This window comes from Stieleria bergensis, from assembly GCA_007745635.1.
Classification (GTDB): domain Bacteria; phylum Planctomycetota; class Planctomycetia; order Pirellulales; family Pirellulaceae; genus Stieleria; species Stieleria bergensis.
The window spans coordinates 3,922,969-4,033,127 of sequence record CP036272.1 but is presented as its reverse complement, the minus strand read 5'-3'; the positions used below and the strand labels follow the sequence as shown (position 1 = coordinate 4,033,127).

Annotated in this window: 78 protein-coding genes and 2 tRNA genes; 38 read left to right on the top strand and 42 right to left on the bottom strand. The window is 55.4% G+C overall.

Going from position 1 to position 110,159, the window contains the following annotated elements:
- Positions 1-287: hypothetical protein (locus tag SV7mr_RS14035; RefSeq protein WP_419187377.1), on the bottom strand; the 287-nt coding region annotated here is incomplete at its 3' end.
- A 752-nt stretch (positions 288-1,039) separates the two neighbouring features.
- Between SV7mr_RS14035 and SV7mr_RS14025 the strand changes: the two genes are divergently transcribed.
- From SV7mr_RS14025 to SV7mr_RS14010, 4 genes are all read left to right on the top strand, one after another.
- Complete coding sequence (locus SV7mr_RS14025; RefSeq protein ID WP_145273220.1) at positions 1,040-1,285, top strand: ribbon-helix-helix domain-containing protein; 246 nt, start codon at positions 1,040-1,042, stop codon at positions 1,283-1,285.
- 120 nt (positions 1,286-1,405) lie between these two features.
- Positions 1,406-1,657: a type II toxin-antitoxin system RelE/ParE family toxin gene (locus SV7mr_RS14020; RefSeq protein ID WP_145273216.1), complete on the top strand. Its 252-nt coding sequence runs from the start codon at positions 1,406-1,408 to the stop codon at positions 1,655-1,657.
- A gap of 94 nt (positions 1,658-1,751) precedes the next feature.
- Positions 1,752-1,943: a hypothetical protein gene (locus SV7mr_RS14015; RefSeq protein ID WP_145273213.1), complete on the top strand. Its 192-nt coding sequence runs from the start codon at positions 1,752-1,754 to the stop codon at positions 1,941-1,943.
- Positions 1,944-2,125: 182 nt separating this feature from the next.
- Positions 2,126-2,653, top strand: coding sequence for a hypothetical protein (locus tag SV7mr_RS14010; protein ID WP_419187376.1), 528 nt, complete (start codon positions 2,126-2,128; stop codon positions 2,651-2,653).
- On the opposite strand, the gene SV7mr_RS14005 is transcribed toward SV7mr_RS14010, so the two are convergent.
- The 3 genes from SV7mr_RS14005 to SV7mr_RS13995 form a co-directional block, all read right to left on the bottom strand.
- Entirely contained in the window at positions 2,608-3,111 is a 504-nt protein-coding gene (locus tag SV7mr_RS14005; protein ID WP_145273207.1) for a serine hydrolase domain-containing protein, read from the bottom strand. The two genes, SV7mr_RS14010 and SV7mr_RS14005, sit on opposite strands and share 46 nt — an antisense overlap.
- A 983-nt stretch (positions 3,112-4,094) precedes the next feature.
- On the bottom strand, positions 4,095-5,585 hold the full coding sequence (locus SV7mr_RS14000) for a sulfatase-like hydrolase/transferase (RefSeq protein WP_145278440.1): 1,491 nt from the start codon (positions 5,583-5,585) through the stop codon (positions 4,095-4,097).
- Between the two features lie 282 nt (positions 5,586-5,867).
- Positions 5,868-6,662: a CBS domain-containing protein gene (locus tag SV7mr_RS13995; protein ID WP_145273204.1), complete on the bottom strand. Its 795-nt coding sequence runs from the start codon at positions 6,660-6,662 to the stop codon at positions 5,868-5,870.
- Between the two features lie 477 nt (positions 6,663-7,139).
- Here SV7mr_RS13995 and SV7mr_RS13990 point away from each other — a divergent pair, with 477 nt between their 5' ends.
- Positions 7,140-7,712 carry a hypothetical protein gene (locus SV7mr_RS13990; RefSeq protein ID WP_145273201.1) on the top strand — a complete coding sequence of 191 codons (573 nt, stop codon included), beginning with the start codon at positions 7,140-7,142 and terminating at the stop codon, positions 7,710-7,712.
- Positions 7,713-7,931: 219 nt separating this feature from the next.
- A complete protein-coding gene (locus tag SV7mr_RS13985) occupies positions 7,932-9,683 on the top strand; it encodes a sulfatase (RefSeq protein ID WP_419187375.1) in 1,752 nt (583 codons plus the stop codon).
- Between the two features lie 546 nt (positions 9,684-10,229).
- Here SV7mr_RS13985 and SV7mr_RS13980 read toward each other — a convergent pair.
- The 4 genes from SV7mr_RS13980 to SV7mr_RS13965 form a co-directional block, all read right to left on the bottom strand.
- Positions 10,230-11,561 carry a DUF1501 domain-containing protein gene (locus tag SV7mr_RS13980; RefSeq protein ID WP_145278435.1) on the bottom strand — a complete coding sequence of 444 codons (1,332 nt, stop codon included), beginning with the start codon at positions 11,559-11,561 and terminating at the stop codon, positions 10,230-10,232.
- A 97-nt stretch (positions 11,562-11,658) separates the two neighbouring features.
- Positions 11,659-14,394: a PSD1 and planctomycete cytochrome C domain-containing protein gene (locus SV7mr_RS13975; RefSeq protein ID WP_419187374.1), complete on the bottom strand. Its 2,736-nt coding sequence runs from the start codon at positions 14,392-14,394 to the stop codon at positions 11,659-11,661.
- Between the two features lie 61 nt (positions 14,395-14,455).
- A complete protein-coding gene (locus SV7mr_RS13970) occupies positions 14,456-15,847 on the bottom strand; it encodes a DUF1501 domain-containing protein (RefSeq protein ID WP_145273195.1) in 1,392 nt (463 codons plus the stop codon).
- Positions 15,848-15,903: 56 nt separating this feature from the next.
- A complete protein-coding gene (locus SV7mr_RS13965) occupies positions 15,904-18,222 on the bottom strand; it encodes a PSD1 and planctomycete cytochrome C domain-containing protein (protein ID WP_419187373.1) in 2,319 nt (772 codons plus the stop codon).
- A gap of 292 nt (positions 18,223-18,514) precedes the next feature.
- Between SV7mr_RS13965 and SV7mr_RS13960 the strand changes: the two genes are divergently transcribed.
- Positions 18,515-19,960 carry a sulfatase gene (locus SV7mr_RS13960; RefSeq protein ID WP_145273189.1) on the top strand — a complete coding sequence of 482 codons (1,446 nt, stop codon included), beginning with the start codon at positions 18,515-18,517 and terminating at the stop codon, positions 19,958-19,960.
- Between the two features lie 73 nt (positions 19,961-20,033).
- Here the strand turns inward: SV7mr_RS13960 and SV7mr_RS13955 are convergent, their stop codons facing one another.
- Together SV7mr_RS13955 and SV7mr_RS13950 are read right to left on the bottom strand one after the other, a co-directional pair.
- On the bottom strand, positions 20,034-21,263 hold the full coding sequence (locus SV7mr_RS13955) for a DUF1559 domain-containing protein (protein ID WP_145273186.1): 1,230 nt from the start codon (positions 21,261-21,263) through the stop codon (positions 20,034-20,036).
- Between the two features lie 128 nt (positions 21,264-21,391).
- Positions 21,392-21,610, bottom strand: coding sequence for a hypothetical protein (locus SV7mr_RS13950; protein WP_145273184.1), 219 nt, complete (start codon positions 21,608-21,610; stop codon positions 21,392-21,394).
- A gap of 623 nt (positions 21,611-22,233) precedes the next feature.
- On the opposite strand from SV7mr_RS13950, the gene SV7mr_RS13945 reads away from it, so the two are divergent.
- Both SV7mr_RS13945 and SV7mr_RS13940 read left to right on the top strand, forming a co-directional pair.
- On the top strand, positions 22,234-24,450 hold the full coding sequence (locus tag SV7mr_RS13945) for a sensor histidine kinase (protein ID WP_145273181.1): 2,217 nt from the start codon (positions 22,234-22,236) through the stop codon (positions 24,448-24,450).
- An 85-nt stretch (positions 24,451-24,535) separates the two neighbouring features.
- Complete coding sequence (locus tag SV7mr_RS13940; protein WP_145273178.1) at positions 24,536-25,192, top strand: response regulator transcription factor; 657 nt, start codon at positions 24,536-24,538, stop codon at positions 25,190-25,192.
- A 59-nt stretch (positions 25,193-25,251) separates the two neighbouring features.
- Here SV7mr_RS13940 and SV7mr_RS13935 read toward each other — a convergent pair whose 3' ends face one another.
- From SV7mr_RS13935 to nadB, 6 genes are all read right to left on the bottom strand, one after another.
- Complete coding sequence (locus SV7mr_RS13935; protein WP_419187372.1) at positions 25,252-27,783, bottom strand: M66 family metalloprotease; 2,532 nt, start codon at positions 27,781-27,783, stop codon at positions 25,252-25,254.
- Positions 27,784-28,144: 361 nt separating this feature from the next.
- Complete coding sequence (locus SV7mr_RS13930; protein WP_145273172.1) at positions 28,145-29,686, bottom strand: phytoene desaturase; 1,542 nt, start codon at positions 29,684-29,686, stop codon at positions 28,145-28,147.
- Positions 29,687-29,737: 51 nt separating this feature from the next.
- Positions 29,738-30,439 carry a hypothetical protein gene (locus SV7mr_RS13925; protein ID WP_145273168.1) on the bottom strand — a complete coding sequence of 234 codons (702 nt, stop codon included), beginning with the start codon at positions 30,437-30,439 and terminating at the stop codon, positions 29,738-29,740.
- 7 nt (positions 30,440-30,446) lie between these two features.
- Complete coding sequence (gene greA / locus SV7mr_RS13920; protein ID WP_419188475.1) at positions 30,447-30,932, bottom strand: transcription elongation factor GreA; 486 nt, start codon at positions 30,930-30,932, stop codon at positions 30,447-30,449.
- 223 nt (positions 30,933-31,155) lie between these two features.
- Positions 31,156-31,365: a DNA gyrase inhibitor YacG gene (locus SV7mr_RS13915; protein ID WP_419187371.1), complete on the bottom strand. Its 210-nt coding sequence runs from the start codon at positions 31,363-31,365 to the stop codon at positions 31,156-31,158.
- Between the two features lie 137 nt (positions 31,366-31,502).
- Complete coding sequence (nadB, locus tag SV7mr_RS13910) at positions 31,503-33,212, bottom strand: L-aspartate oxidase (protein WP_145278433.1); 1,710 nt, start codon at positions 33,210-33,212, stop codon at positions 31,503-31,505.
- A gap of 160 nt (positions 33,213-33,372) precedes the next feature.
- Between nadB and SV7mr_RS13905 the strand changes: the two genes are divergently transcribed.
- The gene (locus SV7mr_RS13905) at positions 33,373-34,398 is read left to right on the top strand and encodes a phosphatidylserine decarboxylase (RefSeq protein WP_419187370.1); all 1,026 of its coding nucleotides are present in this window, start codon (positions 33,373-33,375) and stop codon (positions 34,396-34,398) included.
- A 282-nt stretch (positions 34,399-34,680) separates the two neighbouring features.
- Here SV7mr_RS13905 and SV7mr_RS13900 read toward each other — a convergent pair whose 3' ends face one another.
- Together SV7mr_RS13900 and SV7mr_RS25410 are read right to left on the bottom strand one after the other, a co-directional pair.
- Positions 34,681-36,417 carry a hypothetical protein gene (locus tag SV7mr_RS13900; RefSeq protein WP_145273159.1) on the bottom strand — a complete coding sequence of 579 codons (1,737 nt, stop codon included), beginning with the start codon at positions 36,415-36,417 and terminating at the stop codon, positions 34,681-34,683.
- A gap of 537 nt (positions 36,418-36,954) precedes the next feature.
- Positions 36,955-37,030, bottom strand: a tRNA-OTHER gene (locus tag SV7mr_RS25410).
- 574 nt (positions 37,031-37,604) lie between these two features.
- Between SV7mr_RS25410 and SV7mr_RS13895 the strand changes: the two genes are divergently transcribed.
- Entirely contained in the window at positions 37,605-37,832 is a 228-nt protein-coding gene (locus SV7mr_RS13895; protein WP_419187369.1) for a GYF domain-containing protein, read from the top strand.
- A 309-nt stretch (positions 37,833-38,141) separates the two neighbouring features.
- Positions 38,142-40,124 (top strand): DUF4129 domain-containing protein, encoded by a 1,983-nt coding sequence (locus SV7mr_RS13890; RefSeq protein ID WP_145273156.1) that lies wholly within the window; start codon positions 38,142-38,144, stop codon positions 40,122-40,124.
- A gap of 90 nt (positions 40,125-40,214) precedes the next feature.
- On the opposite strand, the gene SV7mr_RS13885 is transcribed toward SV7mr_RS13890, so the two are convergent.
- Positions 40,215-43,016 (bottom strand): hypothetical protein, encoded by a 2,802-nt coding sequence (locus tag SV7mr_RS13885; protein WP_145273153.1) that lies wholly within the window; start codon positions 43,014-43,016, stop codon positions 40,215-40,217.
- 567 nt (positions 43,017-43,583) lie between these two features.
- Between SV7mr_RS13885 and SV7mr_RS13880 the strand changes: the two genes are divergently transcribed.
- Positions 43,584-43,889, top strand: coding sequence for a transcriptional regulator (locus tag SV7mr_RS13880; protein ID WP_145273150.1), 306 nt, complete (start codon positions 43,584-43,586; stop codon positions 43,887-43,889).
- A 117-nt stretch (positions 43,890-44,006) separates the two neighbouring features.
- Here the strand turns inward: SV7mr_RS13880 and SV7mr_RS13875 are convergent, their stop codons facing one another.
- The 4 genes from SV7mr_RS13875 to SV7mr_RS13860 all read right to left on the bottom strand — a co-directional run bounded on the left by SV7mr_RS13875 (position 44,007) and on the right by SV7mr_RS13860 (position 49,601).
- Entirely contained in the window at positions 44,007-45,839 is a 1,833-nt protein-coding gene (locus SV7mr_RS13875) for a prenyltransferase/squalene oxidase repeat-containing protein (RefSeq protein ID WP_419187368.1), read from the bottom strand.
- 62 nt (positions 45,840-45,901) lie between these two features.
- Positions 45,902-46,330, bottom strand: coding sequence for an ExbD/TolR family protein (locus SV7mr_RS13870; RefSeq protein WP_145273147.1), 429 nt, complete (start codon positions 46,328-46,330; stop codon positions 45,902-45,904).
- An 84-nt stretch (positions 46,331-46,414) separates the two neighbouring features.
- Positions 46,415-47,488, bottom strand: a complete 1,074-nt coding sequence (locus SV7mr_RS13865) for a MotA/TolQ/ExbB proton channel family protein (protein WP_145273144.1) — start codon at positions 47,486-47,488, stop codon at positions 46,415-46,417.
- A 10-nt stretch (positions 47,489-47,498) separates the two neighbouring features.
- Positions 47,499-49,601, bottom strand: coding sequence for a tetratricopeptide repeat protein (locus SV7mr_RS13860; RefSeq protein ID WP_419187367.1), 2,103 nt, complete (start codon positions 49,599-49,601; stop codon positions 47,499-47,501).
- Positions 49,602-50,026: 425 nt separating this feature from the next.
- Here SV7mr_RS13860 and smc point away from each other — a divergent pair, with 425 nt between their 5' ends.
- The 3 genes from smc to SV7mr_RS13845 all read left to right on the top strand — a co-directional run bounded on the left by smc (position 50,027) and on the right by SV7mr_RS13845 (position 54,911).
- Positions 50,027-53,635 (top strand): chromosome segregation protein SMC, encoded by a 3,609-nt coding sequence (gene smc, locus SV7mr_RS13855; RefSeq protein ID WP_145273138.1) that lies wholly within the window; start codon positions 50,027-50,029, stop codon positions 53,633-53,635.
- A 185-nt stretch (positions 53,636-53,820) separates the two neighbouring features.
- A complete protein-coding gene (locus tag SV7mr_RS13850; RefSeq protein WP_145273135.1) occupies positions 53,821-54,423 on the top strand; it encodes a class I SAM-dependent methyltransferase in 603 nt (200 codons plus the stop codon).
- A 113-nt stretch (positions 54,424-54,536) separates the two neighbouring features.
- Positions 54,537-54,911, top strand: coding sequence for a hypothetical protein (locus tag SV7mr_RS13845; RefSeq protein ID WP_145273132.1), 375 nt, complete (start codon positions 54,537-54,539; stop codon positions 54,909-54,911).
- Between the two features lie 68 nt (positions 54,912-54,979).
- On the opposite strand, the gene SV7mr_RS13840 is transcribed toward SV7mr_RS13845, so the two are convergent.
- From SV7mr_RS13840 to def, 3 genes are all read right to left on the bottom strand, one after another.
- Positions 54,980-55,747, bottom strand: a complete 768-nt coding sequence (locus SV7mr_RS13840) for a hypothetical protein (protein WP_145273129.1) — start codon at positions 55,745-55,747, stop codon at positions 54,980-54,982.
- 322 nt (positions 55,748-56,069) lie between these two features.
- A complete protein-coding gene (fmt, locus tag SV7mr_RS13835; protein ID WP_145273127.1) occupies positions 56,070-57,041 on the bottom strand; it encodes a methionyl-tRNA formyltransferase in 972 nt (323 codons plus the stop codon).
- An 11-nt stretch (positions 57,042-57,052) separates the two neighbouring features.
- Entirely contained in the window at positions 57,053-57,637 is a 585-nt protein-coding gene (gene def / locus SV7mr_RS13830) for a peptide deformylase (RefSeq protein WP_145273123.1), read from the bottom strand.
- 465 nt (positions 57,638-58,102) lie between these two features.
- Between def and mch the strand changes: the two genes are divergently transcribed.
- Genes mch through SV7mr_RS13815 form a run of 3 tightly spaced genes read left to right on the top strand, consistent with a single transcriptional unit; the run spans position 58,103 to position 61,789 of the window.
- Positions 58,103-59,101: a methenyltetrahydromethanopterin cyclohydrolase gene (mch, locus tag SV7mr_RS13825; RefSeq protein WP_145273120.1), complete on the top strand. Its 999-nt coding sequence runs from the start codon at positions 58,103-58,105 to the stop codon at positions 59,099-59,101.
- Positions 59,098-60,069: an ATP-grasp domain-containing protein gene (locus SV7mr_RS13820; RefSeq protein ID WP_145273116.1), complete on the top strand. Its 972-nt coding sequence runs from the start codon at positions 59,098-59,100 to the stop codon at positions 60,067-60,069. The genes mch and SV7mr_RS13820 overlap by 4 nt, the downstream gene beginning before the upstream one ends.
- The gene (locus SV7mr_RS13815) at positions 60,062-61,789 is read left to right on the top strand and encodes a fatty acid CoA ligase family protein (protein ID WP_145273113.1); all 1,728 of its coding nucleotides are present in this window, start codon (positions 60,062-60,064) and stop codon (positions 61,787-61,789) included. Before SV7mr_RS13820 ends, SV7mr_RS13815 begins: the two co-directional genes overlap by 8 nt.
- Positions 61,790-62,065: 276 nt before the next feature.
- Here the strand turns inward: SV7mr_RS13815 and ykgO are convergent, their stop codons facing one another.
- The gene (gene ykgO, locus SV7mr_RS13810; protein WP_094417406.1) at positions 62,066-62,218 is read right to left on the bottom strand and encodes a type B 50S ribosomal protein L36; all 153 of its coding nucleotides are present in this window, start codon (positions 62,216-62,218) and stop codon (positions 62,066-62,068) included.
- 420 nt (positions 62,219-62,638) lie between these two features.
- On the opposite strand from ykgO, the gene larC reads away from it, so the two are divergent.
- The 4 genes from larC (at position 62,639) to SV7mr_RS13790 (ending at position 69,701) form a co-directional block, all read left to right on the top strand.
- Complete coding sequence (gene larC / locus SV7mr_RS13805) at positions 62,639-63,880, top strand: nickel pincer cofactor biosynthesis protein LarC (protein ID WP_145273110.1); 1,242 nt, start codon at positions 62,639-62,641, stop codon at positions 63,878-63,880.
- A gap of 218 nt (positions 63,881-64,098) precedes the next feature.
- Positions 64,099-65,922: an efflux RND transporter periplasmic adaptor subunit gene (locus SV7mr_RS13800; protein ID WP_145273107.1), complete on the top strand. Its 1,824-nt coding sequence runs from the start codon at positions 64,099-64,101 to the stop codon at positions 65,920-65,922.
- Positions 65,919-69,230: an efflux RND transporter permease subunit gene (locus tag SV7mr_RS13795; protein ID WP_145273104.1), complete on the top strand. Its 3,312-nt coding sequence runs from the start codon at positions 65,919-65,921 to the stop codon at positions 69,228-69,230. Before SV7mr_RS13800 ends, SV7mr_RS13795 begins: the two co-directional genes overlap by 4 nt.
- A 400-nt stretch (positions 69,231-69,630) precedes the next feature.
- Positions 69,631-69,701 (top strand) — tRNA-Gln (locus tag SV7mr_RS13790).
- A gap of 778 nt (positions 69,702-70,479) precedes the next feature.
- On the opposite strand, the gene SV7mr_RS13785 is transcribed toward SV7mr_RS13790, so the two are convergent.
- Both SV7mr_RS13785 and SV7mr_RS13780 read right to left on the bottom strand, forming a co-directional pair.
- Positions 70,480-71,076, bottom strand: coding sequence for a hypothetical protein (locus SV7mr_RS13785; RefSeq protein ID WP_145273101.1), 597 nt, complete (start codon positions 71,074-71,076; stop codon positions 70,480-70,482).
- Positions 71,077-72,523: 1,447 nt separating this feature from the next.
- Positions 72,524-73,267, bottom strand: a complete 744-nt coding sequence (locus SV7mr_RS13780) for a redox-sensing transcriptional repressor Rex (RefSeq protein ID WP_145273098.1) — start codon at positions 73,265-73,267, stop codon at positions 72,524-72,526.
- A 647-nt stretch (positions 73,268-73,914) separates the two neighbouring features.
- Here SV7mr_RS13780 and SV7mr_RS13775 point away from each other — a divergent pair.
- Positions 73,915-75,681, top strand: coding sequence for a hypothetical protein (locus SV7mr_RS13775; RefSeq protein WP_145273095.1), 1,767 nt, complete (start codon positions 73,915-73,917; stop codon positions 75,679-75,681).
- Positions 75,682-76,028: 347 nt separating this feature from the next.
- Here the strand turns inward: SV7mr_RS13775 and SV7mr_RS13770 are convergent, their stop codons facing one another.
- On the bottom strand, positions 76,029-76,754 hold the full coding sequence (locus SV7mr_RS13770) for an ankyrin repeat domain-containing protein (RefSeq protein ID WP_419187366.1): 726 nt from the start codon (positions 76,752-76,754) through the stop codon (positions 76,029-76,031).
- A gap of 499 nt (positions 76,755-77,253) precedes the next feature.
- Here SV7mr_RS13770 and SV7mr_RS13765 point away from each other — a divergent pair, with 499 nt between their 5' ends.
- The 3 genes from SV7mr_RS13765 (at position 77,254) to carA (ending at position 79,512) form a co-directional block, all read left to right on the top strand.
- Positions 77,254-77,625: a hypothetical protein gene (locus SV7mr_RS13765; RefSeq protein WP_145273088.1), complete on the top strand. Its 372-nt coding sequence runs from the start codon at positions 77,254-77,256 to the stop codon at positions 77,623-77,625.
- A 17-nt stretch (positions 77,626-77,642) separates the two neighbouring features.
- Entirely contained in the window at positions 77,643-77,954 is a 312-nt protein-coding gene (locus SV7mr_RS13760) for a hypothetical protein (protein WP_419187365.1), read from the top strand.
- Positions 77,955-78,381: 427 nt separating this feature from the next.
- A complete protein-coding gene (gene carA, locus SV7mr_RS13755; RefSeq protein WP_145273085.1) occupies positions 78,382-79,512 on the top strand; it encodes a glutamine-hydrolyzing carbamoyl-phosphate synthase small subunit in 1,131 nt (376 codons plus the stop codon).
- Positions 79,513-79,658: 146 nt separating this feature from the next.
- Here carA and SV7mr_RS13750 read toward each other — a convergent pair whose 3' ends face one another.
- From SV7mr_RS13750 to SV7mr_RS13735, 4 genes are all read right to left on the bottom strand, one after another.
- Entirely contained in the window at positions 79,659-82,733 is a 3,075-nt protein-coding gene (locus tag SV7mr_RS13750; protein WP_145273082.1) for a PSD1 and planctomycete cytochrome C domain-containing protein, read from the bottom strand.
- On the bottom strand, positions 82,730-84,136 hold the full coding sequence (locus SV7mr_RS13745; RefSeq protein WP_145278423.1) for a DUF1501 domain-containing protein: 1,407 nt from the start codon (positions 84,134-84,136) through the stop codon (positions 82,730-82,732). The genes SV7mr_RS13750 and SV7mr_RS13745 overlap by 4 nt, the downstream gene beginning before the upstream one ends.
- Before the next feature lie 441 nt (positions 84,137-84,577).
- Positions 84,578-85,969 (bottom strand): asparagine synthase-related protein, encoded by a 1,392-nt coding sequence (locus SV7mr_RS13740; protein ID WP_145273079.1) that lies wholly within the window; start codon positions 85,967-85,969, stop codon positions 84,578-84,580.
- 334 nt (positions 85,970-86,303) lie between these two features.
- Positions 86,304-87,779, bottom strand: coding sequence for a peptidylprolyl isomerase (locus tag SV7mr_RS13735; RefSeq protein WP_145273076.1), 1,476 nt, complete (start codon positions 87,777-87,779; stop codon positions 86,304-86,306).
- Positions 87,780-88,012: 233 nt separating this feature from the next.
- Here SV7mr_RS13735 and rsmD point away from each other — a divergent pair, with 233 nt between their 5' ends.
- Positions 88,013-88,699, top strand: a complete 687-nt coding sequence (gene rsmD, locus SV7mr_RS13730) for a 16S rRNA (guanine(966)-N(2))-methyltransferase RsmD (protein WP_419187363.1) — start codon at positions 88,013-88,015, stop codon at positions 88,697-88,699.
- Positions 88,700-88,794: 95 nt separating this feature from the next.
- On the opposite strand, the gene SV7mr_RS13725 is transcribed toward rsmD, so the two are convergent.
- The 5 genes from SV7mr_RS13725 to SV7mr_RS13705 form a co-directional block, all read right to left on the bottom strand.
- Positions 88,795-89,433: a 3-keto-disaccharide hydrolase gene (locus SV7mr_RS13725; RefSeq protein ID WP_145273070.1), complete on the bottom strand. Its 639-nt coding sequence runs from the start codon at positions 89,431-89,433 to the stop codon at positions 88,795-88,797.
- 186 nt (positions 89,434-89,619) lie between these two features.
- The gene (locus SV7mr_RS13720) at positions 89,620-90,018 is read right to left on the bottom strand and encodes a hypothetical protein (RefSeq protein WP_145273067.1); all 399 of its coding nucleotides are present in this window, start codon (positions 90,016-90,018) and stop codon (positions 89,620-89,622) included.
- Positions 90,019-90,708: 690 nt separating this feature from the next.
- Positions 90,709-91,566, bottom strand: a complete 858-nt coding sequence (gene ilvE / locus SV7mr_RS13715; protein WP_145273063.1) for a branched-chain-amino-acid transaminase — start codon at positions 91,564-91,566, stop codon at positions 90,709-90,711.
- Positions 91,567-91,700: 134 nt separating this feature from the next.
- Positions 91,701-92,471, bottom strand: coding sequence for an enoyl-ACP reductase FabI (locus SV7mr_RS13710; protein ID WP_145278421.1), 771 nt, complete (start codon positions 92,469-92,471; stop codon positions 91,701-91,703).
- Positions 92,472-92,579: 108 nt separating this feature from the next.
- Positions 92,580-93,059, bottom strand: a complete 480-nt coding sequence (locus SV7mr_RS13705; protein WP_145273060.1) for a 3-hydroxyacyl-ACP dehydratase FabZ family protein — start codon at positions 93,057-93,059, stop codon at positions 92,580-92,582.
- Positions 93,060-93,435: 376 nt separating this feature from the next.
- Between SV7mr_RS13705 and pgsA the strand changes: the two genes are divergently transcribed.
- Together pgsA and SV7mr_RS13695 are read left to right on the top strand one after the other, a co-directional pair.
- Complete coding sequence (gene pgsA, locus SV7mr_RS13700) at positions 93,436-94,083, top strand: CDP-diacylglycerol--glycerol-3-phosphate 3-phosphatidyltransferase (RefSeq protein ID WP_419187362.1); 648 nt, start codon at positions 93,436-93,438, stop codon at positions 94,081-94,083.
- Positions 94,084-94,094: 11 nt separating this feature from the next.
- Positions 94,095-95,150, top strand: a complete 1,056-nt coding sequence (locus SV7mr_RS13695; RefSeq protein ID WP_145273057.1) for a CPBP family intramembrane glutamic endopeptidase — start codon at positions 94,095-94,097, stop codon at positions 95,148-95,150.
- A gap of 44 nt (positions 95,151-95,194) precedes the next feature.
- On the opposite strand, the gene der is transcribed toward SV7mr_RS13695, so the two are convergent.
- Positions 95,195-96,547 carry a ribosome biogenesis GTPase Der gene (gene der / locus SV7mr_RS13690; RefSeq protein ID WP_145273054.1) on the bottom strand — a complete coding sequence of 451 codons (1,353 nt, stop codon included), beginning with the start codon at positions 96,545-96,547 and terminating at the stop codon, positions 95,195-95,197.
- Positions 96,548-96,657: 110 nt separating this feature from the next.
- Here der and SV7mr_RS13685 point away from each other — a divergent pair, with 110 nt between their 5' ends.
- The 7 genes from SV7mr_RS13685 to SV7mr_RS13655 all read left to right on the top strand — a co-directional run bounded on the left by SV7mr_RS13685 (position 96,658) and on the right by SV7mr_RS13655 (position 106,109).
- Positions 96,658-97,731: a uracil-DNA glycosylase gene (locus tag SV7mr_RS13685; protein WP_145273051.1), complete on the top strand. Its 1,074-nt coding sequence runs from the start codon at positions 96,658-96,660 to the stop codon at positions 97,729-97,731.
- Between the two features lie 134 nt (positions 97,732-97,865).
- Positions 97,866-98,795, top strand: a complete 930-nt coding sequence (locus SV7mr_RS13680) for a glutamate--tRNA ligase family protein (RefSeq protein WP_145273048.1) — start codon at positions 97,866-97,868, stop codon at positions 98,793-98,795.
- Positions 98,796-99,081: 286 nt separating this feature from the next.
- Positions 99,082-100,701, top strand: a complete 1,620-nt coding sequence (locus tag SV7mr_RS13675) for a BBP7 family outer membrane beta-barrel protein (protein ID WP_145273045.1) — start codon at positions 99,082-99,084, stop codon at positions 100,699-100,701.
- Between the two features lie 457 nt (positions 100,702-101,158).
- Entirely contained in the window at positions 101,159-102,049 is an 891-nt protein-coding gene (locus SV7mr_RS13670) for a UDP-2,3-diacylglucosamine diphosphatase (protein ID WP_145273041.1), read from the top strand.
- A 53-nt stretch (positions 102,050-102,102) separates the two neighbouring features.
- The gene (locus tag SV7mr_RS13665) at positions 102,103-103,308 is read left to right on the top strand and encodes a BtaA family protein (protein ID WP_145273038.1); all 1,206 of its coding nucleotides are present in this window, start codon (positions 102,103-102,105) and stop codon (positions 103,306-103,308) included.
- The gene (locus SV7mr_RS13660; RefSeq protein ID WP_145273035.1) at positions 103,305-104,246 is read left to right on the top strand and encodes a class I SAM-dependent methyltransferase; all 942 of its coding nucleotides are present in this window, start codon (positions 103,305-103,307) and stop codon (positions 104,244-104,246) included. The genes SV7mr_RS13665 and SV7mr_RS13660 overlap by 4 nt, the downstream gene beginning before the upstream one ends.
- A gap of 3 nt (positions 104,247-104,249) precedes the next feature.
- On the top strand, positions 104,250-106,109 hold the full coding sequence (locus SV7mr_RS13655; RefSeq protein WP_419187361.1) for a hypothetical protein: 1,860 nt from the start codon (positions 104,250-104,252) through the stop codon (positions 106,107-106,109).
- A 131-nt stretch (positions 106,110-106,240) separates the two neighbouring features.
- On the opposite strand, the gene SV7mr_RS13650 is transcribed toward SV7mr_RS13655, so the two are convergent.
- On the bottom strand, positions 106,241-107,860 hold the full coding sequence (locus tag SV7mr_RS13650) for a 30S ribosomal protein S1 (protein WP_145273029.1): 1,620 nt from the start codon (positions 107,858-107,860) through the stop codon (positions 106,241-106,243).
- A 209-nt stretch (positions 107,861-108,069) separates the two neighbouring features.
- Here SV7mr_RS13650 and SV7mr_RS13645 point away from each other — a divergent pair, with 209 nt between their 5' ends.
- Positions 108,070-108,585, top strand: a complete 516-nt coding sequence (locus SV7mr_RS13645) for a hypothetical protein (RefSeq protein WP_145273025.1) — start codon at positions 108,070-108,072, stop codon at positions 108,583-108,585.
- A 6-nt stretch (positions 108,586-108,591) separates the two neighbouring features.
- Here SV7mr_RS13645 and SV7mr_RS13640 read toward each other — a convergent pair whose 3' ends face one another.
- On the bottom strand, positions 108,592-109,953 hold the full coding sequence (locus SV7mr_RS13640) for an SGNH/GDSL hydrolase family protein (protein ID WP_145273022.1): 1,362 nt from the start codon (positions 109,951-109,953) through the stop codon (positions 108,592-108,594).
- Positions 109,954-110,159 lie beyond the last annotated feature (206 nt).

The following is a 110,159-nucleotide window of genomic DNA, read 5'->3' as shown; positions in this document are numbered from 1 at the left end:
GCGCCGACGTCATCGCCGCCAGCATCCACATAGTCAAAGCTAAACTCTGTTATCGAGTCGGTTGTTTCAGCATTACTGATCGTGCCATTATTCGGGCCAAGGTACGTCCCGAATTGGCCGGTCCTGTCTGTTGAGTCGCTTGCATAGACCGTGAAGTCGCCAGACATACTGAACCCGATGGTGTCATCACCATTGTCGGTCAGCGTGATCAGAATACCAGCGTCTGCAACAGTGGTCAGTCCTGAAATGAACAGCAGTAAAAGCGGAAGTTGAAAGTGAGCAAACATGTTGAAAAAACTCCAATTAAACCCTGTTGTTTAACACACCGTGTTGATATACATATAGGGGTAAGAATTAGCCAATGCACAGACTCCGTAAAGTATGCCTACAAGCGTGGCTCTGGAAGTCTGGGGTAATTGTAGGGATTTTAGCATATTGAAAAGGGGTTTTCAACGGATTTACGACGAATGAAATCAAAAGGGGAGTGGTCATAGGGAGACCAAGTGCATGAATGTTGTCAGGGACGAATAGCACTGCTGCTGTCTTCTTCAGTGTTGTTAGGCTGCCACGGTTAACTCTGCCTTGACAACGCTCCTCGGCTTAGTCAGTAACGCAATTACCTTTGGTCTTCGCTTGTTAGCGGGCGATACGACCGCATCCCGAAATCGCATCTGGCTGATTCGCCGTATTTTGTGGCGGATGCAATCGCGCCAGTACGGCGGCCTTTCGCAAGCCCCGATCGACCGTGCGAGAGAATTGGCGTAAGGGGCCAACATGCGGGTCACGGCAGCGAGGCAGCGGACGCTTGCTACAGAATCCAACAACCATACCCGAACCGTGACGAAGCATTTCGGCCCGCGGTCACGTGTCCCGACTTCCCGGCACAAAAATCACCCGCCGATACAAAGGCTGGCTGATTGAAGTTTGTGTCTTGCGGGAAGGATTCGAACTGATCTAGGCCAACGAGGCTTGTCAAATAGCGCCATTATTTGCCAACCGTGGTATCCTTGCCAGATGGTTAGCCGTCAGGAGAAATCAGATGCCCAACTCAATTAACCTTTCACTCACCGATGAACTGCGAGCATTCGTCGACGCGAATTCCGGTGATGTTACTCATTACGCGACACCTAGCGAGTTTGTGCGTGATTTACTTCGGCAACAGAAAGTTCGCCAGGAGGCCACTGCGGCTCGTGATGCGATTCTTGGAGGCTATGAGGATGCTGCCGCAGGACGAACGGTCCCCTTCAAAGGTGATCTGCGAAGCCTGATGAAGAAGGTCAAGTAAGTGGCCAAGAAATCGGCGGGACCGTTCACTCTTTACCTGACCCAGAGGTCGCTGTGCGATCTTGTTGCGATCGAAGTCTTTTCCATAGAGCAGTTTGGAAAGTGAGTTGCCAATCAATACTTGGACAAACTGGAATCGCGGATCAACCGCTTGAGAGATAATCCTGAACTACTGCGTGAGGAACCGCCATTTCATAGCTCACTGAAATTCTATCGAGTCGAGAAGCATGTACTCGTCTGCGAGACTGGTGCGAAGGGAAAGATCATCGTCCTAACTCTCCTTCATGGGTCGATGGATATTCCCACCCGACTTGCAGAACTGGAGCCCACCCTGGTAACGGAAGTTGACCTTCTGCAGAAGAGACTCAAGTGAAGCGATAAAGTTTTATTTGGAAGAATGGCCGGATCCCCGGGTATCCCCCGTCATCCCACTAGCGATTCGGTGCGAGCAACTCATCCGGGACGGCGTGATCAAGAATCAGTCAGATCTGGCCCACTATGCCAAAGTGACCAGTGCCCGCATGACGCAGATCATGTGGCTGACCAACTTGGCCCCTGAGATTCAAGAGGCGATTCTGTTTCTGCCGCGCATCGAGTCCGGGCCGGGCATGGTCAAGGAGATCGACGTGCGGCGGATTCCCCATGGTTGTCTGGGCTAGTGATGGGAGTCGAGCAAGTGGGGCAAGTCCAGCTGGGCATGTCGAACTGCAGGTTTCGGATGAGCCTGCTCGGCCGTCGCAGTGTTACCTGAACCCGCTTGCCTGGTGAATAAACTCTTTAGATTTGCAGTGCGTTCAGCGTCTGTATACCGTTGCCTCTGGCACGCCCGAACTGTCTACTGATGGCGAATGAACCGAACATGCTGGAGATCTTTGCAATTCCGTACTTTGCGATCTCAGGAGTGCTGGTGTGGGCGATCTTTCAGCCGTTTTTTAAGAACGTCCGCTACGAGTCTCTTTCGCCGGCAAGTATCACGACGACGGATTTGTTGGCAACCGTTTTTCCTATCTGTGTCGTCCTCTCCTGTTCCCGCTGGGCGATTCCGGTTGATGGGCTGACCTTGGCTGTGCAGTTGATTGTCCTGGCAAGTGCGCTGGTTTACGCGGCGTTCGCCTTAGCTTTGGGGCTGTTCTTGTTGCCAGCCAAGACTCAGGTTTCGTTTTCCAAACGGATGGTCGTGGTGGCTTTGATCGCTCCGTTTGGCTTGCTGCTGACGATTGGATGGATCGGTTTGCTCATTTGGGCTGCGGTGTACTCCATGGTGTATCTCGCGCCCACTGCGGTCACCATCGTCGCATCAACCATTGGATTGCGGACCCTTGGTCATTGGGTCTGCGAATCCGACCCCACGACTGTTTCGAGTGAATGACGGATGGTCATCTGCCGTGGGTTCTTGCTTTTCTCTGCCGATTCGATAACGCCGAGATTCGCAAACTCTTGCAGGTAGTCGGAGACAGGGTCATCAAGATCCATCTTGCCTTGCTCCACTAATTGCATCGCGGCCAAACTCGTGATGGGTTTCGTCATCGAATAGATGCGAAAGATGGTGTCCCTATCGATCCGTTCACCTTTGTCAGCATCTTTGTAACCCCATGATCCATAAAACCTTTCGGCTTTGTCTTGTATTACTAAAGCGCTAGCGCCCACGATTCGGCCTTTCTTGACTGAATCCGTTAGAAACTGATCCAATGGGGCGAACGTACCTCTTCCTTGGTTATCGCCGACAACCTTTTCCTCACCGGTAGTAGGCGATGAAGAGATGACAGTTTGCAGAAGTAACAAAGTGATCAGAACCAGTATTTTAAACGTGGTGTTGGGTTTTTGCATATTGATAGCAGGATTGGCGATTAGAGATTGAGGACCATTGTATGAAGTGTCCCGCTGATGGTTAAAAGTTGAAGGATGGACTCCCGGAAGGCAGAATCCTGTCTTTCGCAATTTCTCAATTTTCGTCGGGTGCAACCGACGGGGAGTCCATCAATCAACGAAGCTAGTCTTTTACAATCTCTTTAGCAAGTTTCTGCATCCCAAACCGGCAAAGTCTTTCGTATTTTTTTGCGTTCCTAACCAGCATCGTGCTTCGTTCAATGACGAAGCCAGGGGAATGCCGGCAGCCTGTTGACGTGTCTCCCGTCGTGGATTGCATTGAACCCACGTAAGGGTGCCGTGCTTGGCTTGGTTCGTCCGGCAACGAGTGTAGAACACCTACGGCGTTCGGCAGTTTGATCGCAACGCTTTCCCAGGGTGCGCTTCGCGACCCTGGGCTGTGAGTATGGAACACCTACGGCGTTCGGCACAGACGTAGCGTGCCGTGCTTGCACGCACCAATGCATCGCAGGCGTTCGCTACAGACGTAGGGTGTCGTGCTTGCATGCACCAATGTTTTGAACCCACGTAGGGTGCCGTGGTTGGCTTGGTTCGTCCGGCAATGAGTGTAGAACACCTACGGCGTTCGGCAGTTTGATCGCAACGCTTTCCCAGGGTGCGCTTCGCGACCCTGGGCTGTGAGGATGGAACACCTACGGCGTTCGGCACAGACGTCGGGTGCCGTGCTTGCACGCACCAATGCATCGGAGGCGTTCACTACAGACTTCGGGTGCCGTGCTTGCACGGACTCTGCGAGGCTGTTTGCCCGACAACGACTGTCGAACTTCCTGCAGGAAATCCTTGTACGACATGAAGTGTGGCATCAGCGCTGGAAGACTACGCAACAAGGGGAATTGCGATAGGGACTGAGCGATGCTTTGGAAAACCATTGCACGCCAGGATCTGTACGACGAAGTCTGGTCTCGGGCAGGATGCCCGATCATTCATTCCTCGTCCTCTTCGAGTTGCCTGCTGCCTGTGAACGGGCCCCACTCGATGCGTTTCTCGTACTCCTTCGAGTTCCGGTAGGCAGCGGCGTCGTGATTCGGATTTGGTTTCGGGATGCGAGCGCCGACTTTGTCGAAGTAGCTCATCATGTCGTCGTACAGTCGCTGGTGTTCTTCTGGCTGTGTGTGTGCAATGTTATTGACTTCGCCCCTGTCCTCTGCCAGATCGAAGAGCATGGGGATGTCCGGTCGCTCGTAGAAGTGCAGTAGCTTGCGCGTGCCGGAGACGACGGCGGAGTGCGGCATGCTCGAACGGTAATGCGGGTAGTGGAAATAGAGGTTTCGCTTGAGGAACGTTTCGGTCGGCTCGTGGCCTTCCATGTAGGATGCAAGACTCATGCCGTCGATGTTTTTCAGTGTGGTCGGATCCCCACCGGCCCAGTCGACGAAGGTTGGCAGGAAATCGTAGTTGACAACGTTTCCTTCGAAGACAGAGCCCGCCTTGATGCCCGGCCCTCGGACAATCATTGGAACGCGAATGCCGCCCTGCCAGACCCACCACTTGGCGGCGTGGTGTGGCTGCTTGAGTCCATTTTTCAGCAGCAGTTCTTTGTGCCGGTAACCGTTATCGGACACCAGAACGACATAGGTGTTGTCCTCGATGCCCAACTCGCCGATGCGCTGCAGCACCGCACCGATGCATCCGTCAAGGTCGTCGCCCATCCCCAGCCAGATGGCCGGATCTTCTTTGCGTTTGATGGTCTCCGCCGTCTGTCCAATCTTCTGGTAGTAAGCCTGCACCAGTGGGTGACGGGTGTACTTTTCGCGTGTTGCCGGAAGGCATTCACGGCCTTCGTGCATCGCGTAATGTGAGACTTGCAGATAAAACGGTCGGCCGGCTTTGACCTGTTCACTCATGAAGCCAATTGCTTTTTCCGTGACGCTGAACATCAGTTTGGGATCGGTCAGGTCTTCGGGCAGACGCTGCTTTGCGCCGTCTGGCAGTGTGTTGCCCGGGGTGTTGCTGGTGTCGCCATCGTGCAGCACGTATCCCTCGTCGCCGGGATTGCCTCGCATGTGCCACTTGCCAAGATGAGCGCTGACATAGCCCAGCGGCTTGAGAGCTTCGGGGATCGTCACGGCGTCCGCGTCGATCGTCATGTCCGAGACGCAGGGAATCACGGGGAAGTCGGGGTAGCTTTTTTCGTCGAAGTAGTCCTGTCCGCGATCGTTCATGAACACGGTGAAACCGTTCCGCGGCGAGGATTGTCCGGTCTGCAGGCAAACGCGTGACGGAGAGCACTGCGGCGAGGCATACGCGCCGGTGAATTTCATTCCCTGGCGTGCCAGACGCTCGATGTTCGGCATTTGCAAGACCGGCATGCGCGAGTTCTCCATGCCGTCGTGCATGGGGACCGGAGTACCGTTCCACGCCCAGTCGTCAATAAACAGGAGGACGATGTTCGGCTTTTCTGCTGCGTACAGCATTCGAGGCATGCTGATAAAGAGCGCGGTAGTCACGATCCACGCAAGCACAAGTTGCAGAGGTTTCATGGTCAATTGCGTTATCTCGGTTGGCTCAGTCTGGTTTGGCGATGGCGTTTGCGTCGAGTCATGGACATCGACCTCAGGGGTTGAATTTTACTCTCCAACTGCGAAATTTCAAAGCAATCGAGGGGAGGACGTTTGTTCTTGCCCCTTCCGAGCTAAGGAAGTAAGCATCCTTGTGGGACTGCCAGCTTGGGGATTTCTTGGTGTCCCAGTTCTTATTCAGTCCTGTGGTTGCAGGCCTGGTGGGCCGTCAAGCACACTGTCTAAGTTTTCAGAAAGTGCAACAATGGCTTCCCAATCACTGGAGATAATGTCTTGAGAGTGTGCTAGGTTGTTCCTGAGTTTCTCCAGCATCTTTGCAGCTTTTTCCAATTGGTTTCGGGATTCAAACCGGGTCATCTTTCGCAATTCAGTCTGACGTGCAACGATTTGCGCTTTGTCCGAAAACTGCAAGCAGTCCGCCAAGGTCAATTCTTGACTGCGGCGTTTGCGTTCCTCAAGTAATTGTTCGGCCTTTTGGATGCGTCCGGCGGACAGGTACTCTTTCCACGATTCTTCGTCACAGCAACGCTCAATCAGGTGGTTAAAACGCATTTCGATCAAGGTGACCATACCAAATAGCCACATGCGGACCGGAGGTTTTTGAAGGTCGCTGCGACTGACGATTCCACCGACTTGTCCCAGTACGGAGACAAACAGTCGTCGCCTTTGTCTCAGGCGTAAGACGACTTCGGGAATCGGTGACGAGTCCAGGATGACCATTTCATCGACGAACGGTTGCATGTAATCGGCGCAGGTTCCGTCAGCTAACTCGGCACGTTCGATATACCCTCGCATGCGACCGTCGATGCGGAGGCCAACAATTTCCAGTCGCTGCGCATGCATGAGCTGCAGAACATCTTGCGCGGGTGTGTTGGCGTCGAAAGAGACCAGCGATTCGGCAATGTCGTGCACCACGAATGCTTGCTGGAAGACCCTGCGGAGGGATTTGACGGTGGATGAGCTGAGAGTCATTTGCAGAGTGGCCTTTTAGTGCCTTGAGAATGAAGACGCATCGGGTGATCGAATTGGGGCAATCGATTGCGCGACCGGCAACGCGAGGTGACACATGCAGGGAGCAGGTGACAGCTTCGCTGGTAAAACGTTGCGACGAGCCAAGGAATGTTTTAAGCAGTGAAATGTTTTGTGCTGCGTCATTTCTACTTGTTTAGCGAATGCCCGAAGCGTCAGTAACTGGGCACGTTCGAAATTTGTCGCATTGACGGATGCTGGACTCGATTCGGATGTTGGGCATCGATGATGACCAACGTTTCAGCACGTCAACCGCCCGCCCAGGATCCTCAGTTTTCTCCCGGCGCCATGGATTTCCTTTGTTCTTGAACTTTGATTGCAATGCATTCCTAGAGCCCTATAATATCGACAGAACGGATGGGGTTTAGTGTCGTTCAGAGACGCTCCCAATTTTGTCTACCAATCTGAGTGAACGTTGAGATGTCGCTTCGCAATGATCGTGTCTTGTTTGTCCCTTGGAATCGAAATCAAGCGGGTAGTTTCGCGACGGAGCATACCGAGGAGGATCGGCAGCGCAGTCACCACAAGCGAAAATGGACTGTTGTTTGTCTAGACTCTCCAGGAAAGCCACTGGCGAAGGTTGGCGTGGGAATCGGCACTCGAATTCATGTTGTTGGACACGGCGCAATTGGTGATCCGGAGATCGCTGCTGATCACGGTACAGGTGGTGCTGACAAGAGCTATCAGGAAGTGGTGGATGCCATGTTTGCTCAAGGGCTCAAGAAACGGTACATCGGTACGGTTGCCTGTGACATCTGTTATAGCGCTTTGGGTAAACCTTCGTTTGCGAAAATGTTAGCGAAGGAATTATTCAGCCGTGGCGTGCGAGCGAGTTGCGTGCTTGGCTACAAGGGACCGCTCTATTCAACTTATGACGATTTCTATGCTGATGGTTCGGACATGGGTGGCAAGTATGGCCATCGAATGGTTGAACTTGATGGGGTCGAAGTGAAATCGCGTAAAGCTCAAGAGCGTTTCTTTGGCTGGACATGATCGCGGTTTGTTTTTTCGGAACGCGTTGACTGCGGAATCGATCCGTTTCGCGTTCCCTCGCTCAACAGGCTTGGTTGTGATTTCAGCCAGCCTTGGTCGCTAAGCGTCACTGATACAAGTTTGGTTTCTTGCCAAACTTCTGGTCGAGAGTCTGATGCTCTGTGTAACGCGACGCGTCGTCTTGCAGCATGCTCGCTGTCTTTTTTCGGGAGTCACTCCTTGCACCATTCTGTTGGCTTACGGCTTGTTTGTTGGTTATTGTTTGCGTCGCTGTTGACGATTCCTGTTTGTGACTCGCATGCGGATTCACAACCGCCGAATGTGTTGTTCATTGCTGTTGATGATTTGAATGACTGGATAGGCTGTCTCGGCGGTCATCCTCAGGCACGAACACCAAACATTGATCGACTGGCAGCCAGTGGGACGCTGTTCACGAATGCTCACTGTGCTGCGCCAGCTTGCAATCCATCGCGGACCGCGATCATGACTGGCATCTCGCCTCATCAGTCGGGCTTGTATGGAAATGGGCAAAAGATGCGTGACATTTTGCCCGATGCTGTTCTCTTGCCGCGTTACTTTGCTAACCATGGCTATCGTGCGAACGGTTCTGGAAAGCTACTGCATTACTTCATCGATGCGCAATCCTGGGATGAGTACTTCCCGGCCAAAGAGACCGAGGATCCTTTCCCGCGCACGGTGTACCCCAAGCAACGTCCCGTCAGTCTGCCGCGTGGCGGGCCTTGGCAGTACATCGAAACCGACTGGGGAGCCCTCGATGTCAGCGACCAAGAATTCGGTGGCGATTGGGCGGTGTCACAGTGGGTCGGTCAGCAACTTCAGCGCAAGCATCAGCAACCCTTTTTCTTGGCCTGTGGGATTTATCGGCCACATGAGCCTTGGTTTGTTCCAGCGAAGTATTTTGAGCCGTTTCCGTTAAATGAGATTCAGTTGCCGCCAGGCTTTAAGCAGGATGACTTGAGCGATGTGCCGCCGGGAGGTTTGAAGTTGCGCGATGTTCCCTACTTCTCGCACATCCGCAAACACAATCAGTGGAAACAGGCCATTCAGGGTTACTTGGCGTCCATCGCCTTTGCAGACGCCATGATCGGACGCGTGCTGGATGCGCTTGATCAGGGGCCCAACCGCGACAACACGATCGTGGTCCTATGGAGTGACCACGGTTGGCATTTGGGCGAGAAGATGCGTTGGCAAAAGTTTACCGGTTGGCGGGTTTCAACCCGCGTCCCGTTAATTGTCCGTGTGCCTAAGGGGACGCCCGGCCTGCCTCATGGAACGCTTTCGGGAACCCAGTGCGACAGGCCAGTCGGTTTGCTGAGTTTGTACCCGACGCTGACTGAGTTGGCAGGGCTTCCGGCCAAAGCGGATCTCGATGGGCCAAGTTTGCTGCCGTTGCTGCAAGACACAAAATCGGATTGGCCGCACGTTGCTCTCACCTACTTGCAGGAGCCCGGTAGTTTTGGGCTGAGTGCGCAGCGTTGGCGATACATTCACTACGCCCAGGGTGGGGATGAGTTATATGACATTCAAAACGATCCTTATGAGTGGGTGAATCTAGCAAAGTCGCCGGAGCATCAGGGCGTTTTGCAGGAGTTGCGCGAGCGAGCGCCCAAAACATTTGCGTCTGTCGCGCGTGCGAAGAACGAAACGCTCCAAGAGTTGACTTGGTTCCCTGGTGACGGTTCGGCACGTGTTAAGTCGACTCCGCATGGCCATGAGTGTGAGATCATGATCACCAATCGCATGGCGGCAGGCGTCGACATGTACGTTGTCAACCGCGAAGGGAATTGGGAATCCCGAGGTTCGATCCAGAGTGGGTGGCGGTTCAGTCGCCGAACACAACCCGGGACCGTTTGGATCATCACGGACAGTGATAAGCATGTCCACGGGCACTTCGTCATCGGCCAGGGCGGCAGCAAAGTCACGATCCCGGCTGCATTGAATGAACAATAGCATGGTTGACGTCAGGGTAGCCAAAAATCAGTCTGGCTGGTTGTGATTGGAGTGTTCTGGCACACATGATGTCTAGCTTGTTGACTTGCTCATCATGGGCCTGAGAGACAGCGAGGTCCTGCGTACTGATTGATCGGCACCACATCCTGTCGTTGTGGTGTTGACGATCCCCATCGGCTTTGACGCGCAAGAGCGGTTCTCTAGTCAAGGCGTGGCCTAACCTGGTCCGCCTTCGCAGCAAGTCTCGCAGATTGTGTGGCAGCGAGAGCATTGAAGCTTCTGGCGAATCTCCATCAGTTGTCCGCCGCAGACCGGGCAGGCCGCGCGGCACGATTGCGGCTGTTTCTGTTCATCTTGTTGTTGCATCGAATTGTCCTGACTCACGTGTTTCACCATCCGTTCGCGTGTCGATGTTCCACCCGGTTGCGAGGGTGCTTGTGATAGATGCAGTGATTGTCGCAGGTCTTGCTGGTTTGTCCAGCAGAGTCAGTGAGCAACGGATCAGCTGGTGCCAGAGCACGCAACCTGCCGCAGCCAGCGACGCCCCTATGCCAGGATGTCTTTGGCGACGACGCCGGCGACATCGGTTAAGCGAAAGTCCCGTCCCGCGTATCGATACGTCAGGCGTTGATGGTTCAAACCCAGCAGGTGCAAGATAGTTGCATGAAGGTCATGAACGTGCATTTTGTTTTCCGCGGCGTAGTAGCCATAGTCATCAGTGGCCCCGTAAGCAAAGCCACCCTTTACGCCACCGCCAGCCATCCACATCGTGAATCCGTGGGGATTATGGTCTCGACCATTGTTCCCTTGTGAAGTCGGTGTGCGACCGAACTCTCCGCCCCATAACACCAAGGTGTCTTCCAGCAAACCGCGTGACTCAAGGTCTTGCAACAAGCCCGCGATGGGACGATCAACTTCGGCCGCGTTCTTGGTGTGGCCTTGGTACAGATTGCTATGTTGATCCCATTGCACAAAACTATCGCTGTGCGTGACTTGGACAAAACGCACGTCTCGTTCTAAAAAGCGACGGGCCATCAGGCATTGTCTGCCAAAGTCCTCGGTCACCGCGTCGTCGATCCCATACAGGCTGCGCGTGGTGGTGGTTTCCTGTGACAGATCCTGGATCTCCGGCATGGCCGTCTGCATACGAAACGCGAGCTCAAACGAATTCAGCCGGCTATCGAGAGCCTCTTGAGCATCGGTTGATTCTTGAAACGGCTGGCTAAGGTTCCGAATCAAATCAATCTGCTCACGCTGCTGTTGCAAGGAGAGGTGAGGGTTGTCGATGTATTTCACGTTTGCCTGTGTTGCTGGCAAGCTGGCGTTTCCGATCGGTGTTCCCTGGCAATGCGACGGCAAAAACGCTGAACCCCAATTGTTGACGCCCCCGTGCGCTAACGTGGGACAGATAGTGATGAATCCCGGCAAGTTTTGATTTTCGGTTCCCAGACCGTAAGTGATCCAGGATCCAAAACTGGGGCGGACCAGCTGTTCGGCACCGGTGTGCAGTTTCAACGCCGCCGCACCATGGGCGGGATTGGTGCCGTGAACGGATCGCAGGACACAAAGCTTATCGCTCTGTTTGGCGATTTGCGGAAACAGTTCGCTGACCGGCAGCCCGCTGTCGCCATGTTGTTGAAATTTCCACGGGGAACGCAGCAAGTTGCCTTGCTTGGCGAACGTGACTTTCGGGCCCGCGAAGGGAAGTGGCTTGCCGTGATCTCGATCCAATAAGGGTTTGGGGTCGAAGGTGTCGACGTGTGAAGGGCCTCCCTTCATGAACAGAAACACAATCCGTTTTGCTCGCGGCTTAAAATGCGGTTGTCGTGCAATCAGGGGATTCTCAGATGTCGCTTCGCCAGCCAGCAGTGCCTGCATCGCCAGACCGCCAAAGCCGATGGCAGACTGTTGCAGGATTTGACGGCGCGTTTTGGGAAGCAGAAAGCTCACTGGTGTTGTTCCGGTTCGTTGACGTTTAATTCACGTACATGAATTCGTGGCTGCACAGAATAGCTTGGCAAAGCATTGCCAGTCGCTGCACAGGGTTGGCGATGTCTTTTTCTAAGAAAGCGGTTGCCAGTCGCCGTTCGTGTTCGTTTGGAGATCGTGCCAAACAACGAGAGTAGAGCTCACGGATCTGTGACACGGTGCTGTGGGGCGAATCACGGGTGATGCGTCTTGCCAGCGCCGTCGCTGAATCCAAGATCAGAGGATCATTCAAAAGCACCAATGCCTGCGGGGCAACAGTGGTCTGACTGCGGACGCCCGTTGGCATGGTTGGATCGGGGTAATCAAACTCGGTAAACAGGCTGTATAAATTGTTGCGAATCACCGGCAAGTAAACCGCACGTCGAAGGCTGTCATACGTGGTGTGGTCTTCGGAGGTGTGATTGAAGACGAATTGTCGATTGCGCAGCGGTAGTGTTTTCCCGCCCACCGACGGATCTAGCCGGCCACAGACGGAAAGGATCGCATCACGAATCTGTTCGGCCTGCAGACGCCGCAGGTTCTGTCGCCAGTGGAGTTGATTCTTTGGGTCGATGCTCTGGCAATGAGAGGCGTCGGCATGGGTGGATGCCATTTGCCACGTCGAGGAGTTCAGAATGATGCGGTGCAGCGCTTTCACGGACCAACCGGATCGGACAAAGTAGGCTGCCAGCCAGTCCAGCAACGGTTGGTTCGCAGGCCGTTGGCCCATGACGCCAAAGTTCTCAGTGCTGGCGACCAGGCCCTGGCCGAAGTGCCAAGCCCAAACTCGATTCACCATCACGCGGGCAGTCAGCGGATGTTCGGGTGCAGCGATCCACTGTGCAAGTTCCAACCGACCGCTGGCGTTGTCCGGAAAGGCAACGGGCTGGTTCGACCAACGCATGACTTCAGGAAATCCACGCTGGACCGCCGCGCCGGGATTGTGGTGGCTGCCGCGAATCATCACTGGCATCGTGTTGGTGATTTCGCCGTCACAGACACCCATCAGTTCTGGCAGATCGGGCGCCGTGGTTTCAAAGGCTCGCGCGATGGACAGTAAGCGATGATGCTCGGTGAGCGTTTCCGAATCAAAGGCAAACGCATCGACACTGGGCACCGCTAAGAACCCCGAGTGATCGTCAAGCGCCGCCCGTGCGGCTTCCAGCGTTGGATCAGTCAACCGCTTGGTCTTGGGGGTCTGTTGTTGCGCTTGGGCGAATGCGTCTTCTGCGTGTTCGAACAGTTCCGAGTAATGTTTTCGCAGCGCATCAGGAGTGGCTTCCTTGGCCAAGCGATGCCAGTCCTTAAAGAAAGGATCTTCGCGATGGAATTCCAGGTGACTGCGACAATGCAATAAGACTCGCGGGTGCAAGTTCAGTGGTTGAGCGATTTTGTCGACCTGTTTAAGACTGGCATTCGGTTCAAAGTGCAAACAGGCGACCAGATAATCGGCCGCTTGGGTTCGAGCCTGTTGCCGCAGTTCACTAATGGCCTTGTTTCGGAAGCTGGATGCCGCAGATTTTAATGCTGCAAGCTGTTTGTCGACTGCGGCGATACGTTCCTTGTCTTGATCGGAACCGACCGAGTGTTCGTACCAAAACTTGATGGCGCCATTCTTTCGCTCGCCAAACGTTTGGGTGCTGCGAAAGATGGCGGCCAGAGAGTAATAGTCGGTCTGCTTGATGGGATCAAACTTATGGTCGTGACAACGAACGCAGCCCAGGGTCATACCCAGGAAAGCTTTGCCCACGGTATCAAGCTGTTCGTCGATGGTGTCCAGATGCAGTTTTTCAATATCCGGTTCGGCTAAGACTTTCGGCCCCAACTGCAAGAAGCCTGTTGCCGTGATCGTTTCGTCGCTTGCAGCAGGAAGAAGATCACCGGCGAGTTGTTCGATCAGAAAACGGTCATAAGGTTTATCAGCATTGAAGGCGTCAATCACATAGTCCCGATACCGCCAAGCGTTCCCGAAACCAATGTTCTCGTCCAGTCCATTCGAATCGGCATATCGAGCGACATCTAGCCAATGCCGTCCCCAGTGCTGACCATGGTGGTGCGAGGCCAACAGTCGCTCAATCACTTTGCAAAATGCGTTTGCAGATTCATCCGAGAGATAGTCCGCCACCTGTTGCTCGGTCGCCGGTAAACCGATCAGATCTTGGGTGGCGCGACGGATCAATGTCGACTTGTCGGCGGGCGGGGCGGGATCAAGTCCTTGCTGTTGAAGTTGCTGAAGCACAAACGCGTCAATCGGTGTTTGCACGAAGGCCGAATCAATGCGTGGGATGGGTGGAGCAACGACCGGTTGAAAGGACCAAAACTGACGGCCTTCTGCAACGCTCATGCCTTGCGGTCCCTCGGTTTCGCCCGGTGCTGTGGTCCGGGGATCAGGGGCTCCCATTTTGATCCATCGTTTCAGGGTCGTTTGCTGTGCCACTGGGATCGCGTTTTGCGGTGGCATCTGCAATTGACGATCCAGATACTCAATTGCTTTGATCAACAAGCTCTCATGTGGCTTCCCTTTGACGATCGCGGGTCCACTGTCTCCACCTGCGACAATCCCTTGTTGCCAGTCCAGCCGGAGTCCACCTTGGACGTCCATCTCTGCGGAGTGACACTCGTAGCAATGCTCGACCAGAATTGGCCGGACTTGTTTTTCAAAGAACTCGATGCCTTGATCTGCAGCCGCAGCGTTGCCAGCGATCACTGCGACAAGCAACGGAAGCATTAAGAAACGAGGCATGACGGGGTCTACTGAGTCGGGCGAACGGAACAGAGGCTTGGCGAGAGGCGATGATGAACCGTTAGGCAAACAGTTCATGGGCAACCTTGCCGCCTTGAGGACCCGTCAAACGGTGGTCGCGTCCCTGATACCAATAGGATAATTCGTTGGCGGGCAAACCCATCGCGTGCAGGATCGTGGCATGCAAATCGCGGAAATGAACACGCCCTTCGACTGCTTTGTTGCCGGTGGTGTTGGTTTTGCCGTGCACGTACCCGGACTTCATGCCGCCACCGGCAAACCAGAACGTGAAACCAGCTGGGTTGTGTCCGGTTTCGTTCTTCTTGTTCTCCGGCGTCAAACCTGGACGACCAAATTCGCCACCCCAGATCACCAAGGTCTCCTCTAGCAAGCCACGCTGTTGAAGGTCATCGAGCAGTGCCGCAATCGGAGCATCGGTTGCAGCGCAGTTGGCCGCCAAGTCGCGGCGATGATTTTTGTGCTGGTCCCAGCTACCGTGATTGAGTTCAATGAACCGGACTCCCGCTTCAGCAAATCGGCGTGCAAGCAAGCACTGACGACCAAAATCACTGTCTTTGCAGGTGCCCACTGATTTGGCTTGTTGCCCGACCCGGTAACGGTCCAGCGTTGCCTGTGTTTCATCACTTAAGTCCAACAAGCCCGGTGCGGAGGTCTGCATGCGAAAGCCAAGCTCCATGGACTGGATGACACTTTCTAGGTTGTCGTCAATGGGCCGCTGAGTGCGATGTCCACGGTTCAACTGTTGCACAAAATCAAGTTGTTGGCGTTTGGCTGCCAGCGGCAAGTGGTCACTGGCAATATTGGCCAATGTTGCGGCGGACATGTCTTCGCCATTGACACCAATAGGAGTGCCATTGTGAATCGATGGCAAAAACGCACTGGAGTAGACCGAGGTTTTGGAGGTGTTCAGGGAGATAAAGCCCGGCAGGTTTTCGTTCTCCGATCCCAGCCCATAGGAGATCCAAGATCCCAAACTAGGTCGCACACGAAGTCGTTCGCCAGTATGCAATTGCAAGAACGATTGAGCGTGGATGCCGGTGTCAGCGTGCATCCCATGAAGCATGCAGAGTTTATCAACGTGTTTGGCGGTCTCTGGTAACAGGTCGGAAACCCACATGCCCGATTCGCCATGCTGGGCAAAATTAACGACCGATCCGGGGTGCGGCTTGTTTCCCGTTTGTGGCTTGTAGTCAAACGTATCCAATTGAGCCGGACCACCGGACATGCAAAGAAAGATCACTCGCTTGGCAGTGGCCGAGGGGTGAGATCCCTGTGAGGCCTGAGACTTGGTTGCCGGCGGCGCTGCGCTGGCAGTGTCTGAAATCAGTGCCGGTTGGTTCGCAAGGACTTGCTGGCGACACAGTGCTTGCAGTGCGAGAGAGCCGAATCCACAGGATGTCGATTGCAGCAACTGTCTTCGTGAGAAACGCATCAGTGTGCCCGTGAAGTAAAACGAGTCATTGGAGGAAAGGATAACACGGCAAGCTGTTAGTCGATGTAGCGGAACTCATTGGAGATCAACACCGCCTGGCAGAGGCTTTGCCAAACCAGTTCCGAAGTCTCAAGTTCGCTCTGCGAGGTCTGCAAAAATGATTGCGCACCGGCCAGTTCATCTGACGTGGGGTTGCGTTGATAGCTACGCTGCCAAATCAGCTTGATTCGAGCGGTTGAATCTGTCGTTTGGGACAGCACCGATTTTGCAAACGATTGCGATTGTTGGATCACGAAGGGATTGTTGTACAAGTACAAAGCCTGATCCGGCAGCGTTTGCGTTTCCCGCTTGGCGACGCTGGTGCTGAAGTCAGGCAAGTTGAATGCACTGAGTTCCGGTGGAGGGGATTGTCGCAGGTAGCATAGGAAAACACTGCGACGGTGACTGGGCTGGTGTAAGTTTCCAGCTAGGTTCATCAGGATGTCACGATGCCGAATGATGGATCCGTCTGCTTGCGTCAGGTCGAGATCACCGCTGGCCGTTAGCATCGCGTCGCGAAGAGACTCCGCGTCGAGACGCCGACGTCGGTGAAAGCTTAGCAGGCTGGGATCGGGTTCTGTCATCGAAGTTTGGCAGCTTTGCTGATAGGTTCGACTCAGCACAATCTCGCGAACAAGCTGCTTGATCGACCAACCACGTTCGACGAATCGCGTCGCCAAGTAGTCTAGCAAAGCGGGGTGAGTGGGTGTCTGTCCCGTTTGACCAAACTCGTCATTGGTCTGGACAAGGCCTTGGCCGAACAGATGGTGCCAAACCCGATTGGCCATCACTCGCGAGGTTAACGGATGATCGCGGCGCGTCAGCCAATGGGCCAACTGTAAACGTCCACTTTGTTTTTCGTCGATGGAAACGTCGCTGGATGTTGCGAACTGTAGGACCGCAGGAAAGCCACGTGGGACGACGGCGCCAAGTTTTCCAACGTCACCTTTGACATGGATCTTGCAGTCGGCGGTCGCCGCTTTGTCGCGAACGCCCATGGCAAGCGGGGTGCCGAGCGGCCATTTCGATTTAGGAACCGGTTTCGGCTTGCCGGTATTCGACTCTCGCACCAAAACCGTTTCCGCAAACCCTTCCGGTGGAGGGACTTTCGCAGCAGCCTTCAGCACATGAAGATCCGTCGGTGGCGCGGTGAGTTTTTCGTGCGCTCCCGTGCCCCACATCGTTTGCGTGCTCGTAAAGATGCCCGCCAGGGCGTAATACTCGTCAATGCTAATGGGATCAAACTTGTGATCATGGCAACGCGCACAGGCCACACTCAGTCCCATCACGCCGCGCGTGACAACATCGATTTGATCGGCAACGATGTCCATGGCAAAGTTCTTGTTCATCGCATTGGCTGGCTTGGCGGTGAGTGCCAAGAATCCCGTGGCGACCAGTTTTCGATCTCGATCGGCATCAGATTCCGCTGGCAGCAGATCGCCCGCAATTTGCTCGATCAAGAATTCGTCATAGGGCAGGTCTCGATTGAAGGCATCGATGACGTAGTCGCGGTAACGCCAAGCGTGTGGAAATGTTGAGTTTCGGCCGAGTCCGTCGTTGCCATTTGATTCCGCATAGCGAGCAACGTCCAGCCAGTGTCTGCCCCAGCGTTGACCAAAGTATGGCGAGGCCAGCAAGCGGTCAACCAATTGCTCCATTGCGTGGTCTGGGTTTTGCTTGTGCTGCTGTTCAAATCGCAGCACGTCCTGATAGTTGGGCGGCAGACCGATTAAATCGATCGATAGCCGGCGGATCAGGCTGCGTGAGTCAGCAACCGGACTGGGAGAGCGTCCACGCTTCTGTAGCTGAGCCAGCACAAATCCGTCGATGTTGCCGCTTGGCCAGGGGCTGGCATGGAGATTTGGCGAACCGGGCCGCTGTGGCGATCGGAATGCCCAGTGGTTGCTCTGGGGTGTTGGTTTAATGACCGTTGTCGGCTTCGGATGGTCGTTGCCTGGATAAGGGGCCCCACGCTGAACCCAGTCCGTGAAGTCCTTGACGATGGTTTCTGACAGAGGCTCGTCGGGCGGCATCTGAAGGTCTTCGTAGCGAATCGCTTTGAGCAACAGACTGCTCGGGGAGTGATCATCATCAAACAGTGGGCCCGACTGACCGCCTTGACGAATCGCATCCAGGCTGTCGAGTTTCAATTTGCCGCCCAGCTCGTCGGCATCGGATGAGTGGCACGAGTAACAGTGCTCCGCCAATACCGGTCGAATCTTGGTTTCAAAGAATGCCAGATCTTCCGTTGATAGCTTGTCATTAGAAATCGCCTGTGGAGTTGCATCAAGCAACAGACAGCAGAACGCAATGATGCTAACGAATCGAAAAGGCACGGCAGGATTCCAGGACGGAATGGAGAGGCGGGAGAGGGGCTTCATTGTACCCGCATCTGTGGTCGCGTTGCAAATCGGCTTGAGAGTGTTGTCCGCAACCGATTCGGCCAGCCGAATCACCAGAGTCCGATCGTCAGTGCCATGGCAAAAGGCACTGACGATCCCTGTGCGGAACGTTTCACGCGCCGATTCCCGCCAACGCGTCGCTTAGCGAGTCCGCCCAATCTGCAGACCGGATACAATGAGCCGCCCAGCAGCGTCAACCTACACCTTGTTTACCTAACCGGAAGCCATGAATCGCCGCGTTCTACACCGCTCTCTGACCCGTTTGCTAGTCGGCTTTGCACTTGCGTTGTTCGCAGCGCCCTCCTGGAGTGAGTCAGTTCCGAACATTGTTGTTCTGTTTGCTGACGATCTCGGTTACGGCGAGCTGGGGTGTCAGGGAAACGCACAGATTCCAACGCCGCATATTGATTCGATTGCAAACAACGGAGTTCGCTTTACCGCAGGTTACGTAGCCGGATCCAATTGCAGCCCGTCACGTGCGGGGCTGTTGACGGGGCGGACGCCGACGCGTTTCGGTTATGAGTTCAATCCCATTGGCGCGCGAAACGAGATGCCTGGGATTGGATTGCCAGCCAGCGAAGTGACGATGGCGGAGTGTTTGCACGATGCTGGTTACACCACAGGTTTGATCGGCAAGTGGCACCAAGGCGGCTCTGCCGAGTACCATCCCTTCCGCCACGGCTTTGATGAGTTCTTCGGGTTCACTCATGAAGGGCATTACTTTGTGCCGCCACCCTATCATGGCGTGACCACGATGCTTCGACGCAAGACATTGCCCGGTGGCGGCCAAGGACGCTGGATTGGCAGCAAGGGGCTGATCTATGGCACTCACATGGGAAATGACGAACCCGATTATGACGCGAACAATCCCATCGTGCGCGGTGGTCAGCCAGTGGTTGAAACGGAATACCTGACCGACGCACTGACACGGGAGGCCGTGGATTTTATCGACCGTCATGACGACAAGCCCTTCTTTCTGTATCTTGCCTACAACGCGGTCCACAGTCCGTTACAAGGGGCCGATGAGTACATGGAGAAGTTCGCAGGCATCGATGACATTCAGCGACGGATCTTTGCGGCGATGCTGGGGAACCTGGATGACAGTGTGGGGGCTGTGCTGGCTCAGATCAGAGCGTCTGGACTTGAGGAGAACACGTTGGTGTTTTTCCTGAGCGACAACGGAGGTCCGACACGAGAATTAACTTCATCGAACCGCCCTTTACGCGGTGAAAAGGGACAGATGTACGAAGGTGCGATTCGAGTACCCTTTATGGTGCAATGGAAGGGCCAAGTCCCGGCGGGGAAAGTTTATGATCGTCCCGTGAGTTCCATGGATATTTTTGCGACTGCTGGAACCGTCGCTCGGGCGAATGTGCCAGCTCAGGTGGAAGGGGTTGACCTGATGCCCTTTCTCACGGGGCAACGCACTGATGTCCCCCATGAAACATTGTTTTGGCGGCAGGGAGGTCGTACCGCGCTGCGGCATGGTGATTGGAAGATTGTCCGCATGGGGAATCGCAAGCAGTCGGCTGCCGCGAAGTGGGAACTCTATCATCTTGAAGATGATCTCTCCGAAACGAAGAACCTCGCAGGAACAGAACCCCAGCGGTTGCAAGATCTGATCAAACGGTGGCAGGACCTCAATCAAGAAATGGTACCACCGCTGTTTTAGCTCATTGCAGTCAATCGCTGCCTAAGGATTAGGCAGCGATTGATGCTTCCATGATTGGCCGACAGAAGTCGGATCAATTAAAGGATTCGGAAATGGTTTCTTTGCCGGCCCGTGTTCCCATTGCTCCCCAGACTCCGTAGGGGCTTTGGGAACCAGGACTTCTGGCGCCGCCACCGCCCCACCACACATTTCCGAAATCTTTATTACCTGTTTCGATGGAGTCAGTGATAAAGGTCACCGCCCCGTCGCCCATCAGGATATGGGCGCCGCCGGGGTGCCGGCTGCTAGGACCGTAGATTCCTGGTACATAGGTGCCAGCGGTGCGACTACAGACTGGAGCATTGGGGGGAAGGATCGTCGTGATGCCGGTATGCACAGCGTATCCACTGGCCCATTTAAAGCCTCGCTGATTCTGGTCACCGCCCGTAAATGGCGCGCTGTTCGCCCAGAACTGCGGACGCTCTGGGTCCAAGTTGTTGTAGCAATCCGATGGTCGGTTGGTTAGCGTACGGACAATGACTGCTTGCGTTGTGCTGTCCCGATCACCAAGGTGTGTGTTGAATTCTCCAGCCATTACGGTTTGCGAGAGCCCGTCCAGTACATCGCGAAAACGTGTGAAGCTACGCGGCACAAACATGCCTCGGCAACTCGTTTTTGCTCTTGGGAAATGGATCGGGTCGGGAACCCCATTCTGTGCAACACCACCAGTGTCTTGGTAGCCGGTGGCATCGCCAAGACAGACGCCGTAGTTTGTACGACCTTGAGCAGGCAGTCCGTTTCCTGGATCACTGGGGCAACGCAACGTTGGTATCGACGTCATCCAGGGATCGTATCGATAGGTTGCTTGCTGGGTGAGGTTGATGCCTGGGTTGGGCCCCATGGCACTGAAATAGTACCCGCCTGCTGCAGAAGGAGGGTCGGTGACAGCAAAGGGATTGCTAATCTGTGTCCACAGTGCCTGTTGCTCGATGAATGGAGTCACAGGGACGAGCGAGCTGAGGTTGTGAATATTATTGCCGCCGAATTCTCCGCCCAATGTGGTCGGTAATCGAGATTGGGGAATATTATTCCCATGGAGTCGGGCTGTCCCGCCACGGCTCATGGGCAGGTTTTTGTAGGCTGATTCATAGTTGTGAAGGCCCAAGCCAAGTTGTTTGACATTGTTGCTGCAGCTCATTCGCCGCGCCGCTTCCCGAGCAGCTTGGACAGCTGGCAAGAGAAGGCCAACCAAAATACCGATGATCGCAATGACCACCAATAGTTCAACGAGCGTGAATCCCGCCCGGTTTGTGTTAGAGGACATGTTTAACCTAGAGATCGAGGGATGGATGCATGCTCAATAGAGCATGCCAAATGATTAAGTTTCAACAGAGCAAAGCTTGTTGCGCGAGCTATGAACTAACTCCGTCAACGGTGCTTGGCCTGACGTGGCTACTGGCCACTCTCGTCGTCCGCTGAAAATTCGGTCTCTTCATTGCCAGCTCGCTCGGAGGCTTGCTCCACCATGTCTGGGTTTTCCTTCAAGAAGCTTTCGATTTCATTTGTCGTTGCATGAGGTTCTCCGACTTGGTCGCCAGAGCAACCTGTCAGGCTAGTACCAAGAATTGCGAGACTGGCTAGCGCGGCGGCCGCGAACAAAGAGTGGTTCATTGTTTCGTGGGGAAGGAGTAAACCGTCTAAGAGAGCGGTTGCGTTGTTGCGTCGATGGCGATGAAATGGCTCACCAACGCGGGTAGATTGGACGACTTGTCGATTCTAGGTTCGTCGCAACGGGGGTCTATTGGCCGATCGGCCAGTGCAGCGACAAAATTGTCCTGACCGTCAAACCGATCCATGCACGCTTTGATGTGCATGGCGCTTGGTCGCTGAGCTTTTCTTCTGGCAATGAGCAACTTGATGGGTCCAATGGCTCCGCGGAGGCCGTTGGTCGACGCTTTCGTTTGCGTTCATCCGGGTTCCAGTGATGCGCTGACCCGCGGTTCTCGGTTCGGTTTGGTGTCCGATTGTCAACAATTCGCCAGGACACGCCAGATGCGTGCTGTTCAACTCGGAATGCTTGAGAAATGATAGGGATCAAAGGTCGGCATTCGATCACGGTCGTCTCGTTGCCGACCCACGATCGGCCTTCGCAGACCCGACAAAATTCGTCTCGCTGGGATCCTTTTAATGGGAATGTACTTCCTGGCTCCAGTCAACTTCTTTGCCCAGTAACGACGTAAGTTAGGGTGGGGCGATAACCACTCGGGTCTTCACGCACTGTTGGTTGTTTCAAGATGTTGCAAGAACAACGCTTCATGATTGGTTTCATCAACTTGTTTGTGTTCTGTTTGGTCTCCGCGTGCGGGATTGCTGAACGTTGCGTTGCAGACCAGCCACCGTTGGTGAGCATTTCCGCTTTGATGGCGACGCCACCGGATTCCCCATCGATCAATAGTGTTGTGCGCGTGCGCGGCATTATTTCCTTGGTCGGGGAAGGGATCACGACTAACAAAGATGGCAGCGGAGCGGAGAATAGCTTCGTGATCGAAGAGGAAGGCGTTGGGATATGGATCCATTCATCTCGCGCGTTACGGGAGGGAGAACTGCATGAACCGGAGAAAGTGTTGCCCGGGCTGAGACGCGAGATGCAGGTTGAGATCGAGGGTGTTCTGGCAAAGCTTGGCACGCCAATCATCATTCCACGCCGCATCACGGTGTTGGGAACAGCAGAACTCCCTCCGGCCCGTTCTGCTTATCTAAAACGGTTTCTCAATGGAGCCGATGAGCTTTGTCGTGTTACCGCGGGCGGCGTGGTGCAAGGTTACGAAGATGTTTCGGAAACCTATTGGTCCTACCGTGTCGAGACGGGAATCGGGTATTTCATGACTCGGCTTCCCAAACTGCCCGAGTATGCACCCAGCCGATTGATTGATGCGAGGATTCGTCTTACAGGGTTGGCCGCGTCGCGTTGGAATTGGCGATTAGAATTCACTTGCCCGAGATTGATCGTTGCGGACCATCAAGATGTTGCCGTGTTGAAAGCGGCTAAGGATCCCTTCTCGGCTCCAAAAGTTTTGGCCAAGCACATCAATGGTTACACGCCCAGTGGACGCCCGATGAATCGACTGCGCGTCGAAGGTGTGGTGACCTATTACGATGGGCACCGGTTACTCTACATTCAACAAGCTGGGCTTGGCCTGCGAGTGATCCTGAACCAAAGTGAGAGCATTGAGTTGGGCGATTACCTTGAGGTGAGCGGGTTCGTTGAACGGTCCGAGTACTTTGCCGGAATCAGTGGCGCTTCTGTGAGGAATCTCGATGACGTCTCCATTCCACGTCCGGTGCCAAAGACTCTCGAGAACATCATCGACGATCACGACGACTTCGAGCTGTGGAGCCGCGGTAGTATCCCGACCACTGACGGTCAGTTGATCCAGATCTCGGGCAGGTTGCTGCGAGTTCAACGCGGCATTGAAGAGATACCTAGCCAGCTTGTGATTGACTGTGGTTCGACGATTTCCACCGCGTATGTCGATAGTGGTGTTCAGGATCTGTTGGTTGGATCAGAGTTGAAGGTCACCGGGATTGCGCGTTTGCGTTATCCTAATCCGCTGGCGAATGTCAATCTGCAGTCGCCAGAAGGTGTGGATCTTTTGCCTCGCGGTCCGCAGGATATTGCAGTGCTAGCGCCTCCTTCTTGGTGGACGGCTCAGCGAACCTTCTGGATTCTCTTGTTTGTGGCGTCACTCTTGCTGTCAATCTTGGTCTGGGCGATGGTGCTGAGGCGATCACTGAGGGTTCGGACAGAACAACTTGCTGTGGAAATGCAAAGTCGGCGCGATGCTGCCATCGAGTTTCAAGGGGCGCTGCGCGAACGGTCGCGATTGGCTGCCAATCTGCACGATACGCTGATGCAAACCATGACGGGGATTGCCTACCAAATCGATGCCTGTGGGCATGCCGATTCCGACTCTGTCTCACAGCAAGCTGACCATCTGGAAACCGCGAGTCGGATGGTTCAGTATGCTCAGGAAGACCTACGGAAGACGGTCTCGACGCTGCATTGTCTGCCCCCGGATGACAGAGAGTTCTTGCAGTCTGTTCGACAGATCGTTGAGAGAGTTTGCCTTGGCAGAACGATGCAGGTCAAGATTACAGCCACCGATGATTTTCCAACGCTCGCCGATTTTGTTGCCGGTAATTTGCTGCTGGTAATTCAAGAAGCGATTCACAACGCGCTCAAGCATGCCGAGACAGAACAAGTGCATCTTGATCTCACTGTAACCTCGGACCGTCGTGCGATTGAAGTGACCATTCGAGATCACGGCGTCGGCTTTGACGTAACAGATCGAGCAACGGCGAGTGAGGGGCATTTTGGAATTTTGGGAATGCAGCAACGCATCGAACGGTTGGGCGGGAGCTTTGCCATTGACAGTGAGATTGGGAATGGAACGGTGATCGTTGTGCAGGCACCCATTCATCACTTCGATGCGATGATCGAGTGTGAATGAACGGATGGTATGAGATGATCTTTTGCAGATCTGGCCCGGAGCAAATTCGTCCGGTCCGGTGTTCGGCAAACCAAGTAGTTGAGAGATGAGTGAAGCAATGGACTCAAGAGGCGATGAAAGCGTTCGGATCCAAGAGTTGCGGTTACTGATCGTGGATGACCATGCAGTGATGCGAGCAGGCTTGTCCAATATGCTCGATGCGCGCCGAGATTTCTCGGTCGTTGGCGAAGCCGATGATGGTGAAGCCGCCTTGGATTTGCTCGGCAGCAAGCCCGTTGATGTGGTTCTTCTCGATCTGATGATGCCAGGCATCGGTGGCCTCGGTTGCCTTGAGGCAATCAAGAGCCGATTTCCTGACGTCAAGGTTATCGTCCTAAGCTCTTCCGAAACAGCACGTGATATCAAACAAGCCATTGGTCTTGGCGCTGAAGCTTATGTCGCCAAGCATGCACAGCCGTCCCAGTTGATTGAAACGATTCTGGCAGTTGCAGTGGGCAAACGATTACCCAACCCGAGCCTAGCCAATGGTGACTTTCCCGAGGCGAACCGCATCACTGCTCGGGAGATGGAAGTATTGAATCTACTGCGAAGCGGGCTGAGCAACTCTGAGATTGGGCACAAGCTCGGAATTACCCCTCGAACCGCCAAAGCCCACGTCGCAGCGATCTTAGAAAAGATGAATGCGCGTGATCGGACAGAGGCTGTTGCCAGGGGATTCGAGTGGGGTCTGCTCCGTCCTTGATCCTTTTCAGAGTAGTCACTGATTTAGGAGACGCGGCGATGAGTTTCGCGGATGGTGCGCTATTTCTTGACTGTGATCAAACCGAAGACCTGGAAGGACTCAACGAGTTGACCGGTGTGCCATGCCTGGGCGTATGCAGGAAAACCGATCTTATACTTGCCGGGTGTCAAGTCCGGGTTGTCCTCAGCGAGGTAGGTGAATTGCACGCGACTCGCTTCGCCCACGGGGGCACCACGGTTGATCACGTGACGGCCATTGATTTGCCCACGCAGAACGATGGGCGTCGGTACTCCGCGATTGGAGATCGCATTGACGGTGATCTTGGAGTGATCGCCGCCCGCATACCACTTGCCTGACTTTCGGCTTGGTGCGTCGGACTTGAGCACCTGCTGGTGATCGACCGGCACGTAGTAGAACACGCCGCTCTTGCCCTTCAGCACTTGGTTCGCATAGTCCTTGCTTGCGACTCCCAACATCAATCGCTCTTTGCTGAGATACTTTTTCGAATCGCCCAACTTGCGGAAACGCAATTTGTCTTGGCCGGGTTGGGGTGGGCCAGCCTGATAGAACGAGCCGTCTTTGCGACGGTAGACGCCACCGATTTTGAATTCAACGCCGGGTTTGTAGTCTTGGATGGGACCGTAAAAGTCTTCCATCGCCTGGCGCAGTAATTCCTCGCTAGGATAACCATTGGCTGTCAGGAAGGTGTCCATGTCGCCTAAACGTAGTGCGGCCTTGGTGAACCCCTGTTCACGGCCAACGATAACGGGTTCAGGGAGCTTACCGTGGGGCGGGGCGATCTCGCGGATGTCCAGGATCTTTCGCTCACCGGCTTGGTAGATGATCGCCGCGCTTTGATAAGCCACCGAGGCTGGCAGGTTGATATGGAATTGGTTCATCACCTTGGCGTCATAGCGTTCATCGTTAAGCGGGAAGCGATAGGTTTTGCCATTTGCATCGGTGACTTCGAGGTGACAACGGGTTTGGATTAAATCCGGGTCGGACGTTTTGATGGTCTGCGGTGAAAACACGTTGCCCCAGTTCCCATACAACGCCGGAAAGATGAACGAAGTGAGATCGCTATCGGGGATCGGATCGTAAACACCAACCAGTGTGACAACGGGAACGCCAACTTGGTCGGGCTTGGGCGACTTGACCTCCGAAACCACCATCTGCTGTTTTTCAGCGTCCCACTTCTTGTATCCACTGGGGCTGCTTCCATCCAGGACTCCGGATTGCTTGCCAACGGTCTCTTGAATCATGTTCAAGGAGAACGGCGTATGCAAAGTGAACACACTGATGTTGCCCATCGGGCTACCGCCGGCCATTGCGTCATGGCCAAAACCGTACGGAAACTCGCCTTCAGGACGTGTTCCATTCCACGCGACATTCCCGATCAAGCGGTTCTTGAACAGGTTGTAGCCCCACGATCCACTGCGTGAATGAGCGCTCAGTTCTTTCCCGCCGGGGTAGTGCGGCAGGCCATGGTCGTGGCCGTACTCGTGAGAGAATTCGTTTCCGGTGGTGCTGCTTAGCGTCAGTTGACCACCACCGCCGCTTAGCCCGTGTCGGACCGTGACGGCTCGTTGGTTGCCGTCTTCGTCGGTTTCGGTATAGACACCTGCACTGGTGTGCACAGTAGTTTGGCGATAAGGGCGCGGTTGCTTTTCCGTACCGCCAACCGACGAGGGAACGCCAATGTTTGCCAAGTTGATCCCGGTCGAGACCATGCCCTTGGCGATGTTCTGACGCATGTCGCCGGCATAAATCCCCGCGCCTTCGAACGTGCTGCGCTCGGTATAGACATTACCGTTAGGCAAGACAACTTTGGGAAAGTGAATCGGTAGGTACTGCGCGGCGGTAAACCTGGACACAGGAACCATTTGGAAATAGTCCAAGGCAAGCTGTGGTGAGATGTTGCCTTTGGGATTGGACCATTTATTGATCTGAACCTTCTCTGGCGCCAGCAGCATGCCCAGTTCAATGTGTTGCGTCACCAGTTCAAGGGGCGGACCAAATTCAAAGTCTGACTGGATCAGTTTCTCACTGTCCCCGTTGATGCTGAGAATCGCCAGCTCCAGTCCGTAGTGCATGTATTCCCACGGCAGCACTGCGGTCCAGGCGCGTTTGCTGTAGACAACCGGTGGACGCCCATCAGAGTTCGATGAATCGTTGCGAGGTTCTTTCCAGGGTGGCAGCAGAGTGAGTCGCAGATCAGGCAAATTCTGCTGACGCAAGACCACTTGGAACTGCTTTTCGCTGGCGACGAACGAAGAGGGCTGGTCGACCGGGAAAAACAGCAAGTAGGCCGCACGATCGGTTACCAAACGCGGGCGTTTCACGTCGCCCTGCTTGGGGCCAACCAAAGTGTTCTGCAGAAACGCGACTTCCCCTTTGAGCGGACCATCAAGGTTTGGAGTGATCTCGTGGTTCGCGGTAAAGTCAATCGCATCTTCCCAGTAAGCGGGTTTGGACACTTGCCCACTGGCGGCGGCAGTGCTTAGCAGCCCAATCACGCAGACTAACAAGAGACGGATGAGATGGGAGTGAGCCATTGCACGCGGTGAAGCGGGGGTCTCGAACTTACGCATTATGTTCATCAGTGGTGAGCGGGGGACCGGTACCGGTTTGCGGCAGCCTTGATCAATGCCAATTGTTTGGTTCAGCAGGAACCTTGGATGGTAATGCGATTTGGAATCTGTCCCAAGTCGATTTGGCGTGTCTTGTCGAGTGACCGCAACAAAGCTTGCGAAGTGGGCCGCAGAAGAAGCGTGGGTGGCGGTCGGCCGAATCGTCGTTGTCGGCTGACTCGCGCGAAGTGCTGCTTTGTTGCAGCGAGGAGTCGTAGTTGGCACGCGTGCCGCGCCATCACGCTGTGCGCTCAGGTGGCGCTGACAGCATCAGGTCGCGTTTACACCGCGGCAAGAGGCCGTTTGCAGCAGATTCGGACAGTTAGGCGCTGACCGGTTCGGGAGCGTCGATCATGGAACCGGCTTCAAGGTGACTGGTGCCGATACCAAAGTCGTTCAAGATCATGCGGCTGCTGATTCGGCTGGATTCGTAAATGACCGGCAGACCGCTGCCGGGGTGCGTGCCACCACCGACAAGAAAGACGCGCCCAAGTTCCTTGAAGCGATTGCCCGGTCGTTTGTGAAGCATCTGTCCCAGATTATGAGCCAAGTTAAAAGTCGCGCCTTTATAGATTGCGTAATCTGATTGCCACTGATCGGGAGTGATGATTTTCTCACAGCGGATCCGGTCGCGAATGTCTGTTAGCCCGATTTGGGAGAGCTTGTCCAGAGTCAGTTCGCGATACCGTGCCCTTTCGGTGTTCCAGTCGACGTTGTCTGTCTGGTGTGTGACGGGCACCAAGACATACAGTGCGCTGTGTCCATCCGGCGCCAGCGAAGTGTCCGTGACCGAAGCGTTCTGCACGTAGAGCGATGGGTCGTCGCTTAGCTGATGATTGGTTTCGATGTCCTGCAGGTTCTGTTGGTAGTCCTTGCAGATGTGAATGTTATGATGAGGCAGGTCATGGTAGATCCCTTCAATTCCCAGGTACATCATGAACGTGCTGCAGGAGAATCGCTTTTTGGCTATGTTGCGATCCTTCCATTTTCGGCGTTTGTGGTCCGGTACGGTTTGGGTCATCCAGTTTGCAAAGTCAGCATTGACGACAAAGGCATCGGCGTCGTAGCGTCCTTGTTCGGTGTGCAGCCCGACGACTTCCTGGCCATTGAAATCCACTTTGGTCACGGGCTCCTGGTAGCGAATCTTGACGCCCAATGATTCTGCGATCTCAGCCATTCGTTGGCTGACTTGCCCGCAACCGCCCAGCGGATGCCAGACTCCATTTTCGTATTCTAAGAACGATAGGATGCTGAACAGGCTGGGGCAGTTAAACGGGGACATGCCAAGGTACTTCGATTGAAACGCAAACGCGATGACCAGTCGCGGGTCTTCAAAGTACTTTTCCAGTTCTGCGCCCAGGGACCGGAATGGGTGCAAGTGCTTCAGTGCAGGCAACAAGGATGGCCTGATCAGATCGGCCGCCGAGGTGAAGGGGGATTCCAAGATGGGACGGAAACTCTCCAGCTTGGCCCGGTTATCATCCAGATAGCGTTTGAGCGCGCCGACGTCCTGTGGAGCAAACTTCGCAATTTGTTTGTCCATTGAAGCGACATCGGGGGTGCAATCCAGTTTGCCGCCTTGCGCAAAGGTCAGGCGATACTGTGGATCGAGTCGCACCATGGGACATTCTTCAAACAGGTCGTACCCGACGGCGTTGAAGATTTCACGCAGCACTCGTGGATACAAGAAGAACGTCGGTCCGCAATCGAACCGGTAACCATCCATTTCGATCGACGAGGTTCGACCGCCGGGGCGATCCAAACGTTCTAAAATCGTGACGTCGCACCCGGCATGGGCCAGTTGCATGGCCGATGCCAACCCTCCGGGTCCGGCTCCGACGATGACCACCTTTCGTTTTGACACAGTGCTGATTCCAATTCTACGCTGTTAGGCCTAAACGAAGCGGTCGGTGCTTTAGAATCCGCCCTGACTTCGACCGGCTTCAATCTGGCGACGCACCAAAACATCAATGGGAGTAATGGGCCCTGCAGTATCGGGCACCTTGACTCTGTCTGCGATCTGTCTGGCTGATGTGACCACCTCGGCAACCTTGGCGGTCTCCAGTGGGTCGATCAAATCAGCATCGTTTAGGTTTTGATCTGAGACGATGACTGGTAATAGCATAGTGCTGGCGTCAATTCCGGTGATCTGGCCGTCACTAATCCCCGAGAAAACGCGGTCAATTTGCAGGGCTGCGTCTTCGGGGAAATCATTTGGGTGATCTTCGATGAACCGTTTCAGGACCTGCAAGTGACCCCACTGCAGAATCGGCAAACGCTGCAAGCGTTGCATCACACCGGTCACCTGCCAGGACTCCAGTTGATCGCTGGCTAAATCTTCGACGACCGCATCGAGATGTTCGATGATGGGAGTTTTCTGCTCTGGGCTTAGGCGGCTTTGTTCTACCTGAGGAATGAAGCCATCGCGCAGTGCAGGCAGCGCCAGTTTGGATTGATTGCTGAAGATCCACCAAGCCATCCCCGCAAATGTGATCAGCATTAACATGCCGCCGATGGCGACCAACGCGATCAGTGCCGGCAGCAGACCGGGACCTTGATCCTTGTCGGCGGAGGTTGTCGCTTGGTCATCGGCTGATTGGCTCTCGTTATCTGACATCAATGCATCACGCTTCTTCGGCGAATTCGATCTTCACCACTTTCAGTTTCATGATCCCGGCGGGGACTTCGATCTCGGCCAGTTCATTGACTTTCTTGCCGATGAGACCCTTGCCGATGGGGCTGGTGACCAAGATCTTTCCGGTCTTGTAGTCATCTTCACCCGCGCCGACGAAAGTGAACTCTTCCTCCATCCCGTCGTCTTGGTCTTCAACCGTCACGGTGCATCCAAAGACAACCTCGTCACGCGGTAAATCGGCAACATCGACGATGCTGGCGCGGGCGATTTTGTCTTTTAAAAGATTGATTCGCGCCTGAGTCTTGCCCTGGTTCTCACGCTGAGCATGGTATTCGGCGTTCTCTTTGAGATCACCTTCCTCACGCGCAACAGCGATTTTATCTGCGATCTCGGGCATGATTTCATTTTGTAGGTGTTCGATCTCAGCCTTGATCTTGTTGTACCCGGTTCGGGTCATCGGCACCGATTCCACAATCACACTCTCCAACGGAAGTCAGACAAAAAAGAAACCTTTTCCGCCGCAGTCGTCGCGGAAAAGGTTTTCAAGCGAAACCCTATTGTGGGGATAAATGAATGAATTGTAAAGATACCCTCGGGACAGGCGACCAGGAACCCCTGCCGGTCATCGGCTCTGGCCCTGTGCTGCGAGGTGTTGGAGAAAGTTGCGGGGGGCCGCGTGGACGGAGCCATTTGCCGCGTTAATCACGTACCGAGTCCGGGTCGATGGTCTTGGGAGATTCCTCGCTCTCGTGCGGAAGGCTGATTTCCTCGTCCAACCAACGGCCGAGGTCAATCAGGCGACAACGCTGTCGGCAAAATGGCGGCGCTTCGGTTTCGTCCATGCGGAATTTGCGTCCGCAGGTTGGGCAAGTTTGCTTGGGATCGTTGGTCGATGATCGAGAAGACACGGTCATGGATCGGTTAGGCTAAAAGCGATGAGAAGAAGAACGGTGACGGACGCAGGCTGGTGTTGATGCGGCCGTTCAGGGTGACCACATGCGGCCCGCTCGCCAAGTGCTGGACGCACCAGTCTTGACGCCACACGTTACGATTTGGATGGATTCGTCTGCACGGGCAGGGCGTTTGCCGGTGGCTTTAGCGGAGACACCTCAACTGCCGGTGATTGCAGTAATTCGCCTCGCTGGGGGTATCCACCGTCAACATTGGTCTGCACCGTCAGGTGGCGACGCCAGTTTGGGTCGTCTCGCTGGGGGTAGTCACTGCGGAAGTGAACCCCACGTGATTCTGTTCGCTCGATGGCCGAGACGATCATGATCGAGGCGGTGGTCAGCAGGTTTTGAAGCTCCCAGCCTTCGACGGTGTCGAATTGATGGTTCATGACATAGGCAGCCAAGGCACGCACGCTGTCGGCGGCTTCTTGAAGGCCATCGGCGTCGCGATGGACTCCCACCAGGCGTCCCATTAAGCTTTTCAGTGACACTCGGACATCGGCGATGTCAAACGATTCAGTGCTCGTGCAAACGCTTTGCCGGATCGATGAGGCGCGCATTTCAAACAACCCTTCGCCCGCGGCTCGCGATGCGCTAAATCCAGCCGCCGCGCCGTAAACCAAGCCTTCCAGCAAACTATTGCTGGCCAACCGGTTGGCCCCATGCAGTCCGCTACTGGTGACTTCGCCGGCTGCCCACAGTCCGGGCAGGCTGCTGCGACCCTGTCGATCAACCGTCACGCCACCGAGCATGTAGTGGGCGCCTGGGCGAACTGGAATCCGATCGCTGGTGATATCGAGTCCGAATTTCTTGCAGAGCTTCGCGATGCCGGGGAAACGTTGAACGACTTTCTCTGAATCTAAGTGTGACAGGTCCAGGTAGACACAGGGATGAGACACGCGCTGCATGTGCGTGAAGATCGATTGACTGACAATGTCACGCGGAGCCAATTCAGCTCTGGGGTCAAAGTCCGGCATGAAGCGGTAGCCTGTCGCATCGACCAGATGTGCCCCTTCGCCGCGAACCGCTTCGGTGATCAGCGAACGCGAAGAGCCAGCGATGTAAAGCACGGTAGGATGGAACTGCATGAATTCCATGTCGCTCAATTCGGCTCCAGCGCGATAGGCCAGCGATGTGCCATCGGCGGTTGCAACCGGGGGGTTGGTTGATTCGCGAAAAATCTGTCCCGCCCCGCCCGTGCAGAGAATGGTTTCTTTGGCCCAGACCATCAAGATCGGACCGTCGGCTGGGCGAATGACGGCGCCGCGACAACGGCCTTCGTGGGTCAGCAAATCAATGGTGAACGTGTTCTCCATGATGCGGACGTTCTTCAAGTCCCGCGTGCGCTGGATCACCGCTCGCATGATTTCCGCCCCGGTAGCATCGCCATGGGCGTGCAGAATGCGCTCGTGTGAATGCCCGCCTTCACGGCCTAAGGCGAAGTCTCCTTGAGCCTGGTCAAACCGCGTTCCCCAGCGAACCAGTTCTTCGATGCGGCGCGGTGCTTCGCGAACAACCATGCTGACCACATCGTCGTCGCATAAGTTCGCGCCCGCGACGAGCGTGTCTTGGATGTGATGCTCAAAGCAATCTTCGGGATCCCAGACTCCGGCAATACCGCCCTGGGCGTAGTTGCTATTACTCTCACGAAGCTCTTCTTTGGTCACGATCAGCACGCTATGGTGCGGAGCAACGGCATTCGCTGCTCTTAGCCCAGCCAAGCCTCCACCGATGATCAGAATGTCCGTGAATTGATGGACCGCTTGCCGCGTGTCAAACGGAATCAAGTATCGCGGCGTTGTCATCATAAGTATGTCTGGGCTCGAAATTACAAATGTCGGCGGAGCGACAGGTTCGCCAGCCCATGTCTTGGGGGCGGAAACCACATAGTGTAAGCGACGTTGTGCCGAAATAAAATAAGTCGACTATCGACAGTCAGCCACCGGACCAGCTAATCTAGCCGCCATGACTACAGAACCTACCAACGAAACAGTCGCAGAATCAGACTTGGCCGATCAGCAAAGCGTAGGCGGGGCCGGTGGGGACGTGTACCCCCAGGCGAAGCTTGGCTTGCCAATGATGGATCCCCAGCTTGTGAATATCCAGCCCGGTGGCGGCATTGTGATGTCCATTGAACTGGCTTGGGGGAAAGTCCGCCGATCGCTCTTGAGACTGCTGCGACCCGGTTACGTCAAAGCGATGGCCGCTAAACGCCAAGGGGAACGAGGTAGTTTGCCGTTTGAACCGGTGGACCCTCGCGACCTCAAATTCTATGCAAACCAAATCACTTACCACTGGGACCGTCAAGACGATGCGTTTCAGTGGCGCGGTCGATTGGGATTCGTGCGCGTTGGCCTCGCAGAACTGTTGTTGATCGGCGGTCTGTTCTTGGCGTTAGCCGCCGGAGCTGGGTACTTCTGGTGGCCGTTGTCGCTGCCCTTCTTGGTCTTGTTTGTGTTGGTCGCATGGTTCTTTCGCAATCCCAACCGGGTGATCCCTGAGCAGCCGGGGACGGTGGTCTCACCGGCCGATGGAAAGCTTGTCCAGATTGAACGCATCGAGGACCCTGAACTGGGGCCCTGTGTTCAGTTTGGTATCTTTTTGTCGATCTTTAACGTGCATGCGAACCGCGCCTCATTGCCAGGTGAAGTGGTAAAGGTCGCATACCGACCCGGGAAGTTCCTTAACGCACTTCGACCCGAATCGGCGCAAGAGAACGAGAACTTGGATGTCTACATCGCCTGCCCAGAATTGGATCAACGAGTCTATCGAATTCGACAGATCACCGGCCAATTCGCTCGCCGGATTGTTTCTTGGATGCGTCCGGGCGTTGATTTGGAACGCGGCGAAATGTATGGCATGATCAAGTTGGGCTCGCGTACCGAGTTGGTTGTGCCCGATGATCCTGCGTTGCAGATCGTCGCTAAAATCGGGGACAAAGTTGACGCCGGCTCAACCGTGTTTGCTCGTTACGAAAACGTTGCGCCGTAATCCTGCTGGACTGACGTGATGTGATGGCTTGATCGATCCGGCCAGCAGTGTCCAAATGGTCGGATTCGCCAACAGCCTCTGCGTTGGCGTTACTCCTGGTTCAGGATCGCTCCGCCCAGGTGTTTGAAGCCTGAGCAAGTTGATGAGACGACACCAGGATTCGAGCCGGCGTTAATCGGGATTCGACAGCCTGACGCCGGTCAACGAAAAAACGGGACATGGATGGCCATGCCCCGCTTCGGAAGTCATTCTTTCTGGTGCGAGCTGTTTGCTAGTTGCCCATTAGTTGCTGGGACCTGTGAAGGCTGCGGCAGGATCAGGGGTGACTGGTGGTGCGTCCGCAGCAGCAGGAGCAGTCGGGGAGCCAAACGCATCGTCCCATTTACGAATCCCGGCGTCTTCATCGTTCGACTTGCCTTCAACGTGAGCAGACAGGAGGTCTCGTTGAGTTTGCAGCGTTAGCAGGTAGTCACGGCGACTGGCTTCGGTGCCTTCGTTGACCCCGTTGGCAAAGTCACTGACAAGAGTGACAAACAGGTTCAGTTTTTTACTTTGATCGGCTGGCACGGCCGCCATCAAGCCACCTGGATTCTCTAGCGGATCGAGTTCATCAACCGGTTTGGCTTGACCGGTCGCAGCCAGTAGCAGTTGCTGGCACAAGTAGCTGAGTTTCTTGCGACTGGCGATGATCTCTGGTGGTTGCTCGACTCTGGCCGAAGCTCCCGGTACTCCAAATCCGCCCATTTCGCCGTAGCTTCCCATTTCGCCGAAGCCACCTTCACCGTCTTCCATGCTGGATTCATCGGGAGCCATCCGTTCCCCCATGCCTTCACTCATTTCCTCACCCATCCCCGGGCGGCCCGACGGAGCGCTTGACCGTACGGTAACAAAGCTGCGTGGGTCAGCGGGCTGTGACACGGGGGATGTGTCCGGTTCATAGGCCTCCAGGCGAGCGATCTCGGCGTCGAGAGATCCCATGGCACGGGTGCCCCACTGCTGGAGTAAATCATCGACTTTCACATTGCCCAACTCAATCTTGCCGGGCATCGTTCCAGCAGCTCCCATCAAATACAGCGCAATCAAGTCTGGGCGATCGTCTTTGCTGCTTAGGACCAGGAGTTTTTGGGACATGGCCTTGTCAACTGACAATTGGGTAACAATGTCCACTGCATAACGCTGCATGAAGGCATGTGCCATCGGGTCGCGGCCTGCCGGAGGGGCGGCGTTCAGTAGCGCTTCCACGGCATCTAGGATCTTGCCTTGGGTCTTGGCGTCAATTCCAGACTTTGGAGTCAGGCGAACAAAACGCTCCAAGCCAGCGAGTGCGGCGGCTCGGACGCCTTCTGGGTTTTTGTCATCTTCGTAAATCGGCAGCAAGTCTCGCAGGATCACTGGCTCGGGACGAACATAGCCCCCGTCGGTTGCGGGGTTTCGCGGCAAGCGAGACAGGCACAGAATCGCGTTGATACGACCCGGCGTCTGAAAGTCACCTTTGGCGATCGGCGATAAGGCGCCGTAGATCCAGCGTTTGACTTCATTGCCGCCAGCAGGCAGTGGGTTTGGACGCCACATGCGGGTCAGCAAATCGTTGAGATGTGCGACTGTCGCGTTGATCGAGGTCAGCTCAGACTTTTTGGTTAGAACCGCTGGCACGTAGGCCGCAAAGTAGTTCTCCATCATCTGGCGATCTCGGTCGGTGTACTTCGAGATTTCGTCAGCCTTGGTCAGCGAGAAACTGCGGATCGTGCGCTGGATTCGAGCAGGATCCTTCAGGATATCTGGATGGATCTGGCGACCTCCGGCTTCTTGCCCATGACTGGTACTGGACCAAACAATCAACGCCGCCGAAACAGCTAAAAACATCACCAGCACGTCACGCAGCAAGGCTTTCGGCAAGCTATCACCAGAGCAGGCGTGGGCAGCAACGTTTGCATTGCGGGCCGCAGGACCACGTTCAAAAGCGGAGCAGTTCACTGCAGCGGTTTCGTCCGTTCTTGACCGATCTGGTGAATACATCATCACAACTCCATTAAATGGGCGTTTCAGCAACTGGATTAGCTAAGAAAAGCGAGCTGGCATGCCAGCCGTGTGGGCTAACGCGGAACAGCTTGTTCGGTCACTCCAACGTCAAGTGACTGGCCGGCCAAGTGTTCGTGGTCGTTTTGAGTTCCCAAAGTGAAGCGCAACACAACCTTTGGCTGGATCAAAAACGACGCAGCGATAGCAGCCTCCATTCTACCACTATCGGCCCAGTAGTGAATCAAAATGCTGCCCGAATCATTCGGTATTGGCGTACATTTTCTAGTTTTTTCGAATAAACCGCCAATGGCGCCTCTGGCTAGATTCCTGACTGACATTTAGCCGCCAGCGGGGCGCAAAGCCCTTGCCCAGAAAGACTGCTGGCACCGCATTTCACGTCGTCAGTCGCCGCAGAATGGTGGGGGGGCAGAAAGCAGGAGGATCATGCGAAGCTCAGCCTGCACCCAGCAAGCCGCTCGCTGGGCTGGCGCAGTCCTCCGCAGCACGGCACTGCGAACCATGGGTTTGGATAACCAGTACCCCCTGCTCGATTTGAACGAGCGTTTCCAGGCGGAAAAGCCTGGCGTCCTAGGCCTAACTAGACGAAGGGGGCCAATTGGGATCAAAATATAGCCACAAAGAAGCGGCAAGCACAGCGGTTACAGCCGTTGAAAAACCCTCGCTTCATGCGGTCCGATTTCCGTCAGAATCAACGCGATCCGGTGCAACGTCGCTGCAGCCCCGTCCACCCTGTGGGAATCTCTGCAGGGGGTTTCCCGAGTGGCTCGGTTGGGTTATCGCTGCCCGGAAACGCTCGCTTTTGCTGAGAAAACGGTGCACAGGCCACTGAGCGGCTGAGTGATTACCGAAAGCAGGCGATTTTACGCCAGGATTCGCTGTCTTTTCAATTTGGAGTTCGTTTAGACTGCATCGGTTAAGGGGATGGAAACTCTTGTTATTTAACGGTTGCGGGTCCATGGCCTGCTTTGTTGGCCCGTCATCCGTCTCTAACGCTCGCACGTGGATGGTTCGAGACGTTCAGGGGAGACCGTTAAGACGTGGGTCTGAGTTGGGGCATTTTTCTCGGCAGGATGGGCTTCTGGAGTAGGCAACTCCGGAACACTCTCACCGATGTGAACCCTGGACGGATCGCGTCTCTTTTTTCAACATCGCTGGGAGAGCCGTCAATGTCTGCGACTTGGTACTACATTACCTCAGGTTGGCTGGGCCGATCCAAGCGGGTTGGTCCCGTCAGCGAGGCCGAATTGTTGCAATTGATCGAGAAGGGCACCATCGAACCGACCACCTTGCTCCAGAGTCCGAAGACGAAAGAGCGTTGGGTTCCGATGAGCAAAGTCAAGCCGGCGATGGAACGCTGGAAATCACTGCATCCGGAAAGCGAACAAGCTGGCTGAGCTGCTTGTTGCCGGTTGACGCTTGCATTTATTCCCGCTGCCTTTCCTGCTGGCGTCACCTAACAGTTCCCTCCCACACGGATCGGCGATCCGAGCTGGCGGCATGGGTGACGGATCAGGGGCAGTGATTTCTTCAGCCGCATGCTTGTCTTCTGGCGGCTTGTCTTCTGGCGGCTTGTCTTCTGGCGGCTTGTCTTCTGATCTGGGCCGACAGATGCCCAGGATCCGACGGAACCCTCTGCGTGTACGCTGTGTATGGTACAACAGAGAGTCGTTGCCCGTTCTATTCGCAGCCGCCCAGTCTGACTTTTGAAAGCTCGTCCAACCTTTTCCGATTACGTCGCCTTGGCGATTAGTCCGACGCTGATCTTTTTGATGATCTGGAGTCTGTCGGTCTATCTGTTGAACGTCTTCTATGCTGGTGAATATGGGACGCGACTGGCGTATTTGCTGTTCATGTTCACGATGGGCCAAGTCGCTTTAGCGCGGTTGGTCATTGAAGAAAGCCGCGCCTACGCCGTTGGCTATTCCTTCGCTTTGGCGGTGGTCATGATTGGAGTGACCTATTTCTTGACCGGTGCGCTGCCGGTCGCTGTGCTGCTGGTAGGATTGATTGCCTTCATGGCGGATCGAATCGTTCATGATTGCACCTTGATTGACGAAAAGGTTGACGCCAGTGGAGAGGGGCTGATTGATCGGGGACGCAGGGAGGCTGGCGAGGTTCACGAATCGATGGCCAAGGATCCCAATGCCAAGCCCCGTCAGACCGAGCAAGCATTGAGCCATGGCGAACAGCGTCGGCGGACAGCCAGTCAGCCTGGCCGAACGGTGTTCTGGTTGGCTCTGGCCGCGCTGCCGCTGTTCGCACTGGGCAGCTTTGTTGGTGGTGGCAACGCCGGGCGTGTCACCGCTGCGCGATCGATGCTATTGCTTTATCTGTTCAGCAGCCTGTCTCTGTTGGTCACCACCAGTTTTTTGAATCTTCGTCGTTACCTCAGGCAACGAGCGGTGGAGATGCCGTTCAATGTGAGCGTGGCCTGGGTGGGCAGCGGGCTTGGGCTGATCGCTTTGTTGTTGCTGATTGCCTCGGCATTGCCCATGCCGGGGCGGTTGCTAGCGGGATCACTGGAATTCAATTGGTTTTCGGATCAGGAGCACCAGGCCAGTCGGTTCGGTTGGGGGAACGAAGCGGCGCAGCGATCGGATTCCGAATCGGCGCAAACCGATCGAGATCCATCAACGGAGGGCAAGGATCAACAGGGCAGCGATTCAACAACGCAATCGCCCCAAGCCAAACCGGGCGGCAAGCAGCCTGGCACCCAAGGCAGCGGCGGAGAAAACAGCGGCGGGAAAGGCGGGGACAATGGCGGCAATCAATCCGGCGGCAGTGATGATTCGTCACAGGGAAAACAGCCATCGTCTGGCGACGCGCAGGCTGGCAAGAATCAGCCAAGCGGCGGAAGCAAAACGGAGGCACAGCAGAAAAACGACCCCCAGAATTCCTCGTCTGACGATCAAACCTCGCCGTCAAAATCAACATCGGAATCGCCAGCCGATTCGCAGTCGCAAAAGCAATCGAATCAGGGAGCCAGTCGTGATCGCCAAGACGGGGCGCGTCAGTCTGGGCAGGACGGTTCGCAAGCACAGGATCCAAAGCAACAAGGTGATCAGCAACAAGGTGATCAACAGGGCAAGGATGCCGATCAGGCAGGCTCTGATGGCCAGAGTCGTTCAAACTCTCAGCAAGGCTCTTCAATGCAAATGCCGCAGGTCGGTTCTTGGCTGCCCAGTTTGTTGAAGTTGCTGGTGTTCCTCGGTTTGTTGGCCGTCGTGGCGTTCTATGTTTATCAGCATGCGGATTGGTTGAAGAAGTGGCTGGCGGAATTGCTGGGGCGTTCGGCGGCGGAAACGTCGCCCGAGGAGTCCTTGCCAACGTTGATTGAGCAGCCACCGAAGCCGTTTGCCGCCTACCAAAATCCAATCGGACGTGTCGATGATCCACGCAAAGTTGTAGTGATCACCTTTCAAGCGTTTGATGCTTGGGCGCGAGAGCATTCGGCGTCCAGACGATTGGATGAGACGCCCAGCGAATTTGTTCGTCGTCTGAAGCGACAACAGATGCCCTTGGTCAATCAGTGTTTAGGCGCCAGTTTGCGATTGGCTGAGTCTTATGATCGCATCGTGTTCGGCCAGGGGGCGGCGGCGCCAACGGACATCGCCGATGCAGAATCCATGTGGCAGCATATGCAACATTATCGTCCCACGGAAACGCCCGTCACGGCGCTGGCTTGATCGGTCAGTGATCCAACCGTTCTGGCGGTTGCCCAGGGATGAACCCGTAGGTGAACCAGGGAGTGACTTACGGGGCGGCCCTGGCAGTGTCTAAGGGGTGATCGGTTGGAACGGCAGCGGGATCAGTGGTTCTGGATTCCACACGCGAACTTTGACGTCGTCGATGTAGGCTTCGCCGTCGCCGATCACTTCAAACATGACCCGTAGGTTTCGTTTGGTTTCGTTGTGCCGGTAAAGCCTGACCGTCGTCCAGCCGGGTTGATCATTGACCAGCACGCCCATCTCTTGTCCACTGATGCTGTCATAAACCAGGAGGCCTTGGTAGGGATCACCAAAGCCAATGGTGCGAACTTTGACATCAATGCGAAAGCTTTGGTCGGCGCTCAGTTCGACCGGTGGGCTAGCCAAGATTGAAATCGTCCCCTCGTAGCCGCCGCCCATGGATTGGCCGGTCAACGAATGAGCATCTAGACGCAGGGCTCCAGCGCCTGAATGATAGCCGCGATTGATCCATTGCACGTTCGCCTCTGCGCGATCCAACTGACGTTTGGCAAACGTCCATTGTCCTTCGGAGAGCACTTGGGGACGATCCAGGCCGCCGCTGGCGATCAAGTTTTGCGACCAGCCTAGGCGAGACAGCATCGGAGACCAGGTGACGTACAATCCGGGACGCCCCTCATCTAAAGGCGGGCAGCTAAACAGGCGTGGCAGCAAATCTGTCGCCGTCGTCTGTTGCCCGGTGTTTCTGTCAACATCGAAAGTGGCCAGGTGTTCAGCGATTAAGCCCTGGGTCAACAGCTGGGAGATCTGCAGCGCGTTCCCGTCTGCCAATCGAGAGAGTCGCAATGTGGGCTCCCATTGCTGGCTGCGATAATGTGTTTCAGCCCGCTGAATCAGCGTTTCGGCATTGGACGTCACCTCCAGTGGCATCAGCTCGCGGCAGGCTCCCGCGCTGACAGCGAACTTCCAATCTTGCACCACTTGTTGAACGTGCTCGCGAGCGAGTTGCCAGCGGTCGGCAGCGGCTCGGCTGGCTTGGGGGGCAAACGATCGATTCAGTCGCGCTGCAATGGCGGGATCGTTGCTGATGACAATCAGCTCGACGACGTCCGGTGAATCAAGTTCCAAGACCGCCGCACCTGAGGTTTGCTGAAACGACAATCGCTGCGTCGAAAAATCGGTCAATCGCCAAGCAACCCCTTTCATTCGTTCGGAGGGCAGGTGAATTCGCAGCGGCTCATCGCTCGCTGCGGTCACCTGATCGCCCACGCGTTGTTGACTGGTGAGCAACAGGATTTGGTAGGGATGTTCGGCGAGCGTGGCGCAGTGATACCGAGCGCCCTCGACGCGATAGGAACTTGAACGTTCTGCGGTGCTGATCCATGGGGACAACGCCTCAATCATGCGATTGATGTAGCTTAATGCCATCGAACGCTGCTGAGAAAACGGCGTGCCACTAACAAGCGAGCGTTTGGAACGGAACAAGATGGCCCGTGGTGAGTGTTGCAACGCTTCCATGACCTGGACGTACATTGCTTGCCAGCGAAAGTTACCAACATCGGGAGCACCGACGGTTTCGCGTAACGACTGGTTCATGCTCGCTAGCGGTTCGGCAGAGCTAGAATCGATCGAGATCGCCAGATTGGTTTGTCCCGTCAGTCGATTGACGATGCGATGTTGTTCGTTGGCGGACTGTGTCCCCGAAATGGAAAATCGTCGCGGGGCGGTGGGCAAGACCAGGCCGTCGGCCAACGAAGCGTAACTGCTCCATGATTCGACGGGGGAAATGATCACTGGGCGATGCCATCGTTCGGGCATGGCGTCCAAGGTGGCCAGGGTTGCCGCGGCTTGTGTCACGCGTGAACGATCGAGCGCAACGCCACCACCGAGATACCAGGCGACGACGGGATCAAGCAACCGTTCCAACGCTGGATCGGGGCTGGCCGGCGGAGGTGCGTAGACGGCAATCTGTGTTTGAATCGCTTCACTAAGGATTTCAGCGGTTGGCGGCTGGCTGAGCAGAATGCCATCAAAGCCCAGCGAGCGGAGCCACTGCAGCGGTTCGCCTTGGTATTCCAAGACTTTGACGATCTTCTTTTGCGAGAACGCGGCCAGCTTGCCCCGGCGCGCCGCGGAGGACGAAGCCAGTGTGGCCTTGGCCACCGCAGGCTGATTCGCAGGGCCGATCGGCTGGATGTCAAGTCGCTGCTTGGTCGATTGCTTCAGCGGGACCATGCCCTCGATGTGAAGGTTATCCAGGTGCAAGGTCGTCTCACCTGGGCCGCAGTAGCCATTGATCACCACCGCGTCGACAAAGGCGCCTCCTAAATCGACCTCCGCTCCGTACTGAGCGCGCAACTGAGCTCGGCGTATACCGATCTGTGATTCGACTTGACCAACACCAATGGTTTGAAAGCGGCCACTTTGGCTATAGCTGGTTCCGTAAACGACAATGCTCTGGCTGCGCTGGCCATCTGCGGCGCGCAAGTTGGGGAAGCGAATCCGAAGTCCAATCTTGGCGCCCGAGCGGGCGCTTTGCACCGCCAGTCTGGCGACTAAGTCATTCAGAGGGTACGTCGGCTCGATGGGATAAATGAAAATCGCGCGACTGCCGAGGCCCGCTTCAAAACGCAGCGATTCAAATCCACCTTCGTCAATGCCACCGGAAATGACATTCTTGTGCTCGGTTACCCGAGCCCGACAATCGGAAGTGTCCAACCGCCAACGCGGTGGGTAACTGTCAAGAGAATCAAACAATTGCGCATGGGCAACTTGCGCTGAAAGCATCAGCATCAGCAGAACGAAAGCATGGGTGATCACGTGCCGATTCTGGTTTCGCTTTGTGCCCAGCGATCGAGCCCAACGTGGTGCGACTCTCGGAATTCGCTTCATTCTGCCTTCCTTTGGAAAATCAATCTCCATTCGCAGTAACAATCCTGGCGTCCAGGTGCCCTTCCGTTTTAGGCAGTCGGAAAGCTTTGCCAAGCTGGAACGACTGCACGGAAAAGCCCTCGGTTGATGTTGAAGTTTCGCAACATTCTTTGACCAATCGCTAGCTGGCTAGAACAATTCACCCACAGGCAGTTGATGAGTTTTGTCATCGCAACCCCCACTTGCAGGTTGCTTGACCGCCTGATGGTTTGTGTTTTGTAAACAAGGTTGCCAAAACGCCACAGTGTTTTGCAAAAGCACCACATCTGCGAAAGGTTTACGTTTGCCGCTGTAAATCCTTGATGTAGCATGATTTACGGTGCCAAGCCAAGACAAACCGATGTTGCTTTTGGGAAATGTTGCCATCTGGCAACATCGCGACAAAAACAAACAATTAGACCTAAGTCGCTTACTGGTAGGGGCTTAGGGAAGAAAGCGCGAGTTGGTGCAGGGATTGGCATCACAACTGCAATGGATGGCATTCAACAAAGATTCGATTTCAAGCAGCTATCTGGGAGCAGAAGACTGATGCACGATTCCGCCGCACAATCCAAGTCGTCCGACAACGTCAAACCTGTTGAAGAGGTTCCTCAAGAGCTGTTGGAATTGACCGAAGCGATCCGAGCGCTCCCCGAGCGTTACCGCGACGCAGTTGCTCCAGCCTTGGCACGTGTCACTGAAAGCAGCACACGCCGTCGTCGCATCTTGAAGTTGGTCCAAGAGGCCTTGGCTCAACTGCGTCTGGACATGAAATACCTAGTCTTCGATCTTGAAGCCACGCGTCGCGAACGAGACGAGTATCGCGAAAAGCTAGAGCAAGACGGCCAGCTCTAAACTGCTGTGCTGTTGGGTGTTCGATTCGCCACGGAATGTTTCATCAGAAGAGGGTGAACGTGGCGAGCACTGGCACGCTGATGTAAGATGCGCGTCACTGTCTTGCGTTGTGCCCTGTTAACGACGCTGAATCATATCCAGCTCTGCGACGCGCTGGGCCACTTCTGATCGTAAATCGTATCGGTAGTAAGATTCCAAACACAGAGTCGCCATCGCGGTGGTGTAAATCGTACCGCCGTATCCACCCCAAACGGTGCTGTTGGGCCAGGAGCCATCGGTTCGTTGGGTGGCCACGAGTCGTCGCTTCAGCGTTTCGTTCCACTGCTGCCAAGCCTCGCCTTGAACTTGATGCAGTGCGATCGTGGCGTAGTACCAATAGTAATAGTTATCGTGGGATCGCCCGGGTGGGTTTTGAAGCAGATACGCTTCGGCTTCCTGGATTTCATTTGCAGGGACACTCTGTCCCATTAAAAGACGAGTGGCCAGCGCTTCAGCAGTCATTGTTGGACTGGCTCGTTCGCCTGTCCGATAGCTGGCCAGTCCACCGCGTCCCGCGCGGACGGATCGAATGAATCGTTGCACCAGCAGAAAGTGCTTTTCAGGGATGTTGATCCCCGCTCGCTGTCCGGACCGCAGCACCATTGCTTGCCAGCCGAGTTGGCTCAAGTCACCGGGGTCACCAGGGACGTATCGCCATCCGCCCGTGGTGGGATGCTGAGTTCGCAGTGTGTGCATCACGGCGCGCCGAGCTGATTCGATGGCCGATGGATCGCGTGTCATGGCTGCCGCTTCACACATCGCTAGCGCCGCCATCCCGTGGCAATACGTTGACGCATAGATGGTGGCATTGCCAGCCAGTGATCCGTTGGGGGCTTGGGTCTTGATCAAGTAGGCCAGGCCGTTGTAAACGTTTTTGGCGTAAGGGCCGTCCAGGTGCGTGTTGCCGGCTCCCATCAAGGCCAGCAGAGAAAGTCCCGTGATGGCTGTGCTGCACTTGGTTCCCGCGCCCGTTCGCGCTTCACCAAGCGGACGTCGTTCGATGCCAGCGCCCGATGCCGTGGGGTCCCAACTGCCGTTTGGAAGTTGCGAGTCGGCCAGAAATCGAAGCGCCGACTTGACCGCATTCTCTGTCCGAGCATCGCCGCCGGTTTGTTTCAGTGCCTGTTGGCGAGCGGCTCCTTTGCGTGATGCAAAAGGTCCAGGTGTTTGACCGGGAATGACTGCGCTGGCCGCCGTGGTCGATGCGTCGGAGTCGGCCTGCTGGCTGGACGTCGCCGAGGGATCAGCTGAAGCGGTGGTCTGTGGTGCCGGAGAGTTGTTCTTGGCGATGTTGTTCGTCGCGCTGTCTTTCGGCGGAGTCGCTGTTGGGGGCGCCTCGGTTGCACGTTGGCTAAGCAATTCCAGCAGCGCCGCCTCCAACGGGTCGGCGCTCTCGGCAATCTGGCCGTCAGTGGACTCAGTGAGGGTTGTTTCTTCAGGTGTTGTTTCAGGAGGTAAAGCCTGGGCAGTCAATGCAGTCGGAGTGGGCAGTGGATCAGCCGCTGCAGATGGCTCGATGGGAGTTTCAGTGTCTGGTACTGGCTCGGGCTCGGGCCGAATTTCCAGCGGCGTTTCTAGTTCACGCATTGCAAGTGGACTGACCGGCAGTGGCGCCACCATGTCGGGTTCATCTTGCAACGGATGATCTTGCTGGTTGGCGGCATCATCAACCGTCAGCTCAGGGTCAAACGTCGAAAAAGAGATTTCCTGTTCGGCCCCGGCAGAGGTTTCCGCGTTGCGGTGATTGGATGATTTGTTTGAGGTGTTGGGGGCGGATTGCATGGGGACGGCCCAAATCAACAGCGCGTGCAAGGCGATGGAGATCAACAAGAAGAAGCCGCCGACAATCCTGCCGCGCCGCTCTTTTCGTCTCAGTAGCCAAATGGTTGCCGCGGCAAAGAGAACCGCCACCAGCCCAATTCCATAAACAAATCGGGGGTCGGAAGCCCATTCAGTGGATTCCAGCCAGCGGTTCAATGCATCATTCCTGGACTTGGGTCGACTTTGACCGCGATGCCGATCTTTTCGACTCCGGAGCGACGAACTAGATGCACCGCTTCGGCAAAGCCTTGCAGGGAGCCCGTGCTGTCGGCGCGGACAACGACCTTCAAGTCTGGATACTGAGCGCTGCTTTGTTGCAGTTGCTGTGAGAGGTCTTGCTGAGTCACCGCGACGCCGTCGAGCAGCAGTTGCCCGGTTGCGGTTACCGAGACCACGCGTTGGTCAGGCCCATTGGCAATCGGTTGCACCTGTCCGATGGCCGGGACCGTCACGTCAATCTGGCTTTCCTGTTCGCTGTACTTGGACCCAACAAGGAAAAAGATGACCAGCAAGAACACCACGTCAATCATGGGTGTCAGGTTGATGGAAGCATCTTCGCTGGATCGTTTTCGGTGACTCATCGTCGCTCGGGTTGGTCTGTCGTTCGCTAGGTGAGTTGAGATGGAGGTCGCAATGGGTCCGATCGCATTCGCGACCGCCTGCATTTAGGCAGCTCGGCGTTTGCTGGATCGAGACGAAGTGGTTTCGAGGTTTTCTTCGCTGATGCAATCGATCACCCGTTGGCAGAGCTTCTCAATTTCGCCCAGGTATTGGTCTGATTTAGCACTGAAGTACATGTAAGCCAGGTAGGCTGGAATCGCCACAGACAAGCCGCCGGCGGTGGTGATCAGCGCCACGCTGATGCCGCTGGCAAGCATATCGGGCTGACCGATGTTCGCTTGAGCATTGATGGCCTCGAAGGCTCGAATCATTCCGATCACGGTTCCCAGCAATCCGATCAGCGGTGCGACGTTGCTGATGGCGTGGAAGACGCGGAGGTATTTTTTCAATCCATCAGAGACGCGATCACCGGCGTCCATGACGGCTTGTTCGATTTCCAGCATCGGGCGTCCCCAGCGCCGCAGAGCTGCGCGAAAGACTTCACTGACTGGGCATTCAAACTCTTTGCACAGTTCGGTCGCTTCGTCGTAGCTCAGCACGCCATCTTCGACGCATTCGGTGAAGCGGTGGACAAAAGGCTTGGGGATCACTCGGCCACGTCGCAGCGCCAGCAAGCGTTCCATGGACAACGCCATGACCACCAAGGAGCACAATGCCAAAGGCAGCATCAGCCATCCGCCGGACATGACTCGGGCGATCAAGGACGGCCCCGAGCTGGTTTCGGCCTCGGCGCTCTCTTTCGATGGCTCCGTCCCCGTTTCTGACTGGGCTGGCGCGGGTGGGATTGCAGACTGCACGTTGCCGCCACCGAGTGCGTTTTGTGCGGTTTGAGCGGTTTGATAAACCGGTTGCGACGCACCGTTGAAATTGGACTGATTAAAGGGGGCAGTTGGCGCCGGTTGCAGTTGCGACTGGGGGGCAAAGCCTGCCGGGGAGGGCTGTCCAAAGCCCGCTTGTTGACCGTGTGCCTGATTCAGCGTGTTGCCCAGCCAGATCAATCCGGCGGCCAAGACCATGATGGGCAAGACGCGTGATGCCAGCGCAGGGAAATGGCTTCGGCGCGTCGAGGGACGAAGCTGAAGCTGGCTGGATGAGTTCGAAGTTCTGCCTCGTGGCATGGTTGATCCTTCAACGCAAGTGAGTGCCTGTGGTGGGGAAATCGCCGGATGGGCCGTCCTGGTTTTCCCCAGGTGCAAACGACTTTTCAAGTGGTTTGGTTGGCAATGATGCGAGTCGTTTACGTGCTTCTCCAGCAAAGCGGCTGTCCGCGAACCGCTCAATGAGAACGTCATAGCAAAGCACGGCGTCCCGTGTCCGCCCCAATTGCTCGAAGCTTTTTCCCGCCTGTATCAAAGCGATTGCAGCAAAGGGACCGTTGGGTTGCATCGCTTCGACCCGCCGATAGGCGTCGATCGCGGTTGCGTACTGCCGCTGCATCAAATAGGACTCTCCGACCATCCACTGTGCCCGGGCGCGTAATTCTGCAGAAGATTCTGCGTCGCGGATGGCGGTCTGGTAAAGGCTGCGAGCTTGGTCGAACTGGGCGTTTCGGATAAACAGATCGCCCTGCAGGAGCTTCAGCAGAGTCTCTTGTTGGCTTCTGTCGTTGGGTTCAACCCCTTCCAGGGAGGCTGTCGCGGTGGCAAGGCTTTCTTTGGCCTCCGCCAGCGGTGCTTTGGCGACGCAGCATTCGGCGTAGCGCAGCAGGGTAGGGAAGTCCGTGCAGTTCCGCTCATGGACCAAGCGTCGCCATAAGCGGATTGCAGGTCCGCGCTGTCCAGTTTGCACCAGGGCTTCGGCCAGTAGTCGCTCGGTGTGTTCCGTCCAGCGGTCGTGCGATTGGTCGCTAGGCATTGCGTCTGCGGCCACCGAAAGCAGTTCCCAGCGTTGGTTTCGTGCTGCCCACCGGGTGGCGGCTTCGCACGCCATGACGGTGCTGGCGGGGTCGCTGAGGTGGCCGACCAAGATGGCCTCCGGTTCCAGCGTTGCCCGATGTTCGATGCCCGTATCGGTTGCTGAATCGGTTGCATTTTGTCGCGCTGTCGCGTCGAGTTCGCTTAGCAGCCAAGCGGTGTGGCGTCCGGTGCGGTCCTCGCGTCTCAGTCTCCCCAGCAGGTCGATGGTGTCATCGGATTCGGTCCCCGTGACGGGCCACCGAAGTGACTGGGCGACCAGTTCGATGGGCCAGCGATCCGCATTCGGTGCGATCGCAAGCCATGAGGCGACTTCCGCCGAGAGCGTTCGTGGCGGCGTGCTGGCGTTGTGCGAGGGGATCTGCGCTAAAAGCTGTTGCACGTGTTGAATCGCGAGTTTTGATTGCGGCCACTGCTTGATCATCTCTCGTGCGGCAGCATCGGTGCTTTTGCCGGCGCGTCGCAGGCATTCAATTTGCAACGAGGCAGCATTTTGTGCGTCGGGGTGGCTGGGGCTGTATCGCAGGAATTCGCCCAGTGCGTCGGCGGCTTCTTGGTTGCGGTCAGCTTGTCCTGCCAGAGCCCAGCCCAGTCCCAGGCGAGCCAGTTGGCGTGACGGAGAGGTTAAATTTCCCCAAGCTCCGCTGGTAGGCGTCGCCATCAGTTTGCGATAGATCGCTTCCGCGGTGCGGTGATGTCCAAGGGCCAAGCATTTACCTGCCGCACGCATCGCAACGTCCAGTACCGCCGATGTAAAACCGGGAGGCGTCTGGGTCTGGTCATCTGTCAGGTCGGTGATCGCTTGCAGCAGCAGGTCGGTGAGTTGCTGTGTCTGTTGCGTGCGCAGGTCTTGGTCGGTTACCGTTGCCAGTTGATTGGTCAGGTCCCTTGCCAGTGACGTTCTCAGCAGGACCGCCAGCATGCGAGGCTGTTCAGTCTGCGGCCCCTTTCCCAAAAGCTCGTCACCGAGTTGTGCCAGCTTCAGTCGCTCTGTGGCCGAGATCGGCTCGCCGGTTGCTGAGGATTGCAGTAGTTTGACGATGGTCTGAACTGCCGCGATGGAATCAGTCGAGCCGAATTCCGCGTCGCCTTGACTGGGGCTCTGGGCTACGCTGCTCGGTGAAGCCAACAAGGCGTTGGCGGCTTGGCGACTCTTGCCCGCGGCGATCAGTGAATGGATGTGGTGCAAGTCCAGAGTGGCGGGATTGCCCGGTGGGGGTGTGGGCCCTGCTGAGTCACTTGCCTGTTGGCTTTGATCGGAGACCTGTTGGGCCTGTAAATGTGAGGCAAAACTTGTTGCCCAAAGTGCTAGCGGCAATAAAATAGAAACAATCGGATGGGGGACGCAGCGCCGCCACCATGAAGTTCGCTGTTTTGAGCTCCGGGCCGCGTCCAATGTTGCGCAGCAGGCAGCGTTTCCGCGGTCTTTGTCACCAAGCCGCAGTGGAATTTTGAAGAGGCGAGCTTGTCCTGAAGGAAGCAGCATTGGAAACCAAAGTCGTTAAGAAGCTCGCAAATACCTTTTGCGGCGAGGACCACGCAAGGTCATTTACACCTCCCTGATTGCCTATTTGGCATAAATTGCCTGGTGTAAGCGAAACTGCACCGGTCAAACGAATCTTGCTTCTATTCAGCTCGCGCCAGATCGTCTAACCTTTCGCTAAGTGTTCGACTGTTTTGTTAGCAATGCTTTGACCAAAATGGCTCCGAATCGTCATCTAAATACCCTCGTTGTTCCACGGCATGCTCAAAGCGCTCGAACTGGCCGGATTTAAAAGCTTTGCGGATCGCACTCGATTCGATTTTCCCGATGGGATCACCGTGGTGGTGGGGCCCAATGGAAGTGGAAAATCGAACATTGTTGATGCGATGAAGTGGGTTCTAGGGTCCCAGAGTGCCAAGAGCCTGCGCGGCAAGGAAATGTCTGACGTCATTTTCAAGGGGTCGCAGACACGGGCCCCAGCGGGGGCTGCCGAAGCCACCATTGTGTTCGACAATTCCGCGGGCAATCTGCCGGTCGATGCACCCGAGGTTCATGTCACTCGCCGAGTCTACCGCAGTGGGGAAAGCGAATACCTGATCAACAAGCAGTCGGTCAGGCTCAAGGACGTCCGCGATTTGATTCGCGGCACTGGGATTGGGATCGATGCCTATAGCTTGATTGAGCAGGGGAAAGTCGATCGCATGTTGCAGGCCAACGCCAAGGATCGCCGCGCGATCTTCGAAGAGGCCGCGGGCATCAGTCGCTTTAAAGCCAAGAAGCAGGAAGCGCAACGGCGATTGACGCGTGTGCAGTCCAACCTGACTCGGCTTCGAGACATCGTTGATGAAGTCGAATCGCGTCTCAAGAGTGTTCGCTCTCAGGCAGCAAAGGCAGAGCGTTATCGGCAGTCCAGCGAGCGTCTCAAGGAGTTGCGTACCGTTGCCGCCTGGACCGATTGGGCGAAGCTGTCGGACGAATTAGAGCAGTACGAAGCCGAGCTTGCTAAAACCCAAATCGGCGTCGACGCGTTACAGGAGCGTCGTGAACAGATCAACGCCGAACGCCAGGCAACCGAGCTTGAATTGCAAGCCATTGCCGAGCAAGCCAAGGAGGTTGAATCGCAGCGTCAGAGCTGTGCCGATCGCGCTGCGACATTAACTGGACGCAACGATGCTGACCAAGCGGGGCAGGCGGACCTGCGTTTGTCCATCGCCAACTCGTTGCGAAGATCACGAACGCTCAAGCGCGAAGCGGCACAGCGCGAGCAGGAGATTGCAGAGCTAGAGCAATCGCTGCAAGAAAGCACACAAAGCCTTGACACCATTACCGCCAAGCGGGACGAGGTCCAAGTCCGGCAGGATCGCATTCAAGGTGAAGCCAACGAGATCGTCAAGCTGCGTGAGTTGAACCAGCAGCACCAAGTTGATGCGGTTCGCAAAGCCGCCGAAATGGAGTCCCAGCGACAAAGTCTTGAAAGTGAGATTGAACAAGGCAATCGGACTCTGCAAAGCTTGCAAGATCGCATTGCCGAAGCCGAGCAAGCGCTGACGACGGCGAAGGATCAAGACCACGAAACAGCCGAGCGTGTTGGTGTGCTGCAGGCCGACGTCGCTTCAGCGCGTGAGAAGGTAGATGTCGCCGAGCAGATTACTAATCGGCAGCGCAAAGTCCTTGATCGACGCAGTGGGGAAACCGCTGAACTGCGGACCAAACTGGAAGGCGCCCGGCAGCGTTATTTGGTTCTTGAGGATTTACAGCAACGTCAGGAAGGAGTTGCCAGTGGCGTTCTGGGGGTCCTGGATCAGTTACGCGGCAACAGCAGGCAAGCAGACATTGCCGCACTGGAATCCGATGTTGACGGGATGGTTGCTGACTTAATCAACGCGGACGTTGATGTGGCGCCGATGATTGACGCCGCATTGGGTGATCGAGCACAGTTTCTGGTCGCGCACTCCGCTGACCTGGCCGACGCGATCTGCAGTGGTCGCTTGCCGGCCGAAGGGCGTGTGGGCATCATTCGTTGTGACCTGTTGCCGGAACCACCGATTGAAAACCCCATTCAACTCGAAGGTTTGCAAGGCGTGATCGGCCGCGCCGATCGGGTAATTGGGTTTGATCCCGACCAAAGACGCTTGTTCTCGCACCTGCTGGCGTCGACTTGGCTGGTCGAAGACATCGCCACCGCACTGCAGGTGCAACAGATCGCCGGTCCAGGTCAACGCGTTGTCACCCGACTGGGCGAAGTGTTGGAAAGTGACGGCACGATGATCGTCGGTCCCGCCACCGCTTCGACGGGACTGATCAGTCGCCGCAGTGAACTGAATGCTGCGGCCGAGGAAATCGAACGCTTTACATTGCAGATCTCTGATAACGATCAAGCGATCGCGGGGCTCGCACAATTAGTCGACGAACATGCCAGCGAACTGGGGCGATTGCAGATCGCGCATCGCAACTTCGTCGCCGAACTGGCTGCCGCGGAGGCCGAGCGACGTCACGCTGGCCAACGACTTGCCGCGGCTGGCGGCACGCACAGCCAATTGTTGCAGGAACAGGGACAATCCCAGCAACTCGTCGACACGGCGACGCAGCGGGTCACACAGCTCAATGAGCAGATCGGCGAAGCCAAGCAGCATGCAGAAGCCTTGTCTGCTGAAGCTGCAGAAATCGAAGAAACACTGTCTGAAACTCAGCAAGCCTTGCAAGATGCGATCGGTGAACTGACCGCCGTCAGCGTTGAAATTGCCCGCGTCGAACAACGCGATGAGTCGCTGCAGTCAAACCTTCGTCAACTGCGGCACGTGCAGGATCAGCACGAGTCATCGGTGGAGCGATCCGTGCTCCAGGCCGAGACGGGGTATCAGCGGTTGGCGGAACTGAACGAACGCCTTGATGCGTCGGCAGAAGAGCTTGAAAAGCTGGTGGTTCAACGCGATGAGTTCGATACCCAGTTGCATCAGCTTGCCCAACAGGCCGAGACGGTCCGCAAGAGCACGCGGCAGATCAATCAAGAATCCGAACAGGTTATCAATGACACCGCCAAGGCCAGTGAAAGTTTGCATGCGTTAACCAGTCAACGCGACAACGCGACCATGCGTCAAACCACGTTGGCCGATCGGATCAAAGAAGATTATCAGATCGATTTGCATCACGACGATCCGCCGGAAGAATTGTTTGAGATTGAAAATCGCAACGCGATGAACGAAGAGATCACCAAACTGCGTGATCAGTTGCAACGCACCAGCAACGTCAACATGGAAGCCTTGGCCGAGCTCGAAGGCCTGCAGTCCCGCTATGATCACCTGAGCGGCCAGTACGAAGACCTTTCTGCTGCGAAAGATTCGTTGCTGCGAATCATTGGCCGGATCAATGCCGATAGCCGCCGGCTGTTTTTGGACACCTTGGAAGCGATCCGCCAGAACTTTCAAACCTTGTACCGCAAGTCGTTTGGCGGTGGGCATGCGGACCTGGTGCTGGAGGAATCCGAGGATCCGCTGGAAGCGGGCGTGGAAATCATCGCCACGCCGCCCGGTAAACCCAGTTTTAGCAATTCATTGCTTTCTGGTGGTGAAAAAGCACTGACCGCAGTCGCTTTGTTGATGGCGATTTTTCAGTATCGACCCAGTCCGTTTTGTGTCTTGGACGAAGTCGATGCGCCTTTCGATGAAGCAAATATTGGTCGCTTCGTCACCGTCTTGAATGAGTTCTTGGATCACAGTAAGTTTGTGGTCGTGACTCACAGCAAAAAAACAATGACCGCAGCAACCACTTTGTATGGTGTGACCATGCAGGAGTCAGGCGTTAGCAAACGAGTGTCCATTCGCTTTGAAGACGTGAGCGAAGACGGCCAAATCAGTGAAGATGCAGCGTGATGCAGTGGACTGGATTTGGGGACAGAGTTTGGGCAGTGCTTGAGAGCAGTGCTTGCCAGTCTGTGCCAGGATTTCACGGTTCCGGGAGTTTGCGATTCCAGTGCTGACTCGGTACGGTTGCCCGTTTGATGCGTTTATGTATCTTTGACAGACTTTGTTAGGATAGAAGTCTCAAGCCATTGACCATGTCTGATTCCCTGACCTACCGATCGCTGGTTTCTGTCCCGGTTGTTGCTTGCTGGGATCCTGTCCCCGCTGCTGTGACGGATCTGATTGATCAAGCACAGCGGATCTGGGACCAGAGATCCGCCGATGAAACGCGACTTGTCTCGCTGGTGAACAGCAACTATTACATCGCCTTTCATGCCATCAAGCAGCAGATACAGGAACTGAATCGGCCAGGGTTGCGGTTGGTTGAGCTCGGGAGTGGGTGTGGTGTCGTGGCCAACATCGCAGCACTGCTGGGCGTGGAGTCCAGTGGCATTGAGATCGAGCCTGGCTTGTGTGAGCTATCGAACCAGCTGGCGACGGCCTGCAAGCTGTCCACCAAGTTTATTCCCTGCAGTTATCGCGACTGGGAGGGTGGCCAAACGTCTGAAATGAGCGCCGCTGCGCGAAAAGGGCTGTCAGCGCTGCGTGAGGCGGATCTCATTTATGGCTATCCCTGGCCGTCCGAGCAGACGTATCTCGCGTCGGTGGTAAAACAGCATTGCAAACACGGGGCTCGGTACCTGACCTATCACGGCGGTAGCCGTTTGCAGCTGCGCCGAGTCAGCGTTGCAATTTGACGCCTGGTGCCAACGAATGTTATTCTGTCCCCGATGCATTGGGACACCAGCTCGCTTGCTTCTGCAGGGAGCTTGGATTTGTTTATCAGCCAGCCAAGGGATACGCCCGCTAGATGCAATTCTCCATTAGACACCTTGTCGTCATCACCCTGGTCAGTGCGTTTGTGTTCGCAATTGCCAAAGCCATTGGTCTTCCCGGCACGGTCAGCGTTCTGGTGATGGGGTACTTATTTGCTCCTTCGATTGTTCTATCATTTTCGCGGGGCGTTGCAGAGCGACGCTATCGGAGGTCGATCGCGAGTGGACTCTTGTTGTTTCTCTTCTTGGCCTGCATGTTCACATGCGGCATCATTTGGGGGGCTGTTGAGGTTTACCTGAGCATTGCGATCGGGACCGTATTCGTCTGGGTTCCACAGTTGCTGTTTGTGTTGGTTGTTTATTCGCAGTGGAAATCGGGGCTGCGTTCTGCCGGGGTGAATCCAGATTGATTGGAGTGATTGCATGGTCGCCTCTCATTCGACAAGAGGCGACTGCGTCCCAATTCTAGGATCGGAGTTTATCGAATGCGACGCACGGTCCCGGGGGCCGTTGGTCGCTCGGTAACCTTTAGCTGAATCGATTGCACGTCTTGAGTCGCGATCGTTGAAGGCAGGCCGCTGATGGTTGAAGGCAGACGCCGGATTGGTGAACGCGGCAGGCTGATCGTTGGCGTTGCGACATGTTCGGCTGTGAAGTCAACCGTTGGCGATTCGATTTCTGGCAAGGCAGCCACCCAGCTAGGCGATGCTTGTGGCTGCGATGCTTGTGGCTGTGCGGTGATCACAACGCTGGACGGTTCAGGCACTTTGTCGCATCCCATTTCATCACAGGACGTCACGGGGATGGGGCCACCATCGCAATCCGCTGAGCAGGGCCTCTTTGGTAACCAGTCAGGCTTCTTTTGTAACCAGTCAGGCAGTTTGCAACAGCGTCCAAGGCAGGGCTGGCAATCGACGATGGAGTCACAGGGCTGCACACACCAGTCCTGGCACTGCGACCCACAGGGGTTGGAGCACTTAGGATCGGAGTATCCGGTCGGCGGCAGATCAGCATGGTGACGAGGGCCGCTGTAGCGACAGGTGTGGTAACCATCACTCCAGCCGATGCCCAGGTTGCGTGCATGCCTTCGGATGCAAGCGTTGTCTAGTGCAAGGCAACTGGTGCCGAGGTTCACGACGCTTGTCAACACACACAGCGCGGTGGTCATCAAGATCGCTTGGGGCAACCGCTTGGCGCGGTGAGGCGGAGGTTGCCAGAGGTGGGAACTGCGTGTGGATTCGTCCATGAAACCAGGATCCGATCAAATAGGGAGGAAATAATCCGGTCCTTCGAAAAGCGAAACCACGTTCAGTGTGATTGCAGTTGGGTTTCGCCAGTGCTCTGATTCCTGTTTCGGATCTGCTGGCAACCTGCTGAGAGCAGGAAGGGATCGAAGCGCTGATTTCCCAGCGAGTCGCTGTTTCTATATCGCTTGTAACAGTTAATCCAGCGTGTCGCGATTGACAGCCGGCGCCGTGCCAGAGCCGGCCGGCTGGGTGGCTGGCTGGATCAGGTCAGCAAGGTTGACGAGCGAAACAGACTGCGCGGACGAACGGGCAAGTGTCGTTTTAGGGAGACTCAAACTGCAGGCCGGCTTGCAGTTGATAGCCGCGCATCAACTCTTCGCCAGTCATTTCGCGTTTGCCTGAGGGGCAGAGCCGTTCGATTTGGATCACTCCGTCGGCCGTCACCACTTGCAGTTGCTTGCCACCGGTGATCTGTCCCGGGGACAAAGAGGTTGGTTGATCAGCGGCGGGGACGCGACTGACTTCTAGGACGGTCATTCGCAGTGCGGGTTTGTTATCGCGAACCTTTAGCAGCGAATAGGCCACCGGCCATGGTTGCATGCCACGAACCAGCAAGTCGATTTCACGACAGGGCTGCGTCCAATCAATCTGGGCTTCGGCTTTGGAAAGGCGCGCTGCTTTGGTGACTTTGTCCGGATCTTGGTGCTGGCCAATCGTTGACTCGCGATCCCAGTTGATCAGTAATTCAAGACTTTGCATGACCGGATCGACACCGAGTTGGGACAAGCGTTCTTCGAGTTGTCCCGAGGTTTCGTCATCGCGAATCGGCGTCTCGGCGGTGCACAGGAGTGGTCCGCCATCCAATTTCGGTGTCATGTGAATCACGGAAATGCCGGTGATTTCATCACCCGATAACAGCGCACGTTGCACGGGCGCGGCGCCACGGTAGGCTGGCAGCAGCGAGCCGTGTAAGTTGATTCCACCGAGCGTTGCGGACGCCAGGGCGGCGGGTTTTAGAATCTGACCGTAATCACAAACAACCAGCAGATCGGCGGCAAACTGATTGAGTCGTTCAACCGCTTCGTCATCGTTGATGCTTAGCGGATCAAAGATCGGCAGTTCATGCTGTAGGGCCCAGGTTCGAACCGGTGCAGGTGGCGGACCTTTGCGGCTTTTGACCGGTGGCTCCGGCTTCGTCACCACCAGTGTGACTTCGTGCTCGGATTGCCGAATCGCGTCAAACGCCGGCACGGCAAAGGGGCCGGTTCCCATAAGGATGATTTTCAGAGGCATCGGCGATTCTCTTAGCAGTACTTCTCAGTCCATTGACTTAGATTTTCGATCAGCTTTTCATCTGATTCGATCGTGCCGGTGCTCTGCTGGGAACGAAAGACGGTTTCCAGTTCATCCAGTTCAGGTTGCAAGACGGCAACATTGACGTCACTCATGCGATCAAAGAACAGGGTGCCGTCAAGGTGATCGATTTCGTGCATGAAAACGCGGGCCAGGAAGCCTTCCAGCGTGGTCTCAATCGCGTTGCCTTTGATGTCATACGCACTGAGATGGATGCTCTTGGGGCGAGTGACTTCGCCGTTGACCCCTGGCAGGCTCAGGCAGCCTTCTTCCATGGAAACGGAACCCTTGGGATGTTGAATCACGGGGTTCAAAATCACAAATTCCTCGCCATCGCCCTTGGTGCCGGTGGGGTTGGCAACAAACATGCGAATCGGTAGATCGACCTGATTGGCCGCCAAGCCAACCCCATTCTTTTCATACATCTGATCCAGCATTTCGTCGGCAATCTTGATCAGGTCTGCGTCAACCTTCTTCAGCGTTTTGCTTTTGAAACGAAGCGTCGGGTGGGGGTAGTGAATAACTTCTAAAGTCATGGTGATTTTGGATGCTGGCGGCAAAACATTGACAGTCCATAGAATGACCGATGGAAGCCGGTTTGTCAGGCGGTGAAGCCGGCTGAATCGTTTTCAAGAGGGAAATTCAGCGGTTTTGGTGGAGCGAAATCGGTCCAGTTGAACCTTTCTGCACTACTGCCACCAGAGCTTGGTTTGCTCTAAAATGCCCGCAACTTGATGCGGCAACAACGGATCGCGGCAAGATGACCGGTTGGGTTGGCGAAAACGCTTGGTTCCCGCTGCGACACTCTGCCGGGCAATGAATCTCCGCTAGGCAATGAATCTCCGCTAGGCGGGGGTGCAAGCGTTCTCCGCATCAAGTGTTCCAATGGTTGCTTTGTCATGACACCGCCCTGTCAGTCTGATCGCCCTGTCAGGTGACGGCCAAGCAGTGGTTGGCTCGTTATCACGCTTTCCAGCTTTGTATTTCTCAGGTTCTCCAGAATGAATGATTCGTGTTGGGAAGACGCTTCCGATTTATTGACACCCAATTCACTTGCCAAGCAGCGCTGGCAGTCGCTTGCCAGCAACCTTCGATCGCATCGCATTCAGAAGCAGACGATTCACGGTGCGACGGTGCTGGATTTCGGCGTGCAGGTCAAGGGTTCGCTGGAGGCCGGGGTGGCGTTAGCAGAAGGCTGCATGGGTGGGCTCGCCAACGTGCAAGTGGTGCCTCAGTCCGATCCCGCCTTGGTCGCCGCTAATGCGGTGACCGTGAACGTTGACTTGCCCTTGTTGTCTTGCTTGGGCTGCCAGTATGCCGGTTGGCCGGTGAGTCACGAGAAGTACTTTGCCATGGGCAGCGGACCGATGCGGTTGCTGCGTGGCAAAGAGGATGTATTGCAAGAGTATCAACTTGCCGATGTTCCCCGCTGCGCTGAGGTCGCCGGCGTGTTGGAGTCGGATCATTTGCCGACCGACCAGATCATTGAACTGATCGCAGCTGATTGCCAAGTTCGTCCGGACCAATTGACCCTTGCCGTTGCGCCAAGCACTTCGATCGCAGGGACGGTGCAGGTGGTTGCACGCAGTGTTGAAACGGCAATGCACAAACTGCACGACCTGAAGTTCGACCTGAACACGGTTGTCAGCGGTAGCGCCATTGCACCCTTGCCACCGCCAGCAAAACCGGGCGATAGTGTCGCTGGGATCGGACGCACCAATGATGCCATGCTGTATGGAGCAACGGTCACCTTGTGGGTGGATTGCAGTGACGATGCCATTGAAAGTGTCTTTCAGCAAATGCCCAGTTGTTCATCAAAGGACTACGGGCAACCGTTTGCAAAGATCTTTGCCGACTACAAGTACGACTTCTATCAAGTCGATCCGGCGCTGTTTAGTCCGGCAGTCGTGCACTTTCATAACCTGGCAACAGGCAAGACGTTTTCGGCAGGCAAATTGAATCCAGCGGTGATGCGAGCGTCGTTTGGAATGGGTTCATGAGTGCTCGGCCCAAGCAGCGACTGTTGGTCCTGGGGGCGCCCTACGGTTGGCACGCGGATCAACTGCGTCAAGCTGCCCATAGGATGGGGCATGTCATCGAAGCGGCTCCCTGGGAAACGGTGTCAGGGACATTGGCGGTGTCTGGCAAAGACTGTGGCTTGCATGCTGCGGCCCAGCCGATTTCACTGCAAGAGCATCCTTCCGAACCGGCCGAGGCCGTTCAGTTCACCGACTACGACGCAGTCCTGACCAGAACCATGCCGGTGGGATCGCTTGAGCAAGTGACCTTTCGATTGGCGGCACTGCATGCCTTGGCCGATGGCTTGGCCGATCGTTGCCCTTTGATCGTAAATCCGCCACGGTCGCTAGAATGGGCGATCGATAAGTTCGCGACCCAAGCCCGCTTGTCCGCCGCAGGTTGTCCCACCCCGGCAACGCGAGTGGTTCAAACTCGCAGTGAAGCGATGCAGGCGTTTAATCGGTTAGGCGGCGATTGCGTGGTGAAACCGATCTTCGGTGGTGAAGGTCGCGGCGTCATGCGAGTCACCGATCGGCAGTTAGCTTGGACGTGTTTCTCGACTTTGGAACAACTCAACAAAGTGATTCTTGTCCAGGCGTTTGTGCCGCCCGGTGGCAGTGATCTGCGGTTGTTAGTGATCGGGGAGCGTGTTCTGGCGGTGCGGCGACACAATGCCAATGATTTCCGCTCCAATGCGTCAGCGGGTGCTAAAACCGAAGCCGTTGAAATCGATTCGGCAATGCGTGAGCTTGCTTTGCAGGTGACCCGCCGTTTCAAGTTGACCTTTGCGGCGGTAGACTTAATCGATCAGCACAATGGGCCGCCGCTTGTTTTGGAAGTCAATTCCATTCCCGGTTGGAAAGCCACCCAAGCGGTGTACCAACCTTCGATTGCCGATTGGATTATCGAGACCTTGGTGGAAGCCGAGCGAACAGAAAACCATGAATGAACCTGAACCCACCTCCGATCGTTGTTCTGGCGATGACCAGGCAGAACAAAGCCGCAGCAATGTGCGTGATGGCAATGTCGCATCACGGTTAACCTTGGTGGCGACGTTGATGCCCTCGGCAGTCTCCATCGCTGAATCAAATGGGACAGTTGGTTCGGGCGGTCAGCGAGGTTATTCGTTGACGACGTTTGAGAATCTTGACCAACGCAGTACCGATATCGCCAAGGGCTTGCTGGCTTGGGGCGTCAAACCGGGAATGCGGATTGGGATGCTGGTGCCCTTTAGCGCCTCGTTTATCGAATTGGTTTTCGCGCTGCTGAAAACAGGTGTCGTCGTGATCCTGATTGATCCGGGCATTGGTCGCAAGCACTTGGTGCGCTGTCTTTCCGATGCGAAGCCCGACGGGTTCGTGGGCATCCCCAAAGCGCAAGCCATTCGTACTGTGTTGCGACGGCGTTTCCCAGACGCTCGCTGGAATGTCACCGTCGGCAAGCGTTATTGCTGGGGTGGCAAGACGCTTGATCAGATCATTCAGCTAGGGAAGGGCAGTGACGTCGAGTTGCCGATGATTCAACGCCCCGATCCCGCTGCGATCATTTTTACTACCGGCAGCACCGGGCCGCCCAAAGGCGTTCAGTACACCCACGGCACGTTTCACGCCCAAATTGATCGCATTCGAGAACGCTACGACATCCATCGTGGATCACGTGATTTGGCTTGTTTCCCGTTGTTTGGGCTTTTCGACGCAGTCATGGGAGTGACCACAATCATCCCCGACATGGATCCTACCAAGCCAGCGGAAGTCAACACACAACGTTTGATCGACGCTTCGGAGGACTGGGAGTTCGATCAAGCGTTTGGATCGCCGGCGCTTTGGAACACTGTGATTCGCTGGTGCCAGCAAAATCAAGTGAAAAATCCTTTTCCCCATCTGCGGCGCGTGTTGTCCGCCGGTGCGCCGGTTCCCGCTGCGACCATGGCTGCCTTGCGAGAACTGCTGGATGAAGACGCCAAGATTTACACGCCCTATGGCGCCACCGAAGCACTGCCGATCGCATCCATCGAATCGCGCCAGGTGATCAGCGAAACCGGTCCCGCAACAGCAAAAGGGAAGGGCGTTTGCGTGGGCAATCGTTTCGAAGGTGTGCAATGGAAAGTGATTCGCGTTGACGACGGACCCCTCGATTCCATCGACCAGATCGAAGAATTGCCTCAGGGCAAAATTGGTGAACTCATGGTCAGCGGCCCCATGGTCACGCGGCAATACGTGGTGCGAGCGGACCAGAACGCGATGCACAAAGTCGCTGATGGCGATCGAGTGTGGCACCGCATGGGAGACGTTGGCTACCTGGATCCTCAAGATCGGTTTTGGTTCTGCGGTCGCAAAGCGCATCGTGTGACCAAAGGCAAAAAAGCCTGGTACACCGTTCCCTGTGAAGCGGTCTTCAATGCTCATCCAAGCGTCTATCGCTCGGCGTTGGTCGGACGCGGGCAACCCGGTGATCAGCAACCGGTGATCATGGTCGAGCTGTATCCGGAAAAGCAACCAGCTGATGAACCGGCTCAGCAGGCGTTGATCGCTGAATTGCAGACGCTGGCCAAACGCAACCCGCTGACTCAATCGATCGATGAGATCATCCTGCGCCAGGAACCCTTGCCGGTGGACATTCGCCACAACAGCAAGATCTTTCGTGAGCGACTCGCGGCGGAACTTCAGTAGCGGCGGAACTTCAGCAGCAACGACATCGCCTGCTTTGGGCCTCCATTGGGCCAGAGGCCGAGCTTACTGAGCAGGCAATCTTAGCGCGTTCGCACCCCGGGGCAGGTCTTGCGTTTCCGGTGGCATATCGGTTGTGCCGGGCGGCTTGTGGGGGAGACGAATCCCAACGCTTTGGCCCAGTGCTGGTCGCGAGCGATCCATTGAGCCAACAAAAAACGGCGACCAATGCTGGACGCCGTTTGTTGAATCGTTTGGTTCGTGCGAGGCACGATCGGTTTAGCGACGAGTCTTTTTGACTTTCGCGCCGCCTTGGCGGACTTTGAATTTTGGATTGCTTTTGCAGATCACGTAAACGCGGCCGCGGCGTTTTACAACCTGGCAATCAGGATGGCGGTACTTCAACGCGCCGATGCTGCTGACAACTTTCATCTGACCTTTCTCACCGAGTGACGCTCGCTCCAGAGCGTAACCATCCAGAGCGTTTTAATAATTCCGTTCACTGTGAAGCCAATCTTCACAGGACGCGACTGGTTTCGCATTAGGGTGGCGGAGTATAACGATCCCGAGGCCTCGTGCAAAGTGGCTGTGGGGGACGATCCCTGTGAAAGCCCGTTTTCGCGACTTTTTTTGCCGATGGGCCACTGTTTCAGCCCATTTGTTGTCGCCAACGCTGTCCTGAAGTCACACAATTCTCGCCGAATTCGTCGTCTGACTGCCAGATGCCTGCTTTTGACAACCCGCTTGCATCGGTAGGGTGACCGCCAAGACTGTCTTCACGGTGCAGGTGCTTGACCTGCGGCGCCGGTCGTTCTCACACAGTTTCTGTTCGCTCTGTTAGGAAAACAAATCATGGCAAAGTTCGCGTACTTCGATTGTCTTAGTGGAATTGCCGGCGATATGACGCTTGCGGCTTTGATCGATGCTGGGGCGGATCAGGAACAAATTCAGGCAGCGCTGTGTTCGATGGGGTTGCCGGAGCTGAAGCTGGAGACACAGGACGTCAAGAAATGCGGTTTCCGAGCGCTCTATTTGCAGGTTAAACATCCCCCCGAGCACGCTCACCGGCACCTGCACCACATTACCGAGATGATCGATAGTGCTGGTGAGATTGACGATCAGGCCAAAGAGCTGGCAAAGAGCATTTTTCAGCACGTCGCGGTGGCAGAAGCCAAGGTTCACGGCACGACTCTCAGAAAGGTTCACTTCCATGAAGTCGGCGCGATTGATTCGATCGCCGATATCGTTGGTGTTTCCGTCGCGATCACCTCTCTTGGCATCACGGCCGCAATGGCCTCGCCAGTTCCGGTTGGCTCTGGACAGATCGTGATCGATCACGGTCGCGTTTCGGTGCCAGCACCGGCCACCGCTGAAATCTTGCAGGGCGTTCCGCTGGCTGCTTCTAGTCTTCAAGCAGAGCTAACCACGCCCACCGGGGCAGCGATCATCAAGCAGCTGGCGACCGATTTTGGGCCGCTGCCTCCGCTACAAATCGAATCGATTGGCTATGGAGCTGGCACGGCGGATTTCCCCGAACAGCCTAACATGTTGCGAATCCTGATCGGTCAGCGCGGGGAGCTCGATACCAGTGAACAGCAATCGATCAGTGAATTTCGCCAGCCAACGGTCATTCAGTCGGACTCCGTCGCCGTGTTGGAAACCAATCTCGATGACGCCAGCGGGGAACAGATCGCGGATTGCGTCAATCGGTTGTTCGATGCGGGGGCGTTAGATGTGACTCAGATCCCCTGCATCATGAAGAAAGGGCGTCCCGGTGTCGTGCTTTCTGTGATTGCGCCCCCTGAATTAAGTTCTAAGCTTGAAACGGTGATGTTTCGGTTTTCCCCGACCATCGGTTTGCGCAAGCGGATCTGTCAGCGCAGCTTGCTGCCGCGTCAGACCATCACCATTGACACGCCCTGGGGCACCATCCCGGCAAAATCCGTGCAAATCTCCGCCCATGAACAACGTATCAAGGTCGAGCATGATGATGCCTGTCGAATGGCCGACCAACATGATTTGACGCCAGAGTCAATCCGCCACTATGCCGAGGGGGTTGCATTGAGCGATAATGAAAGAGTCGAACCGGTGTAAAACGTGCCAGAATGTCGAGATTCACTCGCCCAGAGCATCAAAACATCGCGACTTTCAGCGTGATCCAAGGTTTATCCTGGTAAAAGCCAACCAGATGACCTGCTGAGATGAACGGTTCGGCAATTATCATGTCCAGTCGGCGACTTTTCTTGCTGGTCTACGGAAGTGGCCCTACACAGCGATTTCGGACATGTTTTCTTCAACATTCATAGAGACGAATGCACAGTAGTACTGAACCGAGTGTCACAGACTCTGACGCTGGAGATCCAGTGGTCAGCGCCGAGTCCCCGGAAGACTTGGCATCTGAGAACACCTCTCGTGTAGAACGCGAACAGGCGTCGACGTCGTCCCTGCAGGCGGCCAAATCGCCGACGGATTCCCTTAGCGGGTCAGGTCCCGTTCGTTGGGATCGCTTCCTGCTTTACAACGTTGCCATCCCCATTCTGTTGGTTGTCGCTGGCATCTCGGTCATGAAGTTGCTTGGCAAGGCAACCGCTGATCCGCAGCTGCCGCCCCAACTAGACGCTGCCTCGGTCCTGCAGTCGCTTCCAGAAACGCGAATTGAACAGGTTCGATCGCTTGCCAGCAGCGAGCTTCAGCTGGAATTGATGGTTGATGGAAATGTTGTCCCATTTATTGAATCATTTGTTGCGGCTGAAGTCAGCGGCCGCGTCGTTGAGAAAATGCCAATCTGCGAGCCCGGTACGATCGTTCGTGAAGGGGACTTGCTGATCAAGATTGATGACACTGATTATCAGCTCGAAGTCGATCGCCTGACGAAGCTAAAAGAACGCGAAGGAAATGCCCTGGCTGAAGTCCAGCAGCAAGTGGTCAACGCGGATCGCTCGATTGAGCTTGCCAAGAAAGATGAGATGCTGCAGCAGGCGGATCTGAAACGTCAAATCGACCTGGGCGGATTCGCAAGCAACGCAGAAATTGATCAAGCGAAAAAAGCGTTGATTCAGTCCCAACAGCAAGTGCTTGAGCTGCAGAATCAACGCGATCTACTGAATAAAACCCGCTATCGGCTTGAGTCCAGTTTGCAGCTCGCTGAGACCAACCTGCGCGTCGCTCGCACCAATCTGGCTCGTTGCGAAGTGCACAGTCCGATCAGCGGTGTGATCTCCAGCGAGAGGGTTGATGTCAACGCCTTTGTCAATCGCGGAACCGTGTTGGTAACCATCGAAGATACCTCCAAAGCCGAAGTGGCCGCGAATCTGAGGATGGACCAACTTTACTGGGTCATCAATCAGAACGGCAATGATCAACTGACGCAGTATGAGTTGCCGCAAACCAAGGCAATCATTGAATACAAAGTTGCCGGTCGCCAAGGCGTCGTGCGCCACTGGGATGCCATGTTGATGTCCTATGATGGCGTGGGAATGGACCCCAGCACAAGGACTGTCCCCGTTCGTCTGATCGTTGACAAGCCCTCCGTGGTGCGTGATGCGGTCACTGGAAAAACGATCATGGTCGATCAAACCAACGCTCTGATGCGGGGGATGTATGTGCGAGTCAGATTGCAGTTGGATCCCAAAGACGATTTAGTGATTGTCCCCGCTAAGGCGCTGCGTCCAGGCAACAAAGTATGGAAATTCACGCCCAATCAAACGGCGTTCGATTCCAGGCTGAAGGAACTGACACAGAAAGCGGAAATGATGATTTCTGAGGCCAAGAAAAAAGACATTGATCTGGTGGCCTTGGCCAAGGAGCAAGAAGAGAAACAACTCCAAGAAGATCAGGAAAGCCAGGGTGCTGACAGCGGACTAACTGAAGGGACCGATCTGGCATCGAAGGCCGCGTTTGATCCAGAATCGTGGACCGCTGGATGGGTGAAAACCTCCCAGTCGCTGTATCCCATTGAATCGCTGTTGGTCGAACCTGCCAATGCGGATGCCTTTGCAACGCGGGCAAAGAAACGTGATTATTGGGTCTGTCAGGCCGCTGATGGCGAAATCAAGGACGGCGATTACGTTGTGCTGTCGCAATTAGGCGTCGTGCCTCAAGAAGGGATTGCCGCAAGGGCGAACGTAGAGAAATGAAACGACTAATTGCATGGGCCATCGGAAACGGCCCCGGAATGAATGTGCTGATGATCGCTGTCATGCTGATCGGAGGCCTGTCCCTCTATCGCATGCGTCGCGAAGTCTTTCCAGAGTTTGAACTGGAAGTCGTGATGGTCACCGTCGCCTATCCTGGAGCGACTCCGAAGGACTGCGAAGTCGCGATCTGCCAAAAGATCGAAGAGTCGGTTCGGTCCATCAACGGCATTAAGAAAGTGACCTCGATCGCTCGCGAAGGTGGTGCATTCGTGCTTTGCGAATTGCGATCCGATGTGCCGAGCGTGCAGAAGGTGCTCGGGGAGATCGATCGCGAAGTCAATCGAATCCCCAGCTTTCCCGATCTGGCTGAAGATCCAGAGATTCAGCAGATCACGTTCCGTGATGCAGCGATTCGAGTCGGCATCATTGGTCCAGATGATCGCACTCTGGAGGGCGAGTTAAAGCTTCGCGAGGTCGCTGAAGGCATCCGCGACGATATTCTGACGTTAAGCAGCGTTTCGGCCGCCGAAATCATGGGCACTCGGCCCTACCAAATCGATGTCGAAATCCCCGAGTCAACACTGCGCAGCCATGGCTTGACACTCGATTCCGTGGCCGCCGAAATTCGCTCGCGAAACATTGAACTGCCCGGCGGGCAGATGAAAACGCAGGGGCAAGAAATCCTACTGCGTGCAAAGAACAAGAGCCACATCGGAGAAGAGATCGCACAGATTCCATTGGTCACTCGCGATGACGTCGTGCTGACGGTCAACGACTTGGGCGTTGTCATTGATGGTTTTGATGATTCATCTTCCATCGGTGAGATCAATGGTGAACCTGCCATGGTCGTCAACGTGCTGCGCTCCAAAAGCGAAGACTTGCTGGCCATGGTGACTTCGGTTCGCGAGTACGTCGAAGGTCATGAATTGCCGCCCGGTTATCGCTTCGAAGTTTGGAACGATTCCAGCACGGAGGTGCGTGGTCGTTTGGAGCTGTTGCAGCGAAACGGTTTGCAAGGTTTGCTGCTGGTGTTCTTGGTGCTGACGATGTTCCTGGACATGCGACTTGCGTTCTGGGTCGCGCTGGGCATTCCAATTTCAATTCTTGGTGCGGGGATTTTTCTCGGCCTGGGCGATCAGACTCTGAACATGCTTTCTTTGTTCAGTTTCTTGGTGGCACTGGGGATCGTGGTTGATGATGCCATCGTGATCGGTGAAAACATCCACGCGCACCGCCAGATGGGCAAGAGCGTTCATCAAGCCGCCGTTGACGGCACCGTCGAAGTCTTTGGCTCGGTGACCGCATCGGTGATGACCACTGTCATCGCGTTTTCGCCGATGTTCTTTGTCAGTGGCGTGATGGGCAAGTTTATGGCAGTGATCCCCTTCGCCGTGATTGCGATGCTATTGTTGTCGCTCTGGGAAAGCATCTTCGTCCTGCCCAGTCACTTGGCGCATCCGCACAAAGGGTTCTTTAAGTTCCTGGCGGTGGTGACCTATCCGCTTCGCCCGATTGGGTTAGTGCTCTCCTATTGCTCGAAACGCTCCTCACGGGGACTCGAGCGGTTTTGTGATTGCTACTATGTTCCGGCGTTGCGATTCGTCTTGAAGTACCCACTGCTGCCTTGTGGAATTTTGGCCCTGTTGGCGTTGTCGACCATCGGATTGGTGACCAGTGGCATCGTCCCTCGGATTGTGTTTCCTAAAGTTGATAACAATTTCCTGCAGGCCGTGGTCGTTTTCCCAGATGGAACACCGGTCGCTGACACCAATTTAGCAACCCAGCAAATGGAGCGAGCGCTCCGCGATGTCAGCCGCGAAATTGCCGAGGAACGTGCCACCAAAGAGAAACGCACCGTCACTGATATCTATGGCAGCGACGATGGAGTCATCGCCGGACCGGTTCGTTTGACGTACCGTGAAGTTGGAAACTTTACCAACACCCAGAATCCAGCCGGCGGTGGTGGATCGGGCAGTGCCGTCGGTCAGATCTTTGCTGAACTGTATGACACTGAAATCCGCGATGTGCACAGTAAAGATCTGATTGCAAGATGGCGGCAACGAGTCGGTGAGATCGCCGGTGCGGAGAGCGTTACCTACGGCACCGTGGGTGTCGGGCCGGGTGGAAAGCCGATTGAATTCAAATTGCTCGCCAGCAGTCAAGATTCCGACGCCTTGCAAGACGCAACCGAAGAGATCAAAGCAAAGCTAGAGACCTATCTTGGAGTCTTTGATATCGCGGACGACAACACTCCCGGGAAATGGGAGTATCAGTTTAAAGTGCAAGACCAAGCGTTGGCGACAGGCATCGATGAGGCTCAGCTCGGGCGAACGGTGCGGAACACTTACTTTGGTGCCGAAGCGATGCGGCTTCAACGCGGTCGCCATGAAGTCAAACTAATGGTGCGCTATCCCAAAGAAGAACGCGAATCGCTGGTGAACTTCCGAGAGATTCGTGTCTCGGATCAAAATAGCAATGCGCATCCGATTCATGAACTTGCTGAAGTCACGACAGAACGAGGCTTTTCGGAAATCAACCGCGTTGACCAGAAACGCTCGATCACCATCACAGCCGATATCGATGAGTCATCCGCCAACGCGACCGACATCATTGCCGAGTTGCAAGCCAGTTTCGTTCCAGAGCTGATTCAACGTTACAAAGACGAACGCAATCAAACCGTCGAAGTCCGTTGGGAAGGGCAAGCAGAGCAAAGCCGCGAGTCGGTGGGAAGTTTGATGATCGGTTTTCTGGTTGCGATTGTTGCGATGTATGTGTTGCTCGTGATCCAGTTCCGGTCCTATGTGCAACCCATCTTGATCCTCCTGATCGTGCCCTTCGGTTTCATCGGTGCTGTCTGGGGGCATGCTCTGTTGGGGTTGCCGCTGACATTGTTCAGCATGTTCGGCCTGGTCGCACTTTCAGGAGTGGTGATTAACGACTCCATCGTTTTGATCGACTTTATCAATGCCAGGGCTCGTACTGATAACCCGTCGATGGAAGCGTTGGTGGAGGCGGGACGGCGCCGTTTTCGGCCGATTTTGCTGACCAGTATGACGACGATTGCCGGTCTGATTCCGCTAATGTTAGAACGCTCGTTCCAAGCACAGTTGCTGATCCCCATGGCGGCGTCGTTGGCCTTCGGTTTGTTGCTGGCGACCAGCCTGGTGTTGTTCTTGGTTCCGGTTTCGTACTCGATTTATCTGCGTGGATTGCTTTTCCTGCGAGGGTTCTTCTCGGCTGAGAAAGCGGTGCCGGCGACCAACGCAGGATTGGCCCAAAGGCCTGGGCTGGAATCCAAAGCGATCTAGGTTGCGGTCTCCCTGGCAAGCTTCGGTCCCTACGGCGTGAATTTCGATGGCGGCGTGAATTCGTCAAGACCAGAGGCGATTGGGGATGACGTTTTTCCCCGCGCCCGCCAGGCCAATGCGCCAGGGAAATGCAGTGGGGAAATGGCACGTGAAAACAGGCATCGGAGTTGGCCTGCATCGCTTTGGTGAACCGGCCGGGAGCCCCTTTATTTCGTGGGATAAGTGGTCGTCGGTGGGTGATAAGGTTACGAAGCAGGCGGACCAATACGGGCCGATTGCCCTAGAAATGGGGGAGACGGGAGCCGTAAAAACTTTTTGCTGCGAACCTGAAAAGTTCTGCTTGTCTCCTATTCTGCAACCGGCGATCAGTTGCTAGAATCCCGCACGTCGCATGCGACACTGCCCCGTGGTGTAATGGTAACACTACTGATTTTGGTTCAGTCATTTTAGGTTCGAGTCCTAACGGGGTAACTGAGTCTAAGCCCGCAATTCGCGGGCTTTTTTTATACGCAGAGCTTCTGTCTTGGCTCCATGGTTTTGGAGTTTCGAGATCAGGGTGAGTTGTGCAGATTGCCAAATTTGCGCTGCGAAGAGCCGGCATCGCGCTGCGAAGAACCGGCATCGCGCTGCGAAGAGCCGGCATCGCGCTGCGAAGAGCCGGCATCGCGCTGCGAAGAGCCGGCATCGCGCTGCGAAGAGCCGGCATCGCGCTGCGAAGAGCCGGCATCGCGCTGCGAAGAGCGTTCATCGCCAGCGCTGGTTTGCGTTTGGCGAAACAATGGCAGAGAACCAGGGCATGCTGGAGATCCCGCTTACTTGGCTCGTTTCTGCAAGCCCGTCCATGCTGACGCTCGTGTCCCGAACCAAGTGTTTTTGTTTTCCACATCATCTCGCGATCGCCACGGCAATCGGAATCCGCTTGCCGATCACCTTGCGACGTCTCTGTACGGGACTCTTCAAGCTTGAGGACTTCTTGAAGATGTGATCACGATCGTCCGCCTTGATCCAGCTGTTGGTGGATCAAGGGGACTGTGTTTCCAGACCAGAGGGTGATCTTTCAGTCGGCGACGCGCTGCTTCGGCTTTCAGAGTCTCCCAAAACGAGCGGCGTTTCGCTTGTGCAGCGTCATGCTGCTCAGGCGGTGAATTGGACTCACCTCAGCCACGCCGCTGATTCAATGAGAAGCCAGAGGCGTCTTAGAGGGCAACGTCAAACGACGCCGGAGATGTCAGAAGCACGTGTTGAGCGTTTAGACCGCGGTTAGGGCGGCAGCGATCGCACCGACAATGGCAAGTCCGAGCACAAGCAGCAAAAGCCCGACGAAGATCTTGACGATGATCGAGGTTCGATAGACGATGTGAGGCGTCGCCTCTAGCACTTTTTTGTACTCGTCCGAAAATACCATTGTCCCTTTTTCCGACCACAGTAGGTAAAGGAAATACGCACTGATCAGGGTTCCCACGGGAAATCCAGCCAAACCGATGATTCCGAGGATGGATCCACCAATCCTACCGACGGGCGTGAAGCGGCGAAGTCCGCGAGCGACAAAGAATTGAAAGATACCAATTGAAAAATAAATCGCACCCACTATCACCAAAAACGCGGCATCGGGACCACCATCAGTGATGCGTATGGCGCCGATTACCATAGCTGCTGCGCCTCCGACACTTAGGACCACCGACCCGAGGTAGTACAACGCGCCAAAGGAACGAATATTCGCTTCGTGGTTGAGGTGCTCCTGACGTATCACCTCGTAGTTTGCCGCAGGATGAGTGAACCCAGTGGGTGCTGCTGGTGCTGCATAGGGGTTCAAAGGATCCAGCTCATTTTGTGCAAAACGATCCATGGCCATTCTTCTCCAGAAGTTGTTTGGTCATTGCTTGTTGCGAGGCGATCAACGTCGCACACCAGGGAGAGTCTTTCCATCGCCGGGGACAATACAAAATGGACAGAAGGAGGATCCTCGTTTTTATGCCGCTCGGCCGCTTTCGTCGAAATTGTAACCAATCTGTGGCCGTCGGTGGCCGTCGTTGCGGTGCTCTCAAAAGCTGATCACACTGTTAGCAAGGTAGACCGGCCTTGGTCGTCAGGATCAAGGACTGGTTACACAGCCAGAAGATCCGCTTGCCTCTCACTGATCACATGAGTAGACAACTGCTCAACGCGTCTTACGACGGCTTGCCAAATGAGCCAGCGCCGCTGACAACGTATGGCAGAGAAATGCACGTCGGTAACCTGCCAAATCCAGGCCGGTGGCTTTCACAATTGCATCCAGAGTTCCGAACGCCGAAGGCGTTCTACCCCATAGCCCAGGGTCGCGCAGCGCACCCTGGGGACAGGTCCCACACACATCGTCCCCGAACGCCGTAGGTGTTCTACAACGGGTTCGGGATAGCCGCTTGGAATGCAAGGAACACCAAGGCTTCTCGCCCAAACCCTTGCACTAGAAAACTGACACCAGCGCCGCTGGCCATGCAAACGCTCATAATCTGCCGGGTACAGTCCACCGAAACTTGCAATCGTCGCAAAACCGGGAATGAACCACGAAGGACACGAAGAGCACGAAGGAGGAGGTCACAATAAACGATGGAATTGCTCGACGAAAATCGTAGGGTGCTGTGCTTGCGCGCACCAATTTTCTCCGCACAAGCGGCAATCACACCAGCGGCCACCCCCATGATTGACAACAACGGGGCCACGACCGATGAGCAGAAAATCGAGTCATTGAAACTCGATCCGGCTAGCGGCATGCCATTACCAAATCTAAAGCCCTCAAAACCGAGCCATTTCAATCCACCGGGCCAATCAAACGCACTCTCACCGCGACAACGTACTGCCAAGCCGTCAAACGCACGGCCTTTCTAACCCAGCCACCAACCCAAACACGCCTTGGACACCCAAGTGAAACCAGGCAACCCATCAACGATCAAAATCCGTCTCCACTTCAGAACTCGGTTGATGGCCTGTTAAGTCAAGTCCGCAGCCTCGAATGCGAATGGAGGCAATTGCTGGAAATGGAGAACGCTAATCAGCACTTATCAACACTATTCAATTAGTGGAAATGAGTGCCTATTAGTGTTCCCGATTCGAGACGTCGAACACTCCGTCTCTTGTACGACGAGCGTGAAGCATGGGGCAGCGTGAGCCACTGATCAAAACGCGACAACCCCGCGACATCCCTCGGTTGCACCCGACGAAAATTGAGACGTTACGAAAGGCAGTGTTCTGCCTTCCGGGAGACCATCCTTCAACTTTTAACACTCAGCGGGACACTTCCTGCGTTTTCGGTCCTGTTACGATCGGTGCTGAACCGAAAAGGCCAGTCGCTGTAACTCGCTGGCCAAGTCCACGTTGACCACGGCGCAGGAACCCGGCAGACGCAGGGTCGTCGGGGCGAAGTTCAAGATGCCACTAATGCCACAACTTTTTAAGGTTGCGGCGACGGTGGCAGCTTGGTCAGCGGGCACCGCTAGAATCGCAAGCTCGGGTTGCAATTCGGCTAAGCGAGCCGCCATCAGTTCCGTGTCATGGACAATCACTCCGCCAATCGCTGTGCCCACCTTGGTAGGGTCTTGGTCAAAAGCGGCAACCAAGCGAAATCCCAGTTGTTCAAAACCGCGATAGCGCAGCAACGCATTGCCCAGTGAACCAACACCAATCAGAACCACTTGCCAGTGAACGCCGCTGCCCATCACCAAGCCAATCTTTTCAATGACTTTGGTAATCGAATAGCCGATCCCACGCTGGCCGATGGTGCCCAACATACTGAGATCACGCCGAACCACTGCAGGTGAAACGTCCACCAGGGATCCGAGCTGGGTGCTATTGAGATGAGTTTTGCCGCTGGTGTGCAGCCGATTCAATTCCCGGTAGTAAAGACTAAGCCGGCCAACGGTAGGGCGTGAAAGCTTTGAAGCCGAGGGGGCATCAGGCGACAGGTTTTCTTCTGCGTTCGATTCACTGCCAGCTAGAGGCGCATCATGCGGCCGCAGTGATGCAGGAGGTAGGTGTTTGTCGTCGTTCGATGGGGCGCTCATGTTGCGGATTGTAACGAGTTTATTGAGCGACTGGGGTGGCGCGGTTGGCATTGATCTACTGTCTGCACTGGTTTTGCGGAGGTTGGTCAGCAGCGCTGGCGCGGTACCAATCAGGCTCGACGGCACCCCGAGTGATGCAATGGTTCCATTGTGACAATCGAAACGATCTTTAGCCCTGATCAGATGGCGCCCCCCTTAGAACATGGTTTGTCAATACGCCGATGCAATGAAGGAAAAAGAGGGGGAATTTCATCATCGAACCGCTCAAAAGCCACATAGGTGGCCTGATTCGTTCCGGTGATACATCCAAACCCCGCAGGGCTGTGTTTCTGCCTGGGGTTCCCAGTTTACTTATTCAGCAATCATGCCTGTGTCGATGAATCTGTCGCAGAAGAACCCCCTTCCATAACACGCGTGGTTTGTGTCAACCCTTCAGGTTGCCAACCCTCTTGCGGTTGGTTCTGAAGATTGGGCTTCGTTTCATTGAAGTTGCTCACTGGCATGTCCATTGAGTCGCTGAGAGAACGCGGTCGATGGTGGGGGTTTAGTCGCTGTGCAAATGCACAACTTTCTGAAGAGGGCAGGAGCAGAGGGCTTCTCCCTCGCCTGCGTCCATTGCATCCCTCGACCATGTTGGAGAAACAAAGATGAAGAGGCTGTGGTTTATGCAAGCTGCTGCGATCGTGTTGATCGCTGTTGCTGCTCAATCCGCACACGCCGCTTATTGCGGTGCCGTCAGCTACACCGGCTGTACAAATTGTGGTGATTCGAATGTAACCGAAGGTGAGTCTGCTGAGGCAGCGACCGGCGATTGCAATTCGTACACCGTGATGCGTAACGTCGCGAAAACTGTCTGGGAAAAGTGCGAAGAGACCCGTTACCGTACGCGTAACGAAGTTTACTACGAAGACAAAGAAGTTCAGTGCACTCGTATGGTTCCTTACACGGAACAGCGCGAAGTTCAGTACACCGTGATGAAGCCTGTTTACGAGACGCGTGAGCGTCAAGTCAACTACACGGTCATGAAACCTGTGTACGAGACTCATGAAAAGGTGATCAACTACACGGTGAAAAAGCCTGTGTACGAAACTTGCGAACGCGAAGTGAAGTACACGGTCATGAAACCCGTGTACGAAACGCACGAAAAAGTGATCAACTACACGGTGAAGAAGCCTGTGTACGAGACTCACGAGCGCAACGTGAACTACACGGTCATGAAACCTGTGTACGAAACTCACGAGCGCACGATCAACTACACCGTTTGCAAGCCTGTCTACGAGACTCGTGAGCGCACGATCAACTACACAGTCATGAAACCTGTGTACGAAACTCGTGAGCGAACGATCAACTACACCGTTTGCAAGCCTGTTTACGAAACTCGTGAACGCACGATCAACTACACCGTGTACCACACGGTAAAAGAGCAAAAGACTCGCACGGAAAACTACACCGTTCGAGTTCCTGAGTGCTACACCAAGACCATCCAAGTTAAGGGTGGCCACTGGGAAAAGCAAGTGGAAGAGATTCCCGGCAAGACCATGACTCGCACCGTACGTGAGCCTGGCTGCTGGAGCTACGATCCTTGCACTTGCCGTTGTGTTTACACTCCAGGCGAATGCCGCACTGAATGCGTTCAGTGCCCTCCAAAGAAGATCTGCAAACGCGTTTGGGTGCCGACTTGCGAAGAAAAGGAAATCTCCTGCACTCGCTATCGCACCGAATGCCGTTCGCGTGAAATTCCTTATACCGTTTGCAAGCGAGTTCCTGAGTGCAAGACCAAGACTTGTACTTACAAGGTTTGCAAAATGGTTCCTGAGTGCCGCACCAAGGTTTGCAAGTACACCGTCTGCAAGATGGTCCCTGAATGCAAGACCAAGACTTGCACCTACCGGGTTTGCAAGATGGTTCCTGAGTGCCGTACCAAGGTTTGCAAGTACACCACTTGCAAAATGGTTCCTGAGTGCCGCACGAAGGTCTGCAAGTACACCACTTGCAAGTACGTCTGCGAGCCACGTCAGAAAGTTTGCAAGTACACCACTTGCAAGATGGTTCCTGAGTGCCGCACCAAGACCTGCAAGTACACCACTTGCAAGTACGTCTGCGAGCCACGTCAGAAAGTTTGCAAGTACACCACTTGCAAAATGGTTCCTGAGTGCCGAACCAAGACTTGCAGCTACAAAGTTTGCAAGATGGTTCCCGAGTGCCGAACTCGCACTGTTTGCGTCCAAAAATGCAAAAAAGAGTGCTACACCAAGACCGTTAAGGTCGCGAAGTGCCGCAAGGTCTGCGAACCTTACACTGTCACCAAATGTGTTCCACGACGAGTTTGCGTTCAGGTGCCTGTGACCATTCGCTGCCCAAAACCTTGCTGCGAAAGTGGTTGTGACTCCGGCTGTGACGGCTGCGGATCATGATCTAATTGACAACGTTTGAGTCCACTGGCGGTGATGCAGAGCAGAGCCGCCAAATTGGACCATCGTTGTTCGTCAGCTCCTCTCATCTTCTTTTCTATCGGGGCTGCTTTGTAACGAGTGATGATCAACATCACTGACAGTGAGTTGCAAATCACGAGTTGTGCATGCGACTAATGCGAGAGGCGATTGTTCTGGACACAGAACAATCGCCTTTTTTCGTTTCCTAGCAGTTGCGTCGAGTGCCGTGCTTGCACGCACAATTTTCCACGCAGATCCGCATCGTTTCTGGGGCAGAGGTGCGTGCAAGAACGGCACGTTACGATTTTTGTGCGTGCAAGCACGGCAAGTTACTTCTCTTCAGGAGCTTTGTCCACTTGGAGTAGTTCTGCGATGGCGGTGTGCCCTCCGTCAGCGGCAAATTTGGATGCGTTGTCTTCGTCAGCGTCTTGAAGGCTTTTATCCGCGCCGGCTTCTAGCAGCAGTTTGACGTTGGCTAGCTGGCCTTCCATCGCGGCCATCATCAAAGGAGTGAAACGCTCGTTCGTGTTTCGCGAGTTAACGTCAGCTCCGGCGTCGAGCAGCGCTTTGACTGCGGCGGGCGACTCGCTGCCGGCGGCGTGGTAAAGTGCTGTAACGCCTTTGGAATCGAAGGCATTGACCTTGGCTCCCTTTTCTACGAGCAGTTTGATGACTTCGGGCTGGCCTGCATGAGCGGCATAGCCAAGCACAAAGAGGCCCTCATTTCCGACCGTGTTTACGCTTAGACCATCGTCCAGGCACTTCTTAACCACCGCTAGATTGCCTTCGTAGGCGGCGTAGCAGAATGCAGTGGCATCGTACATCGATTTCGCTGGTTGGCTCGCCTGATCAGTGCTTTCTCCTTCCTCGGTCGTGTCCGAGCCAGAGCCCGTCGCGGATGGATCGTCAGCTGTGTCGGTGGTTGCGTCCGCTGGCTGGCTGTCACCGGACGTGTCACCGGACGTGTCACCGGACGTGTCACCGGTTGTTGCGGATTTGCCCGCATCACCCTTGTCGATTGGTTCGGATTTCTGGCCGCAGCCGGACAGAATCATGAGGCAGCAGATCGTAAGGCCAGTTGCGAACGTCTTGATCATCTTTTTTTGGGGGGTGGGTGTGCAAGCGAAAACGGCTGCCTGGAGCCGCGTTGATCGAACGCCAAAGGACAAAACGAACGCCTTAAGCTGCCACTAAACTAGCTAAGCGATGGATGAACACAAGCCTAGCGAGAGGAACACGGCCATCGAAACACCGCCGCGAACCTCTGGCGACGACTTCTAGAGCTGGCATTGAATCTTGCAATGTTGAGGCACTTGCGCCGCGGGGGCCGCGATCGGTGGTCTGTCGGTTCCGGGTTAAAACATCGGTTGCCGGTTAAAACGGCCGGGGCTGGAAAAATCAACCGGCAATTTCTGAGCCTGGACCAGAGGTGTCACATGGATCGCGATGATCCTAGCACACGAGGAGGGCGACACGCTTTCCCAGCTCAGCATTCGCTTCACCCAGCCGAATCGGTTGTTCCGGCCTTGGTGAACTCTCATGGAGGATTTTTCGATGGCTAAGTTCTATGTGCAGTGCGGTTCGAGTGAAATGGTTGTCAGTTCCGATTCGGCCACGTCTGCGGCGCTGGCCATGATTCATCGTCAGCTGCAATCACACCTGTGGATTTACGATGATCCAGATTTAGGGCCGCTGGAACGTTTCCAGCACTTGATGGTCGAGGCACTGCTGCATTTGCCGACCGAGCTAAAGATTAGCGAGCAGGGATTTGGCCTTCAGGACGCCGACCAGCGGCAGGTGCAATGGATGTCGATCCCGGAACTGATTCAGCAATGGCATCAATTGGTCAGCAATTTGAAACTGCAATTGGCTCGTGCTCAACCACCCGTTGATGACGCGTTTAATCGCTTCACGACGGTCGCGTAGTCCTGGCAATCTTGACGGTGCGTTTGCGTGGGTTGCTGACACCACTGGGGTCAGGCAACCGCTATACTGGTGCCAGCAAACGCATCGACTACCAAAGGGTTCAGCATTTCATCATGCAGCAAATCAAGATTTTCAAAGCCGTCGACAGTGAGATCGGCGATCTCGAATCGCAGATCAACCGATTTTTGCGTAAGAACAAAGTTCGCGTGCTTTCGATCTCGGGGAACCATTCGTCCAGCCCCTCGCAGAGTGCTGGTCCGATGAATACGTTTTCCGGGGGTGATGTGACCATCATCCTGCTGTTTGAAATTGAAGAAGCGGGGCGTTAATCCCGGCTTTCTTTGGCTGGGCCGCGTTCGTTCCGCCACTAAAAGGCGGCCAGCGCGTGGCTGAATCCCGCAAATTGTTTCGATTGCCAGTCTGTTGCCGCTTCATTGGGGCGGATCATCGACTGGGAAAAATGGGTGTCCGAATGGTCCTGCACCCTCTCCGCGCAAACGCCTTGTTAGGCTATCTTTGGGCCCAGTCTGGGAAGTCTGTGCCATGTTCCCTTGCGCTTGCCTTTGGGGCTGCCTTCCGTTGCGGTCTCGGCGATGGGCATTGTTTCGGGGATGTTCGTGTATCGATGAAATTCCTGAGCTGAATTCTCTCATGGGATGCGCTTTCTAGACGGTCAATCGCCAGTTCCGGCCGCGTCACCTTCCGGTTTTGACCCAGGCGAGCCGATCGATCCTTACCCCAGCCAGTTGAGAACTCATGATTCAGACCGCAAAACTTGCCTTGGAAGACGGTACGGTTTACACCGGAGAGGCATTTGGGGCGTCAGGCGAAATTGCCGGTGAAGTGGTTTTCAACACTTCCATGACCGGGTATCAGGAAATCTTGACCGATCCCAGTTACCGCGGCCAGATCGTCACCATGACGTATCCCGAAATTGGGAACTATGGAGTCAATGCTGAGGACGTCGAACATGCCTCGCCTTCACTGGCTGGATTCATCGTTCGCGAACAAAGCCGCGTGTTCAGTAACTACCGAGCTAACGGTGACTTGGCAGCTTATCTAAAAAGCAACAATATCGTCGCCCTAGCGGGGATCGACACCCGAGCTCTGGTGCGGCGCATTCGGCAACAAGGGGCCATGAAAGGCGTCTTGTCGACGGAAGATCTAAACGATGACTCCTTGGTCAACAAAGCGAAAAATTCCCCGGGATTGGTCGGCCGAGATTTGGTTCGCGAGGTAATGCCTTTCGAAATTCAGTCTTGGGATCAAAACCTGGATCAGTGGACCGAGGAAGAAGTGAAGCGTCAGGGCGGTGCAATCGGCACTGGAAAGGCGCACTTGGTTTGCATGGACTTCGGCATGAAGTGGAACATTCCACGGCACTTCGCTTCACGCGGTAACCAAGTCACTGTCGTTCCCGGAGACACGCCTGCGGAAAAGATTTTGGAACTCGGTGGCGACGGAGTCTTTCTGTCCAACGGACCGGGTGACCCAGAGCCGCTGGATTATGCTCAGAAGACGATCAAGGAACTGATCGGTAAGACGCCGATCTTTGGGATCTGCTTGGGACACCAACTGTTGTCGCTGGCCTGTGGAGCAAAGACATTCAAGCTTAAGTTCGGGCACCGTGGTGCAAACCAGCCGGTTTTGGATCTAGAAACCGGAAAAGTTGAAATCACCACCCAGAACCATGGCTTCGCGGTAGAAGAAGATTCGTTGCCCGATTGCCTGGAAATCACTCACCGCAATCTAAACGACGATACCATCGCCGGTGTGCGACATAAAGAAGCCACTGCGTTTGGCGTTCAGCATCACCCCGAAGCATCGTCCGGACCGCACGATAGCCACTACCTGTTCGACCGCTTCCAAAAGCAGTTGGCTAAATAAGCCCGGCACTGGTGGCGAGCTCTCTGTTGCAACGCCCTGACGATTGCGATCTGAAAACTGCGAACTGAAAACTGCGAACTGAAAACTGCGACCTGACACTGGCTTCCATCTTGAAAGCCAGTTGTCAGCCGCGCTGCCTAGGTTCGTTATCGCAGGTACAAGTAGGCCTTCATGGTCCACAATGATTGGGCTAAGTCTTGCCACGCCAAGCTCTCGTTTCCACCGTGTTGCTTGGTCTGATTTTGCAAGAAGTCGCTCAACAGTTGCTGTTGTTCTGGGCTTGGTGTGGTGCCATGAGCCGCCAGCACCATTTCGCTGATCTTGGTCGGTGCATCGCGTTGGTCGCGTGCCATATTTTGTGCCCAGCGTTTTGCTTGATCGACAATGAATGGATCGTTCATCATGACCAACGATTGGGCGGGCACATTGGACTGACTTCGTTTGCCCTTGGGCCCGAATGGGGTGGGGCGATCGAACGTGCTGAGCATCGGATTCAGAAAGTTACGATAGACGGTAAGGTAGACCGACCGTCGACCAGCACCATCCAAAGGTCCACTGCCGCGGGCTCCGCGACCGCTCATGAAGGCCGTACGGTGCGTTGAAACACCGGGGCCATAAGCTTGGCGGTTCAAGGTTCCCGCGCTGGCCAAGATACCATCTCGAATGGATTCAGCCGGCAAGCGACGCACACTCATGCGGTGCAGCAGCAAATTGCTGGGGTCTTTATCTGCGATCAAAGTCGGATCGTTGGTTGGACTGGCAACGCTGGCTTGGCCATAGGTGCGCGAGAGCACCAACCGTCGGAGCATTGCTTTGATTGACCAGTCATCTTGCTGAACAAAGGTGGTCGCCAAATGATCGATCAGGTCTGGGTGAGTTGGGGCGATGCCTTGGGGGCCAAAATCATCCAAGCTTGCCACGATGCCGCGGCCAAAGAGGTGATGCCAAAGACGATTGACGATCACACGACTGGTAAGAGGATTTTCCAGCGTTGTCAGTTCGTTGGCCAGTTCTAAGCGACTGCCTTCTCGCCCGCCCAGTGCTTGTAGGTTACGCGGTGAAACCGTTTCACCTGGGTTCTTGTGGCTTCCCCGAATATAGACCGGCATGGTTTCGGGACTGACTTCCGTCATCGTGATCGCGAAACGCGGGTTCCCAAAACCGCTCGCGGCGTCCGCTAACTGTTTGATCAGGTCAGCGAAAAGTTGTTCCGTGATCGGAGTTTTCGCTTCGTCGGCTAAGGTCTGCTGCAGCGCCCAACGCAGCATCGGAGTCACCTGACCCTGCTGGGCTTTCTGTAAGGTTTCCTGCCAGGCGGTCTCAAAGTCATCTGCTGCAATTGGATTGACTTCGGGTGGCTCCGCTGGGCCGCGCGGTGACATCCAGATTTGATCGACGGCGATCGAGCCACCGTTGTTGTCAACGATTTCCAGATAGCCGCGGTGGCCGACGTACTTGCGCATGTCGCCACCCAACGTGACCCATTTCCAGTTTCCGTCCGTCTTTGTACCGCCTCCGTTGATGAACGTGCCACGGAACAGCAACGCATTGGCAGGGGCCAGTTGATAGTTGTCCATCACAAAACGAATGAACAGGTTCTGATCACCACGGATCCGCAGATGGATTTGATTGGCTGTCAGTTCGAAGTAGGGCGATCGAATGCTGCCGGTTGCCTTTCCGCCATTGGCAGAGCTGTCCATCGAATGTGGCTGGAGAACGATGCCGGTTGGGGACAGCAGCAAGCCCGCGGTGTTGTCGATTCCAACAAACGCTTGCCCGTCTTTCTGCCAGCCTTCGGGAAGCTTGCCGTCAGTGAAGTCAGCGAGCAGCGTGCTTTGAGAGGTGAAGTCATTCCATTTGGCCTGACGGTCGTCTTCATTGACTTTGGGACGATTCGTCCACGCCTGTTCTAGTGCACTGCGCAGGGCGTCGGAGTGAAGTTCGGTTTCACCGGTGGCAAGTGATTTCAATTGATCGGGAATGCCTTCACGGATCGAGGCAACCTGGGAGGCCGCGGTCTTGCTGGTCTCATTTGGGTCCAGGTCCAACTCGCGGCGGCCACTACTTTGCAAGTAAGCGAAGATCGAGTGATAGTCAGCCGTTGAGATCGCATCAAATTTGTGATCGTGGCAACGGGCACACGCGACGGTCAAGCCCAGGAATGACTTGGCGAACACGTCGATTTGGTTTGACGCAATGTCCGCTTCGTTTTGCAATACATCGGTGGGCGCATGCGTGGCTTCATGCAAGAACCATGAGCCGGTGGCAATCACGGACTCATTGTACTTTTCCGTCGGATGGCGACGCGGTGATTCGATTAGGTCGCCTGCGACATGTTCGGTCAGGAACTGATCATAGGGAACATCTGCGTTGAACGCGCGAATCAAGTAGTCTCGGTATTCGTGGGCGTAGCGAATCGGATAATCAAATTCATGACCGTAGCTATCTGCGTAACGTGTCAGGTCCATCCAGTGGCGAGCCCACTTTTCACCGAAATGATCCGAGCCCAATAATTCGTCGACCACCTTGGCTTTCCCCGCCGCTGAGGGATCGGCAAGGAAGGCTGCAATCTGCTGTGGCGACGGGGGGAGTCCGATCAAATCAAAGTAAACGCGACGGAGCCAAATCTCTGGAGTGGCATCATCGGCTGGGTGCAAGCCAGCCTGTTCGATGCGAGCCAAGATGAATGAGTCAACGGAGTTGGTCGGCCACTTTGCATGGTTGACCTGTGGTGGAGCTGGATGCTTGATGGGTTGCCAGCACCACTGCTGGTCCGCGCGAGACTTGACATCGAAGGGGAGTTTCGTTGGCGCATGACCCGCTTGTTCAGTACGCGGATCAAACGCGCCGTCCTGAACCCACTTTTCAAACAGTGCAATCTCTTCGTCGGAGAGTTTGGAATCCGGAGGCATCGCGGGAGCAAGGTTTTCCGTGTAGCGAACGGCATCGACCAAGAGGCTTTCGTCTGGTTTTCCGGGAATGATCGCCGCTCCATTGTCACCGCCAAACTCCCAGCCAGGTTTGGATTCCAGCGACAGCCCCGCTTCGATTTCTTCGCCGCTATGGCATTCAAAGCAGTATTGCACCAACAAGGGGCGAATCTTGTTCTCAAAGAACTCACGTTTTTCCGCCTCGTCCGCGCGCACAACGGTGCTCGAGAGCAATGCCGCGACGGCGCTGGTCGCCAAATAGAATCCAAGTGTTTGAAGACGAATCATCATGCCAGCACTCCTTCAATCAAACGTCCATGAACATCGGTCAGTCGCATATCACGCCCGCTGAAACGAAAGGTTGATTTGGTATGGTCAATGCCCATCAAGTGCAGCATTGTGGCGTGCAAATCATGAATTTGATAGCGATCTTGAACGGCGCGATAGCCCCACTGGTCGGTCGCACCGATGGACACACCGCCTTTGATGCCACCGCCGGCCATCCAGATGGTAAAGCCGAACGGGTTGTGGTCGCGGCCGTTAGAACCTTGGGCGAACGGCGTGCGGCCGAATTCTCCTGCCCAGACAACGAGAGTCGAATCGAGCAGGCCGCGTTGCTTGAGGTCTTTGATCAATCCGGCAATGGGCTGATCGACGGACTTGCTGTTTTTGGTATGCCCATCAACCAAGCCGCCATGTTGATCCCAGCGATCGCCGTTGCCACCGGGGCAGGTCAGTTCAATAAAGCGAACGCCGCGCTCGACTAGCCGACGAGCAATCAAGCACTCGCGGCCGAAGACTTGGGTGTTCTTAAATTCCGCCTCCAGTCCATACATCTGCTGGGTCTGTTTGGTCTCTTGACTCAGGTCGACCAATTCGGGGACAGTTGTCTGCATCTGGTAAGCGGTTTCCATATTTTGGATCGCCGCTTCGATCTCCGGCGAGGTGCCGCTTTCGGCCAGGGTTTGCTGATCGAACTGATTGATCAAGTCCAGCTTGTTCCGCTGTAACTGGTCGTTGGGTTCACTGGGGCGAATGTTTGCGATCGGCGTCTTGTTTGGCAGAAACACACTGCCTTGATAGGCTGACGGCAGGAACCCGCTTCCAAAGCAATCCAAGCCACCGGGCGGGATCAGACCACCGTTGATCACGACGAATCCGGGAAGCTGCTGATTTTCGGTGCCCAGGCCATAGCCAAGCCAGGCGCCCATGCTGGGCCGACCCTGAAGGCCATTGCCGGTGTGCAGGAAATAGTTTGCTGAGGTGTGTTCGGAAAACTCGCTGGTCATCGAATGGACAAACGCCAGGTCATCAACCACCGTCGATACATGTGGAAACAAGTCACTGACCCAGCGGCCGCACTCGCCATGTTGCTTGAACTTCCAGGGACTGTTCAGCAGCTTGCCGACGTTATCAAACTGGGTGGGGGCCAGTTTTCCAATCGATTGACGAGGATCCGTGCCGTTAAACTTCTCCAGCATCGGCTTGTAGTCGAACGTGTCAACGTGACTGGGCCCACCGTCCATGTACAGGAAGATGATGCTTTTGGCTTTGGGTGCAAAATGTGGCGGCTTGGGAGCCAGTGGAGACTCCGTGCCCGCTGCATGGCTTGCTTGATGCCCCAGAGGCAGAGGACCCAGAGCCAAAGAACCCAGAGCAAGTGCCCCTAGACCACTGCCAGCGTTTGTCAGCATCTGACGACGACTGATGGCCGGCTGTCGATAGCGACGACAATGATGACGCTTCATGAGAAAGTGCTACGATTGGAGGGATGGAAAGGCGGGAGATGCAGCCTACCTATTGACTCGCTTCAAGTCGACAGTTCTCTGTTCCCAGAGCTGGCAAATCAACAAATTTGCCGCGCAAAGCTCGTTTGTCGGAGATGCGATTTCGCACCCCGGCGGAGAGGCGGGCGTTTTGGCCAGTCGGGATCCGGTGCGTGATTCAGCCTTGGCACTGCGAAGGCAGGTGCCGCCCAAACAACCCGCCCAAACTCCGCATTCGAACAACCCGTCCAAACAATGCGCTCATTAACATTGCCAGATCATGCGATAAGCCCAGATCATGCGATAAGCAATGCCCGCTGGAATCGAAGCCTCATTCATCAGCGCGTCGCGTGGACTAGATCCATCGGTTTAAGAGGACTGTTCGACCAGGGATTCCATGAATCGCTTGAACTCATCGCGATAGACTTGATCGTCGTTGGGGAACATGGCACCGAAGGTGTCTGAATCGGCGGCGCCATGCTGGAAACGACGCTTCTCGTAAACGGGCATGTCCACGCCTGTCACGTGGCGAACGCCGGCCGCTACGATTTGTCCTTTCAGGTCATACAGTTTCTTGTGGTCCCAGTCGGTCAGTGAAACAAAGGGGACGGACTCCGCGATTTCAATCACCGCCGGAACCGCATAGGGGCTAAATCCTTTGAAACCAAATTGGGCAGCCGGTGCGCTGGTGCGGCTGTGCCCACGACTCTGTCCGCCGCTATAAACGAGCGAGTGCTTGACGGCATCGACTCCCCAGCCTTCTTGGTAGAGCATGCGGTTGCCAAGCACGCTGCGGATCGTTAGTTCTGGATTGTCTTCGATAGGATAGTCTTTCAGGTTTTCGTCGCCGCCATCACCATCGATCAGGTATTGCCAGTCGGGATAGCGCTGGCGAATCTCGCGCAACAAAGCGTATCCCATCGTCGCTGATTGCACGTCCAGAGGTTTGTAGTCTTCCATGGACGCGATCGCGTCTTGCCAACGGATGTTGGTGGCATCAACTTCGATGGGCTCCAGCAGCATTTCGAGGTTGATCGTTTTCAGAAAGTCTCGTGCTTGTTGGATATCGCCGGGGTCACCGTTGACCGCTAGCGTGAATGCCTTGATCCGCGACGGCGACTGTCCCCGGCGGCGCAATAAGTAGTCGACCAGCACCAAGACGGAACCACTATCGATGCCGCCACTAAACATGACGCCGATCGGTTGATCCTCGGGGATCTGCACCAGAAACTGATCGATGACCTCAGCCAAGCGTTCAATGTACGCCGCTCCGATGGACTGAATGTCTGCAGGCAGGCGGTTGCGATCCGGCGCGAAGTAACGCGTTAGTTTAGGATTGGGGTCAGGGCATCCAACGAGCTGCAATTCCAGCAAGTAGTGGGCAGGGACCATACGTGTGTAGGAAGGATGGAACTGATCCTCCAAGCCTTCACGCCGCAATTGGTCCAAGATCTCGCTCATTCGTTCGGCGATAATCAGTGCTGGCCCCTCAGCTCGCTTGGCCAAAAAGTATCGCATCGGTCGACCAATGGACCGCGCCATGCGAATCGTTTTGCCGCTTTGCTGGCAGATCGCAAACTGTCCGCGGATCTTGCCCACCGCTTCGGCGTTGCCACTGTTCAAGGCAGCACAAGCCTCTTCATAGCTTGTGTTCAGGAAGATGTTTCCTTCCGGGGCCATCAAGTTGACCACTCGATCGATCAACGCGGGAGACTGTCCCTGAAATTCCGTCGGCTGTTCCGGGTTGGATGGGTTTGACATGCTCAATCCAATCTCTCGTGAGTCCAATGCTGTCTCGAAGAATCTCGTTCACCGGTTTGAGCCGCCCTGCAGGCATCTTCAAACCAATCCGCCTAGGGTCAAGATAGCGGAAGATGGGGTCAGCCTGGAAGGTGATCGTACGAAATGCTGGGTGTTTACAGGGAAACCAGCGGGCTCGGTCGGCGGATCGATTTGGAAATCCCTTGTTTGGTGGATGCGGGCCGTTTCTTGGCCCGCAAAACTCGATTGCCCCACCCGATGAAGGGTCCAGCTGGCGGGTTCAATTTGGCGGCTTCCAATTGGCGTGGCGGAGAACCGATCCAGCCGATGAGGATCAGCCTGGTTGGCTGAGGTAATTGACCTTGGGCAGTTGTTCCGGCCGGTTGATCACTTCGACGCTGATGATGCGGTCGTTCGGCAGGCTGATCTCGTTCTTGCTCTTTTCTTTCTTGGGGTCAACTTGTCGCAATGAGGTGACGACTTCCATGCCTTCGACCACTCGACCGAAGACGGTTTGCGCCTTGATGATCGATGGAATCGGAGCCAGCAGGATAGCGAACTGAGTGCCGGCGGAGTTTTTCACGAATTGGCCGGGGGAGTTTGGGATGGGAAGTTTTAGGAACGCCAGTGAGCCCGCCAGCGGCATGCGAGTGGTTTCTCGTTCGTGTTCATCAGGAATGAACTGGTCTGGTTCCGTGCTGCCGTCACCGGCCGGGTCGCCGGTCAAGATGGTCTCTTCTTTTTTGACCGAGTAAAAGTCATTGCCGTCGTAGGCGCCTTCTTCGCAGAGCGTGATGAAGTGGGCCACGGTTTCAGGGGCTTCATCGATAAACAATTGGACCGTGAAATCGCCTCGTGTCGTTTTGATTTTGACCTCGGGCAAGTCTTTCGCCTGTGCGCGAATCAATTCGATTTCTTGCTTGTATTGTTCGGAAATCGTTTCGGCGGTGGCAAACAAGCGACGGTCGATGTCTTCGACCATTTCTTCTTCTAAATTTTGGTAGATGCGTTTGCCTTCCTCTGGAGCACCGTTGTAAATCGCGGCGCGTGCAAGGGTCAGCAGGACATAGACGAACTGTTCCCGCTGCTGCGACAGGATGCGGCTGCCAATGTAGGCTTTGTAATCATACAGCCCGGTGTCGTATCGGCGTTTGACCATGACCAGGATGTACTGCAACGCATAGGGGTCTCCGAATCCGCTGGTGACCAGATCGAGGGCACTTTCGAACGTGATCTCCATCTGCGCGTGCACCGCGTCGCGGGCGGCAAGGTACGGGGCTTTGTCGTCGATGTATCCGTTGACGTAAAGCGTGTGCTGCTCGCGCATGGCCCAAGTCACTTCACGCAGCGTTTCGGTCTCGGCGTTAAACGCTGCAATCAATTTCTGAATCGTTTCCTGGTCTTCAGGCGTGCGTTCCTTCAACTGTTTGAGAGCGAAGTCAAGCTGCACCTGCATTTGCTGCTCTTGAGTCATCTGGTCGACCTTGCCCTGTTCCATGTCAAACTTGGATTCACCAGGCAGGGGGACTTGGTTCGCTGCAGGCTCGTCAGTTCCCGTGTTGGGCGGTACGGCGGTCGGCGGCAAGGACGCCGAAGAACTGGCAGTCGCCTGCTCGGTCGCTGCTTGCTCGGTCTCAGCACTGGGCAGCGTCGCGGGGGGGGGGGCTTGTGCCGTTTCTTGTGCAGATGCTCGCCAGTCGGGCAGGCACAGAACAGAAACCATCAGAATGGCCGCCAGCGAATAGCGGGCGCGGTCCACGATTTGCTTCATTTGCATGGAATTGAAATCCGAGTGTGGTTGGCAATTCATGGTTTTGCCTGGTCTGGTGGCGGCTGGCAACGTGTTTTTCGTCACCCAGCGTCTTGAAAGCGGCGATTGGCAGGGAGAACCCCACTGAAGTTTGGCACCGCATGCAGTGCTACGCAGTGAGCGGGGAAAGGGTTTTCTGACAAGATATCGCGAAATGCACGGTTTCCAAGCCGTCGTGAACCCGAACCGCCCAGCCCATGCCAGGAATCCGGTTTTGTGTCTATACTTCCGGAATGAGACAACAAAAACGTTCCCGATCTCGTCAGATGGACGACGATGACGAGCCCAATCGTGGCCCCAAGAAGCCGCAAAAACGGCGTTCGCAAAAACTGCGAATCATCGGTGGCTCGATGCGTGGCCGTGTGGTGGTTTACCACGGCGCGGAATTCACTCGACCGATGAAAGACAGCGTCCGCGAAAGTCTGTTCAATATCATTGGGCCCCGCATTAAGGGGGCCTACGCGATTGACTTGTTCGCCGGCACCGGTGCGGTGTCGTTTGAGGCCTTGAGCCGCGGAGCAAGTCGAGCCACCGCGATCGAAATGAATCGCATGGCGCTGCGGTTCTTGCGTTCGACTGCCGAGACGCTGGGGGTTGCGGAGCAAATCAAGTTTCTGGCCGGTGATACCTTTCGCCTAGCCGGACCCTTGCTGGAGCATTCGATTCGTGCCGATGTAATCGATGATACTCCGCGAGTGATCTTCTTTTGCCCTCCATACGCGATGTGGGAATCACGAGCCGAACAGCTTGCCAAACTGCTCAAGAACGCGGTTGAGAACAGTCCACCCAATAGTCTGATCGTGGCTGAATCGGAGAAGCACTTTGACCCGGACGGTTTGCCGCCCGGGCAGTGGGATCATCGCATGTATGGCAACACGCGATTGTCGTTTCTAGAACCGCCGATGGTTTGCGGCATGTAGACCGCTGAGCAGCGGTCTGTGAATGCGTTGCCAGCGAGAACAGGATTTGCCGGCAGAGTGATTTGCCGGCTGGATCCAAGCGACGGCCAGGCGGGCTACTTCAGTGGCTTGACGCGCAAGTTCTTGAAGTACACCACGCTCTTGGGGTCGTGAGCTTGCAGGCCGAAGGTGCCTTCGCCAAGGCGTCGTTCAAAATTCTTGTCAAAGGCTGGCTTGTTCTCCGGCTCGGTGTAATCGACCATCACTTTGCCGTTCACGATCAGCTTGATGTTGCGATCTTTGACAATGATCTCCTGAGTGTACCACTGGTTGTCTTTCAGGCCCGGATCAGCAATGTTTTCGACGCCGTACAGGCTGCTGGTTTTCTTGGGGTCTTTGTGCGTGATGTTGACTTGGCATTCGTAGCCGAATTTGGGCCAGCCGGTTTCCTGGTACTTGGTGTGAAAGTAAATCCCTGCGTTGCTGCCGGGGGTGGTCTTGACATCCGCTTTGAAGTGGAAGTTTTTGAACGGGGCCAAGGGGCCGCTGTAAAATAAATGGCAGCGTTCGCCGGCGCAGACCAGCATGCCATCTTCGACTTTCCAGGCATCGGGGTTCTCGGTTGCCTTTTTCCAGTTCGTCAGCGTTTTGCCATCGAAGAGCTGTGTGAAACCCTCTTCTTCAGCATGAGCGGTGAACACGGCACTGAACGCGACAACAGCGGTCGTAACGAGAGTTAAAAGTGAAGTTCGCATAGGTGTTGAGATCAATTGGGGCGAGAAAGGTGGGACGAATGCATCGTTGGAGCACGACAACGAAAACGCCAGGCGTCTGATGAAGACAAAGACAGGGGCTGCCGGCATGAAAAAAACGCCTGCCGTGGGACCCACGACAGACGTTATCTATTTTATCTGCGATCGCTCGCCAAGGCGAGCACCTGACTACTCTTTGCCGGAATCAGTCGCAGGAACTTCGTTGGCTTTGATCTTGTCAGCGAAGGTCTTGCCGTCTTTGCTCTTCAGTTTGCCGGCAGCTTCCAGGCCCGCGAAAATCTTTTTCTGAGCTTCTTCTGGGTTTTCTTTGACCCAATCTTTCGGGAAGTCTTCAGCCTTGAGGAACTTGAGGATCGCTCCACCGTACTCGTTGCGCACTTCTTCTTTGTCTTGTTTGACAACGTGGCAGATGTAACAGCCATGCTTACGAGCGGTTTTGACGAAATCCTTGTCGACTTCGTCGCCGCTGAGGTATTTCGCTTTCCACTGCTTACTGAATTCACTGGTGGCCAGTGAAGGAGTGGCGAACAAGGCAAGACCAATGAATGCAACTGCAAACCGTTTCATGCAAACTCTCCGGGGAATTCCTGATCCTGGCGGCTGAGCGTCAACCGTCTCAGGTTCATGAGCCGTAAGACCTAACGCGGGCAGGTGCTTCGGCATTGTTGAATGTGGGGCAAACGAAAATCGATGGTCGCGTCACCATCTGTCGTCGCACACAATTAAGGCTCAAACCCTCAAAAAAGTCAAATCTAACGAGCGGGTTTTCTACAGAATATCTCGATCATTTTACTTTTTTGGGTCCGCGCATGCGAGCAGACCCGGTTCTTCTGCCCCACGTATCTGTCGCTCGAACAGACGTTCCTAGAAAAACCGAGTCGCTCGACTTCGTGCAGCCAATGTCGTCAGGTGCTGCCCCACGCACCCCCAACGAACCGCCTGCAAAGGAAGTTATCGGCTGGCCTGCTGATTGGTTGCACGATCTTTGCCAGACTGAGGGCCAACCCCACTTTTAGCGAAAGCCTCTCCAAGAGTGTCTAGGTTTCGGGGCCGCTGCCACAATGTGGAACCTGATTCGATCAACGTGCGGGGCCGATTTGACGCAACTTGCGTCATTGCAAAGAGTGCGTCACGGCAGGAGAATGCGAACGCTTGCCGCGGGGGGATGCATCACCGCGGCGCTGAGACGCTGCAACGCTCAGACACCGCTGGCCGCCGGTGAGCTGATCGGCCTGGATTCGTCCGGTGTTGGGCGGACTACTGCCGCACCAGTGTGCGGAAGGCTTGATTGAGTTGCTGAGTGATGGGGCCCACCGAGCCATCGCCGATCGCTCTGCCGTCTAACTTGACCGCAGCAATCACTTCGGCGGCACTGCCGGTTAGAAAGCATTCGTCAGCGACGTACAGGTCGTGACGGGTCAGAGGAATCTCGGCGGTTTCAATGCCCGCTTGTTGTGCGAGCTGTAGCACGGCGTTGCGTGTGATGCCTTCTAGAATGCCCGCTTCGATCGGCGGAGTGAACAACTTGCCATCTTTTACAATGAAGATGTTGTCGCCGGTGCATTCAGCGACTTCGCCTTTGTGATTCAGCATCAGTGCTTCGACACAGCCAGCGCGCAAGCCTTCCATTTTGGCCAAAATATTGTTCAGATAATTCAGCGACTTGATTCGGGGGCTGAGCGCTGCAGGGTGGTTGCGAATCGTCGATGCAGTGACCAAATCCAAGCCGTTTTCATAGGCGGAATCTGGGTACAGCGTGATGGAATCCGCGATGATGATCAGCTGAGGATTCGAACACTTAAAAGGGTCCAGTCCCAGTGCTCCGGCACCACGGGTGACGATTAAACGAATGTAGCCGTCGGTGATTTCATTGCGAGCGACGGTTTCATTGACATCATTGGCCATCGTTTCCAGATCGATGGGCATTTGTAACCCAATCGCTCGTCCCGATTCGTCCAAACGCTGCAGGTGTTCTGTCAGGCGAAAGACTTTGCCGCTGTACGCTCGCATGCCTTCAAAAACGCCATCGCCGTACAGCAGTCCATGATCGTAGACGCTGATTTTGGCATCGTCTGGTGCGAAATATTGGCCGTTGATATAGATCTGTCTTGGCATCTTAGATTGACTGCTAACGGTCGAAATGATTGGGACGCTGGAATTGTAGCCCAGCCCGCAGCGAGTGCACACGGGCAGTGGTGAGCCCAGAACGCAAAAAAATAAGTCCACTGGCTGGTGTGCCAAGCCGGATTTCAGTCGACTTGACTGTTGGTCACCGCGGCAACCACGTTGGCGTCAAAGTAGTTGATTGACATGCCTGCATCGACCACGACACTTTGGGCGGTGATGCCACTGCTGCGCTGCGAAAGCAAAAAGGCCGCGGTGTCAGCCACTTCGGACGTCGCCACGGCTTCGCCGCGTGGAATGACCTGTTCGGCATAAAGATAGGAATCCACGTAACCCGGGATGCCGGCAGAGGCGCTCGTTTTTAGCAATCCGGCTGCAACAGCATTGAAGCGGACTTTGCTGAATCGGCTAAACGACTTGGTTAAAAACGCGAGCGATGATTCCAACGCCGCTTTGATCGGTGCCATGAAGCCATAGCTTTCGCTGGCCATGCGCGTGGTGCTGATCCCGATGGTCACGACGGACGCCTCGGGGGAGAAGCAATCTTTCAAGGTGTTGCAGACATTGATCAGCGAATAAGCGGAGATGTCCACTGCTTGTAAGAACTGGGCCCGCGTGGTTTCGTGGAAAGGGCGGATGCCTTCCGGATAATCAGCAAAGGCAATCGAGTGCACCAGCCCATCGAGCTGCACGTTGTCATCGCTTAGCGATTGCCTGAGTGCATCGATCTGTTGCTGCTCCTGAACGTCACAGACAATCACTTTACGGTCAGCCAACAGTTTGGCAGTGGATTGTTTTCGCTGCTCGCTGCGCACGGTGTAAAGCACCGTGCCACCGGCCGATTCAATGGTCTTGGCAATATTCCACGCGACAGACTTTTTATTGGCCACTCCCATGACCAAGAACGTCTTGCCGCGAAACCCTAAAAAGTCAAACTCAGACACGATGCTACTTGTTGATCCGTTGGAGGTGCTGGTTGATCCGAGCGCCCGCCCGGAGCGACCTTACGGCGATGGAGTGGACGTTGGCACTGAAGCGACACTGCAGGCAAAGTCCAATCGTGTGGCCAGCTTGCCGTTGACTTTGACCTTTCCCGTCATGAAGAACGCATTGCTGACTTGGTCTTTCAATTCAACGCTGATTTCAACCACATCACCGGGGTGAACCATGGCTTTGAATTTGACGTTGTCCATCCGCGTTGCGACGGGGACAAGATTTTCTGAGGGCGCGGCTGATTCGTCATCAGCGGATGCCTGTGCGGCCAGACGCTGGTGCAACAAAACAGCCCCCGCTTGCAGGCAGCATTCACACTGAATCACGCCTGGCACAATCGGTTGCCCGGGGAAGTGTCCTTGGAAGAAAAACTCATCATCGAAGAAGCGTTTTTCGCAACGGATCGAATTCTCGTCGCGTTGAAGGATTCGATCCAACAGCAACATGGGTGGTCGGTGCGGGATCGCCGCTTCAATTTCTCGCATGCTCATAAGGCGTCATTGAAATCGGTCTGTTGGAAAGCGCCAAGGTGGGCGGCACGTTTTTATTGCAACAACTTGGTGGTCGATCGCCGAAAACAACAACTCAGGCAGGCAAACCCCTGCGACGGTTGATGGCAGGCCGTTGATTTCAGACTGCGAACTTGCCGCCGCTGATGCCAGTGGGATGCGTCGAGCTGCCAGTTGGGGTAACAAGATTTGCCGCATGAGTTTCGTTTCTCAGTAGGCCTATAAAAATTTGGCCTGAAAACCTACACTAACGTGGCTTTGGGTATGGGTTTGTTCGGTCTGTAACCTATGGTTGGCCACGCCAGACCCCTCCCGATAGTTGCTCGTGTGAATATCCTTCCACATCAATGACTAAGACGTGAATCAAGCTTCCCCCCCTTCCCAGGGCCCTCCGTCGATCTACAACGTTCCCAATGCGTTGACCGGCATCCGGTTTGGCATGGCAATCGCTGTCATGGCGCTTGTTCCACTGGGCTACTTTCTGTCGGCGACCATCGTCTTTTTGATTGCCGTTTCCACCGATTGGATGGATGGCTACTGGGCACGAAAGTATGGCCAAGTGACCAAGTTTGGGCGGATCTTCGATCCGTTTGTAGACAAAATCATTATCTGTGGATCCTTCATTGCCTTGGTTGGTTTGGAAGGTTCATTGATCCAGTCTTGGATGGCCACGGTCGTTGTGGGACGCGAATTGCTAGTCACTAGTTTACGCGGGATGGTCGAAGGCAAGGGCGGTGATTTTTCAGCCAGTTGGCTGGGGAAGTGGAAAATGGTGTTGCAGTGTGCCGCGGTGGTGGGACCACTTGTCGTCTTGCAGCAACCCGATTCGGAATCGCTAAGTTGGATCTCGCGAGTCATTGTTTGGGCGGCGATCGCATTGACCGTTTACTCTGGTTATGACTACACGATTCGTGCTGCCAAACTGATTTCCGAACCTGTGCCTGCAGGCGATGATGCCGCAGGAAGTCACACAGGTCAAAGCGGCGACAACGAAGACGATCAATAGGAGCCGTTGGCTTGGAGACCTTTTGCCAATTCGCTCTTTATGGGCTGTCCCTGCTGGTGTTCTCTTCGGTCCTGCTAGGACTTGTGTTCTGGGTTCAGTATTTACTGGGACGCAGCCGCTGGAATTTGATCGGTGACCGATCACCGGAATTGATCACTCGTCTGCCACAGTCGACTCCGCGCTGGACGTTTGTGGACTTTGTGTTTGCCTTTGGTGTTTCGCTGACGCTGACATCGCTCTTGACGCTGGCGGCGCGGCAAACCAACACCAGTGATGCTGCGGTGGCACCAACCCCCGCGGCTTCGCAGTCCGATGCCGTCGCGGTGAATTCAGACACTGAACCAGACACTGAACCAGACACTGAACCAGACACTGATGAAACCGCTGGCGGTGAATCAACCGCCGAACCCGTTGCGGTGCTTCAGCCTGCGGTGATTGTGATGGGGATCCTAGCCGGTGTGTTGACGATCACGCTGGTGTTGGGATTGATGGCGATTCTCTATCGCACGAACCTCCGTGACATGGGCGTGATGCCTCAAACGGTGGACATTCGGCGAGGGGCTGTGGCCACGGTTTGGATCTTGGCACCGGTGATCGTGATCAACATGATCGTGGCTCAATTGATCCCTTATCATCACCCCGTTACGGACACATTGGAACAGCAAAGCGACTGGCAGATAAGCTTGTTGCTGTTCGTCTCTGCGGCGATCGTCACACCGGTGTTGGAAGAGTTGCTGTTTCGCATGCTGTTGCAAGGCGGGTTACAGGTTGCTGCAGAAGGCTTGCCGGCGGTACCTGGGGTGGACGTGCGGAGCGATTCCCAGGGTGAATCGATGTGGGCTTGGAATCCTACAAAAAGGTGGCCCATTCTGGTTTCCAGTTTGGTTTTTGCGCTGCTGCACCTTGGCCAGGGCGGGGCTCCGATTCCGCTTTTCTTCTTGGCCGTTGGACTGGGATTCTTGTACCAACGCACGGGGCGATTGACGCCTTGCATCGTGGTGCACATGTTGCTAAACGGCACCATGCTGTTGCTGGAATTCAGCAAGATAGGTGCAGGCGTGGAGTAGCGTTAGGGATGCTGGTTGCCGTTTGGATTGGAAGGCAGCGTCGCTCAGTTGTCTCTGCGGTTGATGACATCTTCGTCATCATTGCGGCCCCGCTTTTCCAAGTACATTTTGATCGGGACTTCTCCAAAGCTTAAGTGGTCACGCAAGACGCTTAAGAGATAGCGGCGATAATCATTGCCGAAGGCTTTGGGATCATTGCACATGACAACGATGGTTGGCGGTTCCGTTCCAACTTGTGTTGCATAGTACAGTTTTGGCCGGCGGTTCTGATACATCGGCGGTTGGTGCGCTGAGATCGCGCTGCGTAGCAATCGATTCAGTTGGCCGGTGGAGACGCGCTCTTGAGACTGCTTGTAAAGCATGGTGGCGTGGTTCAGGAGCGTTTTAACGTTCTTTCCTGTTTGGCCCGTGATGAAGGCAATCGGTGCATAGGCCAACGTTGGGAACTGACGCCGTAAGTAACGGACCCAGCGTTCGGTAGGCATCGTGTCTTTCAGCAAGTCCCACTTGTTGACGACAAAGATACAGGGTTTGTAGTTGTCGATGACGTAACCGATCAGTTGCTTGTCAACCTTGCTGGCGTTTTCATTGCCGTCAAAAAACATCAGCACCACATCGGCGCGTCGGATGCTGCGCTGGGCGCGGTGCATGCCGTAGAATTCCAAGTCGGTTCGTTGGCTTTTGCGTTTTCTCAGCCCCGGTGTGTCGATGGCGATGAAGGTCTGGCCGTCGATCTCAAAGTGAACGTCGACGCTATCTCGCGTGGTTCCCGCGACTTCGCTGACGATCATTCGATCTGTTTCTGCCAATGTGTTGACAAACGTGCTCTTGCCGACATTACGGCGACCGACGATGGTGACTTTCATCGATGGATCAGCAACCGTTTGGTCACTCGGTGGCAATCGCTCGACGATCAGTTCCAGCAAGTCCGATCGATTACGGTTTTGCGTGGTGCTGACGGTGATCATTATGCCACGACCGAAGCGATGAAATTCGCTGGCGAGGTTGTCTTGGTGCGGTTGATCCGATTTATTGGCAACAAGAATCACAGGGCGATCCAAGCCCCGTAAACGCTCGGCGACCATTTCGTCCAGCGGCATCAGCCCGGTTTGCACGTCCACGACCAACAGAATCACATCCGCCGAATTGATCGCCAGTTCGATCTGATGACGCACGTCGGCCGTCAGGTCATCGGGGTCATCGATTCCCAGACCGCCGGTGTCAATCAATTCAAAGGCGTAGTCTTCGTCTTCGTCGCGAATCAGAGTCGTCATGCGGTCTCGCGTCACACCCTCGAAATCGTCAACAATCGCCAGACGGCGACCGGCGAGCCAGTTGAAAAGGCTGCTTTTGCCGACGTTGGGGCGACCGACGATGGCAACTTTTGGGATAGGCATGGGAGATTGACAATCGCGTTACTGGGGCGGAAAACTTTTTGAACGTGTTTTGCTGTTCAATGTAAGCCGACCGGTGCAAATGCAGTAGCCCGTGTGGTATTTATGGTGCTATGTCTGCAGAAATCCCCACCTCGCAATCCGAATTTCCTGACTCCAGTACCCAAGCCAGCGATCCCGCCCAGTCTGTTGACGGTCAATCCGCCAGAGTGGTCCAGTCGGGGGTGGCGCCGGAGGGACGCCTCGTGCAATTCCAGCTGGCCGCTTTTGCTGACCACTTGAAGCGGTCGGGGGTGCGGTTTCTGCCAGCGGCCGGCGAGCCAGAAGTCGCCGTTTTGGCAGACCAGTTCGCCAAACCAACGTCTCCGCAGGCCCCGTCGGCTGATCCCATCGAGGCAGCTACGCAGGCTTCAGCGGCTACGCAGGCTCCAAACCAGCCCGCCAGCACCGCTCCGACAACGGCCAGGCCCCAGCAAGAAGCGGTGCAGCAAGAAACCGTGCAGCAAGAAACGGCCCAGCAAGAAACGGTGCAGCGGAAAACGCTCCCGGCTTTGCCGGCCGCTGGATCGGCTTTGCCGGAGATCGGCATTGCGGGCAGCTACACCGAACCGTCGATGGCAGCGGAGAACCGCATTGAGATCTTGCATCAATTGAGTGGGGCCGTTGCCGCCTGCCAGCGTTGCTCGGTATTGGCCAAGTGTCGCAAGCACACGGTGTTCGGCGACGGCAATCCCACGCCTCGGTTTGTCTTCTTGGGAGAGGCTCCTGGACAAGACGAAGATCATGCAGGGCTTCCCTTTGTAGGGCCCGCCGGCCAATTGCTGACCAAGATGATCCAGGCCTGTCGACTCTCGCGCGAAGATGTTTATCTCCTTAACACCATCAAGTGTCGTCCACCACAGAATCGCAATCCATCCGCCACAGAGATCGAGCAGTGCAGTGAATACCTGCAAACGCAACTCAATGTGTTGCAACCCGAGTACATCGTTTGCTTGGGGCTGATCGCGGCTCAGTCGCTGCTGAACTCCGAACTGTCCGTTGGCAAGATGCGCGGCAGGTTGCACAGCTATCACTCGAGTAAGGTCTTGGTCACCTATCATCCGGCTTACCTTTTGCGGAACACCGGTGCCAAGAAAGCCGCGTGGGATGATTTGCAACTGATGTTGCGTGACGCAGGGATGATGTAAAAAAAAGGGGACGGGGATTTGGCGAGGCGGCGGTTGCCTGTTGGGACGGCTGCCAATTCGTTTGACGCCCGTTGTGCCTCGCCAGTGCTGGCGGGAATCTGGATTCGAATCACCGACACCAGCGGTTTATTGCTTTGACTCGATCACGTTTAGCACCTTCGCCGACCGGAGCCCAGCATCTGGGAAACGCCCGGACTCACTTGATTGCTTATTGGGCCGCCCAGCAAGCCGGTCAGGAGTTGCTGTTGCGCATCGACGACTTGGATTCGCCGCGTGTGAAGGCTTGGGCGGTGCAGCAGGCGATTGATGATTTGGCTTGGTTGGGAATCGAATGTCACGGCGCGCCGGTGATTCAGTCGTCGCACCAGCAGCACTACCAGCAGATTCTAGAGCGATTGACTGACGCCACCGCTGGTTTGGCGTACCGCTGCGCTTGTTCTCGCAACGATATCGCGGAGGCTTTGTCGGCGCCTCATGAAAGTCGCTTTCGGGGAGAGGGGCCGATTTATCCAGGCATTTGTCGACCACCAGATGGCAGGCAGGCCAGCGCCGAGGACTCTTATTGGCGTTTGCGAGCCAGCGAGCAGCAGCTTGTGTTCCACGACCGTGTGCTTGGAACTCAGGGGTGTTGTCCCGCCGATGAACTGGGGGACTTTCCCATGACCACCCGCTCCGGTCAAGTCAGTTACCAGCTAGCGGTTGTTATTGACGATCATTTGCAGGGCGTAGACACCGTTGTTCGAGGCAATGATTTGGTTGCCAGTACGTTTCGTCAGTTGCAAATCCATCAGTTGCTAGGTTGGGATCCCCCCGCCTACGCTCATGTTCCATTGGTCCTAGGCGTCGATGGGCGGCGTCTGGCCAAGCGGCATGGCGACACGCGTTTAAGCTTCTATCGGGAAAACGGGGTCAGTGCTAGTCAGGTGGTCGGTTGGGCGGCGTATTCGCTGGGATTGATTGACCGCCAGGAACCCTGCGCAGCACGTGACTTGATCACGCAATTTGACTGGAAGAAACTTTCCGCAGAACCAACCGTCATCGATCCCGTCACCTTGTTTGGCTAGCCCGTGTTCCTATGGTTCCGAATGGAACGGTTAAACAGCGGACGGCGACTTAAGCTGAGGGTATTCCCACAGTGAGCGCGGCGCATTGAGTCGGCGTTGCCGATACCGGACTCTACACCTGAGTGAGATGAGGGTTGTCAGACGTCCGATCATCTCATGTCGACTGTTGTGATCAGGATGATCCGCACAGTCGGCAATCTTGACGTCTCAGGCCAGTATCGGTCCAGGATTGAATTCCTGGCTTGAGACGATCGATGAAGCGCAAGGTCCGTAAGGAGACGTAGCCGTGCAACTAGTTCCCTCTTTCCACCGTGATCGGATTCCATCCTGTCACCTTCGAGCGGCCATCTCCTGCGCCCTGGTGGGGATCTGTTGCTTGATCCTGTCGCCGGTGGCCTCGGCGCAAAACCACAGCGGTTCTCGCTTGCCAGGCTTCTATGCGCCAGCCCATTGGGGGCCAGATGCTTGGGCACCACAGAACGCACCATCATCAATCAGTCATCAGCCCGTTGCATTAAGTCGCCCACCAGCAACGGGTGCGGGTGGCGCCAACAGCATCGCGATCGCTCCCTTAAGTGATGCTGTTGGCGTCAGCCTCCCTAAACCTCAGGCACCCGATCAGGGTTACTTAGACGCTCCGGCCAGTTCCGCGGGTTATGTGCAGGCACCGTCTGTGATGGAGCCCCAGGTGGCCCAGCCGCCTAGCTCTGATCCTCTTGTGGTAGAGCCGACGGTGGACGTGACTGCGTATGGCACAGAAAATCTGATGCCAACTGCGTCCCCCATTCGGCGTTGGTTTGGTGGTGTTGGCGCGACCTATTGGCAGTCGCTCGGTAGCGATGGAACGCTGCTGTTGGCGACTGATGGCGGTGACACGCTGACCACCGCGGGTGATGTGAACGGCTACGATTTTGTTGGCTACGATGCAACGGTTGGCCGCTATCTGTGTTGCGGACGCTATGCACTTGGAATGCGGTTCTTCGCCTGGGACCCAGAGGACCAGCAACACAATGTCGCCAACGGTGGCGCTGGGTTAGTCGTGCCACTCAGTGTCCTGCGTGACGTCTCGATCGATCGTGGTGGTGGAGTTGTCACGGTGTTTGATGACATCAGCAACAATGCCGCGAATGTTTGTGCAGAGAATGAAACCAGCATCCGTGGGTTCGAAGCCAACCTGAGTTGCTTTGGTCTTGGCGGAGCACGTCGTCTGGGACGCTGCGATCCCTGTGGTGGTTGCTGTGGTCCGTTGCGGAGATGGTGCGGCAAGGGCCAGTGTGATTCGAACTGCTGCGATCCTTGTGCACGGCAGTGTGGAGGCCTTTTTGGCCCGCTGGCTCGACCCTGCAATGGATGTGTGCGACTGCGTTCTTGGCATGGTTTGCGTTACTTCCAGCTGGATGAAAACTTTCAAATCGCAGCGGACGTCGATGGGAACTTGGGCTATTCAGCTACGGACCTTTTCTATCAGTTCGAAACGCGCAACGACTTGTACGGATACCAATTCGGTTCGGAGATCAGCTATCAGCTTGGCTGCCGGCTTTCCCTGCAAATCGGTGGCCAGTTTGGCGTCTTTGCCAATGACGTGTCGGTTTTTCACAACATTGGTAACGAAACCGCCACCGCATTCACCACTCTGCAGGGAGCCGGTGCAGGGGACGTGGTCGGTGAATCGTCCGACGTTCGTTTGGCCACCATTGGCGAGTTGAATGTGGGGGCCGCTTATCAGCTGTGCACCTGTTGGACAGCGACCGTCGGTTACCGCTTGCTGAGTGTTTGCGGTGTCGCCAGGCCTGTGGACGAGATTCCAACGCAGTATCTGACGGTGAATAACAACGCCGTGAGTGTGCAGGCCGACGGAGGCTTGATGTTACACGGTCTCCGGTTCGGTTTGGAATACAACTGGTAGAACCGAATGCAGGACCTCGTTGGGGTTCTGCATTGATCATGACGGAATCATTTGGTGTTCGGTGAGCCGGGCGAATCTGCCACGAGATTCGCGGGGCGCATCAATGCCTCTTCATCAGCGGGCCTAGGGGAAACCTGAAGGCCCGCTCTTTCTTTACCGTCCGTGAACGTTCGTAACGCGCGTGCAGGTGCGGCGATCGTCGCTGTCAACGGGTTCGGTTGCACATCGTTTCTTCACCCTTTCGTCATCGATGAGCGAAAGGTCTGGCAGCCCGAGACGGGGAATGATCTGCTTTGATGAAGAACTGATTCAGGGCCAGAGTGTGGATTGTGAATGTGAGATTTTCTTCTGCGAGTTCGATTCAATCGCTAACAGGATTTACACATCTCGTCGCTAAAACATGCGGCAGAGTTGATTCCCCCAATCGCGATTCCGACATCACCAGAAGGATACAGGTATGGAACGGACGTTGCAAAAGGTACGGACGTTGTTTGTCAGTGACGTGCATCTGGGCTGCAAGCATGCTCGCACATCAAAATTCTTAGAATTCATTCAAGGTTATCAGCCCGACACTCTCTATTTGGTCGGCGACTTTTTTGACGCTTGGAAGATAAATTACGGCTGGCACTGGACCACCGATTGTGATCACGTGATCGATCACTTTGTCAAACTGGTGGAGAGTGGGACGGAGCTGTTCTACGCTCCCGGAAACCATGATGCGTTTTTGAGGCAGCCTGGATTTCAGGCGATCATTCCCAGTCGGTTTCCGGATGTCAGGATTGACAATGAGTTTATTTTCGAAAGTCTTCAGGGGCATCGGTTGCTTGTCACCCATGGGGACTTGTTCGACTTCTTTGAAACCAAGGCTCAGTGGGCATCGAAGGCCAGTTCATTCTTTTACGACAGTTGCTTGTTCTGGAACCAGTGGTTCGTGCGCCGGTTTAGAGGCGAGGACAAGAACCCTTACGGCATCTGTGCGCGACTCAAGCAGCGCGTGAAAAGCGCCGTCCGCTTCTTAAGCCGGTTTGAAGGCAAGCTAGTGGAACATGCACAGGACCAAGGCTGTGATGGTGTCGTTTGCGGGCACATCCACACGCCTTGTTTCAAGCGGATTGGGGATGCGTTTTACTTCAATACTGGTGACTGGATGGAGAACTGCACGGGCTTGGTGGAAAGGCACGATGGTCGCTTGGAGCTTGTCAGTTTGTATGGCCAGACGCAGGAGATTTCGCTGCCCGAATTGTCCGCTGATGCTCTGCCGTCAAGTCAGGACACAAGCGAGACATTGCCTGGAATCCCGGCGTTGCCCCTTGGTCAGTCCTACGAACAAGTACAGAGCATCGCCTGATCCCGTGTGCGTTGATCGAGAATGATTTGGAATTTGAAAGAGTTGAGAAAACGATGATTAGTGATTGGATTGGCAGACGCTGTTTTTCGTTAATGCATCAGCGAAATTTGGTCTACAACACGTGCTGGGAAGATCCTCGTTTGGATCGGCAGGCGCTCAAGTTGTCTCCCGAAGATAGCGTGATGGTGATTACTTCGGCGGGTTGCAACGCATTGGACTATGCATTGCAAGGGCCTAAGGCTGTCCATGCAGTTGATATGAACCACCATCAGAATGCATTGCTCGAATTGAAGCTCGCTTCGATCGGCGGCCTTGACTACGAAGACTTTTTTCAAGTGTTTGGGACGGGCATGCATCCGCATTGGCGGGAGATTTACTATGACGTTGTCAGAGGACGGTTGCGTGAACAAGATCAGCGGGTTTGGGATCGGCGCATTAACTTCTTTGACGGCACAGCGAAACGAAAAAGTTTCTACTTTCGTGGCACGTCGGGCACGTTTGCGTGGATGATCAATGGCTATTTGAATCGCCCCAAAGGTTTGCGCGCGACGGTGGAGGAAATGCTTGCCGCGGCCAGCGTTGATCGGCAAGCGGAGATCTATGAGTCACAAGGTGTCAGCAACCGACTGTTCTCCAAGTCCTTGCGATGGGCGCTTCGCCGCGACACCACCATGGCGATGCTGGGTGTACCGCGTAGCCAGCGGATGCAGATCGATTGCGGCTATCCTGGCGGTTTGGGTGGTTTTATTCAGGATCGCATTGAGACGGTGTTTAAGCGGATTCCGTTGCGAGATAACTATTTCTGGCGCGTTTATCTGACGGGCAGTTACACGAAAGAGTGTTGTCCAGAGTATCTCACCGAGGCCGGGTTCCAGCAGCTGAAAGACGGTTATGCTCAGCGCGTTCACACCCATACCAACACTGTCGAAAGCTTTCTTGGTCAACACCAGCAGCCCATCTCTCGGTTTGTCTTGTTGGATCACATGGACTGGCTGTACCACAACTATCCCGAGCTGTTGGCGGCGGAGTGGCAAAGCATTGTCAATCGTGCTGATCGTCAGACGCGTATCCTCTGGCGAAGTGCCGCGTTGAGTGTGGACTTTGTTGACCCGTTGAATGTCCAGGTGAATGGTCGGTGCCGAGAACTGCGCGACTTGTTGGAATATGACCAAGGGTTGGCGGAATCGCTACACCAGCAGGATCGTGTTCACACTTATGGAAGTTTCTACATCGCGGACCTGATGGACGTTGCCGCATGAGTCAATCACAGCAAACACCACCCGACCCTGGCAGACAAAATGCCGTCGCCGCAGTCAGCAACACTGCGTCTGTGTCGCGCCCGGGTGAAATCGAATCGTTGCCACCGCGTGGCGGCGATCGTCAGCAGTCCAACCTTCCGGACAGCGATTGGTCGGGTTTGCCGGACGAGCACGTTGACGCGGATGGTCCGGCGCCGATCGCAAAGAAATCCTTGCGGAGTGATCTGCGCGTGCTCTGGCACTTGATCGCCCATCCCGTTCGTGGCAACTCTCACCAAGAACGCTTAGAAAGCTTTTATCGCGGTCAGGCTGACGACTACGATTCTTTTCGAAGTCGGCTGTTGCATGGTCGCGGACCGCTGATTGAACGGTTGCAGTTTCCCGTCGGTGGCGTTTGGGCGGACCTCGGTGCTGGCACGGGCGAAAACATCTTGCGGGCAAAGCAGCATGTCGGCAGTTTAAACGAAGTGATCTTGGTGGATCTCGCCGAATCGCTGCTGGATGTCGCTCAGCGGCAACTTGCCGACGCAAAAATTGACAATGCTTCGTTTCAGTTGGCTGATGTGACGACGTGGGATCGACCCGATAACTCCGTTGATCTTGTCACATTTTCTTATTCGTTGACGATGGTCCCTGATTGGTTTGCTGCCATTGAACTGGCGCATCGGATCTTAAAGCCTGGGGGCATGATTGCCGTGACTGATTTTTATGTGTCGCGGAAATATGCGTCGTCCAAGCATCGTCAGCACTCCTGGGCCACGCGCTGGTTTTGGCCGGCTTGGTTTGCTGGCGACAATGTTTATCTGAGCTCAGATCATTGTGCGATGCTGCATCGCAAGTTTGAAGTGCAGTGTTTCTGCGAGCGTTTGGGGAAGGTGCCTTACCTGCCCTTGCTTCGCGCTCCGTATTATCTCTTTGTTGGTAAGAAGAGCACCTAGACAATGGCAACGGAAGTGCTGGTGAAGGAACCTGGTCACACGGAAAAAGGTCCAGGCAGACGGTCGGCTTCACCAACGAGTGTGGATCCTGCGGTACTGGAATCGACGGCATGGCAAGAGCTGTGTCGGCGGTTCTTGCGGCATCACCGCAGTCCGTTGAACGTACTGTTCCATTTGTTGACCACGCCGCTCGCGCTGTTGGGGGTGTACATCCTGATCGGCTGGCTTGATCCTTGGCTGATGGTTGGTATCGCGGCCGCTCAGGTTGTGCTGGTTGCCTGCTTGACTCCTGTGGCGATTTCAGTGTTGCACGCGTTGGTTTGCGGCGCGGTGGGATTGGCTGCCTATCAAGTGCAAGCGGGGCCATTCGTCGGTGTGTGCTGTTTCGTTGTGGGTTATTGCTTGCAGGATGCAGCGCACTGGTTGGTCAAGGAGTCGACGTACCAAAGTAGTTATCGAAACGAAGCGCGTTGGGGGCAGGCGTTTCTGGAGCATACGTTGCTGCTGTTGCCTGTCTTGTTGACGCTAGCCCTGCGGTCGCGGCAAAGTCCGCTTCGGATGTTGGTCGCTCGCAAGCCTGTTCTGGAGACAAAATTGAACGCCCAGAGCCAGCGACAGGACTTTGAACAGGTTTTGGATTGGGTCAGGGCCAATCAAACCACCAGCGAGCAAAGCACGCATTGGTGGCAGAGCGACCTTGATGATCAGGCGGCGGAAGCCTTGAGGCGTCTTAGCCGGGATCCACAATTGATCAACAAAATCCGCCGGTTTCACGGGGCTGGTTACGGCGTCGAACCGGTCTCTGGAATGAACGAGGTCTACTTGACGGGACCATCCAAACAGGCAACATCAGACACCGTTTTTTATCGGGGACACGTTGACGGTCCCTGGGCGGTCTTCCCCGGCGCTCGGCTTTATCGCTGTATGTTGGCGCTGAATCAAAACTTGGAAGTGACGACTCACTTTCCCATGGCCTCCCTACGATACAGTGTCCCCGATGGTCATCGCTTGGAACATGGTGATGCGGTGGCGTTTGACTTTAACCGAGAACTGCACTACATCACTCGGAACCCTGATCCGCGGCAAAGTGAAAGTCGCATCAATCTGAAGTTGCATTTCGTCGCGTATCCCGTGCGATTGGCCTGGTATGGAAAGCTCTTAGCAGCGATGACCACTTGGTACGATCAACGAGCCCGGGAATTGTTTCTCGAGACGATTCAGCCAACGGGTTGGTGGGCAGCGTTGAAGACGCAATGGGTTCTGGGATGGACGAAACTCTTTGAACTGGCCGTTCGATTCGTTGGCTGGACGAATTTGGCATTCTTGGTGGCCGTGGGCCTGGTTTCAATGCTAATGAGTGACTGGCGAATCTGGTTGGCCGCGACCAGCTTTGTTCACTATGCGATCTACCTGGGAACTGTTCAAGAACGAACACCGGTTTCCTTTGGGACCTTCAAACGCGATGCCGTGTTCTTTAAAACGGTGTCGCTGTTGCAGTTGTTCGCCGTCTATGCGATGGGATTCCAAAAAGACTGGGGATCACTGCTTGGGGTCATCGGTGGATTTACACTGGCGGGTTATGCCGCTGTCGTGTTAGGTCCCACTCGAACCTTGTTCTCAAGTGAACTGGGGCTAGAGCCACCGGAACGAATCAGTCGTTTTCCCTACGGAGTGATTCCGCATCCAATGATTCTTGGTGCCCTGATTGGGATTGCTTGCATGCTGGGTGCCAGCCCAGTCCGCAAGCAGTTCGGTTGGCTGATCGCGGGGCATCTGATTGCCTACGGCCTGGTCTTGGGCCAAGAGATTCGTCTGTCTGGTCGCCGCTTGACGGCAAAGGTCCCAGCGACTGAAGACAGCTAGTTGCGCGGCGCGTTAAAGCACTGCTCGGGAAATCCCGGTTTCGCGAACGAAGCTGCGAAACGGGATGGCAAATGGCCGCGCAGTGGCAGTTGATTGCCAGCAAAGAGCGGCCGCTGCTGTAGAGCGTTGGCTTACCAACGCAAGCCAAACTGTTCGCCACCGCTGGGGCGGTTGTTGCCGCCTTTCAATGGTCCGTCGTGCATCGGTTTGATGGCGACTTCGCGTGGTGGTTCATCGATTTCTTCTTGAACCGGTTTGACGTCGGCATCGGCGATTTGCTTGGCCTGTTTGATCGAAAGGCTGATCTTTTGTGACTGTCGGTCAAAGGAAAGCACTTTGACTTCGACCACCTGATCGGGCTTCACAACTGCATCAACTTTCGAGACGCGTTTATGATCGATCTCGCTGACGTGCACCAAGCCTTCGACGCCAGCGGTCAATCGCACGAAACAACCAAAGGTTGCGATCTTGGTGACCGTTCCTGTGTGGATGCTTCCGGCAGCGAATTCGGCTTCGGCGGCGTCCCAGGGATTCTCCAGGAGGTCGCGGTAGGAGAGGCTGATTTTGCCGGTCTCTTTGTTGATCGCGTCGATCTTGACTTCGACCTTCTGTCCCGTTTCCAGTACATCGCTGGGGTGTTTGACACGTTCCCAGCTGAGTTTGCTGATATGAATCAAGCCTTCAACGCCACCTAAGTCAACGAAGGCGCCGAAGTCTTTGATGGTTCCGACGGTGCCTTGCATGGTGTCGCCGACGGCGATGGTTTCCAGTTGTTCGGCTCGGCGTTGCTCGCGTTCACGCTCCAGGATCGCGCGACGGCTTAAGACCAAGTTGCCACGGCGTTCGTTGGCTTCGGTGACCAAGCAAACGAACCGTTGATCAACAAATTCGGTGGTGTCTTCCACACGATATTCAGCAATTTGGCTGATGGGAATGAAGCCGCGAACACCGCCAACCTTGCATTCCAGACCACCGCTGTTGCTGCCGGTGATGATCGCTTCGATCACGGAGCCTTCTTCCAGATCCGACCAGTCGTCGACAGCGATCGTTGCGCCTGGGAGCGAGCATTGGTACAGTCCATCGGCGGCGCTGCGTCCGCGAACAGCCACTTCGATAAACGATCCGATTTCGGGTTCCGCTTCGGTGAACTGTTCAAAGGCGACAACGCCTTCGTCCGGTCCGCCCAGCGCGAGGTAAACGTTCTCGTTGTGGATCTTCAGCACTTTGGCTTGGATGCGAGCGCCGTCTTCCAAGGGTTCCTTGCGATCCGGCATGCCAGCAGAACCGCCCAGCATTGAATCGACGTCTGCACCGGCGAGTTCAGCATCAAGCAATGCTTGAAGGTCATCACTGAGGTCGTCTCGCAGAGATGGGACGGCAATCCGAGTGGGCTTGGCTGCCTTGGCCGATGCTGTTTCGCTCTTTTGGCCGTCACGTTGTCCACCCAGGCGTGGCTTGGGAGCCTTTTTCTTTCCCTTACCGGGTTTGCCTTTGGAATCGGCAGCATCCAGTTGTTCGGTCGTGACCGTAGGAGAGGCAGGTTTGCTGACGCCAAGACCTCTCGCTGCCAGTGGCCCGCTTCCTGCGGTCGATGGTTTCGCGGTCGACGTTTTCGCGGGAGATTCAGTGGCCTCGCCTGCCAGAGTCTCCGTCGCGACCTGCGATTCCGGTGCGGCTGGCGCTGCTGCCTGAGGTTCGCTGGTTTCGACGGCGGGAGCAGAGGGATCGGTGGGTTGCTGTTCGTTACTCATCGATGCAAACGTGAGGTAGGGAAGATGTGAGCCATTGAGTGGGTCGCGAAGGCGTTGGTGGAGGTCGGCGGAAACTTAGGTTTTTTGCCAACAGCCACGATCGCGTCGCAGACTTTCGCCGGTCTGTAACGGTGCAGTCTAGCAACGCCCCGCGAATGTCGGTAGTCTGCACACAGTCAATCCATCTTTCACCTCTGTTTTTCCGTCCGATGCCAGAATTTTCCGAATTCAGCTCCTCGCTTACCGATTCTTTCTCTGCCGAATTGACCGCTGCGATCGGTTCGGCACCGCTGCCGGCTCTGGATGAAGGTTCTGCAGTGCACGGTCCGCTCAAGACGCTGCTGCAGGGCGGAATCGGCGACCATTTGATTGATGTGTCGCCAACACGTCAGATGGAGCTGTTGAGCGCGTTATGGCTGGTCGCTGGCGACATCCATCTGAGCCATTCCATCAGCCAAGATCTGCCCAGCGCCGAAGGCAGTTTTTTGCACGGCATCATGCACCGTCGAGAAGGTGATTTTGGCAACGCAAAGTACTGGTTCCGCCGCGTTGGGGCTCATCCGGTGTTCCAACAGATCGCTGAGGTGACCGATGGGCATTACAGCGACCCGTTCGATTTCGTTGACCACTGCCAGCGGGCCTCGGCTGAGGGCCAGGCCGATCGCTGCATGGAGTCTCAATGGGCCGAGTGGCAGGCACTGGCCCAAGTCATCATTGATGGTTAATCCAGATCACTTGACCTGGCGCAGTGTGTAGCGGTGCGGTTTCGGTTGGGCAAGTTCGTAGAGTTCGTCCAGTTCAGCCGCAGCTTTGGCTTCCAGTTCAACGAGCTGTGCTTCGAAGCCTTCCATGGCGGCTTCGTTTTTGGCAACTTTCGCGGCCAAGCCCTCACGCGTCTTTGGGTCGGATGCTTCGCTCAAGGTCCGTTGACTGCGTTGCAGGTTGCGGAACTTGAACCAATGCGTTCGCAGCGCTCGCACGGTTTCGCTGCTGCGTGTCTGATTTCGGCTCACAACCTGAGCGGCCTGAATCGATTGCGGCGTGTTGGGAAAGTTTTGCAGTTCAACGTGGTTGGCGAGCTGAACGTGGGTGAAGCTGTCAATCACGGTGCCGTCAATTTGCAATTCATACTTGCCGGGTTCTAAGCCGTGCACTTGGAATCCTTCCCGGCTAAAGCGATGCCCAATTTTCAGCATGTCGCGAGCCGCTGCGGTGTCTGTCGGAGTCACCCACGGCAGTGAGTGGCCAGTAAAGACAAATTCGATTGTTCCGTCGGTGATCTTGAGATCCGTCACGGTTCCGTTTTGAACACGGGCTTTATAGCTTTCTTTGAATGGGGTCAGGACAATGTTGGACACGCCTCCACGCAGACCCAGGTCTTCAAGCCAGGCAGAGGCCATGACCAACTGTCCGTCAGGACCGGGGTGAATCGCGTCCTTAATCATGGTGTAATCAGCATCATTCAGGCGGGCTTGACGCGTCAGGTTGTTCAGTGGGCTGAACATGTCGATGGATGTCATCGAGCGACGGTCCGCTTCGCCACGTAACCAAGTGCCATAGAAGGCCAAGACGGCGTTGTATTGGCGCAGCATGTCTTCGCTGCGCTCTCGTTTGGTGGCGCGAGCGGCAACGGCATCAAACATGGTGGGAGTGATCGGGGCAATGGCTGCGTCGGTCGTTTGCAGACGCTCAAGCAATTGAGTCATGTCAGCCTGGTACATCGCGAAGACTTCAGGATTGAAGGGCTGATAGGAGGCGTCATTCATGCCCAACAGAATCGTGACTAAGTCAGGTTGCTTGGAAATCACGTCGCGGTCTAAACGCTGCAAGGCATCCCAGGCTCGGTCGCCTCCGATGCCCGCGTTGTGAAAGTGAAGGCGTACCTGTGGATAACGCGTGATGAAGAAGTCCTCAATGTATTGTGTGTACAGCACTTGGTGCGTGATGCTGTCTCCGACAAAGACAACGGTGTCGTCTGATTTTAGTGTTGAATTGGCCAGCTTGATTTCGGCGTGCTGGGCGAGACTTGTGCAGATCATCGCTAGGCAGAGGCCAGCGGCTATCAAGAGACGTTTCATGGGGGTTCCGGTCATGGGGCGGGAGGTAAAGAATTGATCGGGCAGTGGCGGAAGGATTCACCTGTTAATGGATGCGTTCCAAGCATCACTGGAATGGCCCCAAAATACACGAAATTGCAGCCCAGCGACGTCGGTAACGTGCGAGCACGCACCAATGCTCAGAAATTTACGTCGGGTGCCGTGCTTGCACGCACCAGTCAACTGCACTCTCCCGCTTGCGA

Coding starts and splice junctions, on each gene's coding strand:
- carA (WP_145273085.1), top strand. CDS start 78,382: ATGATTCAGACCGCAAAACTTGCCTTGGAAGACGGTACGGTTTACACC.
- SV7mr_RS13940 (WP_145273178.1), top strand. CDS start 24,536: ATGAGTGAAGCAATGGACTCAAGAGGCGATGAAAGCGTTCGGATCCAA.
- SV7mr_RS14025 (WP_145273220.1), top strand. CDS start 1,040: ATGCCCAACTCAATTAACCTTTCACTCACCGATGAACTGCGAGCATTC.
- SV7mr_RS13775 (WP_145273095.1), top strand. CDS start 73,915: ATGAAGAGGCTGTGGTTTATGCAAGCTGCTGCGATCGTGTTGATCGCT.
- nadB (WP_145278433.1), bottom strand. CDS start 33,212: ATGACAACGCCGCGATACTTGATTCCGTTTGACACGCGGCAAGCGGTC.
- SV7mr_RS13735 (WP_145273076.1), bottom strand. CDS start 87,779: ATGAATTGCCAACCACACTCGGATTTCAATTCCATGCAAATGAAGCAA.
- SV7mr_RS13885 (WP_145273153.1), bottom strand. CDS start 43,016: ATGAAGCGAATTCCGAGAGTCGCACCACGTTGGGCTCGATCGCTGGGC.
- SV7mr_RS13840 (WP_145273129.1), bottom strand. CDS start 55,747: ATGGACGAATCCACACGCAGTTCCCACCTCTGGCAACCTCCGCCTCAC.
- SV7mr_RS13980 (WP_145278435.1), bottom strand. CDS start 11,561: ATGCAGGCACTGCTGGCTGGCGAAGCGACATCTGAGAATCCCCTGATT.
- def (WP_145273123.1), bottom strand. CDS start 57,637: ATGACTTTAGAAGTTATTCACTACCCCCACCCGACGCTTCGTTTCAAA.
- ykgO (WP_094417406.1), bottom strand. CDS start 62,218: ATGAAAGTTGTCAGCAGCATCGGCGCGTTGAAGTACCGCCATCCTGAT.
- SV7mr_RS13895 (WP_419187369.1), top strand. CDS start 37,605: ATGTCTGCGACTTGGTACTACATTACCTCAGGTTGGCTGGGCCGATCC.
- SV7mr_RS13640 (WP_145273022.1), bottom strand. CDS start 109,953: ATGACCGGAACCCCCATGAAACGTCTCTTGATAGCCGCTGGCCTCTGC.
- SV7mr_RS13665 (WP_145273038.1), top strand. CDS start 102,103: ATGATTAGTGATTGGATTGGCAGACGCTGTTTTTCGTTAATGCATCAG.
- ilvE (WP_145273063.1), bottom strand. CDS start 91,566: ATGCCAAGACAGATCTATATCAACGGCCAATATTTCGCACCAGACGAT.
- SV7mr_RS13945 (WP_145273181.1), top strand. CDS start 22,234: ATGTTGCAAGAACAACGCTTCATGATTGGTTTCATCAACTTGTTTGTG.
- SV7mr_RS13990 (WP_145273201.1), top strand. CDS start 7,140: ATGTCGCTTCGCAATGATCGTGTCTTGTTTGTCCCTTGGAATCGAAAT.
- SV7mr_RS13850 (WP_145273135.1), top strand. CDS start 53,821: ATGTCTGATTCCCTGACCTACCGATCGCTGGTTTCTGTCCCGGTTGTT.
- SV7mr_RS13975 (WP_419187374.1), bottom strand. CDS start 14,394: ATGCCTCGTTTCTTAATGCTTCCGTTGCTTGTCGCAGTGATCGCTGGC.
- SV7mr_RS13870 (WP_145273147.1), bottom strand. CDS start 46,330: ATGAGTCACCGAAAACGATCCAGCGAAGATGCTTCCATCAACCTGACA.
- SV7mr_RS13780 (WP_145273098.1), bottom strand. CDS start 73,267: ATGAGCGCCCCATCGAACGACGACAAACACCTACCTCCTGCATCACTG.
- SV7mr_RS13925 (WP_145273168.1), bottom strand. CDS start 30,439: ATGTCAGATAACGAGAGCCAATCAGCCGATGACCAAGCGACAACCTCC.
- mch (WP_145273120.1), top strand. CDS start 58,103: ATGAATGATTCGTGTTGGGAAGACGCTTCCGATTTATTGACACCCAAT.
- SV7mr_RS13720 (WP_145273067.1), bottom strand. CDS start 90,018: ATGAAACGGTTTGCAGTTGCATTCATTGGTCTTGCCTTGTTCGCCACT.
- SV7mr_RS13670 (WP_145273041.1), top strand. CDS start 101,159: ATGGAACGGACGTTGCAAAAGGTACGGACGTTGTTTGTCAGTGACGTG.
- SV7mr_RS14000 (WP_145278440.1), bottom strand. CDS start 5,585: ATGCTGTACGCAGCAGAAAAGCCGAACATCGTCCTCCTGTTTATTGAC.
- SV7mr_RS13660 (WP_145273035.1), top strand. CDS start 103,305: ATGAGTCAATCACAGCAAACACCACCCGACCCTGGCAGACAAAATGCC.
- SV7mr_RS13770 (WP_419187366.1), bottom strand. CDS start 76,754: ATGATTCTGTCCGGCTGCGGCCAGAAATCCGAACCAATCGACAAGGGT.
- SV7mr_RS13900 (WP_145273159.1), bottom strand. CDS start 36,417: ATGATGTATTCACCAGATCGGTCAAGAACGGACGAAACCGCTGCAGTG.
- SV7mr_RS13995 (WP_145273204.1), bottom strand. CDS start 6,662: ATGACTCTCAGCTCATCCACCGTCAAATCCCTCCGCAGGGTCTTCCAG.
- SV7mr_RS13745 (WP_145278423.1), bottom strand. CDS start 84,136: ATGCTGACAAACGCTGGCAGTGGTCTAGGGGCACTTGCTCTGGGTTCT.
- SV7mr_RS13905 (WP_419187370.1), top strand. CDS start 33,373: ATGACTACAGAACCTACCAACGAAACAGTCGCAGAATCAGACTTGGCC.
- SV7mr_RS13950 (WP_145273184.1), bottom strand. CDS start 21,610: ATGAACCACTCTTTGTTCGCGGCCGCCGCGCTAGCCAGTCTCGCAATT.
- SV7mr_RS13800 (WP_145273107.1), top strand. CDS start 64,099: ATGCACAGTAGTACTGAACCGAGTGTCACAGACTCTGACGCTGGAGAT.
- SV7mr_RS14005 (WP_145273207.1), bottom strand. CDS start 3,111: ATGCAAAAACCCAACACCACGTTTAAAATACTGGTTCTGATCACTTTG.
- SV7mr_RS13710 (WP_145278421.1), bottom strand. CDS start 92,471: ATGGGAGTGGCCAATAAAAAGTCTGTCGCGTGGAATATTGCCAAGACC.
- SV7mr_RS13880 (WP_145273150.1), top strand. CDS start 43,584: ATGCACGATTCCGCCGCACAATCCAAGTCGTCCGACAACGTCAAACCT.
- SV7mr_RS13935 (WP_419187372.1), bottom strand. CDS start 27,783: ATGCGTAAGTTCGAGACCCCCGCTTCACCGCGTGCAATGGCTCACTCC.
- smc (WP_145273138.1), top strand. CDS start 50,027: ATGCTCAAAGCGCTCGAACTGGCCGGATTTAAAAGCTTTGCGGATCGC.
- SV7mr_RS13820 (WP_145273116.1), top strand. CDS start 59,098: ATGAGTGCTCGGCCCAAGCAGCGACTGTTGGTCCTGGGGGCGCCCTAC.
- SV7mr_RS13655 (WP_419187361.1), top strand. CDS start 104,250: ATGGCAACGGAAGTGCTGGTGAAGGAACCTGGTCACACGGAAAAAGGT.
- SV7mr_RS14010 (WP_419187376.1), top strand. CDS start 2,126: ATGGCGAATGAACCGAACATGCTGGAGATCTTTGCAATTCCGTACTTT.
- SV7mr_RS13970 (WP_145273195.1), bottom strand. CDS start 15,847: ATGCGTTTCTCACGAAGACAGTTGCTGCAATCGACATCCTGTGGATTC.
- rsmD (WP_419187363.1), top strand. CDS start 88,013: ATGAGACAACAAAAACGTTCCCGATCTCGTCAGATGGACGACGATGAC.
- SV7mr_RS13795 (WP_145273104.1), top strand. CDS start 65,919: ATGAAACGACTAATTGCATGGGCCATCGGAAACGGCCCCGGAATGAAT.
- SV7mr_RS13750 (WP_145273082.1), bottom strand. CDS start 82,733: ATGATGATTCGTCTTCAAACACTTGGATTCTATTTGGCGACCAGCGCC.
- der (WP_145273054.1), bottom strand. CDS start 96,547: ATGCCTATCCCAAAAGTTGCCATCGTCGGTCGCCCCAACGTCGGCAAA.
- larC (WP_145273110.1), top strand. CDS start 62,639: ATGGCAAAGTTCGCGTACTTCGATTGTCTTAGTGGAATTGCCGGCGAT.
- SV7mr_RS13845 (WP_145273132.1), top strand. CDS start 54,537: ATGCAATTCTCCATTAGACACCTTGTCGTCATCACCCTGGTCAGTGCG.
- SV7mr_RS13685 (WP_145273051.1), top strand. CDS start 96,658: ATGTCTGCAGAAATCCCCACCTCGCAATCCGAATTTCCTGACTCCAGT.
- SV7mr_RS13645 (WP_145273025.1), top strand. CDS start 108,070: ATGCCAGAATTTTCCGAATTCAGCTCCTCGCTTACCGATTCTTTCTCT.
- SV7mr_RS13960 (WP_145273189.1), top strand. CDS start 18,515: ATGAATCGCCGCGTTCTACACCGCTCTCTGACCCGTTTGCTAGTCGGC.
- SV7mr_RS13725 (WP_145273070.1), bottom strand. CDS start 89,433: ATGCGAACTTCACTTTTAACTCTCGTTACGACCGCTGTTGTCGCGTTC.
- SV7mr_RS13865 (WP_145273144.1), bottom strand. CDS start 47,488: ATGCCACGAGGCAGAACTTCGAACTCATCCAGCCAGCTTCAGCTTCGT.
- SV7mr_RS13740 (WP_145273079.1), bottom strand. CDS start 85,969: ATGTCAAACCCATCCAACCCGGAACAGCCGACGGAATTTCAGGGACAG.
- SV7mr_RS13705 (WP_145273060.1), bottom strand. CDS start 93,059: ATGAGCATGCGAGAAATTGAAGCGGCGATCCCGCACCGACCACCCATG.
- SV7mr_RS13955 (WP_145273186.1), bottom strand. CDS start 21,263: ATGTCCTCTAACACAAACCGGGCGGGATTCACGCTCGTTGAACTATTG.
- SV7mr_RS13650 (WP_145273029.1), bottom strand. CDS start 107,860: ATGAGTAACGAACAGCAACCCACCGATCCCTCTGCTCCCGCCGTCGAA.
- SV7mr_RS13815 (WP_145273113.1), top strand. CDS start 60,062: ATGAATGAACCTGAACCCACCTCCGATCGTTGTTCTGGCGATGACCAG.
- SV7mr_RS13765 (WP_145273088.1), top strand. CDS start 77,254: ATGGCTAAGTTCTATGTGCAGTGCGGTTCGAGTGAAATGGTTGTCAGT.
- SV7mr_RS13785 (WP_145273101.1), bottom strand. CDS start 71,076: ATGGATCGTTTTGCACAAAATGAGCTGGATCCTTTGAACCCCTATGCA.
- fmt (WP_145273127.1), bottom strand. CDS start 57,041: ATGCCTCTGAAAATCATCCTTATGGGAACCGGCCCCTTTGCCGTGCCG.